Below are 109577 nucleotides of genomic sequence, written 5' to 3' on the forward strand. Positions count from 1 at the left end.
ATTTCTGGACCGCGTCCGTAGTGATGCCGATCCGGGCTGCCATCTTGTTGGTAGCATCCATACCATCGATCGACGTCCTCAGTCCTTCTACGACCTTGGTGACACTGACATATGCCGAAATCGCACCGGTCGCACCAGCTAGTACGCCTCCGAAGAATTCGGAGGTCGCGGCCTTCGCCGTATCCATGTGCTTCTGGACGTTCTGAGCGAATTTCAGCGCATCCTGGTCAGACTTGGACAAACCTTTCGTGTACTCAGCGTACTCAAGTGCAAGTTTTACGACCAGTGATCCGAGAGCGCCTGCCATGTGTATGCCCAATAAAAATGCCCGCCGAAGCGGGCTGTGTTATCTCTTCTTTTCGCCGTCGTATTCAAGGACGGCAGATTCGATGAGGCGCAAGTCAGAAAACAGCGCTTTCCGGTCCCTTCGATGGATGCCATCCATCCACATGGCCGACCCAATGCCGGCGTAATCCAGCTTTACCCGCACACTGTTTGTAAGGCCCGTCACGATCACCCATTGCGACTGCACCATCAGGTAGAACTGAAACGACTGCCAGTTTTCCTCCCAGACGTAGCACACCGCCTCGTCTGGCTCCGGAGAAGCCTTAGCTTCCACGGACTGGATGACTTCGGCGGGTGCGCCGGCCAGCTCCAGCAACGACACGGTGGTCGCATTGAAACCAAAATTCGAAGGCGCCCGGTCACCCGCCCAAAACCGGGCCGCCTCTTTTAGTTTTTTTCTTTCGCCTTGAAGATCGATGTCCAGAAGCCTTCAACCAAAGCTTCGAATGCCTGCGGAATCTTCAGCAAGGCGACACGGTTGACCGGATTGAACGGCACGTCATTGCCCGTTTCGTCGAGCAGCGACGACCAGCCCACCAGCACTCGTTCCAAAACTTCCTTCTGTGGCAGACGCTTCAGTTCTTCGATGTCGTCCATATCGACACGAAGATATTCAGCCATGAAATCCGACTTGTCTTTACGGCCGTTTTCGTTCGGGATCTCGACGATGATCTTTTGTTTGTAGGTAGGAGTTTGTGCGAGTTTGAATGCCATTTGAATTCCAGTATCAAGAGATGGGAGGAAAAGAAAAAGGCCCGCGTTGTCGGCGGGCCCTGGTGGAAATTACTTAACCGTGATGATGATGTCGTCGTTGCCGGTGTTCGGCTCCAACGAAAGATTGGTGCCCAGCATGGCGATACCTTCCGAGTCCGAGATCTGCGGATCGGTCAGCTGAACCTTTGGCGCATCAATCTGCACGATGTTGCCGGCGACGGTGCCATGCACGATTTGCAACGCATTCTTGGTATTGGCAATGACGGTCGCAAACCAGTCCTTTGCGGCCACCGATGGCAATTCCATGCTGATGCTGCCGGTGATCTTGCGGTCGCGGATGGAAACGCCTTCGCGGCCGATCAGATTGCGATAGATGACGTCGTTGCCAAAGTCGAACGACAGCGATTCGACGGCGCCGGCATAGCCGTGCAGCGACCAGGTCGGTGTGTTCAGGTTGTTCACGGCGACCGGCTCGGTAAAGCCGCTGTAGTCTGTGCCAGCCGGGATTGGAGTATCGGTCACCGGCGAGTACAGGCCTGTCAGCTTGAACTTGAGCATCGGAATGCCCTTGGCGTTCATCGTGACCTGACCATTCGCTTTACAGTCCAACATTTTGAAGCGCAGACCGTCGATGAAGTAATACCCGGTTACCATTTCCTGATTGGCGGTGATCGGGTTGTATTTCACATCCGTGCCGACCGTGATGGTTTCGGCAAAGCCGCAGGCGCGAATCAGCGGACCCCACTTCGGCGCGGTACCAGCGGCGCCAGCGCCGGCCAATTCCACTTCGAATTCGGATTCGCTATGCACGTCGGTCAGCACCTTGCCGTTCTGGCCAAAGTACGGACGGACATTGTCGCGCTCGGCGAAATTGGCCACCACAGGCTGCGGCGTAACGCCTTTGCAGAGAATGGCGTTAAGCGCGGCGGTCGGATTGGAGTCCGTACCGGCAACGGGTTGAATTTTGACAAGCAGGAGAGCTTGTTTCATCAGCTTTGCAGTCATGTCGATTCCTTTTCAGGCTGGGTTTCAGGGACGGGAGTACGTTTGCCGGCGGCGGGGTCAAACACATACGATCCACCGCGCCCGGCGTGTTCGTCGGTGGCCAATACTTTGTGCGCGTCGCTCACGGGCTCCGTCGCTGGCTTCTTTTCACTGTTTGCTGTCTTGCTGGCGTCTGTCTTTTTCATGGCCACATTCCAAAAAAATGCCCGCATGAGCGGGCTGGATCGAGGGAGAAGGTGAGGCTTTACAGGGTTCGCGTCCGAATGCGGAAATTTTGGAAGTAGGCATAGACCTCAGGGTCGCCTTCGTACTCGGAGTCACCCTCTTCCTCCGACCCCATATATCCCGGAATTACCTCCATAGCGGCAACGATCTGCGGGCGAAGCGCTTCCAGCTCCTCGACTGTCTTGGCCAGGCTGAAAACGCTGACGACATGCTGGTCGTATCTTGCTCCGGCACACCATCCTTTTTCCTCTTCGGTCGCGACCTCAAACACCGTCGCGGGCCAAGTTGGCCGCTTCGGCAGTTCGACCGCCCAGCTGTTGGCCAGAACAGGCGTCAATGCCGCAGTGATCAGTTCCTTGATCGTCATGACTTGTTCGCTTTCTTAATGGCTGCTTCCAACCGCTGAACCATGACCGCCAGCGCTTCCTCGCGCTTGTTTTCGAGCGCTGGCGCCAAGAATGGCGTTGCCTCGGTGCCGGGATGTTTTACTTTTCGCGCGAACTTTGTCGGCTGCGGGATCTGTGTCCAGGCGAGTAACTTGCTGCCCTTTCGTGGTTCGATGACATGTGGTTTGGCACCTACTTCAAGGATTACCCAGTACCACGGGTCGTTCACATACCGGGTCTGCACCCGACCGTTAACACCGACCACTAACTTCTTCTCAGCCTTCTTGCCGAGTGCCCGGCCATGCCGAACACCGAGGTTGTATTGCTCGATGCCTTCCGGCGTGCGCTCACGCTTCATGACAATATTGTTTAGTAGCGCGCCGGTGCGCCGTAGGCCAGCACCGGCCGCGATTCTCTTTGCCTCTTCCCGGATCACCTTTGCACCGGCTCCCACCATGCGGCGTGCAGTACGCCTGTGCAGATCCTCGTGCAGCTCCTTGAACGCGGCCGTTAGCGCGGAGGTATTTATACGGTCAGCCATCGTTCATCCCGGTGTCACAGGTCAGCACCATGATGTCATGCTCGTCATTCACATCTTTGACATGCTTGATGTTGTAGTTTTTGCCCTTGTACTGGATCCGCATTTCTTCAGTAATGCCGAGTCGGTACCGGATAATGAATTCGGTTCTGGCTTCCGATTTTTCGCCGCCATGATCGGTACTGCGGCGCTCATTGCCGGACAGTGGTGTCACTTTGGCCCAGACCTTCTTCCATTCGGCCCACGCAGTGGTACGGCCGCCGCTCGTGCCTCGTCCAACTGTCGGCTGCTGGATGGTTATCCGGCGATTGAACTTTCCGGCATCCATTCAAAACCTCGGAGGCGTACAAATAGGATCCAGCAGTGAATCGACGTATGAAGAAGGCATTTCCTCGACTTTCTGTCCGGTCAGAAGCAAGCCTCGCTGGCTATATGCCCAAGCACATGCCATGAGAATCCACTGCTTTACGCTCGGATACTCTTCGAGGTCAATGCCGGCTTCATACTCGATCTCGACCGTTCCGGAAGCCGGCCAAGATGCGGATGGCGACAGGAGCGATTCTTTTCCCAGATTGATAAGCTGATAGGTGGTCGGATTGACAACCGCACCTCCGCATTTGAGCGAAGTGACCTCAGTTGCTTGCCCTTTGGACAAAGGAAATTCGTCCTCTGGGAAAGACCTGAGAATTTCCCGGTACGTGCCTTTTCGGATCGCGGCGCCAGAACGGGTTTCAGCGAGCTGGCGGGCACCCGGAATGATCAGCTTTTCGATCAGATCCTTTTCGGCTTCAGCATCATCTGCATCAATGCGACACTGAGCGGCCACGTCTGCAAGTGTGACCGGCTCATTTGCATCGGCCCAAGAAACCAGCACCGCTGTCATGATTTACTTCCCAGCAGCCGGATCGACTGCCTTGTTGGAGTCGCTACCAGCGTCTTTCCCAGTGCCGGCGCCAGATTTGGCGGCGTCTTTCTTTGCCCCGTCCTTGTGTGGCTCGGCAATGCCGCTTTTGACCAAGGAGGCTGCCCGCTCTTCGTCGAAACCAGCGATGTCGCCCGGGCTATAGATCGACCAGGCTTTGAGGATCTTCACTGCAGTATTCATGCTCACTCCGAAACTTGTTTTCGATTGCCGGCCCGCAGTGGGCCGGCGCTTTGGCTACCTGTTCAGGCTATGGATCAAGCGCCCCAGGCGACACCGGTCAGAATCGCGACAGATTCAACGTGACGCGGGCCGAAGTCGTGCTTCGAGATGACGCGAATCAGGGTTTGATCGCGCTGGAAGGCGCTGATGACATTGCCTTCGCCATCTTTGTAGGTCGCCTCCTTCGAGTAGTCGATCATCAACTCTTCGTCCTCGCCGATGAAGCAATCGCCGAAGTCAACAAAGTAGATTTCCGACGCGTTGGTACCAGCACCCAAATTGTTCGGAATCTGAGTGGTCACTCCGACCGGATAGCCCTTCAGCATCTTGTTTGCCATTTCCGGATAGACCTTGTTGCCGTTGCCGTCACGCAGGCCTTCCAGGAAGCGGAAGGTGCGCGGGGACATCATCCAGCCCGGCTCTGTCATGTTCGCATCCACACCCTCGAGGGCAAGGATGAGCTTGTTCAGGTCGGTTTCGACCTTCGGGATGGTTGCGCCGTCAGACGCGGCAATCTTGTTGCCAGCGAGCGCCCAGAACAGCAGGCCCTTCGGAGTGTTGCCAGTACCGTCGTCACGGATGAATGCCTTGTCTTCACGGGCAGCCAGCGCACCAGTTAGGTCGCTGACCACGATGCGGTCGACGTTCGGATTGGCACCCGAATAGGACAGGAGGTCGTTGGAAATGGGCACCAGGGCCGACAGCTTCTTCGCCGACAGCTTCAGGTCGTCGAATTGCTGCTGGGTTGCCGGAACATCGGAATCGGAGCCGATATAACCAACTACAGCACCACCCTTCAGGCGCGGCATGCTGACGTTACCGTTGTTCAGCGGGAGCGCACGGGCGCCGAGGCGGCGAACGACGGCTTTCGGGCGCATCAGTTCGATAACTTCGCTAGACAAATTCGTCGGTACCAGGACACCGCCGGCGCCAGATGTAAGGGTGTTCAGCGACATGGCGACGTCTTCACCGAAGCCACGGTCGATCGCAATCTTTGCAGCCATTTCGGGATTGCCTTGTGCCGCGGCCAGAGCGCGGACCATGCGGGACACCTTGGCGCCCGGCACTTCTGGGATGCGAGGAGTAGCAGGCATGGAGGCTGCAGGGGGAGCGTTCGGTTGATTGGCTTCGGTGCCTGTCTTGTCAACCGGTACCGCGGCCATGGCAGCCAGACGCTCGGCTGCCATAGCGCGGTCGATCTGCGCTGTCAGATCGGCAAACTGTGCCTGCAAGTCGGTGAACTGCGTTGTCTGTTCGGCAGTAAGCTGACCACCATCGGCCTCGATTTTGGCCAGGGTTTGAACGGCATTGTTAATCTTTGCGCGTTCGCTGCGGAGTTCGTTAATTGTTGCCATGTAATGCTCCTAAAAGTAAAAAACCGCCCGAAGGCGGCCGGTTGCTTATTCCGCGAACGCGGTCAAAGTTGGTTCTGGATTGCCATCGCTTGAGCGCGAGCGGCAATCTTCGTTGGTTTGGGATTACGCTCTGCGCGGCGCTGCTGCACCTCGGCTGCGATCCGGTTGACGGCCATTTGCGGCGTTTCGATGCGGTCCGCCAATTGCAGGTCAATACCTTTTTGCCCGAAATAGACGTTTGCTTCGGTGGCGCGCACAGCATCGGCGGTCAGTCCGCGATATAGCGCCACGGCGCCGACGAACTGCTCGTAGTAGCCCTGCACCATGTCGTTCAGAAACTGCAGAGACTGGTCAGAAAGAGGCTCATGCGGCGTCAAATCGTTCTTGTGCGCGCCGGCGTAGACGGTCGTTACCTTTACGCCCTGCTGTTCGTTTCGCTTCGACATGTCCATATGCTTGGCGATCACGCCGATCGAGCCAACACCAGACGTCCGACTGACTGAAATATCAGTGGCCGCCGATGCCAACAGATAGCCGGCCGAGAATGCACTGAAATTCACAATTGCGGTGATAGGCTTGATTGCACGCGCAGCATGAATGTCGTCAGCCAGCTCGAATGCGCCGTTGGTGCTACCACCAGGACTGTCGATGTCCAGCACAATATGCTCGACCGCCGGATCCGACAGCGCAGCGTTTAACTGCGTACGGAGCTGCTCGTAACTGGTCATCGTCTCGCAAAGGTTCAGTTGGGTGCTACGACTGACCAAGACGCCGTGGACTGGAATAACGGCCACACCGGTGTCGGCAATAGCTTGCCGGCGCTGATCGTCGCCGCGCGCAGCCTGCGCAGATGGATAGTCATCGTCCTCCATCATCTTCGCGCCTGTAGCACTAACGCTGAGGTTCAAGATATTCAGACTCAGCTGTTGATTTGCCCAATGCGCCGCTTGGTCGAGCATGGCATCAGTGACCATCAACGGCTGGTTGAAGATCATCCCAGCAATCCGGAAAAAGTTTTTCATTGCACTATCCCTTCGATTTCAGCAACCTGTTCGGCCGTGGGCTTCACAGATGTTGGCGGCATTGCCGCATTGATCATGTTCAACGGCTGCAGGTAAACGTCGCCACCGGCGATGGGTGGAAGGTTTTCTAGACGTCGGATGTCATTGACGGACAGCCATCCCCACTGCCGAGCAACCGCATATGCAGCGAAACGCGATGACTGATCACCGCGCAGAAGGCCTGAAACGTTGAATTCGATGTAATACTCGGCCCGCTCGGATGGCAGCAGGAAATCGCGCATCATTGCCTGCTCGTGCCGCTTGATCCATGGCAGGAGCGTATAGATGACAAATTGGATAGCCTGGTGCTCAATGTTGGAAAACGTTGCCTTATCGAGCTCGCCGATCATGTGCGGCGGCACCTTGTAGATGCGCGCTATTTCCAACGAGGTCAACTTCAGCGCTGCGATCAGGTCCGCGTCGACGTTTGTCATCGACAGCGGCTTGAAGGTCATGCCCTCCTGCAGCAGGGCGACTTTCTTGGCATTTTCGCTGCCGCCATACTTCCTTTGCCACTCGTCCACCAGTTTATCAACGGCAGATTGTTCTTTGATCGGCGGGCTTTCGCGCGGGCGTTCGATCACTCCAGACAGCGCGGTGCCGTTCAGGAACGACTTGCCGGCGTACTGCCTGATTGCTTGAGCATGCCCGATTGCATTCGCATGCAGCACGATTGGCGACAATCCAAAATAGCTGTTCAGGCTTATCCAGCGGACGTGGTGCACCATCCGCTGTGGTATTGGCTCCGCACCATTGATGCGGTAATACGGCTTTCGGTCATTTCCGCGCAGGACCTGCACCGGATCCGTGACGGGATACAGCGCCGTGACGGTGCCGTCCGGATCCCGATCGATCAGGCTGATGGCATTCCCGCGCAGCCCTGCCGCAATTTGGCCTTGCTCCCGGTATTCAAATGGAGTTTGCCATTCGTTAGGTTCCCAAGCCAACACCCGATACAAAGAATGGTCTCTGGCGACTTCGCGCTGGCCCTCTGCAGTGCGCCGATACAGTTCAAGCGGGAGTTGGGCGATGCTCTCAGCCAGCAAAGTGACACAGTTTTGCAGTGCGGTCAGCGCCAGCGCGGTATCAGGCGTAACGATTTGTCCAGCCTCCGAACGCGCTCCGCCTATACCGGAGAGCCATCCACCGCTACCAGGCGTGGACTGACTGCCAAAGAGCTGACTAAAAAACATCGGTTACCCCTTGCGACCAGCGCGCGCGACGGCGTACGACCATCCAAGGAGGCCGGCGCCAAGCGTTATCAGCCCTGCTGGAAAGTAGACCATGCCGGCGCCGACCGACAACAGCAGCAAGCCGACCACGCCTGCAATGAAAGTTGCCCAGTCCAGTTTTGTCATATGCCTACACCTTGGTCGTAAATTGATCCGCCGGTATCGCTGGCCATGGCGCGTCCGACGCCCATGATCAGCGATACCGCGCCGTCGATTTTGTTGTCGTTTCCCTGCTTCACCGGCCGGACAATGTCGTCACTGCCAGGCAGATTCTTCCCAATCACGTTGCCAATACACCAAGTCATGATCGGGTTGCCGTCATGATGGAACCGGCCAGACATGATCGCCGCCTCAAGCTCCTTCATCGGATCGCTCATGTTGGTGTAGTTCTGCGTCACCGTGACCGGGTTCAGCCCTTCATCGTCCAGTTCGTGAGCCAGCGCAGCTGCGCCAGTAGGATCCAGGGGGCACGACTGCACTGGCGTAAGCCGGTTAGCCTCGAGCGCTTCGGCTTTCACCTCTCGGTAGTCAATCTCTGCACCGTCGATTTCGATCAATTGCCCTGAGTTCACCCACGCCTGGTAACGCTCAGCCATTCGCTTGTTGTCGGAATTCTTGACCGTGTCCTCTGGCACCCAGAACCGCGGAGCCACGCTGTAGTAATGTTTTTTCCCCTCGATTTCACGCCAGAAAAGGCGAGCCATCGCGGTCAAATCCAGCTTTTTCGACAAGTCGAATGCGAGAACGCATTCCTGTCCTTCGAACTGCTCGAGCGTGAGCGTCTTGTCTTCACACGCATGCCAGCGCTCGATGTTGAAATAGCCCGCTTTCGCTGACGTCCAGACGTTCAAATGCTTTGTTTTGAACGTATTGGTGAATCGCGCGCTCCGTATAGCTCGCTGCTGCTGGCTTTCCAAATAATCCTGGAACACCGAAACGCCGATATTGGGGTTGGCCTTCGCCAAAACCTTCGGGTCCGTCCAATCGTCACCTTCGTCGATGGTGAAAATCACCCCGAACAGCTCATCGTCGGGGACAGTGCCCTCGAGCATCTCGATGACCTGCCGTCGCTTGTCGTAGCAAGGCCCTTCAATGTTCGCGCCGGCGGTCGTGATGATGAACATCAGTGCCTGTCGGCGTGCACCCATTCCGGTCAACATGGTTTCGTACAACACTGCGCTGTCGTGCTCGTGATACTCATCGACGATTGCGCAAGATGGCGACGCGCCGTCGCCCGGGTTGCCGATCAGTGGCTCGAACCGGCTGCCGTCTTCCGGCTTGTTCATGTTCTGCGCGTTGACCTCGATGCCGGCGGCCTCGATCAACATCGGGGACCGCTTGACCATCAAGCGCGCTGGCCGGAACACCTCCCAAGCTTGCTTCTCGGTGGTTGCACCCGCATAGACCTCGGCGCCGAACTCGTCGTCTAGAATGAACATCGAGATTCCAACGCCGGCGGCGATGACACTTTTTCCGTTCTTCCGGGGGACTTCCCAGTAACTCTCGCGGAACCGACGTAGCCCGTCCTTTTTCCGCTTCCAACCAAACGTACACGCGAGGCCGAACTTTTGCCAAGGCTCGAGCGTGACTAGCTGCCGCTTGAACGCCCACTCGCCCTTGGTATGAGGCATGAGTTCGATCAGCTTCAGCTTGCGCTCTGCCGCCGCAGGATCGAATCGGTACTTAAATCCCTTCGACCGGCTGGCCGCCATGTCGTCGAAGTGGCGCTGACATGCCAGCTTGGTATAGCGGCACGCTGGCACCTTCCCGGCTATGACGTCACGTGCCCACTTCAGCCCAGCCTCAACGCGCGGGTACAGTTCTTTGCGCTTAGCCATTGAGAAGTGCTGCGAACGGGTTGTCCAACTTCTTCTTGCCACCGCCCATTAGTCGTGTCCGACTGGACGGATCCAGACCGAGCAACGCACCGAAGGTGGCTAACTGTCGCGACGCCTCGTTGAATACCGTCGCCGCCGGGTTCTTTACCGGCCCACCCTGGGCACCAGAGACTACCAACCCGTTGCGCGCCATGTCGACGGCGGCATTCCGGAAGTTGGCGTACGCCAGGCAGAACACCTCAACGTTGTGCAAATCACTCATCTGCAAGACCTTCTGTTTGCAGAGCAGCGGAACAACTCGCTCCCACATTTCTCTCGCCAAGCCATCAATCCATTCAGGCGGATCGATGTTGGTTACTTCCCCGAAATTGGGCTCTTCCTTGTTTAGCGCCCGCTTGCCGGGGTTACCTGCTGCCACCTTCCGCGACGTCGGCTTGGGTTTGCGGCCGGAGCGCCCGGCGACACCAGGCATGTTGAACTCCTATCTCTGTTGCAGCCAAGCACCACCCCAGCGGGAGGCCCGCCGGCCAAACTTTAAATTTTATTTTTCGCGGGTACGTTTTTTCGACGGAGCGGGCAGTGTTATAGGAAATCGCTCCAGATATTTGCCTCCCCTTACCCCCATGATGCCGCCCCCATGGCTAATGCGCTTTCAAACCGGTCGCGTTTCGCCAGATTGCATTGACGACAGATGCAACGGGTATTGCGGTACGAATGCTCACCACCTTTTGATACAGGGCGAATGTGATCTAGCTCTGCGGAGTTGGGCTTGAACGGAATTGATATTGTCTTTACACCGCATTCTTGGCAGACCCAATAATCACGGTCAAAAACCTTTTTCCTATCAACTGCTTCGACGAATGCCGCCTTTATCCGCTCACGTCTTACCCTAACCCATCGGTAGCCATCTTTCTCCTCACAGTCGGCGCAATGACTTGGAGCCGAAAAGAAGCCATACAAAGGGCAAAAGGAGTTCGCGCACGCACGGCATTGCACGACCAACGGTTTCGCCTTGTATTCCTGCTCTCGCTTCGCCCGACGCCCAGCTATCAACGCACGTAACGCACAAGTTTCTCCGCAATATTTCTTCTTGTGTTCAGAAAGGAACTTGCTTGAGCAATGCGCGCAAGCGAATTCTCTCAATCCCTTGCGAACGGGAGCCCGACGCTCACTGCTGGCCTTATCCTTACACTTGTCACTGCAGTGACGCCTCGGTCGTCCTCGGCCAATTGGCTGATGGATAAACGAACCACATGCGCAATAGGATGCCCTGCTGCTATACTCAGCTTCAGTCACTGTGATACCTCGGATATTGCAGATGAATAGAAGCCGGTGAGTGTTTGCACACACTCACCGGCTTTGTTGTTTTGAACTACTTGATGCGCTCCCGCGCCGTCTTTATTTTGTGGCAGTCGCCACAGATCGACTGCAAGTTGCTATCGTCGTCAGTGCCGCCTCGAGCCCTATTCAAGACGTGGTCAACTTCAGTTGCCATTGATACGCGGCCGGCTCTCAGACATTCTTGGCACAACCCCCGATCACGCTGCAGAATGCGTTCTCGCTTCTTCTTCCACGCCCATCCATACCCGCGCTCTTCGGCCGACTTGCCCCGATTACTGCGGCGCCATCCAGAAGCTTGGTCTTTATGCCGCTCGCAATGGCCAGGGGCGTCGATCAGCGCACCGCAGCCGGGCTGCCTGCAGATGCTTCTAGGTCTACGCGCCATATATAGTGTGTCGCCGCCCACGCCGGTGAACGACCGCAATGCGCTGCGGGAGGAGTCCCAGCCTTCGATATGTCAACGACTGCGGCCGTTACCAAGCCCGCCACTAGTGCCGCACCGGCGGGCTTGCCTACTTCAAATAAAAAGCCCGCGAACCGAATGGAGCGCGGGCATGAAACCAACCTGATGGCTGGCAGAGACATTCTTTAATCAGGTGCCTCGGTGAACGTGACGTAATATTTCTTCCCCGGCTTGAAGAAGGTGGCCGCTGGTGTGCCCTCGGTGATGCCCATCTCACAGCTGCCCCAAGGGGTATACTTTGTGAAGTCCGCGTTCTCACTCTGGTCGTTCGAATAGACTGCACCGAGGGCTACCTTATTGACTCCACGGCCGTTTTGATCAGCGCCAAACAAGGTATTGCAGATCATCTTGGCACGTACGGATGTAATAGACATGGTGCGACTCCTATATAAGAAATGCCTTTTGGCTGATATAGAGGGTTTGTCTTACAGTCTTGCGCCCCGAACAGAAAATGCCATCTGGCTTAGGCGGCATCCAACTAGATAGGTCCAGAAGGGCCGGAATTTTGGGAGGATAACTGCCTGACCGGATGACGCTTATCTTGAATGCATTTCGAACTTCCAAAGGCAAAAGGCCCCGCAAACTTTTGCTTGCGAGGCCTAGCGACAATAATCCTGTGTATCAGAATCGTCACTTTACCGCACAGGTTTGTGCGGCGTCAAATAATCACGAACACGTTACGCCGCCGAGTATCCGCACATGCTCCCAAGGTACTCATCGATCTTTGTCCTAGCTGTTTTGTCATGATCGATCAAGACAGTTTCTATCTTGGTCTTCATGTCATATGCTGTGCGCCTGGCCACCTTAAGTCGGTCGGCAGCCTGTCCGATAGATAGGCGCTCCGCAGCCTTTTTTGGCTCGAAGTAATTCCGGATTATGGCGTGACGCATCTGACGAAGAGTAATGCCAGTCAATGCGGGAAGTGCAACCACGTCATCGAGAAAGAGTATCGCTTTCCGGTACTCTTCAAGTATGAATGTCCCGCTGCAGCAGCTGTTTCCGCACTTGCATGCTGTGAAGCGCTCAGAATACCGACAGACGATGCAGGCCTGCTGGATCGGAGTTAGTCGACGCACATTCGCGAGGATTAGACCAGCCTGCGCAGCACCATCCAACGAAACTAATCCACGACCATTGCCAACGACGCCAGACTTCATCAACTTAGCCGTCGGCGATATTGCGTATTGCTCGGTTGCGAACCTGAAGGCAAAGATTAACGCCTCATTATGGCTCTTGAAAAGTACGTCGTCGGTCATTGTGTCCACCCTGTATGAAGCCCGCCTGAAAACATGGCCTATTTTATTGCTGCTTCACATGCATATTGAGGCGCGGGCGTCACGCATAGAATGTGGCGAGATCTTCCCTGACCTGCCGTGCGTCCGCATTCTGATCGTAGACGCCGACCAGCAAGTTTGCATGGAGAGTGGTCTTTCGCTCAAACGCATCGGAACTCTTCTTGGTACCGGTTACCTGTCCGGCAAGCATAAAGATGGCGACTGTGCAGCCATACCCATCAATGATCTCCATCGCCCGCTCGACTGCATCACGTAGGGGAACTACCGGTTGCTTAAACTCGCCTTTACGTGCCATCTGCTGTATCGCCTCTATGCCGACATCCATCGTGTTTAATCATGCCGCATTTTTGCGAGCGGCATTGATTTCGGCAATCAGTCGGTCGCGCGTACTGTATCCGCTTCGGTCGCCGTAATCGTTGCTAACTGAGTGGCCAACGCCGCCCTTGGTGCGCACGGTGATGTTTCCGTAATCGCTTACGGTGACTTCCGCAATCTGCTCGGCGGCCACATGGCAACCATGGCTCAGTTGGATCATCATTCAATTTGCTCCCGACAAGCCGAGCAATTCAACGTATCGATTGATAAACATTTGGTATGCAGCTTCATGGTCCACCGGTTGGATTCTGGCATCCATTGGATGAACGCCGTCCAGGCAGTGCCAGCTCGCGCCATCATCCGGCATCAAATCCCGGCGCTCAGTAGCAAGCATGACCATGTCGACATGCTTTACAGCGTCTGGCAATGGATTGCTTACATGGAAGCGGGCAAATACCGCATCCTCCACACGCTTCTCGATCGCCTTGAAATCCGGAAGTAGCTTCTTCAGCGGGCGGGACACGTCACCGGTGAATGCCTCCGCAGCGTCGTGCATCAGCGCGTCGTAGGCATGCTCAGGCGGCACTATATAGCTGGCCAGAACGCAATGCTGTGCAACGGAGTAAAACTCGCTGGTATGCCCGACGAAGCGGCACTGTTTTGACAGGCTGCGCGCAATGTCATAGATACTAAATTCGTTCCGATGCGGGTCTTCGAAGCTGAAGTAGTGTCCGGACTGGGTTTGAATGTCCATTTTTGCGCTCGATTGTTGTGTCATTTTTCCTGCCTCAAATAGTCCTGGACGGTGCGGACCGCCGCTTCAGAATCGGTACAGATCACAACCAACCAGCCTGCATCAACCAGCAACGTGATGTAGTCATCCTGCTTTTCACTAGTTGTTTCCCCCGGTCGCTTGAACTCGATCGCCAAGCCAACGAACGGACCGCTCGGGAACGGAAGCATGATGTCCGGCACGCCGGCGCGCAGACCCTCCGCAAGCATCCATGCCGCCTCCGCTCGCGTCCGCTTGCCCGCGTTGGGCACGGCAAACAACAGCCTGAGACGCCAGTCCGTTTTTTCGGCCAGCCGCACCCAATAGATGAACGTCGCCTGAATCTCGTGCTCTTTTGGTGGCGGCATGCAGTCGTGACGCTTCATGGTTCAATCACTTGAAGAGCCGCTTGAACTGTCCGAAGAGCTGGACGAACTGTCACTTGAGGAACTCGAGGAACTCGAATCGCACGAAGATCTCGAACGCCAATCGGCCGAAGCACCGCCACCATCGAACGTCCCGCCGCGTGCCGGGATCGGTTCTTCCTCTCGGCAGGTTGGCACGTAAATCGGCTGTTGCGTCGTCGATTGCATAAACATCACGGCGGCGGTCGAATCCTCATCCACCGGGCGCCGGGCTGGACGGGGCGCGGATACCGGCGATGTCTGAAGCCTACTTACGTGCGTGGCCGGCGGCGACAATGGCGCGCGCGGTACGGCCGCCGGTACAGGATCTGCCTTCGCCCGAAGTCCCACTTTGTGGCCGCGTGTAGCGAACAGACGTTTCAAGGCGCCAATCACGAACGGCTCGCCTGTACCTGACCAGTCGGCAACGGGATGCCGGCCATCTTGCGCAGCTCGTTCAGCTGGAGCCCTGTCATGTCGTGCATGCGGACCAACAGCGATGCACCGATCGGCAGACGTCGATGACGGATCTTGCTGATCACTGGCGGTGCGATCTCGAGCGCGCGAGACAACGCAGCGTCGTTTTTCAAATTCAGCTTCTCGATCAGATCATCCAACAGGTTGTTGGGGTCGTAGGTCGGGATGCTCAGGTGGTCTTCGGTCAATGGCTTTACGGTGGCAATGCTTTTTTGCATTTTTATGCTCCCTGGTTGTGCAGCGATGCTGCGGTTTCCTACTTGAAAATGTCCTTCATCACTTCATCGAATGCGCTACGCAACGGTCCATTGCTGGATGTTTTCCCGATGTTCGCAAACGCTTCAGCCGCCTGTATCTGGCGCAACTGTCCGACGAAGTGCAGGAGCTTTTGGGCATTGCGCGCATCTACCTCGCTCGGACGGTTGAAGCCGTTCAGTACGTCGTCGCAACGTGCTTCGATGTCCTTGAGCTGTTGAGCGTCCATGTCCCTGTTCCTCTAAGTTTTTGCCCCTTGCCAATTATGCGGCCGGTCCGGAATGGTTTTGAGGTGCCTCGTGATCACTGAGCAACGGTCTATGCGGGAACCCTTATCGCCTTTGCCGCCTGAAGCGCAGCTTTCCTGTTCGCCTCCGAGACCGCCGGCTTCTCGTCCGCCACAGACGGCCGAATGACAATTGCTGGAGCTGGCTTGGGCGCCGGAGGCTTACCGCCGTTGTCAATCGCAGCCTGGATGCGCCCCTTGAACTGCTGCATCGACTCGCCCGGGTTCGCGATCAAGCCAAACTCGGTGCCCTTGGCGGCGATAGTGGCGTCTGTCGCCCACCAGGCACCGTCCGATTTTTTCGGCGTACTTGCACCTTCTGCCTGCAGTTCCTTCGCCTGCTTTGCCCAGCTCTCGATGACCTTGACGATGTAGCCAACATTGACCTGCTCTCCCCGCTTCGCCCGCTTAGCCTCTTCGCACGCGGCCTTGACGGTATCGATACTGACCATCTGGTCCGCCAGAGCAATGAGCCTTGGGTCTGCCGGTTGGGACTTAATTCCGGCTGTTCGAAGAGCGATCGAGATTTCCACCGGCGTAGCGCCCGCGCCTATCTCTCTTATATTCTTCTCTTCTCTTTCTCTAGCTCCGCAATTCGGCGGATTCTGTCCGTCTTCTGTCTGCCCGTTGTCCGCATCCGATGCGGACGGATTGCGCGAATTTGCCTTCCGTTGTGCGTCCATGCAGCGACGTTTTGCGGACGAACCGTTGTGCTCAGTGAATCTGGGGATAACAACACCCTGCGTATCATCTTTGACCCATTCGATTTCGCACAGAGCTGCTGCAAAGCCGGGGATTCCAGTCTTGCGATCGATCTGACGCATTGTCAGACCCGGCATGCAGCCGTCCTCAGTGTGCTGATCGGCCGTCGACCAGAGCCAGTACAGTCCACCGATAATCTGTGCCTCGCCGCAGTCGGTAAGGTCGCACAGTTTCGAAATGCGCGGATCATCCCAGAGATTGCCGCGCATCTTGATCCAATCGCCAGCCATCATTTCCCCTTGCCATCTAATAACTTGCGTTGCTCTACCAAATAGGAATGCAACTCGTACTCGGTACCGTATTCCGCTTCAAACCGCTTCTTCCATGGGTGGCGACTTATCTTCTCGCTTCCCGTCGGTGCTCCCTGGTGATGCCCGGGGTCGCATAACCCGATCGTCCACATGTGCCCTTTGCGCTGACCGCCTTCAACGATGTGATGCACTGCGCATGGGGACTTGACCTTCTTCTGCAGCCAGCAGACCACACAGCCGAACGATGCGACAAAGGACATCCACTCTCGTTCTTCGAGCGTGGGCGGCACCTTTCGGGACCGCAGGCGCTTTGTCCCAGACTTCAGCGCCAGCTTGTGTTCCTGCTTGCGATCCGATGCGAAGCCGGCCGCTTTCAAGGACTTGGCTCCCCTGTTCATCGGGGTCTTGCGTTTGAGTGGTGAGCGCTTCATTCGCAAAGTCCATATGCAGAAGCACATTCGGTAGGCGCGAACAGGCTGGGACGAGTATCAATGAACTTCCCGCCTCGCTCTGTTCTTGCCCATTGGATCACTGCATAGATGCCATGCTCCTTCGCCTCATGGGTCTTGATGCCTGGTGCCGGAATAAACGTAGCAGCTTGGCGCTTGCTCCCGCGCGAAACACGCTGTTCCCATTCGTGGATGCGAGCGACGTGAAGAGGAAACCGCTTTCCAATTTCGTTTAGCTCGGCCTTCGAGGCGTTGATGCACGGCATGCAGCCGACCCGTCCCATCCCCTGCAAATAAAGCGGATTGGGCTTCACCTCCGCCATTTCTGCATGCCGGAAGACATCCTGCACGGTCCACTCGACGATCGGTCGGTAGATGTAGAGCCCGCCACCGACACTTTCAAACTTCTTCGCATTCTTGCGGACATCGGACTCATCTCGCCGGATTCCTTGCCATGAAACCACTGTATGGCCCTGATCCATCAAAGAAAGCTGGTGTTCGACCGCCGGATTGCGCTTCAAGAACTCAGTACAGAATTGCGCTTTTCGGCTGGGGAATCTTCCCTTCCAAAGACACAGGTCCAGATAAGGATTACCGGTAGGATGCAGCACCTCCAATGCCCGGCGCTTCGCCTTATTGGTCCACCGGACCTTTCGACCACCACCGATTTTCTTAGTTTTTTGAACCAGCTCATCAATCGTCATATCGCCGCGTTTCAACGTGCGGGTCACGATGTTTCCGCGGCCGTCTCGTTTCCACACCGGGTTGGCCAGGTCATCGAAAACCGATTCAGTATCGTAGACACGGCGGTGGCGGACGTCCCGCGCGATGAACATGCGCTTTGCTGCAATTTCGGCATCAAAATTGGCTTTGAGATGAATAATCTGAATGCCAAGTCGCTCCTCGAGGTATGCAAGGTACTCATAGACCGCCTCGTGCTCATTGCCGGTATCGCAGAAAATGGGCACTGTCCGGTGCTTTCCGAAGCGTTCGAGCGCGATCAGGAGCGTTGACAGGCTGTCTTTACCGCCGGAGACTGAAACAACATGGAGAACCGACATTAGTCCGACTCCCTTCTTACTGACATCGGGTTCATGCAGTCTCCAAATCTTCAAAGGTGAACAATGTAGGCATTGTCACCGCTTGCTCAGCCGATTTGAGGTAGTGCACCTGGTCGAGGAAATACTGCGGGTTCAGCTCAGAGCCGCCGCCGGTGCGTCCGGCTTTGATTGCCATGTAAGGCACCGTGCCAAGGCCGCAGAATGGGTCGTAGACGAATTCGCCCGGGTTCGAGTACCGCTCGATCAATCGGGCAACCAAATCCTGCTGTAGCGGGCATACGTGCTGCTCGACGTTGCGCTTGGCCTGCTGACCATTGAGCGTGAGCATGCGGTTTATGTCATGCCAAACGCCGTCATCAGCGCTGCCAGGCGCCAAAGACATGAAGGTCGACGGCAATGCGCCGCGCGCGTCCAGTTCTTCGCCGATCCGGACGTGGAATTCGTAGTCGTAAATGTTCTGCAGCGAATACTCGGTAAAGATCTTGGCCAGCTTGTCAGGACCATAGCCGGCCATCTCCTCTGCTGTCAGAAGACGGTTGCCGCTCGAGCGCCAGAATGCATGGGCGTCGACCTGCCAGCGCGCGCGGGTGTATTCCGCCTTGTCCTTCTTTACCGGAGCGTCGGCGTAGCCACGGGTTCGATCGGTCTGAGGCTTGCGGAAAAGGAGGACGTACTCAGGCGAGCCGACGCCCATCTTCGTGCCATCCTTGCACTGCTCAGACCAGCCAAGGCGGTATGTCTGGTTGTTTTCGCGGACGACGTCGGTCACCACGGTAATCATGCCCATGTAGTCGAAGCCGTGCTTCTTTGCATGGAAGATCGCTTCGGCGTGGAACGGGCTGACGGTCGGCGCACCGGCGCCGGTGACGTTGCCGAATAGGATACGGTCCTTGACGTGGCAGCAATACATTCGGCCGGGCTTCAGTATCCGAAGCAGTTCCGGCGTCAGGAAATCCATCTGATTCCAGAAGTGATCGTTGTTCTCGGTATGGCCGAAGTCGTTATAGCTTGGCGTGTACTCGTAGTGGTTCGCAAATGGAATTGACGTGACGATCAGGTCGACATGGTTTTCCGGCTGGAGCCGAGCCTCAAGCACGCAGTCGTTGTTTGCCACGGTGAACTTTTCACCCTTTACCGCCATGCGTTCGACGCCAATTGTGCGGGACAAGACATCAGACATACTGAGATGGCTCAGTCCGTGCTTTTTGATGATTTCGGTCATATTGGCAACCATATGGTTGTGCTGATGCCATTTCTCCTGCAATGCACGCAGGATTTCGCGCTCAGCCTCTGAATAGATGATGTGAATCTCGCAGCGGTCGGTCTGCAAGAACCGGTGAATGCGGTGAATCGCCTGGATGAAGTCATTGAATTTGTATCCAATGCCCAAGAAGATCGCCTTGTGGCAGTGCCGCTGGAAGTTGCAACCGGATCCGGCAATAACCGGTTTCGCAGACAGGTACTGGAACTTCCCGTCGCTGAAGTCGACGATGCACTGCTCCCGCTGGTCAAGGTCCTGCGACCCGTAGACGCTTACTGCCGCCGGCAAGGCCTGCTCAATCGCATGCCGCTCTGCCTCGAGGTCATGCCAAATGATGTAATTGCTTTCCGGGTCGGCGCCGATGATTTCCTGCATCATCGCAATGCGCCGGGGCAAGCTGTCGCGCTTCTCGGCGCTAGCTGCCTGCAAACCAATGGCTGCATCTTTCATCAGATACTGACGGCCGTCACGGTCGGCGCCGGCGGTGGCATGGTCAGTGTCGACCTCGTGATAGATGACGTCCAGTGGCGGCAGGTCATAGCCCTCATCGGAGAAGCCAAGGTCTGACGGACGCTGCAGGAAGATGGCCCATGAGTTCAGCCACAGCCAGAATTCCTGTTCCTTGTGCGGGTACAGGGTCAGATTGTTCGCCTGAGTGCTGTCACGCTTGAAAAAGCGAGTCAGCGCCTGGCCAGTGTCCATGATTCCCAAGAAGCCGGCGTAATGGATTAGCTCTTTGTAGCGGTTCGGGCTCGGCGTGGCCGTGGCAACGAACTTGTATTTCACCTTGCCGAAAAGTGGCAGGAACTCCTGATAGGTCTTGCTGCCGAAGCTGCGCAGGATGCTTGCCTCATCCAGACTAACCACGGTGAACAGGTTTGGGTCCAGCTTCCCGTCACGGATGGATTCGTAATTGGTCAAGTAGAAGCCGCTGTCGCCCTCTCCCATCTCCTCCGGCGTCCGGATGAATTTGAAGTCGATGCTCAGCTTGGCGCCGTCGCGCTTGAACTCCTGACGCACGCCGAGAGGGATGACGACCAGCGCCAAGCCACCGGCATGCTTCTTGATCAGGCGGACGATTTCGCACTGCTGAACGGTCTTGCCAAGCCCGAAGCTTTCGAAAAGCGCTCGGTTACCGCCCTTCACCGCCCATTTGACGCACGCGCGCTGGTGCGGCAGCAACATGGGATGGATTTCACTGTCATCGATGTCGAACCCGCTGAACGATGCGAGCCGGATCTTTTGTTGGAGGAACTGCAGGTATGGATCTGTCTCTGCTATTGATGTTGTCATTTTCTGGCTTCTCCGGCCGGGTTGCGCTTCGTCGATTTCGGGGTGCTGATGCCGCGCCTGGTGCAGGTCAGGCAATACTCGGCTTCAGCCGTTTTAAACTGCCCGAAGCTGCGCCGGCGGGCGCATCCATAACAACGGCGGGATGAATGATTGAGGTAGAGCTGCTTTTGCGTGGAAGCCTTATAGGCTTCCGTCGCAGATGGATTTACTACGCCTCGCACCTCAAGCCTCGCTCTGTGCGGTCTTCAGCTGCTCGAGCTCGCATTCCAGTTCGTTGACCGTGTCTTTGAGGGCATCACGTTCCGTTTCCAGCGTGGACATGTCGTCTTCCATCTCGTTGACCTCCTTTTCTAGCTCTGAGACGCGGCCCTCAAGACGGTCGATTTCGGCTTCCTTTTCCTCGACCTCGTCTTTGCGCCCGTCCATGCGCTCAATAAGCGCCCTCTCACGAGTGGTTGCGTTCGGGTCGAGCTCGATGATATTGATCAGTTCGGCGAGCGTCGTATTGAAGTTAATGTAGGTATTGGACATGATTAGATAGCCACCGGCATAGCAATGATTACTCGGCCGGCATTGGTCAGCCGGATCGGGGTGCTGTTCATGTCCGCGGTATCAAACTCGATCTTCAACTTATCCGTTTCGACCGACTTCAGGAACGATGAAAATTCGTCAGGAAAAGCGCCAAAGGCGAGCGGCGCGCCACTGTAGTCAAAAGGTGCGCTTGCCTCGTTTTCAGTGCTGATCAGTTTGACGATGTTGGAATCGCCGGAGTGAATCTCCACGCGACTGCGGATTTTTCCAGAGTCGGAAAATGAACCAACAAAATTGATTGCCTCGAGCAGGCTTTTGCGCGAAATCTCGCCTTGGCTCGGAAATGCGCGAGTAATGAACTTGTCAATCTTGACCGGCTTGTAGGGAGCCGTTTTGAACAGTGCGATGGCGTTGTCGCTGCGCAGTTCGATCTGCTCTTCCCGAACAACCATGGATACAAATGAACCAACCATGTGGCGGGCAGTCTCGTTTGGAATGCACACACCAAACGCAGTGGCGATATGGGGCACGGATTCAAAACCTATCTTCTTTGTATCCGTGGCGAAGATCTCCAGCTGCGCGCCTGTGGAATTCAGTTGCAAGCAGTTCAACTGTGGCATCGATGGATTCATGCCGCAAAACTGCACCGCAAATGCGATCTTGTCTTCAACCAGCTTCCATTCGATTTCGGTAAGGACCTGGTCAACCTTCTTCATCATCGGGAAGGTGTCAGCTTCGAGCGTATTGAGGCGCGTCTTCTTGTCGCCGCATTCAAGCACCGCTTTCTTACCTTTGACGGTCAGGCTGACATCAGCGTCGCATACAGAGGCAAATTTCTTCAGCGCGGCTGCATCGATGCAGACTGCGAACTTCTCGCCGGTGGCGTCAATCCAGTGCTCGATTTGGGAATCGATATGCGACGCGGTGAACGTGATGCGTTTTCCTGTCGACTCCACTTTTACGTGGGTCAGGATCGGCAACGGGCTTTTAGTTCTGGCAAACGGAGTAACCGCGTCAACGGCTCCCCGAAAGTCGGATTTCGACAGAATCATGATGCGTTCCTCTCTGGTTTATTCGACGCTGATGTCGAGGCTGTTTTGTAGTGGCGGCTTAAAGACCGGGTGGATGTCCACACCGGAAAACTTGCAAGGTCTGACGGTTCCGCGGCGCCGCAAGCGGCCGGCCGTGATCAACTGATTGACGGCACGCGAAACGGTATTGGCTTCAATGCGCTTGTCTTCTGGTATGTCGCGCTGAAACATACCGCGGTAGACGACCTTGATTTCGCCCAGCGACATGTCGCCATCGGAGGCAGCGACGATAGCTTCGATGCGGTCGTTTTGTGTCTTCAACTTGTCGCAGGGAATCGCATGCCATGCGGCGATGCTGGTATCTCGAACGGCGGTCTTCATACTGGCTCCATTTCCGGCTTCCTAATGGGCGTCACCTCGAATAGCTGCATGATCCGTAGCTCGCCATCGAACTGCGCTGGTGGGTTCTTTTTACGCAGGTTCTTCTGAGCAGCGGAGTATGTTTTGCCGTCAATACACAAGACTGCGTATGCGTACTCAATTCCGTCGAGTTCAAACGACGGTTCATACACTTCGATAACTTCGCATTCGGTCCCGTTGAGCTCACACTCAACGTTTTGCACGATTGCGATTTCCCCCACCTTGAATTGCCCGCTCATGATTTCACCTCCTCAAGCGCCCATTCTTTGAATTCAGCTAGCAGCGCCATCGAGTACTGAATGCCCTGCTTTGGCGTTTCACCCCATAGAACAGCTTCGCTCTTGAACCTCTTAACATGGGCATACACATATCGAACGTCACCGTTGACATCTCGATATGCATGGCCCACTTCGATCTTCAGTCCGCCCGCTGGCCGAGCCTGTCGCTTGAAAGCAAAATCGACCAGCGCCTGCATGTCTTCGCGCATGGCGTACAACTTGCGAGGCACCAGGTCCGCCACTTCTGCATAGGCCCTGGGCTTTCCAGCCAACTCATACATGCGCTGGAACGCTCTTCCTTCGAATTGACAGTTGATGGCCTGGCACCTGCGCCCGCAATGGTCGATCAGTTGTTGGTCCGTCATGCGCATCGCTAGATCAGATCAATGAATCCAAGCGGGCCACCTGTTCGATATGCGTATGCCAACTTCTCGGATACAGCTAATGACTCGATCTTGATGCCACGCCATTCAACACGCTGGAAATAGCACTCACGTCCGTTGATTGGGTCGCACCATTTCTTGCCATCCCACGCCGCCATGTTGATCATTTCGACCGACCGCAGTGGCATGCGTACCTCGTACGGGCCAACATGGACCGGCATAATTTCGGCTGGAAACCAGTCTGTCTTTGCGAGAATTTCTCCGAATGGGGACGCATTTCCCTGCGGGTCGGGATCAGCATCTGGCGTGACTATGCCGATTTCCATGCCGCGCTGCGCTTTACCAGTAGAAGACTCCAAACGATGGCCGGCGAAAGCGAGAGTTCCAATGACCGCAACCAGGATCAAAACGATGAAACCGTATTCAACAGCGCTCATGCAAAGCTCCCACATCCGTAATGCAGAAAGAACTCGATCCCATCCTTGCAGGCTTTGCCAATGAATCTCGGTGCCTGGCTGGCCGGAATACGTGTGATGACCTGAGGTTCGTGATCGACGGTTTCGTCGGGACTGTCGTTCCAGTGGTACACCTGGAAGCCGACACGGCTGTGAGCATTCAGGAATCCATCTTCCGCTGCATGAGTCATAGCACGCTCGACCGTTGTCCGATGACAGTCTGCGACCTTCGCCACATAGGCAACGATTTCGCGGCGTTTGAGCCCAGGCTGACGCATCAAAAGGTCACGAAGTACCGCGTTGGCGCGATTAAGTGGAGATAAGGGGCGGCTGCTCATTTTTCTGCCATCCCTTCCAGGCGCATGAGCATTTCGTTCAGCGACTGTTGCGTGCGATAGATGGCTTGGCGGACCTGTGCGATTTCCTTATGGTCTACGCGGCCGTCAGCTAATGCATTGTGCACAGCAGTGCCTACATCACCGTTTGACTGCCATACCTTCGTGACGAGCTCAAGAATGGCGAGATCCGATGCATGCGTATCGCGATCCACTTTGAAGCAGACATGTCCGTGATTTTCAGCCAAGGCATGGAGGATCCTGTAATCCGCAGTCAGACCCATGACGCGATCGGCATCCTTGAGCAAAGGCTTGTTGTGTTCCTTATTCGGATCCGCCTTATTCAGGAGGATCGCCTGACTCATGTCCAGTCGACCTGCGAGTTCGGCTGTACCGCCCTTGTAGTCGTGAACCGTGTGGTAAAACGCGTCTTGTACATTCATCTTGCCATCCCTGAAATCTGATGATTCTTTTATTAATTTCTTTGCGTACACTTCGTTACACACAATCAACAAGCCACTGAACGGCTGACAGGGAGTAGCGATGAACCGCAAATACCTTGCTGCAACTGCGTTTGATAAATCTCAAAAGACCAAAATCGGGCAAAAAAATAACGGCATGCCTAGGCGTACCGTTAAAGGCTTGACTTATTGTCTTTTGTCTGTAGCCATTGGGGTCTGAGGACCAGGTGACGCCCGAAGGACAGACCAGTCCACATCAGGTCGTAGGTCTTCACATTTGACCTGTCCAGCGGTGACGCGCTCGATCGTTGGGCAATGCTCCGCCGGTATTTTTCTACCCTCGTCCTTCCATTGGGAGATCGCGCCTTTCGTAAGATCTAAGGCACTAGCCAACGCTGTTGCTGACCCCACGATTTCAATGGCTTTTTGTAGCGCTTCTGACTCAGTCATATGCCTAAATTGGTTGCCTCGGTTCAATCAAAGTATAGAACTCTACACCGCAGCAAGTCAAGCACTCTAAACCTTGATATGTTTAGAGTGCTAAACATGTCAACGCTTGCCCAACGGATACAAGAGCTAATCGATGCTGGCCATACCCAGATCGAACTCGCGCGCGCCGCTGGTGTTACCAAAGGTGCAACTAATCAATGGCTAAATGGGGGAATTAAGTCCATCAAGCTGGAGTACGCCCAAGGACTTGAGGCTCTTACCGGCTTTTCGGCTGAATGGCTAGTAACTGGTAGAGGCGAGAAGAGAAAGCAGCAAGCATCTCTTCCTCCGTCAGTACCAGGAGCACGTCCGGTGATAGCCATATCGGATGAAGAGGAATATCCCGGCTTAGTCCGCATTCGCAAGGTGAAACTTCATCTGTCTGCTGGGATTTCTGGCTTTTCCACGGAGCTTGAGGAGGTAGACGACAACCCGATTAGCTTCCGAATAAATTGGCTCCAGAGCCGCGGATACGCAGAAGAAAAGCTTATTGCGATCCGAGTAAAAGGCGAAAGTATGGAGCCGGGTCTCTACGATGGTGATACCGTCGTCGTGAATACCGCTGACACAAAGCCAAAGGATGGAGAAGTGTATGCGGTCAACTACGAGGGCGAAGCTGTGATCAAGCGTATGGTTCGTGAAATAGGCTTTTGGTGGCTCGTTTCTGATAATCATGATCAGCGCAGGTTTCCCCGTAAACAGTGCATGGGCGACATGTGCATCATTATCGGCAAAGTCGTTCATAAGCAAAGCGAGCGGATTTGAGAGCTGCAAATGGATTCAGAAATACTATTTTCTGCCGTAGCCGCAATTCGCAACCACTTTCTTATTCAGCCTGAAGAAAGGCGCGATCTCCACTCAATTCATGAAATGTGGAACCGCTGGCCGAATCCTTCAATTCCCGTTCAAGTCACATGTGCAGCCATTGCGATCCTTGAGGCTGATGGCGTAATTGTCCGCGATAGAAGTTCTTCCCAAGATTTTTTCCGTCTTGCCCCATAAATATGGGATACCCCATATTTATGGGTGTACCGAACAGCCTTTTTACGGTGTAATTGCGTATTGGAAACTTTCTTTAAAGGCAAACATGAACCGACTTTCAACCTTTGTAGTTGCTATGTTGATCACCACCTTATCAGCATCGGTTGCTCATGCGAGCCTGAAGGATGCAATGAAGGTGTTTAAATCGGGTAATTGGACTGTTCTAAGACATACGGATCCAATGAAGGACACCGTCAACTGCACAGGAATTCACAAAGAAAACTACGGAATTCAGCTGACTGAAGATAGTTTGTATGTATCAATACGGGGCGGGATTCAAAGCGTCACCTTGCGCTTCGATGACAATCCGGCTCGGAGCATGCGATTAGCGGACGACATTGAAAAGAAAATCAATTCGGTCATTATTTCCGGAACTGACTTTACGGAACTAGTTAGCTCAAATCGACTCCGTGTGCAGGTTTCAACTCTGGTTCGAGGAATAGCCAACGAGGATCTGGACTTGACCGGTATTCAAAGCACCTTGGAGAACATCAAAGCCAAATGTCCGGCACAGAAGGAAGAAGTTAAGCCGGCTGCCGTGCCTTTGGCTCCAGTTTCATCCGCCGCCCTCACTTCGTGCTCAACTGAGCTCAAAGCGAGAATGAAGGCTCAAGGCATTAAGGATAAGCAGATCGAAGCCATCTGCAAGTAATAGCCTATTCCCCGTCAAGCGGATAATCAAACGGCCTTCAAACTGAAAAAGGGAGAATGATGTTGTGGTTCACGGTTGAGCTATCCGATGAAGCAATCCAGTGCAATGAGCACGTACGGCTTCAGGAGAATTTTGAACGAGCGTGGGGTTTGTCCGGAGCACCCGAAGAAGCTGCTATGTATAGCGGCCTGGGTGACGGCAATACCAACAAGCTCTATTTTTCACCAGGCACTGAAAGCTTTTTTAGACATGTGCTGGATGCTTGCGGCGCCAAACCTTGCGACCCGCCTACGGTTGATGAAGCCGGGCTGCTTGTCGGGCATGATTCTGCCCGTTTCGCCCTAGCCACCTCAACAGCCAATAGCTGAGTCAATAAATAGACAGCCAATGCGACCTTGGAAGTTACGGCAATAAATAAGAAATGATCGAAATCCTTACTTCAGATGCTTATCGCGGATTCTCTGCAAGCATTCAAGACAACCCCCAAGCGGAGACAGGCGCCCAACCAATTTTTGTTGGTCGGCTAGCATGGCCGGAACAAGAAGACGTCGTAGACGCTGTCATTAAGCTTTATGGTGCAACCACCTGTGGGATAGCAAACGAAGTCATTGGCTATGTTGTGAACGCATTAGTAGGCGTAAACCAACCAAGGCGTGGCGCAGTACTGCTCCTGCCGAGAGAAGTACTGCCTCCATTTGATTTTGATCTTACGCCTTACGTTGATCAAGCCACAGGAACAGCCGTATGCTGGGTCACTTCGTTTGAGCAGAACACGAAACCATTTCGGTATATTCGCAAACTTTCTTCTTTTACCGATCAAAGGCTTCAAGCATTTTACAAAAGCGTCTTCTGTCAGTTATTGACAGGGGTTGATCATGCAACCGGAAACAACGATCGTCATGAAGGGAATTTTTTGTACATTGATGATTTACATTACTTAGCTATTGATCAAGGGAATATAGGTGGAGGACAATTTTGGCACCAGCTTTGGCCTGACAACAATGCAAGAAATGAACTCCTACAACTTGTTCAAAAACACTTAAATGCCTCGCAAATTGCAGTCTGGCACACTCAGGCTTTGACTAATTATCAAAAAATATATACAGCTTGGAACAACATTAGCGAGCACTTGTCAGATTTGCTAGTCGGCTTGCTTACTAAAGAGCAAATTGATACGATCATCAGCTATATGAACGAACGAGTTCATGGTAATAGCTATCAACTTGCATGTGGTCACCTAATATGAACGTGCTCGACCTTCTGCATCGTGCGAAGCCATCTTCAGAGCCTGTTTATGCGGGTGAATGGGCTACCCTTTCCTTTCGCCCTGACTTGGGTAGTCAGCAGCAGTTTATTGTAGGCGTTGCGGCAGCGATTAAGAACGATACTAGTATCTATATAAAGTGGCTTCCTTCACTTCAAAGACTTAGTTCAATTTACGGAGATGCGATCTCTACCACATCCGTACGTGAACTTTTTGATGGAGCGTCAACTGCCCTACGAACCAATTTCAAGAATGGTTTCTCATCAATCGATACTGGATCTCCCAACATCAAGATAACTCCTTGTGGGTACATTGCGACACACGATGTGGAGAAGGAGCTTTTAACACTCCTGAAAAGACATGCAGGGGTAGTTTGGGCTGAAACGTCACAACGAGGCGATCCAACCGATGATGAATGGGCCTATTCTCTTATGCGCCGCTCCCTGGATATAGCGAAGTCAAGTGTCTTTGTCCCAAATAGAACGCTTGTACTTGGAGCTAAATCATTTAGCATTGGCTTAGATAACGGCAAGAGTTACGGAAATATTGTTTCTGCTTGCTACGCTAACGCCAATACCGTCGAAAGGCACATTAATATGTCTCTTATCCAAGTGCTAGGTGCACATAAGACGGCAAAAAGGGAGGATCCTGCTGCATTGTTTGTTGTTTTGCCGACGCCCAATACATCTGTGGCAAAAATGCTAATGAAGAAAACTCAGGAGCTTTTAGCTGCAATTGAGGATGTTGGGGTCGAGTCTTATTCAAACCACCGGCCAGATTTGCTAGCGACGGAACTAGAAAGATGGTCGGGAGATTTTTCTTCTCAGATGTCGGCCAAGTAATCCGGCACCGCAAGTTAGGCACTAAGTCAATACAATTTCCCTCTCTTTGTGGAGGATTTTTCATTTCCAGCATTGGCAATTGAAAGATTGATAATTATCAAATGCAAACAATGCAAAAATAATAACATTCTTTCATTCTAGCTTTTCCGAGTGAGCACTGCCTCAGAAGAATAAGCAGTTTGTACCGGGGCCGGCGGTATGCAAACATTCCGGCACCAGATTCTCAGCCCTCCCCCTGCGGAGGGTTTTTCATTTATCAGGCCCGATTCTTGGTGGGACTCTCAACCGGATAGTGATCGTCGTTCGCATGCTCTCCGAGCCACTGCTTCAGCGCGTCATTCATCCTAGTTTGCCAACCCTCCCCGCCCGCTTTGAATGCTTCGATTACGTCTGCGTCGAAGCGGACGGTAATCTGTTCCTTTGTGCCGCTTCCAGCAGGCCGGCCGCGACCGCGTACCATAGGCTTCATACGCTTGAAGTCTTCGTCGGTCAGTTCGTGCGTATCCGGATCAGCCGCGATCCCCGCATTGATAGCGGCATCCTCTTCTGGCGTGGGGATAATGGTCCCCGGTTTAAGCTTCGGCATATCGTTTTACCTCTCTCGAATTGGCCTTGCGCAGGCTGATGATTCGGCGGACTTCGCCACGGTCTACAAACACTACACAGTACAGGCGGTCACCGATGTATGCCAAACCGATGATGCGCACTTCACCGTAGTTCTGGCGCTCATCAACGGTCGCATACAACGTATCCCATTCGATCGACTCTGCCAGTTCCAACGAAACACCATGCTTGGCTTCGTTGATTTTGTTCTTCGCTGGGTCGAATGTAATGTCCATGTATTTATTGTAGTTACGTTTATTGAAGAACACAAGAAATATTTGTAACTACGCTTATTCATCAGATAGGAGCACCGAAACGTCCGGAGTCGGTTTCTTCCTCTTTAAATTTTCTCTGTTGCGCGCTTTGCCATCATTGCCTGGAATAGACCGTCTACATTACTGCCGTTCCTCACATCTTCAAGCTTTCGCTGAAAGATCATTCCACCCACAGCAATGAGCGGATACAGCTCGTTCTCAGTGAGCCTGCCGGATATGCGCGCCAAGTGCTCTGCATAGAACTTCAGGAGCTCATCCCAGTTTTCTACGGCCGGAAGCGCGTCCTCAACAGTCATCATTTTCAATAGCTGGTCTTGTTTCATTTTTCTACTCATGAAGATTAGGTAGGCGCGATTATTGTCATTTTTACATCGCCCTGCAATCCCATATAGATGGGAAAACGATATGCAGCTTCATAAGCATGTTCATATCTAGTAGGCCAAATTGATGAAATGAAGTCCTCGTAATGTAGGTATAGATTACTTGACCTTATTAAGTTTAGTGTTCTATACTACTTCCATACCGCAACACATTCCACAAAGCATTAGGGGCAGGTGATGGAAGCATTATTCAAAAAAGTAGCGCAGCACGGACGCATGTACACATTCGAACGCTCCAAGGATGGAAAGGCAATCGACCTCGTCCGCGGTTTCGGCGCGACCGAGGCGGCTGCACTCGAATACGCCAAGGCGGACTTCTACGACAACCATGGTCAGCCGCTCTACCGTATTCCGACCGCGGCGTTGAGCCCTGTTCAAAGTGCCGCGTGAAGGCCGGCATATGAACAAGCCTTGGACAAAGCGTGAGCACGCAAATGGAATAGCGATTGTCGCCGGTGACCTTAATAGCGCCAACGTGATCGCACGTGAAGTGCGCGCGGAGCATGCCGATTTAATCGCCGCCGCTCCTGACCTGCTAGCCGAACTGCTGGCAGCCGAAAAAATCATTCTGGCGATGCTCAACGTCATGACCCTCGAGCAAAAAGCGCAGGTGCATGCCAAGCTGGATAAAGACGGTGTTGCGAACGAAGGCATGACACGGTATCACGAGCGTCGTAAAGCGCTCGCGAAGGCGGGAGCCGTATGAGCGCAGCGTTCCATGTCACCGACGAAGACATCGAGCAGTTGCGCCAAGAAGAGGCAGATGAGCTGCTGCGAGAGGCGGAATCCAAATACTACCGCCTTCTCCGTCGCGTCTTTATCAGCCAAGCGAATGGTGACTTCGAACTCGGTAACAAGCTGCAGGACATCATGCGGGACGTCGAGGAGCCACTCACGGAAGCTGAGTTCGATGCGTGCATGGAGCGCGCAGCCAAGCAAATCACCCTTTAGCAAAACAGGCCGGCTGGGGTGCACGATAAATCCCCCCATTCATTCCGCGATGGCGCAGTTATTAAAGCGGAACGCATACCGAATTCTTTTGGATATGACGTACAGGGACAGGTCATGAACAGATTTGAACTGATCATAAACAGGCCGGAAGGCGTGATCTACATTACCGCTATTGGCAACGTGGGTGCGCATATGGATGCAGCCTATGAGACATACGGCGTGTGTGGCATCACAGTACGGTGGCCGCAATGATCGCACGCCAGGACTACAAGCTTAGCGATCTCATCGCCCTTGCCATGCAGCCGATCACAGGCTGGGTTCGCGTGCGCCATTTGAAGCGCCAGCTCGCGCAAAGCATTCTTGACATCGCCCTAGCTAAAAAGACCATTGAGAACGAACGTGGTGTCATCAGTGAGCGCCAGAAGCAGCAAGCGACGATTCAGGCGGAGCTCCGGGATTATGGGGTGCACTGATCATGGGATTCATTCGCCTTTTCCGTCATTACTACGCTCGATGCGGATACCGCTTTGTTCCGGCTCTTAAGCGCTCACTTGAAGGATGCCGCAAATGATGGGCACATCACATAAGGGCGGCATGAATGCTCGCTGGATCGCCATGCGTTGCAAAGAGCGATCGTTCTGGACGTTCCTTGCCGAGGCATTCGGAACTCGCGTACGTAGCGAAGAAGAAGCGGTAGCGACCGTCTATCTGTTCGGCTGCGTGGATTCCCGGGCCGAGTTCGATACGAGCCCTGAGGCAGCCAACCGCTTTCATCAGCTATTTCGCCGGCCGTACGCCGATTTCGTCGATCGCACGACAACGCAGCACGCAAAGGACATCCATCATGTGGTTTAAGAACCTTCAGATTTACCGCCTTACAGCTCCGTGGACTATGACCACGGATGCATTGGAGCTGGCATTGTCGGCACAGACCTTCGAGCCGTGCTCGAGCTCCGAGCTCACTTCGACAGGCTGGACATCGCCGCGCGAAACCGGAATGCTGGTGCACTCTGTTAATCGCCAGATCCTTCTCCAGCTCGCAACCGAGAAGAAGCTTCTGCCCGCCAAGGTAATCAACGAAGTCGCCAAGGCCCGTGCCGCCGAAGTCGAAGAGCGGCAGGGCTTCAAGCCTGGTCGCAAGCAGATGAAGGAAATCAAAGAACAGGTTGCTGATGAACTGCTGCCGCGGGCGTTTTCGGTGCGCAGCAATACTCGCGTCTGGATCGATCCGGTCAATGGCTGGCTGGTTGTCGATTCCGCTACGCCGGCAAGGGCAGACGACATATTCAAGATGCTTCTTAAGTCGCTTGAGACACTGCCATTTGCGTCACTCCGGACTAACCGCTTTCCCCTTGCGGCTATGACCGACTGGCTTGCAGCCGACGAAGCTCCGAGCGGATTCACTGTCGACCAGGACACCGAATTGCGCGCGAGCGGCTCAGGCAAGGCGACGGTCCGTTACGTGCGGCATACGCTGGAGGTGGAAGACATCACTCGTCATATCTCGTCGGGCAAACAGGTTACCCGGCTGGCCATGACATGGAACGATCGCCTTTCCTTTGTCCTTACCGAAAACCTCACTATCAAGCGCGTCGCACCGCTGGACATCCTTCAAGAGAACGCCGCGGCCGTGGCCAACGAGCAAGAGCGATTTGATGCCGATTTCATCCTGATGGCAAGCGAACTCAGCCGGCTTATGTCGGACCTCGTCGAGGCCCTTGGCGGCCAAGAGCAGGCCAAGGCAGCTTAACTGTATCCACAAGAACACATCAGGGACTGACATGATCTCCAAAGAAATTCGCCACTTCCACTTCTGCTGTGGCATCGGCGGTGCCGCAAAAGGCTTTAACAAGGCAAATCCACGCGTAGGCGTAATGCAGGGCAAATTTCGCTGCATCGGCGGTGTGGACGTGGACGCGTCCGCAATTCGCGACTTCAATCGCCTTGCCGGCGTACCCGGTACAGTGATGGACCTCTTCACCCGTGGTCAGTACGTCGCATTCCATGGGAAGGAACCCCCGCAAGACTGGCGTGAAATGGGACCGGCGGACATCCGGCGCGCCGCCGGCAACGAGCGTCCACACATCGTATTTATCAGTTCTCCTTGCAAGGGGGCATCCGGACTGCTGTCCGAAAAGATGAGTCAGACAGCCAAGTACCAGGCGTTGAACGAACTGACGTTACGCTGCATATGGCTGATGTCGGAAGCATGGGCAGATGATCCCATCGATCTGATCGTTTTCGAGAATGTGCCACGCCTAGCAACGCGCGGGCGCCATCTTCTGGACCAGATTAACCAGCTGCTGCAACGCTACGGCTACGCCGTTGCAGAGACAACGCATGACTGTGGCGAGCTGGGCGGATTGGCACAGTCACGTAAGCGTTTCCTGCTGGTGGCGCGTCACATCGAGAAGGTGCCGCCATTCCTGTACGAGCCGGAAAAAAAGCGCCTCCGCGCTGTTGGCGACGTTCTTGGACGCATGCCGTTCCCGGGTGCCCCGGCTGGCGGCCCGATGCACAGAATCCCGCGCTTGCAGTGGAAAACATGGGTTCGCCTGGCATTCGTCGAACCTGGAAGTGACTGGCGTAGCCTGAACAAACTGGCCGTCGAAAATGGTCATCTGAGCGATTTCCTGATCGTTCCGGAATACCGGCCAGATTATCTTGGCGTCAACCAGTGGGAAAAGCCGGTCGGCGCAGTATCTGGCCGCGCCGGTCCTAGCAATGGGGCCTATTCGGTCGCCGATCCGCGCTTCGACTCGACGCGCGGCGACTATGGACAATATGGTCTGTGTGGCTGGAACGAGACGATGGGTGCGGTCATCAACGTTAAGTCGCCGGGCCAAGGAACGTTTGCTGTTCAAGACCCTCGCGCGGGCGGTGAGCGCCATGCCAACGTCTACCGCATCGTCCGGTGGAATCAGGCATCCGGCACCGTAACTGCTGACTTCAAGCCGACAAGCGGCGGCGGTGTTGCTGACCCGCGCATTGACGGAGTGCGGCACAACAACGTCTTCAATGTGGTTGACTTCTGCGAGCCGGCCGGAGCTATTACAGCTGGCGGACATCCGACGAGTGGCGGTCAGGCGGTCACAGATCCGCGCACCGGCAAATCAAGCCATTCCGGATTCGGCGTTACGGACTGGGACGATTCAGCAAGCACGGTCGCCGGCGAATCGCTCCCATCCAACGGCAATTTTGCCGTTGCAGACCCTCGACCAGGCTGGGAGCGCCACGGCGGCAATCTGTCCGTCATGGACTGGGAACGGCCGGCAAACGTAGTTATCGCCGGTGGCAAGGGTGTGCAAGGTGGCTGGATGTCAGTTGCGGACCCGCGCACGGGCATGAACCGCGGCAAAGGCGACAACTATCTGACCGGCGGGCATTACGGCGTCGTGCCATGGGTGTCGCCCAGCGGCGCGGTCAGTGCTGCGGCTGGCCATGACAACGGCCGTTGGTCAGTTGCTGATCCCCGTATTGATGTTCTGCCGGCACTGGATCAAAAAACCGTCGCCATCATCCGTGCGATTGACGGTACCTGGCACCGTCCGTTCACCACGCTCGAGCTCGCAGCGCTGCAAAGCCTTATTGAACCGGAGGAGCATCTCATTCTGGACGGCATGAGTGACAGCGTCTGGCGTGAGCATATCGGCAATCTCGTTCCTCCAGATGCGGCAGAGGCTATTGCAGGCGTGATGGGGACAACCTTGCTGCTGGCCTGGTCCGGCGAAACGTTTGTTTTAAGCCGTATGCCGGTCTGGGTTCGCGACGTTGCAGTTGCAATTTCTCTTTCTCAAGAACAGTAGTGCGGACTTTCGGAGGAAATAACGATATGACACTCACAAAAGGACGCATCGAGCGCACAGGCAGGGTTGCATTCCATGACGCCAGCCTTTCAGTTTGGGAGGAAGGCATTCCCCGCGAATGGGATGCGAAATGCATATGGGAGCGCCAGTTCAAGCGCGACGTGTTCGCACGCATCGTGCAAACGCTCAAGCGGCTTGGCTGGACATGCGCCATGCCGGAAATCAAGCCGCACGATGTTAAGCACTACGGCGGAAACGTGGCCCGATGGTCCGCCGAGAGTAAGCGGTTTTGCACCAAGGGCGATCTCAAGGCGGACTTGGACATCTCCGGCCGCTGCATCAAGTTCGAGATGTTCCAGAACGTTAATGCGCCTGACCGTTCGGACCACGACGGGCGTTACCAGTACGACAAAGAGAAGCACATGCCCTATCTCCTGCGCCTGGAAATGGAGCGTGCCAGGCGCCGCATCCGCGACTACCTGTGCAATGTATTCACCGGATATGAGTTCGAGCAGCCGCACGAGCCGAAGATGGGACTGCTAGGAATCACTGCGGTTGAAAAAGCGGCACATAGCCGACGCACCAGCGGCCACTACAAGCCGCACCTTGATCGTGCCGACTATGGCATGGCGTGCAATACCAGAGCGGCAGATGGCGGCACCATCGAGCACGGCGCCAAGATATGGGCCATCGGCAGAAAAGGTCGCCTTATTACCGGCACAGCCTACTACAGCCTGAATAACAACTGGCAGATCGTCACCGGGCGATACGACCTAACGTACGCCCACACGGGGGAGATTTTCACCCGCAAGCCAGAAAATTTACGCGTGAAGCGAAACGGACGTGATCGCCGCCGGCGCCTGGAATCCGAATTGCAGAAGGCGATTGCCGCAATGAATTTCGAGCGTGCCGCTGTGCTACGCGACATCCTATTCCCTGGCAATCAGCCTTTGTTCAATGTCTGGCACGAAGAGCATCAGCTGTATCACTGCTCCAATTTCAGCGGCTACACCAAGGATCAGTCCAAGGCGGGCAAATTCACGGCCGACGAAGTGCGCGGCTGGGATAAGGCGCCGAACAAGGTCATAGCCCTTGAGCGCATGAAGGAAGCAGCATGAGCCTTCCATACGAGAACGCCACCAGCGGAGAGAAGGCGGTCAAGGACATGCAAAAGCTGCTGCAGGAGTTCGGTTGCGGCAGCTTCGGCCAGATGATGAACTTTGGAACCGGCGAACTGCTGGTCCAGTTCACTTATCGCGGCCAGCCCGTGTCCGTGAAAGCCAGTGCCAACGGATATGCAGCGGCCTGGATGAAGCAGCATCCATACACAACCCGCTCACGAGGCAGCCGCGCCGACTATGAGAAGAAGGCAAAGCAGATCGGCAGTGTTGCTGTCTACTCGATTCTTCGTGACTGGATCAAGGGGCAGATAACCGCTGTCGAGACTGGAATACTTTCCTTCGAGGGTGCCTTCTTAGGGCAGATGCTGCTGCAAAACGACAAGACTGTACTGGAGCATGCCACTGCCAGCGGACTCCTCCAGCTCGAATCGAAAAGTTAAACAGGAATCGGCAATGACAACCAAAAACGAACAGATGCGGGAAGCAGTTAAGGCGCTAGATACATATGTCTCCGAACAGTTGGAAGACTACGAGTTTCGCGGCGATCCGGGCGACTACACGCCCAACGAAACTGAGCGGATGCTCATGAATGACTTCGTGCAGGGAATGATTAGCGACGACGAGTTCTTTGTATTAACCGGGAAGATCGCCGCCCTGCGTGAATCCGCCCCTGCACCGCAGGAACTGACGGACAACGAGCTTGAGCACCTTGTAAGCAGCGCGCTAGATGATGTCGAGTCGCCGGAACTGAGCAGCGCCCTGACCTACGAGCGTTGGAAAGATGGCGTTGAGGCAGACATTCCGACTGTTGACGCAAAGGCCTTTGCCCGCGCCCTACTCTCTCGCAGCACTGCGCCGCAGGAAGCCGCACCCGTAGCGATAGACGATCTGAAGAAACAGAACGCAGAACTGGTGAAGGATGCGCAGCGCTGGCGCGCAGTGTTGGCTAGTGCGCGTGTTCGCCCATTGGGCAGCGCCGGACTGAATGACGCCATCGACCCCAACGGAAGCCCATATAACGGCTATGCCCACCTTGGGCTAGAACTGTGGACGATATTCGGCAAGTCGCTGAATGACGAACAGCGCGAACGACTGGTAAAGGAAAACGCGCTTGGCCGCGAATGGTTAACCAAGTACGCAGATATTGCCAGCGCCCATCAGGAGGACAAGCAATGAACGACAAGAAAGCATCCGTAGCGATAACAGATGAACGTGAAGCGTTTGAAAAGTGGGTGGTGAGCCGGTGCTCGCCGTTGGTCAGGAAAGAGGAAGTTTTGCGACGTTGCGCAGATGATAGCTATGTAATGTTCTCCGTGGGTGAGAATTGGGCTACATGGCAAGCCCGCGCCGCTCTCTCCTGTGCATCGCAAGCAGATAAGCCGGTAGCGTGGCGCAATGACTTGCTGGATGAAGTGCGCAGTGTCGTTATGAGTGTGTTGCCGCTCAATTATGGCAGGCCACGTTCGCTCAGCAAAGTGCGCGATGAAATCCTGAGCGCCATAAATTCTTTGAAAGCTGCCGCTCCGGTAGCGCAATCCCAGCAGAGCGAGATAGCCGCACAACAGGCGGTAACGTTGCCTGAAGCCGTGATTGCATGGCATACCGCCGAGAAGGCACGGATTGATGCGGTCAACGCATACAACGAGCGCGTGCTATTTGTCCGTGAACACTGCCCATTTGGCACAAGCGTTGATCCTGAATATCAGTTGATGGAAGATGCGAGGCGCAATGCAATGGCCTTGCTCAAACCGATGTTTGAGGCCATTTCTGCCGCTCCATCGCAGCAAGAGAAGGAAGCCGCACTACCTGCGCCACGAAAAACATATGAGCAGCAATTGGCTGAACTGCCGACGCTTCCGGTCACGCATTACAACGGATACGCGGATGGAAGTGAGCCGCTTTATACCGCTGAGCAGATGCACGACTACGCCCTTGCAGCTATTGAAGCCGCCCCACTCCCGCTACAAGAGCCTAAGCCAGTAGCGCCCAACAAGCTGCAAGCGTTTGTGGATTACTTCGCGCAGCGGAATGTAGAGGCGACCGGGGAATGGCGGTCTGCCGTCGAAGATGTACAGCACCATCTGGACGATTTGATAGCCGCGCAAGCCCTGCTAGATGCAAAAGATGCAAAAGATGCGGAACTGAAGGAAATCCGCGCCGTTCTGAACGATACATATGTTGAATATCACAGCAATGGCATGGCTTGCGGCTTGGAGGATCGCGGCATTACAGATCGATACGACGCAATGCGCTTCGGGTGGGATGAAGCGGTAGACCGCATGCATATGGAAGTCATCAAGCCAGCCATCGACGCCATTGATGCAGCCATAGCAGCGACACAGAAGGAGCAGCCGTGAGCAATCCGAAAGTGCATTACCACGTCTATGAAGTGATGCCGTCCGAAAGCGATCCTGACGGCTCTGGATCGACAGCTTGCGGCCTTGATTATGCAGAGAACGCGACAGACCGAAGCAATGCTGTCACGTGCAAAAACTGCCTGCGCCAGATAGCAGCGACACAGCCGAAGGGGGAAGGTCAGTGAGCGACGTTCCGAAACCGGTCAAGCCGGAGAACCCTAACTTCGGCTATCCGGATTAACGTGTAGAAAAGGACATGACTATGAAGAGTAAGAAAACGGAAGTTCGTGTGGAACACACTGCCCTCGGCAATCTCGGCGCTGCTATTGAGCATGCTCTGGACGAGGCACCGGTCTCCGATGTTCTGTCCATCCTGACAGGAGCATTCGTCGGCCTTACTGTCGAACTGGTGCGTCGCCAAGGTCACGATGTGAGCAAAGAAATCAAAGTCGATAGCGGCCAGAATCGAGACATCACCATTCATGGGCCGAAGGGGGAAGGACATGCCTAAATTTACTGTAACCGCCATATTTACGGCATCCAAGCACCTTGGAGAATTTGAAGCGGCAACAGAGCAAGAAGCAATCGATATGGCCCTAGGTTCTCAGAAAAACTACGCCAGCTTGTGCCATCAATGTTCGGACGAGGTAGAACTTGACGATCACTGCGCACATCAGGCTGTCGCTCATCTTAGCGAGGACACCATCAAATGACCACTACCACCGTACTGGAAGCGCTGGAACTTGCGCAGAAAACACTCAGGTATACATCAGCCCCGTTTTTCAGCAAAGCGCAAAGAATCCGGATTGATGGCGAAGTTACATACATTCAGCCGACCACCGAGGAATGGTGGAAAGGACTGCGCGACCTTATCGAAGCCGCCCAGCCTGCCATAGATGCAGCTATCGCAGCCAATGCCAAGCCGGATCAAGTTGATGCGACAGCACAAGAGCCGCTTACCTTTGACATTATGCCGTGTGGCGGCTCGCATGGGCTTACTGGCTATCGTGTGTGGATGAGACGCGGAGGCGCTTCGAGAGTCGTATTCTCTACGCACGACGAACCGAGTGCAAACCATGAACTGGCTGAGTTGCAACGCATGTTTGGTGATGCCGCCGTTCCACAGCCAGCGCAAGCGCAGCAAGAGCCGGTAGTCTGCCCCGATCATATTGCCGCAGAAATCCGCGACATGATCAGCACCTATGACCGACCAAGCCTGTTCAGCCTGGCAGAGGACATCTATCGCATTGTCGTGCAATCCCTTCATCCAGAGGTCAGGGAACAGGCACCGGAGAAGGCGGGGAGGCAGGGATGAACCTGCGCATTTTGAAGAAGCTATCCAAGCGAGCCGCCCCGCTTCTGCCACTCTTGGGCGATTCCCGAGAACAGTTTAAATCCGAGAAATGGAATAACCATACGGACTCTACTGGACATGACCGCAAGCATTGGGAGCGCAGCCTTGCCAAGTACCCATTACATATGCGCGGCGACATTACATTCCGCCCTAAGCATGGTCAGGACTGGATTGTCATGCGGGAGCCATCTTACCCATGGAAAGGGACTGTAATGGTCGGCGCGATGTCCGGTTACTACGAATCCGAATGGGAAGAACAAACCGCGTGGGAATCGCTGTCACGACTGGTCTATGACCATTTCACCGGTTATTCACACGAGGACGGCTGGCTGCTACTCCGCGATCTTAGTTCTCCAACACTGATTTTCCGTGCTGCGCGCGAATTAATTGATGCGGTCGCTAACTGGGCCGCCTAGCAAGCAACAAATGCAGTAAAGGTAAATTTGAAATGAGCGACAGATTAAGCGCGAATGAAATAGCTGAAATAGTCGGGTGCAAACCAAACCAGCGTTGCCGCATGGCCGCCTGGTTGCGGAAGAATAACTGGAAGCATGAGATTGATGGCAATGGACTGCCGATCGTCGCCCGGGCCTATCGTGACCGCAAGCTCGGGATCTCCGAAGATAAAAATCAGAGCAAATATGCCGACGCGCCAAACAGACAAGCCTTCGCGTAAAGAAAAGACCGGCGTCGACCGACTGTACAAGTACATCGGCAAGACGAAGGTCTCTTTCTATTACCAATACCCGAACGGGAGCAGCGAGACACTGGCCAGCGCCAAACTCGGCGACCGGCAGGCGATCATGCAAGCCGAACGCACTGCCAAGCGCAAGGCATTGGACATCCAGCAGGGAATCATCATTGCCGGATCCGTTGCAGACATGATCGATCGGTTTAAGACCGACGTTGCGCCAACCCACTACAGGGACCAGTCGAAGGACGGCTTGGCCGTTCGGGAAAGCACATACCGCAACCTAACGGCCTTCTTCGGGAAGATGTCGCCGATGAGCCTGAAGACAATGCATGGCTATCAATACCTTGATGATCGAGCAAAAGCCGGTGCCCCGATCAAGGCGAATAAGGAGCTGTCCCTGCTGTCGACCATCTGCAAGTACGCCATCAAGTGGGGCGTAATGGAGTCAAATCCGTTCACGGAAATGATGCAGAACAAAGGCGACCGGGACGTACGAGCGGTGTCGCGCCGGCAAATTGTCCAGTTCTACCTATGGTCCCTGCGTCAGACGTCGACCATCCGAAATCTCGGGTGCGCTGCGATGTTCACCTATCTGACAGGATTTCGTGCTGCAGAGGTACGGCCGTTTCGGATCGCCGGCCTGGCACCAGACGGCGTCCGAGTGGTGAACGCCAAGCGTAAGAAAGGCGAAGCGGAAATTGTGAAGCATCGGGACTGGTCGACCAAGCTACGTGTTGTCGTCGCTCGAGCAAAGCAAACCTACAAGACGGAGCGTATGTACCTATTTGGCAACGCATCCGGACGTCCCTACACCAGGAGCGGATGGGGGTCAGTGTGGCAAGACGCGATGTTCGAGTGGATTGCTTCGTTTGACAGCGTTGCCGCAGCGGCCTGGTGTGACTTCAAGGATTGGGAATCGAAGCGCCGGGCTAGGCAGGTCAAAGGGACATTCGTGTCCACCTTCAAACTGATAGAACACCCTGGGTATTTTTCACTCTTAGACGTACGGCCGGCCGCGATCACCACCAAGATCGAAAAACGCTCCGCCGATGCCTATGACTTCGCCGCGCACGCGAACCCGACCACAACACACAAGCACTACGACCGCCGCAAGGTAAAGCGCGCAAGCGCAACTGAATGAGGAAATGGAAAATGGAAAGAACAGCAATTATTTCGGACTGCGGCACCTACAGGTACCGGCTTACACGCCGCTGGGGAGAGCGGCAGGCGCTCACGTTTGTCATGCTGAACCCGTCGACGGCCGACGCTCTCATCGATGACCAGACGATTCGGAAATGTATCGGCTTCGCGAAAAACTTCGGGTTTGATGGAATCGATGTGGTGAATCTGTTTGCATTCCGGAGCCGCTGGCCAAAAGACATGCTCGTCGCGACAGACCCGATAGGCCCGGAGAACGACCGGTACATCTTGGAAACAGCGCGTGCCGCCGGGGAGGTTGTGTGCGCATGGGGACCGAACGCAAGTCGGACGACTAGGCCGAAACAAGTGTTGGAACTGCTGGGCACCGTCGACATCCAGCCGAAGTGTCTTTGCATCACCAAAGACGGATCACCCGGGCACCCGCTGACGCTTGGATATAACCGCGAGCTGACCGATTTTTCGCTGCGATAGTGATACTCATATGCATCTTGACCAACCGGAAACCGATGGATTTTGCAGATGATGCGTTGAAAAATCAGAGGCTGCGTTGAAAAATGTGGATAACTTACTTATCCACAGGCTGCAAGTGCCTGATTAAGAAGGGAAAATGGGGTGGCTGACGGGACTCGAACCCGCGACAACAGGAATCACAATCCTGGACTCTACCAACTGAGCTACAGCCACCATTGAATCTGTTTGCCGGATGAAACATCTAGCAAGCCCGTTATTATACAAACTTCACTCGAAACTGGCAAATTCAATTACGTCAGTTTTCAAAGAACATGCATGACGCCGTTTTACCTTCTATATTCCGGCCGAACTGCAAACGCTTCACTCCGTCTAATAGTTAACAAATTGTCTTTACGGAGATGACATGCTTACCCGATTACTGTCGGTCATCCTGACCGCCGCGCTGGCCGGATGCGCTACGGCGCCCAACGGCGACAGGCCGAACCAGGGCGCGAACAGTGTCTATGACGATCCGACCTACCCGGGTGCCGGCGTGCGCATCGGCATAGGTGCGGGAAGCTGGGGCGGCCGCAGCGGCGGCGGCGTAGGCATCGGATTGGGCTTTTGAGGCAACCATGAACAACAAATACTTGCTGGCCTTACCTCTCGTTGCCGCACTCGGCGGATGCACAATTACCCCGAATGACAACCAAGTTCCGATGCGTCTCGGGCCGCCGCCTCCGGCTATTCAGGGATCGAATGATGCACAGGGCAGTCCGCTTTCCGTGCCCGGCTCCGGCATGGGCGTCGGGTCCGGCAATCCGGCCGCGCCAGGACCTGCCGGCCTTGGCGGTTCATCCATGAAATAGATCGGCACAGCGGTTGGCGAACCGCCACCGCTGCATGCCTCATCGCTGAGCGGCAAAACACTTTGTGTTGCCATTGATTTTTTCCTTTCTTCCGCCGTAAACAATCCTGCTGCACCGAAGTTTGTAAATCCACACTTCGTTCACACGCTGATAACGTTTCCAAATGCCAACATTTAGAAACGAATAAGAGTAGTATTGCCAGTAGTATTGCCGTTTCCCTATCTGCACGTCCCGCTACGATGAAGCCATTGCCCTCGCCTCTCGCCGCCATTGACTTGCTGGCCAACCGAAACAAGGAGCTGGCCGCGCTCATGATCCACATCGCTGCGGTAGACGAGTCGTCCATGGCAGTGATGACGGAGAACGAGCAATTCCAGCAACTGGCTGGCCGGTTTCCTTGCCTGGTGGCGCAAAATATCGCTGCAGGGCCCATCGGTGCCGCACTGGAAGCAGCGGGGTGCCAAGCCTTTCCCGCCGACGGCGCACTCCTGGCCCACGATTCTCTTCCCCCGGTATTGCCGGCCGCGACACGCTATCTTGCCGGCCGCTGGTATCTGGCGCGGCCAGCAAAACCGTCGGGCAGTCAGGCAGCATCCCGGGCATTGGCGCTGCAGCTGGTACAACTGGTTGTGGCGGATGCCGATACCCATGAAATCGAAGCAGTCTTGCGGCGCGACCCTGCGCTTTCCTATCATCTACTTCGTCTGGTGAATTCGCTGGGCATGGGCATGAGCAGGCAGATCACGAGTTTTTCGCAGGCGATATTGATCCTCGGACGCGCGCAATTGCGGCGCTGGCTGAACCTGATGCTATTCTCATCACGGTCCGGCGATGATCGCTCAGCGATGCTGCTTGCACGTGTCGCCGTGCGTGCTCGCTGCATGGAATTGCTGGCCAAGGCAGGCGGCATGGACAAGTCGGGGCAGGAGCTGGCTTTCATGGCCGGGATGTTTTCCCTGCTCGGCATTCTGTTCGGCATGCCCTTGGCGGAAGTGCTGAAGCCGCTCAAGGTCAGCGAGACACTGCTTTCTGCATTACTCGATCATCAGGGCGAACTCGGCATGTTGCTGCAGTTGATGGAGGCAAGCGAACGCGCGGACTTCACCGCCCTGTTGGCACGACTCGATGAACTGCATGTGCCGGCGGACGAATATCACGCGGCATTGATCGAAGCGCATATCTGGATGCTGGACGTCATCAGCGAGAGCAACCGTGCCTGACAACACGCTGGGCCGCTGCCTCGCTCTCTGCCGCGACGCTCGCGAGCTTGACGGCGCGGCACAACTGCAGGCCTTGAGCGAGCTCGAGCAGTTGCTGCGTTCGGCCCGACAAGCAGCAGACGCAAACCCGAGTCCGGTCCCAACGACCGACGTGGTTTTGGCCGAGCCCGTGATCGCCATGGATCTAGCCGGTTATGTCACGGACTGGAACGACGGCGCCGAGCGCTTGTTCGGCTACACGCGTGAAGAGGCGCTCGGCCAGCATGTGCTATTCCTGTATGCGGATGACGACCATGAAGTGGCCGAGCTCTTTCTGGAGCATGGTACTTCCTTGATGGAAGTGCGGCGTCGCAAAAAATCCGGCGAAGTCTTCTGGGCCAGCCTGTCACTGTCCCTGCGTGACGATGCGGGCGGGAATGCAGACGGCCTGATTGTGCACATGTCGGAGATCAAGGAGCGCCTGTCGCCCGAAGACAAACAGCGCCTGCATGCGCGCATCATCGAGGATAGCGACCAGGGCATTTTAATTACCGATGCCCATGAGCGCATCGTATCCGTGAACACCGCGTTCACCCGAATCACCGGTTATTCGGCGGCGGAAGCGATCGACCAGACACCCGATCTGCTCAGGTCAGGCAAGCACAATGCGGATTTTCGCGCGCAGGTGCGCTCCGCCATGCATGGCACCGGACCGTGGCAGGGCGAGATCCTCGGCAAGCGCAAGAGCGGCGAAATTTTTCCGCAATCAGTGTCGATCAGCGTGGTGCGCAACGAGCAGGGCGAGATCACGCATGCATTTTCGATCTTCTCGGATATCAGCATATTCAAGGAAGCCGAAGCGCGCGTGCAGCAAATGGCGAACTACGACCCGCTGACCGGACTGCCGAACCGCACGCTGCTCTTTCAGCTGGTGACGCAAGCGCTGACCGCGGCGCGGCGAAATAACCGGCATGGCGCCTTGCTGGTGATCGAACTGGACCGTTTCACGGCGATTCACGACACGCTGGGTCATGATGTCGGCGACGAGCTGCTGTGCGAGATCGGCCGTCGTCTGCGCACCGCCTTGCGCGAGGAAGATGTGCTTGCCCGCATCGAAGGCAGCAAGTTCGGGGTGGCGCTGCTCGATATCCAGAAGCGAGAGCATGCAGGTATCGTTGCGCAAAAACTGCTCGATGCTCTGGCGAATCCGCTCATGATCGATTCGCATGATTTGCGCATCGGCGCCTGCATTGGCATCTCGGTATACCCGGAAGACGGAAATGAAACAGCCTCGCTGCTGCGCTTCGCGGACGCGGCGATGAGCAAGACGCAGCAGCAAGGCGAAGCCGGCTATACGTTCTACAGCTCGGAAATGAACAAGCGCGCCAAGGAGCACTTGCGCATAGAAAGCGAATTGCGACGCGCACTGGCCGGCGGCCAGCTGTTGCTGCACTATCAGCCCAAGGTCAGCCTGCGTAGCGGACGCATTGTCGGCGCCGAAGCGCTGATACGCTGGCGTCATCCGGAACGTGGCATGATCCCGCCCGGTGTCTTCATCCCGGTGGCGGAAGAAACCGGCCTGATACTCGACATCGGAACCTGGGTTCTTGAAGAAGCCTGTCGCCAGATCCGCGACTGGAAAGATGCGGGGCTGGATGCGCCGCCGATTGCAGTCAACCTGTCGTCGCGCCAGTTCGACCGCAACCTGCCGCATCGCGTGCAGGAAGCGCTTGAAGCCTACCGGCTCAGCCCGGACCGGCTCAAGCTGGAGATCACCGAGACGCTGCTGGTACGCGGACCCGACCAAGTCATCCCGATCATGAACGAACTGGTCGCAATGGGTCTGGCGTTGGCGCTGGACGATTTCGGCACCGGTTACTCCAGCCTTGCCTATCTTAAAAAATTTCCGATCAATACATTGAAAATCGATCGCTCTTTCGTCATCGGCTTACCGACTGAAGAAAACGATTGCGCGATTGCGCAGGCCATCGTCACCATGGGTCAGCAACTGCGTCAGGAAATCGTCGCCGAAGGCGTAGAGACGGTGGAGCAAATGCGTTTCCTGCGCAATCTTGGCTGCGACCAGTTGCAAGGTTATCTGTTTAGTCCGCCGGTGGCTGCGGCCGCCTTCGAACAAATGGTGCGCGAAGGCAAGCGGCTGCAACTCGCCCTGTAGATCAAGTTTGGCGCACGGCATGGCGCTTGGGCACTTATTGCTTTCGGCATAGTCACACAGTTCCCGGCCCGCTCATTTCGCGGGAAACCATGAACAGGTGGAGCATGACTATGGCACACACATTGGTACGCGTATACGACCACATGGCCGATGCGGAACATGCGCGAGAGCAATTGCTCAAGACAGGATTTCCGGAATCGCATGTCCAACTAAGTGCGACCGGTGACGAAGCCGGAGCGCTGCAGGGAAATTTCGTCGTCGACCGCAAGGAAGAAATGCGCCCGGACCGGCGCAGCTTCCTCGATACCTTGCACAATACGAATAGGGCTGCCGGCGATAACATCAGCCATCATGCCGATACAAGTGCGCCGCAGAGAGTCGTCTACCGCAGCAACTTCGTGCTGACCGTCGATGCCGAGAGCGCCGAACAGGAAAGCCAGGCAAACAGCATTCTTGACCAGTCCGGCGCAATCGATGTCGATGCCGTGGTGTACCGCAGGAACAGGGAGAGCTGAATCACGCTTGACGCCTTTCGTGTTCAGACCGTCTGCAGCCCAAGGGTCACCAGCCGCTGGTCTTGTCCCATCGCTGCAGGCTTGGACCGTCGCCGGTCAATACGTAATACGCGTCATACGGTGCAACGGTCATGCAGGCATGATTAGGCAGTACACGCAGCCGAGAGCCGATGGGAAAGCGCTCGAAGGCAAGCGCACCCTCGGTGCTCTTGACAAAACCATGCTCCTGGTGGGCATCGGCGACATGCAAGCCGGGAATCAGCTTGCCGTCGAGATCGCAGACCAGGCCGTAACCCACATCGCTGCGAAACTCGCTGGCACTGACATCCTTGGATAGTGCCAGTGCGCCGGCGTCAATCAGCAAATGTCCCGACTCATGCTGATGGCCGATGACGGTCGCCAGCACGCTGGCGGCGATATCCTCGAGCTCGCATACGCCCAACGCCGCCTGCGACAGGTCGAAAAATACATAGACGCCGGGGCGGATCTCCGTCACGCCATCGAGCGGGATATCGGTCAGCGCAGTCGGCGTGGAACCGATACTCACTGTCCGGCACGCATGTCCAGCGGCACGCAGGCGCTGCGCTGCCAGCACGGCCGCATCACGTTCGGCTTCGGCGATTTCGGTGCGGGCGGCAGTGCTGTTTGCATGATAGGAATGTCCGGCATGCGTGAGCACGCCGTCGAGCGTCAGTCCGGATGTGGCGGCAATGCACTGTGCGATCGCAAGCAGTTCCTCGCTCTGCGCCGATACACCAGCGCGATGCCCGCCGCAATCGATTTCTATCAGAACCGGCACCTCACCGCGATAACGTGTCGGACGCGCCGCGAGTGACTCCACCGCCGCTACCGAATCGAGCACGATGCGAATGCGCGCGCCCTGCTCCATCAACTCTTCTATCGCCGCCATCTTCGGCGGCACGATACCGACTGCATAAGTCAGGTCGCGATAACCTGCATCGAAGAAATAGCGCATCTCCGCCAAGGTCGAGACGGTAATGCCGCCGAACTGGCCCGCGGTGGCAAGCGCGGCCACCTGCGCCGACTTCGCGGTTTTCAGGTGCGGCCGCAACTGCACGCCGGCCCGCGCTGCGCGGTCCGACATGCGCTGGCAATTTGCAGCGAGGCGCTGCTTGTCCAGCAATACTGCCGGCGTCGGTATATCGGAAATGAGATAGTCAGTTCGCATCGGTCCATCCATCATTGAGCGTCAAGGCAGGCGTGTAGTTTACAACCTATATGGGATGACTGCCCTGCCTCTATCGCTATTACTTGAGGCCTATTTCTTCTCTGCTTCCTCTTCCTCGGTCTTCTCTTCATCGATCGCCAGATTGAAGCCCGATGCCTCGCCCGGCTGGCCGCGCGTGGCACGCAGCTTGATCTGCAGGCGCAACTCGTTGGCCGAGTCGGCATTGCGAATCGCTTCGTCGTAACCGATGTGGCCCGCGTTATAGAGATCGAACAATGCCTGGTCAAAGGTCCGCATGCCCAACTCGCGCGACTTGCCCATGATTTCCTTGATGCCCTGGAACTGGCCTTTCAGGATCTGCTCGGCAATGGTCGGTGTGTTGAGCAGGATCTCAATCGCGGCACGCCGGCCCTTGCCGTCTTCGGTGCGCACCAGGCGTTGCGAGATGATGGCGCGCAGATTCGACGACAAATCGCCCAGTAGCTGGTTGCGCCGCTCCTCGGGAAAGAAGTTGATGATGCGGTCTATCGTCTGGTTCGCATTATTGGCATGCAGCGTGCCCAGGCACAGGTGGCCAGTCTCGGCGAAGGCAATCGCATGCTCCATGGTTTCGGTATCGCGGATTTCGCCGATCAGAATGACGTCGGGCGCCTGACGTAGCGTGTTCTTCAGCGCATGATGCCAGGACAGCGTATCGACGCCAACTTCGCGGTGGGTGATCAGGCAGGACTTGTTCTTGTGGACGTATTCGACCGGGTCTTCCACCGTGATGATATGGCCAGAGGAACTGGCGTTGCGGTGATCGATCATCGCGGCCAGTGTCGTCGATTTGCCCGAGCCGGTGCCGCCAACGACCAGTACCAGGCCGCGCTTGGTCATGATCACGTCCTTGAGCACTTCCGGCAACTGCAGCTTGTCGAAGTTCGGTATCTCCGCCGCGATGGTGCGGATCACCATGCCGGTTTGTTGTTGCTGCACGAAGACATTGACGCGGAAGCGGCAGACATTGGGCAGCGAAATCGCGAAATTGCATTCCAGCTCGGTTTCGAATTCATGCCGCTGTTTGTCGTTCATCAGACTCAGCGCGAGTTTTCGCGTGATATCGCCGGTCAGCTTTTGCTGGCTCAGCGGCTTCATCGCACCCTGATGTTTCATGCTCGGCGGGAAGTCAGCCGAGATGAAAAGATCCGACCCGCCTTGCTGGTGCATCACCTTCAACAACTGATGCATGTAATTGCGCGCTTCATCGGGACCGAATGTGGACATGTGAACCTTTCAATGCAGTGGTATCGCTTTGGCTTGATTATGTTTCCTCAAGGCTACACCCGCAAGGAATTTATGGCTTCGCTGCCTATTCGGTAGCATGAAAAATGTGTGACACAGGTTGCAAGAATTACATGGCAAGCGTGCAAAAACGCAAAGGTATTATTTACCTTTGCCCCGTACAGGCGGCAAAACCCTCTCCTTTCCCCCGATTTTCATCAAACCGCGACTGCATTGCGGTCACGGCATCACATGGCACAGCGTTTGCTGTTTATCCCGGCACACGTCATGAAAATGGAGGGCCGATGCTACCTGCGCCGTCATACGGGAAATGACCATGGACGTTGTGCCGGACAAGCCACGGTGCCGCCGGTGCAGCTGGAATCGCAAGGATGTGCCCTCGTTTCTGTTGTGTTCCCCGCAGATATTTCACTGCGGGTCTGGCACGGTGAAAAATGTTGTTTCGCCGTCTCTCAAATTTGATCCAATTTTGTCAAGGAGCGATTCATGGATACAACCACCTCGTCCACCACCGGCAACGGTAGCGGCAGCGATAAGGCAGCAGCAGCAATGCAGTCTGCCAAAGGTACTTACAATGAAATCAAGGGTGTCGCACAAAAGTCTGCCGCGTCGCTACGTAGCGACCTTTCCAGCTTGAAGAACGACCTCGACTCTCTGGTCAACCGTTCCTCGAGTTTGTCCGACGATGAACTGGCACAGGCGCATGCACAACTGATGGCCAAATTCAGCTCGGTGCGTTATGCAGCCAAGGGCATCGCCACCGAAGCGAGCCGCCAGCTCAATCGCGGCATGGAAACCACTACCGAATATGTGAAAGACAAACCCATGCAATCGGTAGCGGTGGCGGTCGGTACCGGTCTGTTGCTCGGTCTGCTGTTCAAGCGCCGTTGATGATGTGATCCGGGCACATGCGTTGCATGTGCCTACATGGCAATGGCGTATCGGCGGTAAGGAACAGGCGATAGCCATCACTTTCAAGCCGTCGGTACCTGACTGACTGTGTGACCACCAAAAGGACAACCGCGATGTTTGCCGCCCTTCACAAATCCAAACAGCTTTACCTGATCACGCTGGATCGTGTCGGGGATTACATGGACCTGTTGCGGGTTGAAATGAAGATCCGCGAACAGCAACTGGCCATGCGTATCGCCGGCTTCACCGTCGCCATCCTGTTCACGCTGCTGGCAACCGTCTTTCTCGGGCTGGCGATCATCGTCAGTTTCTGGGACAGCGATTACCGCGCGCTAGCCGCCTGGTTCGTCGTATTGCTTTACGGCGGCATCGCCGGTGTGGCATTCAACATGTGCATGAAGCATTTCAAATCGCAGGCATCGCTGACCAGCACCTTACGCGGCGAACTGCAACGTGACATTGACGTGATCAAGGGGAGCATATGAGCGTACGGACACTGGAAGCAGAACGGCAAGCCATTCTGGAAAGAATGCGGCTGCGGCGTGAAAACTATCGCCGCATGCTGACTGACGGCGACGAACTCGGCCAGATTCCCTATGGACAGGAAATCCAGGTCGATCACAGCTTTGCACAAAGTTATACGCCGGCGTTGAGACCGGTACCCGCGCATCCGGAACCACCGGATGTTTTTCCGCGCAGCACGATCATGCGGGTACTGAAGCGGCATCCGGTGTATTGCGCGCTTGGCGTAGCCGCCATCATTGCGATCGGACCCAAACGAATCGCACGGACCGCGATGACCAGCGGCGCGACGCTGACAGCTTTGACCGCGCGCAATCAATCGAACACCGACCTCATCGGCAGACTCATAACAATGGCGGGGGCATACATGCAAGGCCGCAGCAATACCCACCCAAAATAGCATTACAGGGGAGCATGCTGCACGGGTGGGCATGATCGTCGCAGCGTTTTGGAAACCCGTTTTATTTATCAACCTGAAAGGAAGAAATCATGAAAAAAATTATCTCCATACTGAGCATCCTGATGGTCACTATCGGCCTGACCGCTTGTAACACCATGTCCGGCATGGGCAGGGATATCGAGCGCGGCGGCGAAAAAGTCCAAGGCGCTGCCGAGAAAAATAAATAAGTCCTTAGCCTTCAAGGACTGTGAGGTAAAAAGCAGGGTCGGCTTTACAAGCCGGACCTGCTTTTTGTTTTTCGAATATAGACAGGCTCACGGCCGAGCCACGCTGGCCCGTCCGGATGCCGCAGGATCCTGTCAGCGACTGCCGGCATCGCGGGTGGCGGGGGCTCCTCCGGACCCGCCGGACATTGTGCCACTGCCCTGCACTTCCGCAACTTCCTGCGGCCACACCAGCACCGCGCGCGCCAACTGCCGACCAGTCTTGGGTCCCGCGTTGACCTTGACCTGACGTTGCAGCACGTGTCCCGCCGCGTCGGCGCTCACGCGATAGGTACCGCGCTTGGGAAGATCGACCAGCAGGATCGGAGAATCGCAGCGCGCCTGCAGCACTTCGTTGCCTGCGGCATCGTGGATATCCACCGCGATATCGGCCAGATAGGCTCCGTCGCGTGCGGCAAAGGTCAGCATCAGGTCATAGTCCCTGGCTTGCTGCTTCATGTAGTTCGATTCTTCCTCGCCGATGCCGCCGCACAGATAGGTGATGTCATTGGTCGTCACCGGCTTCAGTCGGTCGGTCGGCGACGGAGGCGTTCCCATCTCGGTGGCCGCGTCAATACCGGCTTCCGACGCGGTGGCATTGGCGCCACCGGACGACAGTTCGCGTCCAGGCGCAGGAATACCCTGCGAGGTAATACCCGCCGCGCCAGCGTCTTCGCGCGGGAAGTCACGTTGGGGAATCGATGTCTGCGCCAACGCAAGCAAGGGGAAGCTCAAGCCAAGCGCCATCGACAACAGGCTTCCGTTTTTCATTGCATATCTCCGAAAAGCAGTCTGACGTCGCGCGGACAGCGCCGCGTCATGGCGCTGACATGCATCATCCGTGCCCTGCGACCGTTTCCGCTTTGACCGGAAACTTTTACAAGCGAAAGACATCTGTTCCGACGTATAGCGCTGGCCAGGATAAGGTGAATACGCTGCCTGGCCGCAAATTTGACTGGCACCAAAAATGCTACCCGCTGATCACATCACCACTGCATGTTGCAAGGTGCCATTGTCCAATCATGAACGAACACAGGGCTCATCCGTGACTCATGCCATCGTCCAGTTGCCCGTCAACATCCTGTCCCAGCCTGACGAAACCACATGCGGCCCGACTTGCCTGCACGCGGTGTATCGCTATTGGGGCGATCATGAACCGCTCGCGCAGGTCATCGCCCGCACCGGGCGTCTGGAACACGGCGGCACCTTCGCCGTGTTCCTGGCCTGCGATGCCCTGCGCAAAGGCTATATGGCGAGCATTTACACCTATAACCTGACGGTGTTCGACCCCACCTGGTTTTCCGAACCTGGCGTCGACATTGCCGATCGCCTGCTGCGCCAGCGCGAGCACAAGATGGATTACCGCCTGCAACATGCCACCAACGGTTACCTGGAATTTCTCAAGCTGGGGGGCCGGTTGCGGCTGTTCGATCTGTCGCGCTATCTGATCCGCAACATCCTGCGGCGCAAGATGCCGATCATTACCGGCCTGAGCTCGACCTTTTTGTACCGCGCCGCGCGTGAATTCGGGCCGGAAGATCAACCGGATGATGTACGCGGTCTGCCATCCGGCCATTTCGTCATCATCGGGGGCCATGACCAGGAGCGCCGCAAGGTGCTGGTGGTCGATCCCTACCAGGCCAATCCCTACGCCAGCAACCAGGCCTACTGGCTCAGCATCGATCGCGTGGTCAATGCGGTCCTGCTCGGCATCGTCACGCATGACGCCAACCTGCTGATCATCCATCCGCGGCGTACACCGCGACAGGAAGTACCATGAACATCCTTTTCGTCGTCAGCCGTGAACAGGATTGGCCGAACGACATCCCTGGCGTCACGGTCATTCCTGCGCAAACCTACCTGATGGATCCGGCCTACGGCGACATGCGTTCCACCAAGGTGTTCAACCTCTGTCGCACTTACCGCTATCAAAGCAAAGGCTATTACGTATCGCTGCTGGCCGAGGCGCGCGGCCACCGGCCGCTGCCCGATGCAGAAGCAATGAAGGACCTGCATTCCGAAACGCTGGTGCAGGATGTGAGCGACAGGCTCGGCAACCTGATCGACTGCTCGTTCTCGCGCACCACGGAAGACGTGGTCGACCTGAACATCTATTTCGGCCGGGATGCCGATGGCCTGCACCAGCATTTGAGCGAACAGCTGTTCAAGCTGTTGCGCACGCCGGTGCTGCATGCGCGCTTTGAGCGAGCCAACGGGCAATGGCACTTGTGCAGCATCCACGCCGGCAGCGTTTACGACATTCCCGCGCATCAGCAGGAACTGGCGACGCAGGCGGTAATCGAGCATTTGAAAGAACAAAAGATACATACCAGCACCGCGTCGCGCAAACCCTTGCTTGCGATCCTGCATGACCCGACACGCAGCGAAACGCCGTCCAATCCCGAAGCCATCCGCAAATTCATCGATGCGGCGGAACTGCTGGGCATGAGCGGCGAAGTAATCACACCAAAGGATACCCGCCGCCTGACGGAATTCGATGCGCTGTTCATTCGCGACACCACCAACGTCGATCACTACACCTACCAGATATCGCGCCAGGCCACGGCGGCCGGCATGGTCGTGATCGACGATCCCGATTCCATCCTGCGTTGCACCAACAAGATTTATCTCGATGAACTGCTGACCCGCCATCACATCCCGACGCCGAGAACGATGGTCGTTCATCAAGGCAACGTAGACAAGATCGTGGCAAAGCTTGGTCTGCCCTGCATCCTGAAGCAGCCCGACGGCGCGTTTTCCCTGGGCGTGGTCAAGATCGAGTCGGAACAGGACCTGCTGGTCAAGGTCAATGAATTGCTGCAGCAATCGGAACTGGTGCTGGCACAGGAGTATTTGCCGACGCAATTCGACTGGCGCATCGGTGTATTCGATCAGCGCGCGCTGTTTGTTTGCAAGTACTACATGGCGCCCGGCCACTGGCAAATCATCAAGCATGAACGACACCGGACCAGCGAAGGCCGGACCGAAGCGCTATCGGTGGGCGAGGCGCCCGACGATGTGGTGAAGATCGCGCTGCAAGCCGCCAACCTGATCGGCGATGGCTTTTACGGCGTCGATCTCAAGCAGATCGGCGCCCAGTATTACGTCATCGAAATCAACGATAACCCGAACGTCGATGCGGGCAACGAGGACGCGGTGCTGGGCGATGCACTGTACCGCGAAGTCATGGGCGTTTTTCGCAAGCGCATCGACTCACGCAAAGGAAACACGACACCATGAGCGACGAAGAGGATGAGCCCCCGTTATTGCATGCCTTCATGGGCTATGGCATAGAACTGGAATACATGATCGTCGACCGCGCGCGGCTGTCGGTGCTGCCTTTGGCCGACGTCCTGCTGCGCGAGTCGCCAGGCGGCGAAGGCAACGAAGTAAGACGCGGCCGCATGGGCTGGTCGAATGAACTGGTGATGCATGTGATCGAGATCAAGAATCTGCGCCCCAGCGTATCGCTTTCGATGCTGCCCGATGTGTTCCAGGCCGAAGTACGCGAAATCAACCGCCTGCTGGAACCGAGAGGCGCACGCCTGATGCCGGGCGCGATGCATCCATGGATGGATCCGCGCAGCGAGACGCAATTGTGGCCGCATGACAATGAAGATATCTACCGTGCCTACGACCGCATCTTCGACAGCAAGTCGCACGGTTGGGCGAATCTGCAGAGCATGCATGTCAATCTGCCGTTCGCCGGTGATGATGAATTCGCCAGACTGCATGCGGCGGTACGCCTGGTATTGCCGATTCTGCCGGCACTGGCCGCCAGTTCCCCGATTGCCGACGGCAAGCCGACCGGCTTCGCCGATTACCGCATGCATGTGTATTCCTCCAACGCGGATGCGATTCCCTCCATTGCCGGCATGATCGTTCCGGAAACCGTCACCAGCAAAAGAGCTTATGAGCAGCGCATCCTGGCGCCGATGTACAAGGACATTGCACCCTACGATACCGACGGCGTGCTGAAGCATGAGTGGCTGAATTCGCGCGGCGCGATTGCACGCTTCGAACGCAATGCGATCGAGATCCGCGTGCTCGACACGCAGGAATGCCCGCGCGCCGATCTGGCCATTGCGGCCGTCACGGTCGATGCGATACGGCGGCTATACCGCGCCGGCGGGCCCGACCTGGCGGAGCAGCAGGAAATGTCGACCGCCGCACTGGCCGCCATCTTGCAGGCCTGCATACGCGACGCCGAACAGACGGTGATCGACAATCCAGCCTATCTGCGGTTGTTCGCCTATCCCGGCCACCGCTGCACTACCGGCGAGCTGTGGGATCATCTGGTGGGACTGATGCTTGCGGAAGATGTCAGCCATGCGGAGCTGTCGCGCGTGCCCTTGCAGGCGATCCTGCAACATGGACCGCTGGCGCGCCGGATAGTGCGTGCGCTCGGCACCGGCGCGGCACGCAAGGCACGCGCCATCCGCGATGTCTATGAACAGTTGTGCGACTGCCTGCAGGAAGGCAAGATGTTCTTGCCTTGACCATCCTTTATCGCATTGACTTGACCAGACCCGACTTCTTCCTGATCACCTGCGAACACGGCGGCAATCGCATCCCTTCGCGCTATCACGGCTTTTTCGAAGGCCGCGAAGCGCTGTTGCGCAGCCATCGCGGCTACGATGCGGGCGCGCTGCGCATCGCGCGCGACATGTCTGATGCCCTGGCCGCCCCGCTGGTGGTGGCGACCGTCAGCCGCTTGCTGATCGACCTCAACCGTTCGGCGAGTCATCCGCACCTGTATTCGGAAGCAACGCGTGCGGCCGCTGCCGACATTCGCGAAGAAATCCACCGGCGTTATTACCTGCCTTACCGAACCAAGGCAGAAAGCCGCATTGCGCAAGCGATCGGCGGCGGTGCCCGTGTGATCCATGTGTCCTGCCACAGCTTTACCCCGGAATTCAAGGGCGAGATCCGCAACGCCGATATCGGGCTGCTGTACGACCCTGCAAGAGCAGGCGAAGCCGAACTGTGCCAGCGCTGGCGCGGCGCACTCAAGACAGTTGCTCCGGCCTTGAAGACCAGGATGAATTATCCCTACAGCGGCACCGCCGACGGCTTTACCGTGCATCTGCGCCGTTGCTTTGGCGCCTCTGTCTATCTCGGCATTGAACTGGAAATCAATCAGAAACATGTGTTCGAGCGCGGCCGGCATTGGCAGGCGTTGCGCGCAACGATCATCGCTGCCCTGCTCGATGCGGCCGAGGTCGGCACGAACGCCGAAGAGCGATTCTGACCTGGCACTACTCCGGATACGCGGTCGCCGTCCCGAAATAAAACCACTCGCCGCCAGTGACCGCCGCTTCCTTCGGCAGCACAAGGAATCCGTCTTCCGGCGCGGTCAGCAAGCTGCCGTCCGCCAGCGTGGCGATTGCTTCGCCTTTTGCAACCGGGTCGAAATGCCGCCACGACTTGCAAAAGTTTGCCCCTGCATCGCGATAGAACACGCTCTTCATCCGCACGCAGCGCAGGTCGGCCGCTGACGGCGCAGGTTCCGCAACAGCATCGGCCAGCATGTCGAAATGGGCCAGCGCATGCAGGATCGCCTGGTAGCCGATGTCGGGTGCGTCGGCATTCTGATGCTGGCCGCATTCCAGCGTTACCGCCAGCGCACCCTGCGTACGCGCATATTCGGTCGTGCCTTGCGACTCCTTGCTTCCGCCGCCGCCATAAGCTTCCGCCCAGCCATAGACGAAATCCGTGACGCCCAGCGATTTTGCATAGGCCAGTTCGCGCGGGTTTTTTCCGCTCAAGAAAATGAATGGCCCGCCCGGCGACGCAAACGAGTGCAGGTCGAGCAAGACATCGGTACGGTCCAGCAAGTCGCATACGATGGGATCGAGATGGTCTTCGTAATGCTGCTTTTCATCCTTCCGATACAGCTGCCGGTTCAGGTTGCGCTCCACAAAACGCACGTTTTGCGCATATGCCTGCGGGTTCACCACCGGCATGAGTTGCAGGCGGCCGCGCTTGAGCCTGACCTTGCCGTTTTCCAGATCGGCAATCAGGCGGTTGATGGCGGCGGGACCGCAGCGCTCGTTGCCATGGACGGCGCCGAGCACCGTCAATGCGGGGCCGTCTTCCAATGCATGAAAGACAACGGTTTTTACTGTCATGGTGCTTCCTTCCCTTGCGATTCTTGTGAAACTGCGCTGATGACGCGGCCGAAACCCGCATTTTCGCATTCCTTGGCGAAACAGCGTAGCTTGGCGACATGGCAAGCTTGCTTGGAAAACAATCCGCCGGAGTACAATTCGCACACGCATATAACATGGAGACTCATTGTGACTTATCACGGATCCTGCCATTGCGGCCAGATCGCCTTTGAAGTGGAAGGCGAACCCGGCCAGGTCATCGAATGCAACTGCTCGCATTGCGTGCGCAAGGGATTTCTGCTCTGGTTCGTTCCACGGGCCAGCCTGACCTTGTCCAAACCCGATAGCCCGATGTCGACCTACCAATTCAACAAGCATGTGATCGAACATCGCTTTTGCCCCAACTGCGGTTGCCAACCCTTCGGTTTCGGCAAGGATCCCTCCGGCGCGGAGATGGCGGCCATCAATGTGCGCTGCCTGGAAAATATCGACCTGAACACTCTGCAACGCGTGCCGTTCGACGGCCGCAACATGTAGATCATGCTTACGCTCTACCACTGCGTCAGCGCGCGCTCTTTCCGGCCGCTATGGGCGCTGGAGGAACTCGGTCTTCCCTATCAGCTGAAGATGCTGCCCTTCCCGCCGCGTGCACTGGCCAGGGAATTTCTGTCCGTCAATCCCTTGGGCACGGTACCGGCACTGATCGATGGCGAACTTTGCATGACGGAGTCTGCCGCGATCTGCCAGTATCTGGCGGCGCGCAACGGCAATGCGCGCCTGGATGTCGCGCCGGATGAGCCTGCTTATGGCGCATATCTGAACTGGCTGCATCATGGCGAAGCGACGCTGACTTTTCCGCAAACCCTGGTACTGCGCTATGGCCGCTTGGAGTCGCCGGAACGGCTGCAGCCGCAGGTGGTCGAGGACTACAGCCGCTGGTTCCTGGCGCGCCTGCGCGCGGTCGATGCCGTCGTGGCGAACCGCGAATTCCTGTGCGCGGACCGCTTTACGGCCGCCGATATTTCCGTCGGCTATGCGCTCATGCTTGCCGATTATCTCGGAATGGGCGACAGGTTTTCCGAGGCAGTGAGAGGCTATTGGCAGCGCTTGCAACAGCGTGACGGCTTCTTGCGTGCAATGCAGGCACAGGAAAAAGCGGCGCTCGCCCAGGGAGTGCCAACCATTCCGGCGCCGCTCACGGGTAGCCGATGAGCGAGGGAAAGCGGGTTGCCCGCTTTTCGGTGCGTATCGAACCGTCCGGCTGGACCTTCGAGGTGGGCCCGGATCAGCCAATACTCGCGGCTGCGCGCGCAAGCGGGATCGACCTGCCGGCGTCGTGCCGCAACGGCACTTGCAGAACCTGCCTGTGCAAGCTTGCCGGCGGCACGATACGCCACAATATCGAATGGCCGGGCCTGAGTGCAGAGGAAAAACGGGAAGGCTATGTCCTGCCTTGCGTCGCGCTGGCTCAGTCCGATCTGGTGCTGATCGTTCCGGCCGCCAGGCGATTGCCGGGCTGATCACTGTAAATTTTTCGCTTTACGGAACCATTTACACATCCACTTTTACATCAGTGTGAAGTGAGTATGTTGCAGGAACCATCCGCGCGCCAGCCGTGCGACGACTTCCATACTGCCGGGTTCATCGAACGCATGCGTTGCGCCCGGAATGATTTCAAGACGCTTCTTGCATTGCAGCGCCGCGTAGGCATGGCGATTGACATCAAGGACGCCGTCATCCAGTCCTCCCACGATCAATAGCGTCGGCGCGACCACCTGAGCCAGGGTCTGACTGGCCAGATCGGGCCGGCCGCCGCGCAGCACGATTGCGCAAATGCATCCGCGCCGCAGCACCGCAAGCTGCAGGGCCGCAGCCGCGCCGTAGCCCGAACCGAACAAGGCGATCGGCAGTTCGCTCGTCGCGTCGTTGACATGCAGCCAGTCGCAGGCTGCGCCCAGGCGCTCTGCCAGTATCGCAATGCCGGGACGCGGCTGGCAGGCGCGCTGTTCTTCCGCGGTGACCAAGTCCAGCCACAGCGTGCCGAGACGGGCGTTATGTAGCACGCTTCCTACATAGTCGTATGGCGGTTTCAGGCGATGGCGGGTGCTGCCATTGGCGAACACCACGACGCCACGATGATCGGCAGGCAGCCAGAGCGCGCCTTGCATCACAATGTCGCCGTAGGGGATATGCATTTCCGCGTGCTGGATTGATAACGCCATTATTGTTCTCCGGCGAGCCGCAAGCCCGTTTGAGGTGTGGTAGGTCAATACATGATGTCAAGGTCTTTGCCGTCCGGCATACGGGAGCAGGACATGTCAGCGAAACGATGATGCAAGCGTGGAGGCTGTCGCGTCGTAATCGCGACTAAGGATGGCAATGCGGGAAATATGGCGTGATCCACTTTTCCCGACGCCGTATGGCGGCGAACACATCGATCAGGCATTACTGAGATTGGGAAACGCTTTGATGGCGTAGGCTAACGCAAGCTTTATGCCACACGGTATCGAAAGCAGTCGGATTGAATCGAGGATGAGAACTTATGCCAGGAAGGGATGCAACCTTCCATGGAATTTTCCATGGTGTTCCTTCCCTTCTTGGAAGAAAACTTGGGACCTGGACAGAAGTTGAATAGGAGTAGCGAGACCGGACGAGTCTCGGAGACAGCTTAAGCTCGCTACCCTACATTGGAACTACCATGCCACTGTCGTCTCAGGAACCGCTATCCGGCGTCGTCCCGCCGACTGTCGCGCCGCTGGCTGCAGAACCGGCTTGGGTCGTATCACCCGCAGGCACATTCACACCGGGCGCCGTCGTTTCTCCGGGCAGCGCCACTTTCTTCAGTCCCGACAACGCCGGGCCTTCGATCACCGTACCCTCAACCGAAAAGCGACTGCCGTGACAGGGGCAATCCCAAGTGCGTTCCGCCTGATTGAAATGCACCTGGCACTTCATGTGGGTACATACCGGCGACAGCACATGCAGTTGATGCGCATCATCGCGATAGACGGCCAGCTTGTCGCCGGCCACTTCGACAATGCGGCCTGCGCCGCGCGCCACGTCGGAAATCTCCTTGGCTTCCGGGTGCTTGAGATAATCCTTGACGTAATAACTCGCAATATTCAGATTTTCCTTGATGAAGGTTGGCGCGGCTTTCATCGGGTTGAAACGCCTCGGGGTATACAGCTCGGCGTAGTCATTCGCGACGCCGGTCACTTCATCGGCAATCACCATGGCCGCGACCGTGCCATAAGTCAAGCCGTCAGCGGCAAAGCCAGTTGCATGATAGATGCGCGACTTGTCACCGTTCTTGCCGATATAGGGCATACCATCGGCGGGGCGATATTGCTGCGCCGACCAGCGATAGGCGATATCGCCTATCTTGAAACTCCTCCGGAGGATGGCTTCCAGTTTCAGGTAAGCCGCTTGTGCATCTTCTTTCTGTCCGGTCTTGTGCTTTTCGCCAATGATGAGTACATGCGGCATGCCCTCGTGTTCGACCAGGCGCGTCGAATGCTTTTCCGGACCCGCGCTCCAGAAAATGCCACCGCCCAGTTGCGGTTCGAGCAAGGGTGCAGCAACCGCATACTCGCGATAGACGCCCAGCTCGGTATGCAGCAGGCTGATGCCGAGCGGCGTATGCGTCGCCATCACGATGTGCTGCGCATGGACCCTGCCCTGCAGCGTCTTGATCAGGCCAGTGTCTTCGTCGATATCGGTGACCGGACTCATTTCATACACTTCGCAGCGCGGCGAGCGGATCGCGGCAGCCAGCTGACGCACATATGCCAGTGGATGAAACTGCGCCTGGTTCGAAACCACCAGGGCCTTGTGAACCGGATAGGGAAGCGGCAGATCGATTCCCAGCCGTGCCCGGAGTCCGAAACGCGTTGCCGCCTGGTACTCGTTTTCGATGACGGCATCCATACTGGCATCGGCCTGCATGCTGTACAGCGTCCATGGCTGGCGCGAAAATCCGCATTTCAGTCCCAATGTACGCGTCAGGTTTTCGATTACGTCGATCGCTCGCAGGCGCGAGTCGACCACCTGCCGTGTCTTGAGCTCGCCCCACTTGGCGCTCAGCTTGTGCAAATGCTGGTCGACGGTGGCGTACAGGTTGCCGGTCGAATGACCGGTGCTGCCCGATCCGACCTGAGCCGCTTCCAGCACCGCAATGCGCAGATTGGACGATGCCAGCAATGCCGCCGTCGTGATGCCCGTGATGCCGCCGCCTATGATGGCCACATCAACATCGATTTCGGCAGCGAGTGCGGCAAAGTTCTGCTTGGGCAAGGACGCTTCCCAAATCGGTCTGCGCCCCATGGCAAAGCCGGTGTTGTCATCGAGTTCCATGTTGTTCTCCTTTTTGTGGATCGGGACGGGTATTACATGAATCTGCGCGGAAGCCTGGCCCGCCGTGACGGAACGGTCAGCAATGCCGTCATGATCCGTCCTTCCGATTCATCATTGTCAGCCGCCGGAAGCTGCATCACTGGACGCGGCGGCGATTGCGGAAACGGAAAATCACCCGGCCGGTCGCTGCAGGCGACCGTGGCAAGCGCCAGCCCGGCCAGCAGCAACAGCGTCTTCCAGACTGTGCGTATTTCTTGTAACGCTTTTCGGAGCGGTTTCATGATGTTGCCTCTTGGATGTGGTGAAGGCGACGCTGAAGCGCTGTATCTATAACCGCAACACCGCAGTGTCATGCAAAGCCCGTTCCTGCATCCCGACTGACAGTTCGGGCGGCAAAGGCAGGTCTTCATCGTCGAGGCCGGTGCGCATATTCCTGAAGTATTCGATCGTGCGTTGCAAGCCTTCATCGAGACCAACATTGGGTTCCCAGCCAAGCACAGTGCGTGCAAGCGCGATATCGGGCCGGCAGCGTGGTGCAAAACGACTCGACCGCATCGCGCGGCGTGCACACCATCGGCTCGCCACGGGTATGGAACGAAGTATTGATCAATACCGGTACACCGGACCGCTCGCCGAACGCTTGCAGCAAATCGTAGTCGGTCGGATTCTGCGAACGGTTGATGGTCTGAATGCGGACGGTGCCATCGACATGGCGCACCGCGGGAATCCTGTCTTCCTTTTCAGGACGGTTTCTTTCAGCACGATTTGCAGCGACGACGCGATATTCATGTGATGCCGGGTGAATTCTGCGCCGCGCTCGCGCACGGGTCCGAACAGTTCAGTCCATTGTGCCGGTCTGACTTCATATTCGCCGTCGCCGCGATAATGCAGGATGTCGTGAAACTGTTCGGCGAATACCGGTTTGCCCTAAGATGCCAGCGCCATTACCTTGTACTCATCGGAGGAATGCAGGAAACCCAGGTAGTCGGTGACATCTTCGTACAACAAGCCGAGCGAATGCGGCAGGTTGACTTGCTTGAGCCTGTGGTAGCGCCGATCCTGATAGTAGCCATAGCTCGTCGTCGCCATCTCGCCGCGACCATCCATTCCTCGGCAGCGGCGAGCACTTCACCATCACGTACCATGCTGGCAGAACAATCATGATAGGCAGCATTGATTCCAAGCGTATGCACAGTCTCCTCCGCAATGGACTTCAACAAAACGCGCCGGGTGACTCTACAGGCGCAGGTCACCGGCGCGAATGGCAGGCATCGTTTGGCACTGCTTAAGCAAGCGATATACCCAAAGCTTGATAGAGGCACAAGCTCCTGGAAACCGCGCTGCCTTGTCGGAAAATCCTAGCGCCTTGCAGGGAAGGTATGCAGATACTGCAAGTAAGTTCTACAGGGCCATGTAAAAGCGGCAGCAGTATTACCCGCCGCTGGCGCTCGCCGTCGGTGGCGAGGTTTTTTGGCTTTCCCCTTGTCCGGATTGTTGACGTTGTGCATGTCGCTTGTTGGAAATGTAAATGCACTCGCCGGCTACTGCGGTCAGGAACATGAAAAAATTGGTAAAGACAAACACCCAGTTATCAACCAGATAGCTATAGATAGTAAAGCCGAAAGAGGCGGTCAGCTGCCCGATAAACAGCCACTTCGATACTCCCTCTACCCGTTTGGTACGCCATTGCGTATACACCTGCCTGGAAATCGTCGAAACGAGTACGAGCGAACTGATCCAGCCGACGATATCGGCATTCATTTATTTTCCTTTCACTGCGTTGATGATTCGCATTGCCAGCCGACTGTCCGCAATGCTCATGCCTGCCGATACGCAAAGCGCCGCTGAAGAGCTTTGCAATTTTCCAAAACGCATGGCGCGCGCCGGACGCACGCGCGGGATCGTCCGGCTCGAACTTGTCTCTGTCTCAGCGCATCCCACGCGATTGGTGTGGTGCCGCAGGAAGCCTTGCTGTTCAACGACACCATTGCATTCAATATCGGATACGGACGCACCGGCGCTTCCATGGATGACATCATCGCCGCAGCGAAGGCGGCGCATATCCACGACCTGATCGATTCGTTGCCGCAGAAATACGAGACACCGGTTGGCGAACGCGGTGTCATGCTTTCGGGCGGTGAAAAGCAGCGCATCGCGTTGGCAAGAGCCATACTCAAGAACCCGCCTCTGCTGATCTTCGACGAAGCGACTTCGGCCCTCGATACCGCTTCCGAACAGGCGATTCAGCAAGAACTCGACCAGTTATCGGAAAACCGCACCACGCTGGTCATGGCCCACCGCTTGTCGACTGTCGTCGACGCCACCGAAATCCTGGTGATCGAGCGCGGCCGCGTGATCGAGCGCGGTACACACGCCAGACTGCTGCAACAGGCCGGGGCCTACGCGCGCTTGTGGCAACTGCAGCAACGGGCCGAAGACGGTGAGCGCTTTGAGCAAGAAATGCATCCGGTAGCTTAAGTCCATGGACCGATAGTCAGGATCACGCACGCCCGGATTCATCATGAGGTCATGTTCAACATTGATTATTGAGATCGTATTGCGTCACAAATAGACCGCGTGTGTATTCGGCCGATTTGCCTGCTCAATTTTTATCAACCGATTTAATTTATATACATGCATCAGTATTTTTGATACGCCTCAATTGATTGCTACGGAAGGGGAATTGCATGTTCTTCAATACGCTCAAGTGACGTATATGTATTTTTTTGCGCCGCGCAATCTTGATGTGTCCCCGCCACTCATTACCACGCTTTAGCAGGATTGTATCCATGACGAAAATAATTGCATTTAACAAGCACCGGAAAGTCATTGCCGCCGACCATAGCGCACTCACGGCTCAGGCGGGCGTCGTCATGCGTCGGCGTAATACCTCCGCCGCAACGCCCATTGGGCTCGGCACGCATCATGCAGGCCGTGCGGTGGCAATTGCCGCCTCCATCGTGGTGCCGACACGGGGCCGTCCGCAGTTGCTGAACCGGTGCCTGGCGAGCCTTGCGCTGCAGAGTTTCGATTCTGAGCGATTTGAAATCATCGTCGTGGACGACGGTCCGAGCGAGCAAACGCGCGACGTGGTCAGCGGCTGGGCCGCGCATAGCGGGGAAAAAGGCGGCCCGCTCGTTACCTATATTCCATCGATGGGGCCGCATGGACCGGCCGCCGCCCGCAATCACGGCTGGCGCGCCGCGCGCGGCGCGATCGTCGCATTCACCGACGACGACACCATTGCGCGCGCCGACTGGCTGCGCAATGGCATACAGGCATTCGCCGACGATGTGCATGCAGTCTGCGGCCGCGTCATCATGCCGCTGGAAGGCACGCCGACCGACTACGAACTCGATGCGAAGAACCTGGAAACCGCCGAGTTCGTTACCGCAAACTGCTTCTGCCGCAGGAAGGTGCTGGAAGATCTGGGCGGCTTCGATGAACAGTTTCGTTTTGCATGGCGTGAAGATTCGGATCTGCATTTCCGGTTGCTGGACTACCATGCCAATATCGTGCGCGAACCGAATGCGGTCATGATGCATCCGGTCCGCCCCGCAGGCTGGGGCGTCAGTCTGCGGCAGGTGAAGAAGGTGCAGTTCGACGCGCTGCTCTACAAGAAGCATCCCAAGCTATACCGCCGCAAGATCCGCGCACGGCCGCGCTGGGATTTTTATCTGACCGTCGTCGCGTTGACCACGATGCTGCTGTCGCTGCTTGGCGGTGCGGCCGGGCTAGGCGTGCTGTCTGGCCTGATATGGATTTTCATGACCGGCCGATTCTGTTTCCAGCGCTTGCAGAAGACTTCCAAGGCACCGGGCCACATACTGGAAATGGTCGTCACCTCGATGCTGATACCGCCAATGGCGGTATTCTGGCGCGCGGTGGGCGCGGTCCGCTATAAGGTGGGATTCCTGTAGCAGGTCGCAGCTCTGCGCAGTGTCGGCTCCCTGTCCGGCCTGCGCCGTCCGCCTGCAGCGTCCCAACCTCGAACCGGTATCTTGACCCTGCAGCGACGACTGAAGATCCTCACCTGGCATACGCATGGCAGTTATCTTTACTACCTGACCCAGGCTCCGCATGATTTCTATGCAAAGCCTATATCGAGCACGACACGCCGCGCGAACATCCGACCGATATGTGGCATCCGGTCGATGAACCGAATATCCTGCTGGTACATATCACGCACTTCAATGCACTGATGTGGGACAGCGGCCGGACCCCGACGCGGGTTGTCGAGCATGGCGTGATCGTGCCGCCGGATGTCTCGTACCGTGGCGAGCTCGACCGTGCGCAGTTGCCGGCATTCGCCGCGCGGTACCGTTTCTTTTTCAATCCGATTCGCTATACCAGCCTGGGACTGGCCGTCATCGAGGCAATGATAATAGGCATGCCGATCGTCGCGCTTGCCACGACCGAGATGGCCACGGTGATCGACAACACAGGCAATCTCTTTGCGGAAAGGACAGCATGCAAGTCGGCGCTGCTATTTCTAACTTAGCGTATAGAACACCAGCCGTGAATGCGCCGCGTCGAAGTACAACGCATTCCACGGCAGCGCGATGACCGCGCCCTGTTCCTTGCGGGCCAGGACCACATAGCGCAACTGGTGACTCGCTGCTTCGACCACCAGATGATCGACATGGCCGATTTCTTCGCCGTCGGCACTTACCACCGCGCAGCCAGACAGCAAGTCGGCGGTGCTGGAATCGGCTGCGGAGAGACGCTTGAATCGTGGAGGGCCGAGACGCCGCTGCCCACCCGGTTGACGGTCGCCGAAAATACGCTGCATGCCCTGCTCCTCTCGACAAGATTTATGATTGGTGTACCGGACCATCGGACCAGCTGATCCGGCGCGACCCCGCTGCTCCCAACGCGCCACCGCCAATGCCGATGGCCAGCGCCAGTGTGACCGCCAGGAACACAATCCAGGCGGCCGTGCCGGCGCTCTGCATTGCGTTCTCCACTTTTGCCTTGCCTTGCGGCGAAGCGGCTGCTGACGATCCCGCCATGATCAATGCCTGGTCGACGATCGTTTCCGCCCTTGTCGGCTCCACACCCATGGTGCCGGTGACCAGCTGAATCGCCTGATCGCGCTGACCGGCCTGCAGATATTGCTGCAGCTGACTCATCGTCTGCGGATTGACGCGGCCGCCCTGTGCGCGCATCAATGCGGTGAGCGGCGCCTCGCCATTTGCCGTAGCCACTCTTGCCAGCTGACTCATATTGCTGAAAACACCGCTCACCAAAGTACCGCCCACCGTGGTTGCGAGGATCGCAAACATGATGGTCGTGACAGCCCAGGACACCGCGCCGTGCAGTACGCCGTCGGCCCTGCGCTTCAGTCCGGACATCCGTGCGGCAACGTAGCCTCCGAAAAACGCGGCAACCAGCATGCTGACACCGGCCCAGATCAGAGGTCCCATGCCGAGCGTCTCGCCCGCGCCCACATCGATCGATGACAGCCCGGTCGCGATACCTAGCAGCGTGAGCGCCAGCTGTATCGAAATGCCGACCGCCACACCGGCCAGGACCGCGCCCCAGCGTATTGCAGGGAGTACCGGGCGGCGCACGCCATAACCGACATCGACCTGGCCCATCGTTTCTCCGTGGGGCGGGTGCGGTTCGTTGATTGCCATTTTTTCTCTCCTTATCGATGGAAAACGCAACAACCATGCCTGTGCCATGACGCATGCCATACGCATTCATTGCGATGCGTTCCGATGATCATCGACCGACAGTCGGCGCAGCCGAGGGGGCTTCTTCTACGGTGTCGATCGCCTGCTTCATACGACGCAGAAATTCACGGCGCACGCGCCACTGTTTTGCCGGCTGGACCTTGAGGCGGCAGCGCACCGCGATTGTGGCGTCCTCCACCTTTTCGACCCCGGCGATGTCGATGTCATCGAGGATCATCGGACCGAGTTGGGGATCCTGGCGCATGTCGGCGTCGACCTTGTGCATCAGATCGAATACCCTGCCCAGGTCGTCCTGACGCTTGACGTTCATATCGATCACCGCATACGAGTAATCGCGACTGCGATTGGTCACTACGGTGATCATGCTGTTGGGAATGAAATGCACGCTGCCGTCATAATCGCGGATGCGGATATGACGCAGGGTGACGCGTTCGACGTGGCCGTTCTTGCCGGCCGCTTCGATGATGTCGCCTTCGCTGACCTGATGCTCAATCAGCAGAAAGAGTCCGGTGAAGAAATCCTTGACCAGACTCTGCGCGCCGAAGCCGACTGCGATGCCGGCCACGCCGGCCGTGGCAAGGATAGGGGTGATCGAGATACCGATCAGTCCTAGCGTGAGCATGATGGTTACGCCGACAATGACGATATTGGCGGTGTACCGAAACACATTCATCAGGGTTTCTATGCGGCGGGCGTCGCGTATCTTGTCCGCATGTCTGAGAAGGTGGGTGTGCAGGAGTTTCAGCACGCGCCGTATCAGGCGCAGCGCCACCCAGGCGAGCACCCACACCAGCAGCATGTTGAACCATGGGCGAACGACATCCACCCATTGCTTCATGGTATCCGGATCGATTGTCATAGTCTGGAAAGAAGTAATACATGAAGCGCCGGCATCGCATCTGCGCTTCATTCATGTGGACCGGCCGGAAAGTTGTTGGTCTGGCGACCTTCCGGAAGGTCCTGCTCCCCTTTATTACCATGCCGCGCACCGCAAGAGAAGGGATTCCGGGTGGATTCCCGTTCTCATCCGTACAATCCTCCAGGACGTGCGGGCGTACCAAGGGCATCAATTTAACGGAAGCGTTCGACAATCACGCCGTTCTCCAGACGAACGCGTTCACCGACTTGCACTCCGGGTTGCACATCCTGCGACAGGGTCTGTATCGATCCATTGTCCATGCGCACCGCGACCCGATACGATTGGGCGGTTCCGGCGGTACGGGAATTGTTTTCCATGGCTCTGCCCGCCAATGCGCCGCCGGCCACACCGGCGACTGTCGCTGCAGTACGGCCGCTACCGCTGCCGACCTGATTGCCGAGCACGCCCCCAACCACCGCACCGGCTACCGTACCTACGCCGACACCGCCCGACGCCTGCTGCGCGGGAATCACATCGATCGCTTGTACCACGCCGAAACCGGTAGCGCTGCTGGACGTGGTCATAGGGACCGAACTGCTGGTAGTCGTCACCGGGATAGAGCTCGTGCTCGATGTTGTTCTCGGATTGCTGCCGCAAGCGGCCAGCATGATTGCTGCCGCGACCGCGGCCGCAATCTTCGTTTTCTGCATCCACATATTGATCTCCTTATTGATAGATAGCGATTCCGGCACTTCAGAGCTTTCGGCAAGAAATGATTGTCTGGACAGTACCGGCCCCAGAATCGGGAAACATGCACTTCCTGTGCCAGATCGCAAGACGGTATCGTTGCGCGCGACAGTAATGTGAACTCATGGAACCGTCCTGCAGTTGCAGACATGCGCCATTTATACAAACTATGTTTCGCAGTTTTTACATTGTTGAGAAGTTATTACCCACATAAATTGCATTCCGCAAATTTCCGGATGACAGGCGGCGGCGCGCGCGGGCTTGATTACACCGCCCATGATGAGCACATCCACGGGCACCATTAGGTACATGGTTCGCTTATTCACCCCCGGTCCTGTCCGTCTCTCTGCCACTTAAAACTTCCATCGTCATGCGAAAAATTGCCCTTATCAGCGAGCATGCCTCTCCCTTGGCCCAACTCGGTGGTACCGATAGTGGTGGGCAACACGTTTACGTAGGTCACGTGACGAGTTCGTTGTGTTGCAACTGGGGCGCATGGTACCGCGCAAGGGCGTCGACAACGTCATTCGCGCGGCCGCCATCCTACGCCATCAATATCAGGTGCCGGTACGCCTGCTGGTGAAGTGAGCATGCGCAGCTGACCCGGCCTTATTGCAGACCGATCCCGGTTGTATCAACAACGGCTATGCCGATACGGCGTAGCCTCAATCCATGCCCACCTTTACGGAGAGGGAGTTGAGCAACGTTCAAGTATCCAGCTATATAGCAGACCCAACCGAAGCGAAGCAGCTAGCGGGCAAGACCATTCTCGTCACCGGTAGCGCCAGCGGCCTCGGCGCCGCGCTGTGCGATGTGCTGTCTTCGGCCGGCGCAAACATCGTGGTCGGCGACCTGAATCTCGACAAGGCGCAAACGGTGGCATCGCTGCTTGAAGAAGCCGGCGGCAAGACGTATGAATGTCGCCAAGGCCATCAAGTCGGTGCTGCTGCCGGAACAGACCGTGATTCCAGAAGTGATGGTGTTGCCGATGCAGGAGTCGTCATGGCCGTGAAAGGATTCAATGCGGGATTGAAGACCAAATGAAATCCTCCATGCAGCCCCGACAACTTAAGTGATCATGCGCGCAATTTTCCTCGACAAAGACGGCACCCTGGTGGAAAACGTTCCCTACAACGTCAATCCAGGCCTCATCGAACTCAGCTGGCACGCGGGCCAGGCCCTACAGTTGCTTCAGCACATGGGATTCGCCCTGTTCGTCGTTACCAACCAGTCCGGCGTGGCCAAGGGCCTGTTCACCGAGGCCGCGCTTGATCCCGTACATGAACGCCTGTCCGAATTGCTGGCGCAATACGGGGTCACCCTCAGCGGTTTCTATTACTGTCCGCATAGCCCCGACGGCGTCGTCAGCCGATACGCCGTTCCCTGCACTTGCCGCAAACCTATGCCGGGCATGTTGTATCGCGCCGCCCGCGAACGCGAGATCGACCTGTCGCAGTCGTGGATGATCGGCGACATCCTGCACGATGTCGAAGCGGGCCGCCGCGCCGGGTGCAGAACAGTGCTGATCGATAACGGCAATGAAACCGAATGGAATGAATCGCCGCTACGCACGCCGGATTTGAAGGCGCCCGACCTGTATGCCGCCGCAAGCATGATTGCTGCCGTCGAAAACGACAGCGCCATGGACGATGCGGTCGAAGACCTTGGCAGCATGGGCAATCCGGCAGCATCAGGTGGACTTGGACCGCCTGACGCAGTCGGCAGTGGCAACCAGCAGATCTGAATATATGTTTTTGCATCAATGGATTTTGATCAATGACCATGAAGCCCTGGCATCACGTCCGCCGTATCCTGTGCATCCGCCTGGATTACCTGGGCGATGTCCTCATGAGCACGCCTGCCATACGCGCCCTGAAACAGTCCCACCCGGGAAGTCACGTCACGCTGCTCACATCGTCCAGCGGCGCGGCCGCGGCGCGCCATGTGCCCGAGATCGACGGCAAGCCGTGTGCTGTTCCAGGATGTGCCATGCAAGTTCTGCTACAAGAGCGTTTGTCCTCAGGGACATCATCATTGCCTGCACGAAGTTTCGCCCCAGCGTGTCGTCGATGCCGCACTGGAACTGCTGCACTTGCCTTTCTCCCTGCGAAAGGCGGAGTCCGCTGGTATTGACCCGCTTTTGCAATCGCATTGATTTCGCTGGCTGTACCTTTTACAGCCGATTGCAAAAAACGAAATCGCTGGGTGTTCCCCGATCTCCTTTCCACCTTTGGTCCTGCCGCACCACCGCTTGCGCAGCATGGCATGTTCTTTAGTTCTTGCCGTGCGGAAGCTTGGCACAGAGCTTGCGATATCGGCACCACGTAGCCAACGATAAGGAGATTTCCATGCCACGTAATGCGACTTCCAAAAGTGCTTCCAAGTCTGGGAAGACCGCGCCTCGCGGCCCGGCCAAGGCTTCCACAAACAATGCGATCAAACTGCTTACCGAAGACCACAAGAAAGTAAAGGAGCTCTTCGATGAATTTGAAAAAATGAAAAGCAAGGGTTATGAAGACAATGATGCAAGGCAATTGATTGTTGAAACCGTTTGTACAGCGTTGACGATACACGCGCAGATCGAGGAAGAAATTTTTTACCCGGCTGCACGCGATGCGATCGATGACATAGATCTGCTGGATGAAGCCGAAGTCGAGCATGCTTCCGCCAAACAACTGATCAGCGAACTGTCCGCAATGCAGCCTGGCGATGAACTGTATGACGCAAAATTCACTGTCCTCGGCGAGTACGTAAAACACCACATCGAAGAGGAAGAAAAGGAGTTATTTCCAAAAGTGAAGAAGTCCGGGGTGGACCTCGATGAGTTGGGCGAGGAACTGCAGCAGCGCAAGCTCGAACTGCGCGATGAACTTGGCATTCCTGCCGATGATGAAGAAATCGACGATGAGGAAAAAAGCAGCAAATCGACCTCACGCAAGAACGTGCATTAACTAATGCATCAAGGCGGCCCCTGGCATTGCGCGGCGGCCGCCCGAATCAGGCATTGATAGCCGGGCCTGCACGCGGCAGCAGCTGTCGATAGTTCCCCGATGCCGATAAATACAGACGAGAAAAGAGAAAGGCTTCTTGTGATTTTTCCTGATACGGAACGATGCATGACCTCATTACGGCCGACACACGCCGTCGATATCCTTGCCTTTGTCGAAGCACAGGAAATTCCGTCCGATTATTTTGAAACGCCTTATTATTTGCAACCCGCGCCAGGCGGCGAAAAGGCATATGCCTTGCTGCGGGAGACCTTGCGTCAGAGCCGCAAGATCGGCATCGCTTATGTGGTGATCCGGACCCGCCAGCATCTGGCGGCATTGGTACCCGACGGTCAGTCGCTCGTGCTCAATACCCTGCGCTGGAGCAGCGAATCCGGACAGGCGCGCCATTTCGGTCTATCGGAGAACGATATGCTTGCCGCGCAGGAACTGGCCATGATGACGGCGCCGGTTGCGTCGCCTGTACGCAGCGGCGGGACCGTAACCAGGCATGCGAGCAATTCCGCAGTGCCGCTGGCAAACCTCGAGGAAGCGCCCGAAATTGTGGTGGAAGAACTGGACGATAGCGCGGACGAAGACAATGCAGCCGACAGCTATTTTGCGGGCTTGCTTAAGCGCAGCATGCATCCGCGCAGTCCTGCAATACGCCATACGCGCACATCACACAGGTTGTCGCCAGGCACGAGACGTGGAATGCTCGTTCGGCGCGGATGATGGCAAAACTGTCTGGCCTCTCACAAAACGTATTAAGATGAATTGAAGCAAAATTGGTTATACCTTGGCGAAGCTGTGATGTTCGGTGTACAGGGCAATGCGAATTGCCCTGCTTTTTTATTGCCGCTTGATCACGCTGATTTCACCATCGGTTTCCATGTAGACGGCTTTGACGTCATTTAGCGATTCGACGCCTCCCTGGCGCAAACGACTCCATAGTTCTTCTTCGGTAATGAATTCCTTGCGCATGTTCTGCCTGAGCAGACGCCCCCCTTTCACCAAGGCGAGCGGGCGCGGTTGTACGAGGCGTCGTATCCGGGGATATCGAAAGCATGCCCAGTCCAGCAGTAGATTCCATCCAATCAGGGTAGTGACCAATGCCATGCCGTCGGTGACAGACGTGTATTCGCCCGACATGGCATTTTGCGCGGCGTCGGCAACGATCACCAGAATCAGCACATCGGCAATGCCAATAGCGCCGACATCGCGCCGGACCACGAAGCGAAACATCACAAACAAAAACCAGTACATCGTGGTGCCGCGGACAATCAGTTCGGCAAGCGGTACGCTCAAGCCGAACAGCTCGCCCCAGTCTATGGATGCCAGGCCTTCCATGATGCCTCCCTGATGAGGGTTCAATGAATCGGATCCGATGGAATCTTGCGGGGGCTGACGCGACAGGCCATGTGCTTGTTAGAGCCGTTTCTGCCCGAGCGGCCAGCAGCGCATAGGAACATTAAAGCATGCCTATACGACAGCCATTTGAATTGCCTCATAGGACAGATGCACCGATCATGACACGGGTTTACCGGGGCATGGATCGGTGGGGGTCGATCAATTATTTCGGCGTGTGTCGACGTCGCGTTGCACGTTGGGGTCGGTATTCGTCCAGCCAGGATCGGCCATCGAAGGCCAGTGAGCCTTGTCAAAGCCCGGCGCATTTCTCAACCGCTCTTGCGACATGTCGAGTATGAAGCAGCGGCGGTCGGCATCGAGTGTCAATGCACTCCAGGGAATGGCGAACAGCTTGTCGCCGATTCCCATGACCCCGCCGAACGACAGGACTGCATAGGCGACGCGGCCACTCGGCACATCGATCATGATTTCTTCGATCTCGCCGAGCCGCTCGTCCACGGTGTTGAACACCTTTTCGCCGCGGAGTGTGTCGGCGGCCATGACATACGGTCCGGGACCGGAGAAATGTGGTTCGGCACCGATGACTTGTGCGCCGCCAGGATGGGAAGTATGCGTGTCGCTCATGCGATCTCCTGTCATCTGAGCGGCGAAGGGTCATATTGATGATCGCCATTCCCTGAAGAGTTCCTCCTACGAGAGAGAAAGAATCCTGCAATGGAAATGTCAAACATCCTTCTTACCGCCCGCTATTTTGCATGTCGCTGCGTGGCCCGGTGCCGGTGCCGGCGGGCGGCGCCGTCGTCGCTGAAGATGGTGCGGGATTCGTCGCTCCGGACGTCAGCTTGTTGGTGCCGAATGTACCGCGTCCGACCATGCGGCTCCAGTAACGATCGATCTCAGCGCTCCACTTTTCATCTGTCATGTCCGGCCATCTTGCCTTGTCGAATCCGGGCGCCTGAGTAATGGTTTCACGATCCGCGTGCAGTACATAGTGGCGATTATCGTCATTGGGTTCCAGCGCCTGCCAGGGGACTGCGTGAAATTTCCGGCCGACGCCCATCACGCCGCCAAAGCTGATGACGGCGTAAGCAATCTCTCCCCGGCCGCTGTCCAGAATCAGATCCTGGATCGTCCCGACCTTTTTGTCCTTGGGATCGCGCACGGAAGTACCGATGATTTTCGACCCGCGATACAGCTGATTGTATTCTGCGCTTTTGGCCGTTCGGGTCGTGGCGGGCGGATTGGCATCCGATGATGCGGGCGCGGCCTGAGCCGCCAGCGGCAGCAGCGCGGCCAACGCGAATGCCGAAATGCTTGATTTCATGGCTCCCTCCAACGGTATCGGTTGCAGGCGCAATCCTGTTGCAGCAGGGCTGCCGGCCTGCTCGCCGCCCGCCTGTTCAATTTGACCCGCCGGAGGTAGCGCCGTTCCCGATGGCTATTCGACCGCCACCGCACTCTTCTTCTCTACCCATTTCACCGCTTCGGCAGCCTTCTTGCCGGCGATGAACGCATGATCCGAATTGTAGTACTCCCATTCGCTGTAGCGTCCTGCCAGGGTGATGTCGTACATCGCCAGCCATGACTTGATGGTCTCCACATTCTTTGCGCGCGCATGGTCGTACACCACGTAGGCGTAGGGCATGTCGACTTCGCCGGCAACGATGATCTCGTCGTCTTCGCGGAACATGCCGACCTTGACGCAATCCCGGATGCAACGATCGATCAGCTCTTGGCCGCTCATAGGCAAGGGTTTCCAGGTCGGCGAATATGTGATCTCGCAGGTAATGCCGAATCCGCCCGGCGGATTGCATTCGGGACTGGCGTTTCCCTGCACAAAAATGCGGTGGAAAATCGTGTCCTCGGGATAGTAGATCCAGTGCTTGTCGGTGATGTTTTCACGCGCCACACCAAGATTGACGCAGCGGACCGAAATATGTTTCAGGTCCGCAGCGGCCTGACGTACCTCGTCCGGTGCTTCGTCGCCGATCATCCTGATCAGCTGCGGCAACGGCATGGTACTGATCAGATTCTCATATTCGTAACGGCGGCCATCGGCCAGTGTGATCAGGTGCTGGCGCGGCGAAACACTCACGACATCGGCATTGAGTTCTATCGTGCCCTTGATGTGCGGGACAAAGCCCGACATCAAGGCCTGGAAGCCGCCGCGCAAGGGATAGCCGAAGCGTGCATTCGGCCCCATCGGCCTGGGGACCGGTTCCAGTGCGCCGCTGATCATTTCTTCCAGATTCGGCAGCGGGACCCGGCCGCCCAGCCACGACGTTTCCATTTCGGTCAGAGGCACGGCCCACAGCTTGCGGTTGTAGGGAATGGCAAAGTGCTTGGCGATGCCGGCGCCCCATACCTGGTAGATGAATTCTTCAAAGTTCGCCGGACCGCGCTTGTCCAGCGCAGCCACATTCGATGCGGATAGTGTCACACCGCCGTCGGCACAACAATCGCTCACCTTGGCGACGGCCCCCGGGATCGACTTGCCGCCGCCGTAACGGGCTTCCACCGCGCCCATGATGCATTCCTTGATCACATCGGGCGGCAATCCATGCAAGGCACCCTGAAAGGGATAGCGGGTATGCACGCCCTTGCTGTAGATCCATGCCTCGCGATCCTGCCAATGCACATTCGAACCAAGCAGAATGTCATAGAGTTCCAGCACATAAGGATCATTGGAAAACATGATGTGGCCAGCGTGATCGAAGGTAAATCCATTTTCGCGGATCGATCGGCACCAGCCGCCGACCATATCGCTCTTTTCCAGCAGTACCGCGTCGTGGCCCAAATGGTAGGCGGCAGACAGACCGGTAGGGCCGGCGCCGATGATGGCCGTCTTCGCATACCGATGCGCATCCTGCTGGCGCAGCCGGTTGACGTTGGGCGTCGTATCGGCGGCGGCCAGCGTTTCCACATCCGCTTGCGGAGGCGCGGTATCCTGCCGGCGCGGCGTCGTGTCAAGCAGGGTACGCATCTGCGCGACGGTCGAATCCCACGAGGTGGCGGCCAGCACGCGGCGCATGCCGTCCACCTTGCGCGCATGCTCTTCGGGCGGCGCAAGCAGTGCCGCTTCGCAGGCGGCGATGAAGGCATCTGCATCGCCGGCAATGGCAACGATGTCGCTGTAGCAGCTGGCGACGTCGGTCACCGGGGTACTGACGATGGGCAGTTCGGCCGCCATGTATTCCAGCGTCTTGGTCGGACTAATGAAGCGCGTCGATTCATTGATCGCAAACGGCAGCAGGCAGACATCCCAGCCGGCGAGGAATTGCGGCAGGGATTCGTAGGGCTGCTGTCCCAGATAATGGATGTTGCCCCGTTGCGGCAGACTGGCCGGATCGATCTTGACTACGGGTCCAACCAGGACGATCTGCCACATCGGATGAGCGTCGGCAAGCGTACCGATCAGGTCGACATCGAAGCGCTCGTCGATCACGCCAAAAAAACCGAGACGCGGCCCCGGAATTTCACGGTGCGCCGGATGCGAGTTGGTCCGGTCGAGCGCCTGTATGAAATGCGCTGAATCCACGCTGCTTGGAAAGCAATGGACATGCGGATGACGATCGCGCTTGGACCGGTACAGGCTTTGCCCGCCTGTGAATACGACGTCGGCCACCTTCAGCAAGGCGCTCTCCCTTTGCAGGAGTTGCTTGGGCGCGTTCTTGAAAGAAGCCAGTTCATCCATGCAGTCATACACCACCAGACGCGGCTGCAATTCAGGCAGCAGCGGCAAGGCCATCGGGGTGTAAAACCAGGCCATATGATCGGGATAATCGCGTACCACCTGCCGCAGGAGCTTTTGCAGATGCGGCAGGTGGTCATCGTGAAAACCCGGCATATTGACCGGTGTGTGCGGCTGACACACCAATATATTGGGCGCCGGCGAATAAGTGTTGAGGTAGGTGCGCTCTGCGTCGTATACCGGTTCTTCCACGACGACAATCTGATAATGCCTGGCTAGCCGCGACAGCAAATGCTGCGGACGCTGAAATACAAAATCCCAGCGCAGATGCGAGAAAACAATGATTGCAGAAGCCATGCTATCTCCTTGCCGCAAGGGCATGAAAACGGGTTGATGATATGTGGTCGTACTCTGCACAGAGTGCGGGCCAGCGGCAGGCATATGCGAGATTGGCTGCATGCATGCAATGCCCCGCGCACGAATGCCGCATACGGATACGAGGGGACAGGATAGAGGAGCACATTGTCATTTCATGTGACCGGTGTCGATAGAATCCATGGATGGATGCGCCGGACAAATACCGACGGCGCATTGCTCTGGAAGGAAGGCTACCTCACGCAATGCACGGTGCTGCGGACGCCGCTGTTTATGCCGCATCCGCATTACGACAGGCTCACGCAAGAGCTGTGCCGGGCGTCCGGACTTCGCACGGCCGTTTGCCTCAGAAACTTCCGAAAAAAATGGCTGCTTGCTTGTCTTCCCGTTCTGCCCTTCGGATTGGCTTGCGCTGCATCGACGATATGCGTATGAACGGATTCGATTCCCTTAGGCGGGAAAGACGGTGGAAAAGGTATGTGACGTCTGAAGGACATGTAGAGCAGTTTTCCGATCCATGGATCGCTATAGTGGCTTGCAGGAGCGATATGCCTCATTCCCGCTGTGGATCACTATACGGACGATGCGAGGGAGCGCGATGATCTCGCTCAAACGGCAGCTTTAACCTGGACCGTCGCAAGATAGTCGGCACGTTTCATGCTCGGCTTCGAGCACCCTGCAAGTAATCCGCATGCACAGAAGCAAGCTCCTGCGCCATGACACATCCGCGCTTCGACGACGATGCGGCTACATGTAAAAATGGCAAAGCGGTGTAATCGTTACGTCGCAGGCATACCGCCGCTTCAGAGTGCATTCGCTGTGCAAGGGGACAAGCAGCTTATTTATCTTCTTCATGATTGCGATGTGACCGTTTGGACCCGCATCGCATGGAGCAAATATGTCGTGACACGATGGACATGGAATCAAATAAAACTGTTGGCGTCGAGAGGCTGTAATGTCGCGAGCGTTATTGCGCTGAATTTCATCAAGCGCCGGAAGGCAGCGATGTACGCTTTTGTGCGCGCAAGCAAAACCTTGCCTCGCTGGACGGCTACGATTGGTTGGGAACCCATCCTCCTCTCATGGAATGGTTTGGTTTTGAACCACGCTGTCTCAACGATGCCGCAGGATGCCTTTCGTGCAACGAAGTCAGCATTTGAATACAGGAGCAAATTTCCATCATGGGCATGTCGAGCAATCAACAACCTTCCACTCATCATCATAGCGACGCTGCATCGGCCGGGCGCATACCGTTTATTCATCGAGGCACGCGCGTCATGCGATCAAAAGAAACAATGACTCAGGATGAGGAAAAATATCGCCAGTTGATAGAACGCTGCGCCGATGGAATTTTTCTCGTGCGCAATCACCTGATCGTTGGTAGCAATCGTGCTGCCTTAAAGATGTTTTTTGCCTCCGGACAAAGCCCGGACGGGCGGGCGCTGGACGATGTACTGAAGACGAGCGACGACGGTTTGTCCGAGCCGATCGCGCTCGATTGCTGCCCGGCCACCTTCCAGCGTCTGCTGGTCTTGCCCGACGGGAATGTGATCGACGCGGAGATCACAGTCTCGCCTTATATCGATGCAGGAACGCCAGATGGCAGGCTTGTCGTGATTCGCGATGTCAGCGCAGGCAACCGGATTGCCGAAGCCCTGTCCCAGCAGGACAAGTACCTTCGCCTGATTACCGATACCGCGCCAGCCATGATTGCCTATATCGATGCGCAAGAGCGCCACCGGTTTGTCAATGCCGCGTACCAGCATTGGTTCAAGCGTTCGCGCGATGACATCGTCGGTGCATCGACAAAAGAAATACTGGGTGAGGACTATCCGCACATGCAGGCCTACATTGCGCAAGCCTTGCGCGGCGAGCCGGTTCAATTCGAGGTAGCGCTCGATGGTCCGCAAGGCGAACGGCGCCTGCTCGCGGTATACAGCCCGGACTTGCAGCCCGATGGCAGTGTCGCCGGCTTTTCTGCGATGGTAACGGACATTACGGACCGGATCGATACCGAGGAGCAGCTGCACCGGCGTGAGCTGGAATTCAAGACATTGGTGGAAAACTCGCCGGACATCATTTCCCGCCTGGACCGGCGCATGCGCCATCTGTATGTCAATCCCGCCGTGGCCAAACTAGCCGCCCTTCCGCCCGAAGCCTATATCGGCAAGACAAAGGCCGAACTCGGGTTGCCGGCATCGATGGTGCAGGCGTGGAATGAAGCTGCAGAAGCAGCCTTCGCCACGGGCAGCGAACAACGCCTGGACTTCACGGTCGAGTCCGACACCGAGACTCGCTTTTTTTCGGGACGCATCATTCCCGAAACCGACCGCTGGAGCGGCATTGATTCCGTCGTGGGAATTGCTTATGACGTCACCACCCGGGCACGGATGGAAAAGGAGCGCGACGATTTGCTAAACCGCGAACGCAGCGCACGCATCCAGGCCGAGACCGCCGCCCGCGCCCGCGACGAATTCCTCTCCATCGTCTCGCATGAGCTGCGCGCGCCGTTGAACGGGATACAGAGTTGGGCGCATGTGCTGGAAAGCTATGTGAAGGACGTCGCGGCGGTGCCGCTGGCGCAACGTGCCTTGCAAGGCATCAAGACCGGCATCAATCAGCAGGTCAGGCTGATTGAAGACTTGCTCGATGTAACACGCATGATGAGCGGCAAATTCCGGCTGGTAAAGCAACCGCTGGCCTTGCTGCCCGCATTACAGGCAGCAGTCGAAAGCATACGGGCCATGGCAGCGGCAAAACATATTACCGTCAGCTGCGACTATCGCATCACCAGCGAACAGATCGAAGGAGACGAGGACAGGGTACAGCAGATTTTCTGCAATCTGTTCTCCAATGCGGTCAAGTTCACCCCTGACGGGGGCCATATCTGGCTTGCCGCCACGCATGCTGGCGAGCAGATTTGCGTGACCGTGCGGGATGACGGAGCCGGTATATCGCCTGAGTTTCTGCCGCATTTGTTCAACCGCTTCAGTCAGGAAGATACCTCCAGCACACGCCATCACAGCGGACTGGGTTTGGGTTTGTTCCTGGTGCGCCATCTCGTCGAATTACACAAGGGGGAGGTCAAGGCCGACAGCGACGGCGAAGGAAAGGGAACGACGTTTTCCGTGTATTTCCGGCTGCGTTCGCGCAATGACCAATACCTTACGGTCGGACCGGGCGATGCGACCGCCGGCAACATGCCATTGCCTTCGCTGGAGGGCCGATGCGTGCTTTTCATCGATGATCAGGCCGAGGCACGGGAATCGCTCACGATGGTGCTCAACGGTGCCGGTGCGAGAGTATTTTCCGCCGCGACGGCCGACGATGCCATTACCTGGCTTACGGGTCTGCAGGCGGACCACTATCCGGATGTGCTCATTTCCGACATTGCGATGCCGGGCGAAGATGGTTATGCCGTATTGAGAAGAATTCGCACATGGCGATCGTCCAGTGGCGCGACGCCACTGCAGCGCCTCCCGGCGCTGGCGCTGACGGCGTTCGCGCAGCGCGAAGACAGAATCCGTGCGCTGACCGCCGGTTTCCAGATGCATCTCACCAAACCGGTAGCGCCGGAAGAGTTGATCATCGTTATTGATACGATAGCATCGCGGCATTGACGATGGCTGCGAGATCGGCTCGCGCCTTATTCAACTGGACGCGTTCAAACGACTGCCTCGACGCTAAAGTCAGGGTGCAACCGCTTTAATCTTTAATGGTAGGAGTCGCTGCTGCTCCCTTGCATCGACGATTCGTCTTTCTTTTGCATGGCTTCGTAAGGTCCATACTCTTCCAGACGGTTATACAGGGTCTTGAGGCTGATCCCCAGAATATCAGCAGCCCGTTTTTTAACTCCGCCGCAGAGCTCAAGCGTCGCATAGATCAGCTTGCGGTCAACATCTGCCAATGACGTGCCAACGGGAATGGCCAGCGTCAATCCGACCGGCGACTGAGTAGTAATGACCGGAGCCAATGCGGCAGCATCTATCGTATGGTCGGACAGAATGAACGCACGCTGCATATAGTTGCGCAACTCGCGCACATTGCCGGGCCAATGGTAATTGCTCAAACATGCAAGGCCATCGGGCGAGAGTACCTTGGCGGTGCCGTGGGCGTTATTCATATCGTCGAGGAAATGTTGCGCCAACAACTCGATGTCGGCGCCGCGCTCGCGAAGCGGCGGTATCTTGAGTGGAAAGACATTCAGCCGGTGATACAAATCCAGCCGCAATTTTCCTTCGGCAACGGCAGCTTCCGGATCACGGTTGCTGGCAGCGACGACACGTACATCCGTTTCGATTTCCTGGTTACTGCCAATGCGCATGAAGGAACCTGTTTCCAACACGCGCAACAGCTTGACCTGTAGTTCGACCGGCATTTCGGTAATTTCATCGAGGAATAGCGTGCCGCCGTTGGCGCGTTCGAAGTAGCCTTTGTGCTGCCGGTCCGCCCCGGTAAAACTACCCTTCTCATGGCCGAAGATTTCACTCTCGATCAGTTGCGGGGAAATCGCGCCGCAATTCACAGGGAGGAAAGGATGCTTTTGCCGCAGGCTCAAGTCATGGATGGTCTGCGCCGCAAGCTCCTTGCCGGTGCCGCTCTCGCCAAGCAGCAATACTGTGGCTTCCGTCGGAGCGACGCGACCGATATGGTTGTACAACTTCTGCATCGCGGGCGCGGCGCCAAGCATTTGCCCGAAATGGCCAAGCCGGCGCAACTCGCTACGCAGCACACCGATTTCCTCCTTCAGGTCCACGGTACGGGGAATGCGGGCGAGCAATGATTTCAGCCGTCGGAAATTGATAGGCTTGGTCAGATAGTCGGCCGCCCCCAAGCGCAATGCCTCGACGGCGGTCTCTACGCTTGCGTGACCGGTGATCAGAACGATCTCGGTCGTGGCGCGCGACTCGATGTCGTTGAACAAATCCATACCGCTGCCATCAGGCAGTTTCAGATCGATCAGAACGACGTCCGGCCGCTGTCGCATGATCTGGGTCTGCGCATCCCGAATCGTGCCGGCGACGGCTGCGGTAAAGCCCTCCGCCGACGCCATTTCCATCAGCGCTTCGCGCGTGTTCACGTCATCATCAACGATCAATACATGTGGCATAGGTCACTATCTCTTACGATGTTGAACCACGCGGCCCGTGGGCAGGAAGCGTGACGAAAGCGGCGGACGCTCTACTGGAGCAGCCGCCTTTATCAAGCAGCATGCCGAATTCCCTGCGGGCGAACGGCGACTGCTTGGTATCGATTGCTGCGATCGACATCGTGACCTAAGCTAGTCGACGGCGATGTGAGGCAATCTGCCAAAAGGGTTTATCGGAAATATTTGAGCTAAGAACTACTGTATTGGACAGCTGGGCGTATTGAATATTCAGCATATGCTCCTTGAATTGCATTGTCCAAGGACACATGATTTTTCTTATTGAGCCAGAACAGTGATCGACGAAGTTGCCGCGACATTTTCGCAAATCATTAATGCGACATTAACGCGATTGGGTATCGCGAATGCTTTTCGGTTTCATGTGGACTGAATACAGGCCTGGGCTTGAAGAGACTTGAGCAAAGACGGTATGCGAATGTCGGCCATAGTACTGTCGGCCATAGTACATTTCGCATCGCGCGATTATCCGACTTGCAATGTATAGCATTGATATATGCGTTCAGACGACATGCACAAGTGGTCCTCGCGACCATCCTGCGCAATGCCGTCAAACGCGGTGTTACGTAGAACCCGTGGGCCTGTTACTTCGAGCCTGTACCGCTGGACCCGGTTGTGCCCGAACCACCGGCGGCACCAGAGCCACTCGATCCCATGGAGCCCGCACCGCTGGAGCTGGTACCTGCTGCGCCAGTGCCGCCCGAGGTATCTGCACGCCGATCGCAACCCACTGCAGTCAAGCTCAGCGCAGCGACAACCAACAAAACTTTCGATGTAGTTTTCAATGCATTCATTCTTATTCCTTTCAAAAAAGTTAACGTCGTGTGTCACGTACTTGACCGTATGGCTCACAATAAGTTCTATTGAGCTTTTGTTGGACATGACAATCGTGGTGCAATTTTTCCCGCCAAGCGGGATATTAAGTTGCGGCCCGGATATGCAGGCGGTGAAATATTTCTATCGAGTTTTAGCGCTGCGGCTGCGGCTACCTTGACTAAGCCTAGATCAATTCAGGTCGCGTGCGCACAGACTTCGCCCTGGTTATCGTGTATCGTGTTTCATGCACAGTAGCGGTATGCAAAGAGATTTGATCGGGTACCACATGAAAATCCATGTTCTCGGATGAATTAAAAGATGCGGTTTGCGCACCGAAACTGAAATTGCGCAATTGGGTCTTCACGCTTTGATGTAACAATCGTGATGTCTACTTCAATGCGCGGTCCCGCGCGTTGCGACTTCCCACATGACCGTGGCCAAACGGATTCAGACATGGCTCTCGAAAAATCTTTAAAGCAATTCGGCATCATGCAAGGCATGGCTCCTATCATGGAGCGCCTTTACCAGCAGGTAGACAAGGTGGCCGGAACCGAAGCGACCGTCCTTCTGGTTGGTGAGAGCGGCACCGGCAAGGAAGTCATTGCCAATGCGATCCACCACGCCAGTGCCCGCAGCGAGCAGGCGTTCGTCGCCGTCAATTGCGGCGCGATCCCGCCTCACCTGATCGAAGCCGCACTCTTCGGTCACGAGAAAGGCAGCTTTACCGGTGCTGTGCGACAGCACATAGGCTATTTCGAACATGCGTCCGGCGGCACCTTGTTCCTGGATGAGATCACCGAGATGCCGGTTGACATGCAGGTCAAGCTGTTGCGCGTGCTGGAATCGGGATCATTTCTGCGTGTCGGCGGCGATGAAGAAGTCAAAGTCGATGTCCGATTGATCGCGGCAACCAACCGCGATCTCGACACTGCCGTCAAGCAAGGTAATCTGCGCGAAGACCTGATGTATCGACTTGCGGTATTTCCGATTCGCATTCCTCCGCTGCGCGAACGCGGCAATGACATCGAATCGCTGGCTAATTATTTTCTTGCCGAGCTGAATGAAAAGGACCATGCGAATAAAATATTTTCGCGCGGTTCGCTTGATGTGATTCGTTCGTATTCGTGGCCGGGCAATGTGCGCGAACTGAAAAACGTCATCCATCGCGCGTACATCCTCGCGACCGATACGCTCAACATTGAAGATTGCATCTCCGACCTGTCAACCAAGAAACCGACCGTTCATGAAGGTTATCTGAATTTCTTCGTGGGAACGCCGCTGGCCGATGCGCAGAAGGAAATCATCCTGGCCACGCTCAAGCATTACAGCGGCAACAAGCGCTTGACTGCTGAAGCTCTCGGCATCAGCCTCAAGACGCTGTACAACAGGTTGAAGGAATATTGAAAACCGCAGCCGGCAGCATGCTCATGCCGCCGGTCCTGCCAAGCAACAAATGCCGCATATGCCTGCTCAAGCATTCACCACTTCGCCGCCGTTCGGGTGCAGCACCTGGCCACTCATGTAAGACGAATCGTCCGATGCCAGGAAGATATACGACGGCCCGATTTCATCCGGTTGGCCGGCACGCCCCAATGGGGCGTGCTGCCCGAAGCTCGCCACTTTTTCTTCATCGAAGGACGCCGGAATCAACGGCGTCCAGACCGGCCCCGGCGCCACTGCATTGACCAGGATGCCGCGTTCCAGCAATTGCTGCGACAGTGAGCGCGTGAACGCAACAATCGCGCCCTTGGTGGATGAATAGTCGAGCAGGTGCGAGCTTCCCCGATATGCCGTCACCGAGGTGGTATTGATGATGCGTGCACCGGGCTTGAGATGAGGCAAGGCCGCCTTGACGGTGAAGAACATCGAAAAAATATTGATACGAAACGTCTTGAGCAATTGCTCTTCGCTGATGTCTTCGATGCTTTGCTGCGGGTACTGCTGTGCGGCATTATTGACGACGATATCCAGTCGCCCGAAGGATGACATTGTTGCCTCTACCATCTTCGCGCAGAAAGCGGCATCGCCGATATCGCCGGCAATCAGCACGCATTCGCGTCCTTCCGCCTCGATGTAGCGCTGCGTTTCCTTGGCGTCTGCATGCTCGTCCAGATAGGCGACCACGACATTGGCGCCTTCCTTCGCAAATCCGATTGCCGCCGCACGTCCTATGCCGCTATCTCCGCCGGTGACGAGCGCGACTTTCCCTTTCAGTTTTCCACTACCTTTGTAATTTTGCATCTCGGCTTGCGGCTTGGGCGTCATCGCCTGTTCCGAACCTGGCTGCTTATCTTGATGTTGTGGGGGAAATGATTGGTCCTTTGAAGCCATGATGATCCTTTCCGAAAAAGAAACGGGCCGCCAGCTATTTCTTGGCCGCTTTTTGCGACCGGCTCTTGCCCGCCTTTTTAAGGGAGATGGCGACAGCCTGCTTGATCGCCTTTTTCTTGGAAGGCGGATGGCTGTTCCCTATGGTGCCGTCGTGCTCATATTCATGGACCAGCGTCTTGATGTTGCTCTTGATCGTTTCCTGGCTCTTCCCGGTTTTCAATGGCATGACATCCTCCTGCAGTGAAGTTCGCTATGCACGAAAGATCAAGAGGCGAGCAGATTCCGTGCCATTGAATGGCACGCAGGACAACAAGCGGAGCGGTGATCAGGCAGCGAGCGGCTGGGTACGCGCAAAGGCCTCCATCAGCAGCGCCGGATCGCCCAAGGCAAGCTTTCTGGAATCGGAAAGAGTTTGACGGAATGCGCGAGCACCCGGCATTCCAGTCATCAAGCCGAGCATATGGCGAGTGATGCTGTTGAGTCGCAGACCGCCGCCAGCATTGCCCTTGCCATACCGCGCGAGCTGGTCGGCAATATAGGGCAGCATCGCCTGCAGCACTTCCGCGCGCGACTTCACGGGCGTCGAATCACCGTAATACCGCGCGTCGAAGTCCGCCATCAGATAGGGATTGTGATAGGCCTCGCGGCCCAGCATCACGCCATCGACATGCTGGAGGTGTGCGTCGATTTCCGCAACGGTCTTGATGCCGCCATTGATGATGATTTCGAGCTGTGGAAAGTCATGTTTGAGGCGGTAGGCATACTCTGCCTTGAGCGGCGGAATTTCGCGATTTTCCTTGGGACTCAAGCCTTTGAGGATGGCGTTGCGTGCATGCACGATAAATGTGGCACATCCTGCGTCGGCGATGACGCCGACAAAGTCGCGCACGAAATCATAGGATTCCACATCGTCGATACCAATGCGATGTTTGACGGTCACGTCGATGGCGACGGCATCACGCATGGCCTTGACGCAATCGGCGACGAGTTGCGGCTCTGCCATCAGGCAAGCGCCAAACGCGCCCTTTTGCACCCGCTCGGACGGGCAGCCGCAATTCAGGTTGATTTCGTCGTAACCCCACTGCTCGCCCAGCCTGGCGCTTTTGGCAAGATCGGCCGGTTCACTGCCGCCCAGCTGCAGCGCAACCGGGTGCTCTTCCTCATTGAAGTTCAGATGACGAGCCACGTCGCCATGCAGCAATGCACCCGTAGTCACCATCTCGGTGTACATCCAGGTATGACGGGTAATCTGCCGGTGAAACATGCGGCAATGACGATCGGTCCAGTCCATCATCGGGGCAACCGAGAGGCGACGGGAGGGCAGCTTGGCGGAATGTTGAGAGCGGATCATAATAGGACGACATTTTACCGGGATGGCTTCCGGCACGTAACAATGGGTAGGTAACAGCTACCTGAATGGGTTGGACCGGTTTCTATCGAATAGACCGTTCCAGGCGAAACAAAACAATTTCTCCACAAGGGAAACACATATGGCCAATACTCTGGACACCTCGCATTTCTGGATGCCGTTTACGGCGAACCGCCAGTTCAAGACCAAGCCGCGCCTGCTGGCAGCAGCGTCCGGCATGTACTACACGACCGATGACGGTCGCAAGATTCTCGACGGCACGGCTGGCCTGTGGTGCGTGAACGCCGGCCACTGCCATCCAAAAATTACTCAAGCAATCCAGCAGCAGGCTGCGACCATGGATTTTGCCCCGACCTTCCAGATGGGACATCCCAAGGTATTCGAAGCGGCCAGCGCGCTGGTGGCCATCGCGCCGGAAGGCTTGAACCGGGTGTTCTTCTGCAACGACGGCTCCGAATCGGTCGATTCCGCGCTCAAGATCGCCCTCGCCTACCATCGCATGCGCGGCGACGGCCTGCGCACCCGCCTGATCGGACGCGAACGCGGCTATCACGGCGTTGGCTTCGGCGGCATCGCGGTCGGCGGCATCGCCGGCAACCGCAAGCATTTCGGCCCGACACTGGCTGGCATCGATCACCTGCGTCATCCTCTCGACATCACGCGCAATGCCTTTTCCAAGGGCTTGCCGGAGCACGGCGCGGAAATCGCCGATGAGCTCGAACAACGCTTGCTCGCCTTGCACGATCCAGCGACGGTGGCCGCGGTCATCGTTGAGCCGATCCAGGGTTCGACCGGCGTCATCCTGCCGCCCAAAGGCTATCTGCAAAAGCTGCGCACGATCTGCGACAAGTACGGCATCCTGCTGATCTTCGACGAAGTCATCACCGGCTTCGGACGCCTGGGCAGCGCTTTCGCCGCCGACTACTTCGGTGTTGTTCCCGACATGATCACCTGCGCCAAGGGGCTGACCAATGCGGCCGTGCCGATGGGCGCGGTGATCGTGCGCCAGGATATTCACGACACCTTCATGGATGCCGCTCCGGAAAACGCGATCGAGTTCTTCCATGGCTACACCTATACCGGGCACCCGCTCGCTGCCGCCGCCTGTATCGCCACCATCGACGTCTACAAGGAAGAAGGCTTGTTCGACCGTGCGGCAGCGATGGCGCCGTATTTCGAACAAGCCGCACATAGCCTGAAGGGACTGCCCTACGTCAAGGACGTGCGTAATCTGGGCTTGGTATGCGGAATCGAACTGGAGTCGATTCCGGGCAAACCGACCGCCCGCGCATTCGACGTGTTCGAGAAATGCTTCTGGGACAAAGGCGTATTGATTCGTACCACCGGCGACATCATTGCCTTGTCACCACCCTTGATTATCGACAAGCAACAGATCGATCAGATGTTCGGCGTCATTGCCGACATCCTCAAGGCGCAGCAGGCTGTCTCTCGCACCGAATCAGTGGTCGCCTGAGCAGGCTTGTTTAGGCCGTCGGATCGGCCACCGATCCGACGCGCGCCTTCTTCCCGCTTTGGGCACGCAAGGCCGCAAGCTCGTTCAATATCAATGCCGCCATGACAACGCCGCCACCCATCAACGTTTCACGGGCCGGTACTTCGCCTGCGCCCAGCCAAGTCCACAGCGGCCCAAGCAAAACTTCCAGAAGCGCCAGCAGGGCCACTTCAGGCGCCGACAGGCTCTTTGCCGCCCGCACCATCAGCAGGCAGGGAAAACCGAGCTGAAAGAATCCGAGAACCGCCAGCAATCCCACGTCGTGCAGCGACGCCTGCAACGGCCAGGCGAACGGCAGCATCAGCACAACGGAAAACACGCTTCCAAGAAACACTGCCGGCATCAGGTCCACACCGTGGCCGACACGCTTGAGGATGATCAGGTTGACCGCAGACGCCACCGGAACCGCGGCGGCGATCAGCATGCCGATCAGGTGCTGTCCCCCGACATCGCTGAGGCCGTTGACGAACATCCACAGGATGCCGAGGGATGCCGCCGCAATCGCCAGCCAGGTACGCGCAGGAATCTGCTGCTTAAGGATCAGCCAGGCAAGCAAGGCCGTGAGCAGTGGCGCCACGCTCATCACGATCAGGGTATTGGCGACCGTGGTCTTGGTCAGCGCGATCATGAAGCACACGAACATCACGCACCACATCATGCCGCTCAGTACACCCGCCCATCCGGTGGAGCGTACCGTCGCCGCGGCCCGGGTTATACCCTGCTGCCCGATCAGCACCATCGCGACCGCGATTGCGGAAAACAGGCTGCGCCAGAAAGTGATTTCAAACCCGCGCGCCGCCTCCAGGTGCCGGGTAATGACACCGGCAATACTCCACAGCGTCGGCGCGATGATCATGAGCATGAGCGCTCGTTGATGCGTCGTCAGAAAGGGCATGGAAAGATTGATTCAAACGAATAAAAAATGAAGCCCGGCACTCAGTCAAGAGGGCCGGGCGTCGGATAACCACGGCATGCTACCGCATTTTGCGGTAGCACCTGCGACAGCGCAGTTTTGTTACCGGTTCAGCGGATGAGCACGTGAATTATGCGGCTTCGCGCGATGCTTTCTTGCGCTCGTGCTCTTTCAGGAAGCGCTTGCGCAGGCGAATGCTCTTCGGCGTGATTTCGACCAGTTCATCGTCTTCGATGAATTCGACCGCGTATTCCAGCGTCAGCTGGATTGGCGGTACCAGGCGAACCGCTTCATCGGTGCCGGAGGCGCGAACGTTGGTCAACTGCTTGCCCTTGATCGGGTTGACCACGAGATCGTTGTCGCGCGAATGAATGCCGATGATCATGCCTTCATACACCGGGTCATTGTGGCTGACGAACATGCGGCCGCGATCCTGCAGCTTCCACAAGGCGTAGGCGACTGCAGCGCCATCATCCTGCGAAATCAGCACGCCATTACGACGGCCGGCGAGTTCGGGCTTGCTGCTGTCGACCGGTGAATATTCGTCGAAGATGTGGCTCATCAGACCGGTGCCACGCGTCAGCGTCATGAACTCGGACTGGAAGCCGATCAGGCCGCGCGCCGGAATACGGTATTCGAGACGTACACGGCCTTTGCCGTCCGGCTCCATGTTTTGCAGGTCGCCGCGACGGCGGCCCAGCTCTTCCATCACGCCGCCCTGGTGGGAATCTTCCACATCGACAGTCAGCAATTCGTAAGGCTCGCACTTGACGCCGTCGATATCCTTGAACACCACGCGCGGACGCGACACAGCCAACTCGTAGCCTTCGCGGCGCATGTTTTCCAGCAGGATGGTCAGGTGCAGTTCACCACGACCGGACACTTCAAATGTAGTGTCGTCACCGGTATCGGTCACGCGCAATGCAACGTTGGATTTCAGTTCACGGTCGAGGCGGTCACGGATCTGGCGGCTGGTGACGAACTTGCCTTCGCGGCCGGCCAGTGGCGAGTTGTTGACGAGGAAGTTCATCGTCAGCGTCGGCTCGTCGACTTTCAGCATCGGCAGCGCATCCGGCGTATCCGGCGAACACACGGTAGTACCGATACCGAGTTCTTCGATACCGTTGATCAGCACGATGTCGCCGGCAATTGCCTCGTCCACCAGCACGCGCTCCAGACCCTTAAAATTCAAGACCTGATTGATGCGCGCCTTGGTCGGTGTGGAATCCGGGCCGTTCATGATGATCACGTCCTGCAGCGCCTTGACGCGGCCGCGGCTGATGCGGCCAATACCGATCTTGCCGACGTAGGAAGAATAATCGAGCGAGGAAATCTGCAACTGCAGCGGACCGTCCGGATCATCGTCGCGCACCGGCACGTTTTCAAGAACGGAGTCGAACAACGGCTTCATCGTGCCTTCACGCACGGTCGGATCGAGGCTGGCATAGCCATTCAGTGCCGACGCGTACACAACAGGGAAGTCCAGCTGTTCTTCGGTAGCACCCAGCTTGTCGAACAATTCGAAAGTCGCGTTGATCACCCAGTCAGGACGCGCGCCCGGACGGTCGATCTTGTTGACCACCACGATAGGCTTGAGTCCGAGGCCCAGCGCTTTGCGCGTCACAAAGCGTGTCTGCGGCATCGGGCCCTCGACCGCATCGACCAGCAACAGCACCGAATCCACCATCGACAATACGCGCTCGACCTCGCCGCCGAAGTCAGCGTGTCCCGGCGTGTCGACGATATTGATGTGGGTACCTTCGTATTCGACCGCGCAATTCTTGGCGAGAATCGTGATACCGCGCTCTTTTTCCAGATCGTTGGAATCCATCACGCGATTATCCACTTGCTGGTTTTCGCGGAAAGTGCCGGATTGGCGCAGCAACTGGTCGACCAGCGTGGTTTTGCCGTGGTCAACGTGGGCGATGATGGCGATATTGCGCAGAGCGCGTTTGGTATTTGACATGGTGATTGAATGAGCGCGAGATACGAGGAACCGAAAATTATAACATGCTGCGTCGCAAGAAAAGACTCAAAAATTCTTGTATTTCAAAGGCTTGCGACGAAGGAAGACGTATATGGACAAAGCTGGGGCGAAAAGATTCGCAGAAATTTTCATGCAGGCGTATTTAAGGCAACGAGGCGCTCGGGTGCGAGGACGCCATATTCACTCAGTTGCGCGGTGCCAAGCAGTTGACCGTTGTCTTCCTGGTAGACCCGCACCCGGCCGACACATTTGGGCAGACGACCAACTTCGTTTCCAAGCGGCAAACGCTGCCCGTGCAAAAAGCGCGCGGCAAGTACTTCCGGCAATCTGATCATGGGAAAGCTGGACAACAATGCATCGACGGGCGCAAGCATTCCGGTTCGGTCTGCTTCGGAGGTTGCCGCCAATTGGTCGAGCGACACGGCCCCGTCAAGCGAAAGCTTGCCAACTGCAGTTCGGCGCAATGCCTGCAAATGCGCACCGCAACCTAATGCAACACCGATATCCTGGCCCAGCACTCGTATATATGTTCCCTTGCTGCAGCTTACGCGAAGCGTCAGGAAAGGCGCCTGGAAATCAAGCAGTTCCAGTGAGTGAATGATCACCCGGCGCGCTTCGCGCTCCAGCGTAATGCCGGCGCGCGCATATTCATACAATGGCTTGCCATCGCGCTTGAGTGCCGAGTGCATCGGTGGAACCTGATCGATGGGACCACGGAAGCGAGCAAGCACTTCCTCAACCTGTGCAGGAGAAACTTCTACCGGCTGACGATCGATCACTATCCCTTCGGTGTCGCCGCTATCGGTGGTGATACCGAGATGGATAACGGTTTCATATGTTTTATCCGTTTCCAGCAAGTCTTGCGAAAACTTGGTCGCCTCGCCGAAGCAAAGTGGAAGCAAGCCTGTTGCGAAAGGATCAAGCGTACCGGTGTGGCCCGCTTTTTTAGCGCTCAACAGCCATTTGGCTTTCATCAGGACATCGTTGCTGGACAAACCGGCAGCCTTGTCGAGCAAGAGTACGCCATGCACAGGCACGCGAATTTTTTTGGGCTGGTTTTGCGCCATGGTGAATGTTTGAGTGCAGGCGCATGCCATGCACGCCTGCTTTGAAGAGCGTTATTTCTGATTCGGGTCGGGGTCGAAATCGGCCGCGCGATTTGCGTTGGCTTCATCGATCAGTTTTGACAAGGCCATGCCCCGGGCTGTCGACCGATCATGCACAAAGTGTATTTCCGGCGTGGTATGGATAGTCAGACGACGTCCGAGCTGACCGCGAATGAAACCCGATGCCTTTTGCAGGCCTGACAAAGTGTTCTGGATCGCTTCGTCATTGTCGACCAGTGTAGTGAAAAACACCTTCGCATGCGCATAGTCGGGCGTCACCTGAACTTCGGTAATCGTAATCATCCCTACGCGCGGGTCTTTCAATTCATAGGCAATGATTTCAGCGAGATCGCGCTGAATCTGGTCAGCCACGCGAACGCCCCGACCGGGAATGGATTTACTGTGTTTAGCCATGCTATTGCATCTTTCTTGTTACGGTGTGGCCGATGGAACCATGATGCCACCCGAAATTCGGTACTTTTCGCCAACTGTCACTAGAGCCGAAACCATCGTACCGTGACTCTATCCAGGCGCAATGCTTTGACCACGAGCGGGCTTTAATGTTACGGATATAGGAGCGGGAACAAACACTGCAAGCACAAACACGGTTCGCAGCGACTGGAACAAAAACGCGCCACCTTACGCAATGCAGGGTGGCGCATTTGTCAACGAGACCGAAATCCGGTCATCTATTTTCGAAGGAATTACAGCGTACGAGCCACTTCCTGTACTTCGAACACTTCCAGCTGATCGCCTTCCTGGATGTCGTTGAAGTTTTTCAGCGACAAACCGCATTCGAAGCCGGCTTTGACTTCCTTCACATCGTCCTTGAAACGCTTGAGCGAGTCCAGTTCGCCAGTCCACACGACCACGTTGTTGCGCAACAGTCGTACTGACGAGCCGCGCTTGACCAAGCCGTCGAGTACGTAGCAACCGGCAATGGAGCCGACTTTGCTGACGTGGAACACTTGGCGAATTTCGACCATGCCCAGTGACTGTTCGCGCTTTTCGGGCGCCAGCATGCCGGACATGGCGGCCTTGATTTCGTCCACCGCATCGTAAATGATGTTGTAGTAGCGAATGTCAATACCGCTGGACTCTGCCAGCTTGCGTGCAGATGCGTCTGCGCGGGTGTTGAAGCCGATAATGACTGCCTTCGATGCCACGGCAAGATTGACGTCCGATTCGCTGATACCGCCGACCGCTGCGTGCACAATCTGCACCCGCACTTCGTTGGTCGATAGTTTTTGCATCGCATGCACGATCGCTTCTTGCGAACCTTGCACATCGGTCTTGATGATCAAAGGCAGATTCTTGACTTCGCCTTCGGCCATCTGCTCGAACATGTTTTCCAGCTTGGCGGCTTGCTGCTTGGCCAGCTTGACGTCACGGAATTTGCCCTGGCGGAACAATGCAATTTCGCGTGCCTTGCGCTCGTCGGCCATGACCATGACTTCTTCGCCGGCTGCCGGCACTTCGGTCAAACCTTGAATCTCGACGGGAATCGACGGTCCGGCATCATTGATGGTCTTCCCATTTTCATCCAGCATCGCACGTACGCGGCCATACGATGATCCCGCAAGCACAATGTCGCCACGCTTGAGCGTGCCCGATTGCACCAGAACGGTTGCGACCGGTCCACGACCCTTGTCGAGTTTCGCTTCAATGACCAGGCCTTTGGCGTGGGTATCAACCGGCGCCTTGAGTTCCAGCACTTCCGCCTGCAAGAGTACGTTCTCCAGCAATTCGTCAATGCCTTGGCCAGTCTTGGCGGACACGGGAATGAATGGCGATTCGCCGCCATACGCTTCCGGCACCACTTGTTCGGCAACCAGTTCCTGCGTCACACGTTCGGTATTGGCACCCTGCTTGTCGATCTTGTTGATGGCAACCACGATAGGCACACCGGCAGCCTTCGCGTGAGCGATCGCTTCCTTGGTTTGCGGCATCACGCCATCGTCGGCTGCCACGACCAGGATGACGATGTCGGTCGCTTTCGCGCCGCGGGCACGCATCGCGGTAAACGCTTCGTGGCCCGGCGTATCGAGGAAGGTAATGATGCCGCGCGGTGTTTCCACATGGTACGCACCAATATGCTGTGTAATACCACCCGCTTCGCCTGCCGCAACCTTGGCACGGCGAATCGAATCGAGCAAGGATGTCTTGCCGTGGTCGACGTGGCCCATCACGGTCACTACCGGTGCACGCGGCAACGCATCTGCGTCGTTATGCGTACCGGCCTCTTCCAGCAATGCTTCGGGATCGTCAAGCTTGGCGGCATATGCCTTGTGTCCCATTTCTTCGACCAGAATCATTGCTGTTTCCTGGTCAAGCACCTGATTGATGGTAACCATCTGGCCCAGCTTCATCATGTGCTTGATAACTTCCGAAGCCTTGACCGCCATCTTGTGCGCCAGTTCGGCGACAGTGATTGTTTCGGGCACGTGCACGTCCCTGACAACTGCTTCGGTCGGCGCCTGGAAATTGGATTCGTGACGGTCATCGCCATGCGAGGAGCGGCGTCCCTTCGGGCCACCACGCCAGCCGTCACGGCCACCCGGCGCTGTCGTTGCCGGGCCGCCGCGGGTCTTGATGCCTCCACCACGTTTCTTGGCGGCGTCATCCTGCCACGTTGACGACACATTGGCAGACTTGATTGACTTCTTGTCGCCGACTGCAGGCTTCTTGTCGTCCTTCTTTTCGCCAGGCTTCTTGTCCGCCGGCTTATGCAATGTGCCTTCGGCTGCTTTAGCAACTGGAGCCGGAGCAGGCGCAGGTTCCGGCGCCTTCACCACGCGGCGTGGCTGGCTCATCATCGCCTTGATCTGCGCCACTTCGTCGGCTACCGCCTTGCGTGCGCGCTCGGTCGCTGCCGCACGCTCAGCCGCGTCCTTGGCCTCCTGCTGCTGCGCCTTCTTCTTGGCTTCTTCATCGGCCGCACGCTTCTTTTCCTCGGCCACGGTCAGATCCACCTTTGCGGCCTGGGCTGCCTGTTCCGCAGCCGCCTTGGCGGCCTCAGCCTTTTCAGCCTCTTCCACTTCACGCATGGCTTTGGCTTGCGCTTCCTTTTCAGCTTCAAGCTTGGCAAGGCGCTCCTGCTTTTCGCGCAATTCCTCTTCCTGCCGTGCAATCAGTTCAGCTTGGCGGCGCGCTTCTTCGGCACGACGGGCGATCTCAGCCTCGTCGACGACCGGAGCGGCCTGCGCCTGTGCCGGTGCCTCATCGGCTACGGGCTCATCACGCTTGATGAAGGTGCGCTTCTTGCGGACTTCTACCTGAATCGTGCGCGACTTTCCTGTGGCGTCGGCCTGCTTGATTTCTGTAGTTTCCTTGCGGGTCAGCGTGATCTTCTTTTTATCGCCTTCCGGCAATGCACCATGCGAACGGCGCAAATGGTTCAAGAGCTTGTCCTTGTCTTCTTTGGACAAGTCATCGGACGCCGAACTTTTTTCGACGCCGGCAGCGCGCAGTTGCGTTAAAAGCAGGTCTGCAGGCATCTTCAGTTCGGTGGCAAATTGGGCTACGTTGTTACTCGCCATTCAGTCCTCTTTTCTATGTGGCACGACAGATGATATTGGAGCGTTCGCGATCATTTAGCTTCTGCCAGCTCCCGCGCTTTGGCTTGCAACGCCCGTGCACGATCGTCGTACTTGGCGTCGATCAGGCGCATCTCATCATCGGTCACATCTTCAAATTGGTTTTCAATCAGTTGACGCGCACGCTCGACCGGTAAAGCGAGAATCGAGCCAAACTCGTCATAAGCAAGGCCGGCAAAGGCATCGAGCGTCTTGATACCAGCCAAGCCCAGCTTGCCAGCCGTGAGGCGGTCGATCCCTTCCAGATTGGCCAGGGTGTCGTCCATGCCTTCCAGACCTTCTTCCGAAGCAATTGCCTCTGTCACCAGCGCGTCGCGGGCGCGATTGCGCAATTCATTGACGGTGTCTTCGTCGAATGCCTCGATGTCCAGCATTTCAGTGATCGGCACGTAGGCGATTTCTTCCAGGCTGGAAAATCCTTCGTCGACAAGAATATCGGCCACTTCCTGGTCGACATCGAGCTTTTCCATGAACAGCGTACGAATCGCCGCAGTTTCGGTAGCCGACTTGTCAGCCGATTCCTCGGCAGTCATGATATTGATCTGCCAGCCGGTCAGCTCTGATGCAAGACGGACATTCTGGCCGCCACGGCCAATGGCGATCGCAAGATTTTCCTCATCGACCACGACGTCCATGGCGTGTTTTTCCTCATCGACAACGATCGAAGACACGTTCGCCGGAGCAAGAGCTCCAATCACAAATTGTGCCGGATCTTCGGACCACAACACGATGTCGACGCGCTCGCCGCCCAGTTCGCCGGTGACGGCCTGAACACGTGAGCCGCGCATACCGACACAGGTGCCGATAGGATCGATGCGCTTGTCGTTTGTGAATACTGCTATCTTTGCGCGCACGCCAGGGTCACGGGCTGCCGACTTAATGACCAGCAATCCTTGTTCGATTTCCGGAACTTCAAGTTCGAACAATTTCATGATGAATTCCGGCGCAGTGCGCGACAGAATGACTTGCGGTCCGCGTGCATTGCGATCGATACGCAGAATGAAGGCGCGCACACGGTCGCCGATTCGCAGGTTTTCCTTGGGAATCATCTGGTCGCGCGGCAGGCGAGCTTCGATTTTTCCCGACTCGACGATGGCATCGCCACGTTCCATGCGTTTGATCGTGCCGGTAACGAGCGCATCGCCGCGCTCGAGGAAGTCGGCAAGAATCTGCTCGCGTTCGGCGTCGCGTATACGCTGCAGCACTACCTGTTTGGTGTCTTGCGCAAAGCGACGTCCGAAATCCACCGACTCGATCGGCTCTTCGATGTAGTCGTCGATTTCGATATCGGCAATCTGCTCTTTCGCCTCGAAGTGCAACACTTCCTGATCAGGCAATTGCAGGCCTGCCTCGTCAGGCACGACGTGCCAGCGGCGGAAAGATTCGAACTCGCCGGTATCACGGTCAATCGAGACCCGCACATCCACTTCGCCGTCGTAGCGTTTCTTGGTCGCTTGTGCGAGCGCATGCTCCAGCGCCCCGAAGACGATTTCCTTATCGACATTTTTTTCACGCGCCAGCGCATCGACCAACAACAATACTTCGCGACTCATGCTTTGCGACTCCTAAAGTCCACTTTTGGCACCAAACGTGCCTTGTCCACATCGGCGATAACAAATTCCAGTATCGCCGGCCCATCTTTTCCTTCGAATTCCAATTTCAGCTTGTCGCCTTCCGGCTCATGCAAGATGCCCTGGAACGACTTGCGGTTGGCCGCGCCCGGCATGGGCATGCGCAACTTGACCAGCGCTTCCTGCCCGGCGAAGCGGGCATAGTCCGCCACTTTTTTCAGTGGCCGATCCAGGCCGGGCGACGAAATCTCAAGCCGCTCATAATGTGCGTTTTCAACCGTCAGTACGTGAGACAGTTGATGACTGACCTTTTCGCAGTCCTCGACCGTGATACTGCCCCTGTCCGCCTCTTCAGGCGGAAAGTCAATGTAGACACGCAGCAGGCCATGCGCCGCCTGTTCAAGGTCGACCAATTCATAGCCCATTCCTGATACGGTTTTTTCAACCAGCTCCAGCAACCGCAAACCCGTTCTCCATAAAGGCAGGCATATGCCTGCAATACTGCGCAATCTGTTCAACAAAAAAAAAATGGGCATGTGCCCATCTCTTTTTATTGCTTCGCCGCTTTAGACGGCGCTCCCAATACAAACGCGCGCTTGCAGCCGCGCCTTTGTTAACTCTCTAATTATAAACAATTATTTAGTGCATCGCAACGACAAAGCCGCTTTGCACTCAGGCGCAAAGCGGCACGTCCATCGGCAATTTCACCTATTTACGCACGCTGCCGCTATCTCGAAGCGACAGTTAGCCGCGGGAACGTCGACGCGGCATTCCATGCGTCGGAGATACACCCCGCCCGAACCCGGCGCCGCCTCTCCGTTGTTGACCAGCGTCAGGGAAACCGAGTGCCGTCTGCAACGGGTCCGGCTGCCTGCTTCGCGTCTGTCCCTGTTGCTGTTGTCCACGCGAATTACCACGGCCCTGCTGAGGCTGCCCGCGCTTACCAAAGAAGTTCTTTTCCGGAACATTTCCATTACGCTCACCACGTGGTTTGCCTGTCGGCGCCGGAGCAGCAGCCTTCTCCAGGCCACTGGCACTCATCAGGCTGCGTACTGCGTTCTCGTCCAATTCATCCCAGCGTCCACGTTTAAGTCCGCTAGGCAGCGTCATTGCTCCGTAGCGCGTGCGGATCAAGCGCGACACGGTCAGCCCGATTGCTTCAAACATGCGCCGGACTTCGCGGTTTCGGCCTTCACCGATCGTTACGCGATACCATCGATTGACACCCTCGCCGCCGCCATCCGCAATCTTGGAAAATTGCGCCACACCATCTTCAAGTTCGATTCCGGCAAGCAGCTTTTGCCTCATTCCTTCTTCAAGCTCACCGAGTGTACGTACTGCATATTCGCGCTCGATGTTATAGCGCGGGTGCATCAGGCGGTTTGCGAGATCGCCCGATGTGGTGAACAGGAGTAACCCCTCGGTATTGAAGTCCAGTCGCCCGACGGCCAGCCATTTCCCCGTCTTCATGGTCGGCAGGTTATCGAATACCGACGGCCGACCTTCCGGATCGTCATGACTGACAATTTCCCCGGCAGGCTTGTGGTAAATAAGAACCCGAGGAGGACGCTTGCTGATTTTGCGCTGAATCAGCTTGCCATTGATACGTACCTGATCCGTGGGAAGAATCCGTTGGCCGATGTGGGCCGGTTCGCCATTCACCGAGACACGGCCTGCAATGATCAGTTCTTCCATGTCGCGGCGCGAACCGAGTCCGGCTTCCGCGAGCACTTTGTGCAGTTTCGGCGCGTCGTCTTCTGCAGTCAGATCGCGACGCACATTCTTGCCGGGCATTTGTCCTTTATCACGTCGGCCACCGCTGCCCTGCGCACCGGGATTGACCGAGACATCGAATGCGCCCGACGTCACCAGCGTGAATATGTCGTCGGCACCACTACCGTTTCGGGTCTTTGCCTGTGGCGCCTTTCCGCCGGAATTTCGCTTATTGTTCGCAGGCCTGGATTTTGGAGCGCCAGTATCTGCCGGTCCGTCTTCACGCTTGCGGGTATTGCGACGTGGCCGCTGCGCCTTGTCTGCCTCAGAAGCTGGCGCAGCGCTGGCTGGATCAACACTTGGCTGGACAACGACATTGTCTTGCGATACCGAAGCATCCGCGCTTTCGTTGTCGGCCTGCTTCGGCGCACGCGTGCGCCTCAGGCTGCGAGGGCCGCGAACACCGCGCTTGACAGGCTTTTTCTTGCCTTCATCGACAGTGCCACCGCCGACAGCGGTGTCAACCTGCGACATGCCAGATACTTCTCCTGCGTCAGAACGGTTGTCGGCATTTGCAGCGACAAGCGCCGATTCATTATTGGGGGAAGGCAGATTCATCGTTCGATTCTTTGTTTTGCTGGCTTGGCGTTGCGTCATCCTGTATTTCCGCAACAGGTGCGGCGTCAGGTGAAGAAATTCCGGCGCTTGCGATTGACGCTGCATCTTGCGATGTCGGCGTTACCGTATCCGGGTCGTTTTGGGAGCCGATGTGCCGCATTGGATCGAACACGGACTCGGTAGTACCTGCCTCCTCGGCAGCGGCCGAAGCATGCGCATAGTCTTGTTGTTCAGCCACTTCCGTCGGCACCGGATCAAGCGTCGCCTGCATTTCGCCTTGCAATGCCTGCATTTCAGGAAGCATGCCGCCTTGCATTTCTTCTTTCGTCACTTGCTGTAGCGGAGGTAGCTGATCCAGCGAAGTCAACCCAAGGTCATCCAAAAACTGCTTGGTTGTGGCGAACAGCGCGGGCCTCCCAGGAACATCCCTGTGACCAATGGATTCGATCCAACCTCGGTCTTCGAGCATCTTGATCGTCTGGGAGTTCACTGTGACGCCGCGGATTTCTTCGATATCTCCGCGCGTTACCGGCTGGCGGTAGGCGATGATTGCGAGCGTTTCGAGTGTGGCCCTGGTGTATTTCGGGGGTTTTTCCGGATTGAGCCGCTCAAGATATTTCTTCATTTCCGGCCGGCTTTGGAAACGCCACCCGGTGGAAAGACTGACAATTTCAATACCTTTATCGGCCCAGTCGACGCGCAGCTCCTCGAGCATCGCCTTGATGGTATCCGCACCCACTTCTTCATGACCCTCGCCATTTTCCGCATAGAGCTTTTTCATGTCATTGATTGACAATGGCTCATGGGCGCAAAGTAACGCGGTTTCGAGGACTTTCTTCGCCTCAAGAGTATTCATGTTTATTGCGTCTTGTTCTTAACTAAGAATGTGCAGAAGTTATCGTCAACGACAAACGCCACAAGACGCCGCCCGGTTAGAGAAAACCTGTTGATGCAATTCCGACGCCCGATTTATTGGAGATGTAATGAAGGCGGGAACGATAAGACTTTAAGACTTGGTTGCGGGGGCAGGATTTGAACCTGCGACCTTCGGGTTATGAGCCCGACGAGCTGCCAGACTGCTCCACCCCGCGTCTGAAGAAGAGAAGTATATCCTGTATCGATAGGCAACGCAAATGCAATCTCCCTCGGCAGTGATACACTTGCGCTGTATACAGGTAGATGACAAACAGATCATCTTCTGTAATCAATTGATTTGTCAGCCGGTCTGCTTTGCAGGCTTTTCATTTTTCTCGCATCCGGTCCTCTATGAAATTCTGCTCAGAGTGTGCGCATCCCGTCTCGCTGGTGGTTCCACCGGACGACAATCGTCCGCGTTTTGTATGCGAACAATGCGGCACGATCCATTACCAGAATCCAAAGATGGTCATTGGCTCCCTTCCTGTGTGGGAAGAGAATGGACAGATACGCATCCTGCTATGCAAACGTGCAATCGAACCGCGTTACGGATATTGGACGCTGCCGGCCGGTTTTATGGAAAACAACGAGACCACTACCGAAGCGGCATTACGCGAGACCTTCGAAGAAGCCGGAGCCCGGATCAAGTTGCATGGGCTGTTTTCACTGTTGAACGTGCCGCATGTGCATCAGGTCCATATGTTTTATCGCGCAACCCTGCTCGACCTTGATTACGCGGCGGGCACGGAAAGCCTAGAAGTCGCACTCTTCACCGAAGAAGAAATACCCTGGAACGACATTGCCTTCCCTACTGTCGGGCACACGTTGAAGTCCTTCTTTGCGGATCTAGCGAGAATTCAAAAAGAAGGCGGCAGCTATGCGCTACATACCCAGGACATCCGCAAGCCCATGCGGCATACCGAGTCTCCGCAAGCATAGATCGATTCGTCTTGTAGCGTTTGCCGGTTTCGCCGTGAGGCTAAGCAATACAAGCAGGCGCATATCAATTTGCCAACCTTCCGACCTCACCGCGGCACAGTTCACGAGCGCCAGAACCGCTCCATCAGGGGTTTGACGCTGGTGCCGTGAATAAAAATCGACAGCATGATGACCACCAGGGTGATCTGCGTGAGCTCGCGCGCCAGATCATATGGAAGTCCATGCTCTATTGCGTACATCAAGTAATAAAGCGATCCGATGCCGCGTACGCCAAACCATCCCGCAATGCCGCGGATTCGACGGGTTGTATTTGTTCCGATCAAGCCGATTGCCACACTGAGAGGACGCGCCACAATAAAAAGAAACACGGCGACGCTGACCGTCCTACCGTTCCATACGTCCAGGGACAGCATACCGCCGAGGAGCAGTACCAGCGTCAGTTCCGACAATCGCTCCAAATGTTCCTTGAACACGAGAGATTCCTGGCTCACCGTAGGAGGCACTTCCCTGTCGGGACCGGCAATGGCAGATGCCGATTTCGAGGTATCGGGCTCCATTAAACCGTGACGATTTTTTGGGGTGCCCGCCAGCATTAGTTCTGTTTGACGTAATGCGACACCGGCAAAAAATACGGCAAGAAAGCCCCAGGCTTTAAGCCAGACGGTCAAACCGTAGACCACGGCAATGAGCCCCAACCCGACCAGATCGTCCAACACTTCATGTTTGGAATTGCCGCTCCTGAGGCGCCATCCGAGACGGGCCAGCGCAGCGCCGCTCACAACCCCGATTAGCACTGCACCTGCGGTTGCCCAAAGCACTTCAACCACCAGCCATTGCATCGCCATAGGCCCCAAGTCATGCAGGCCCAGCAAGCCAAGACCAAGCATAACAAACGGAAACGCACTTCCATCGTTCATGCCGGCCTCGCTTGTCAGCGTAAAGCGCAACTGATCCTGGTCGCCCGCATGACGCACCTGCACATCAGTTGCCAGCACCGGGTCGGTGGGCGCCAGAATTGCGCCCAACAGGACGCCCGCCCCAAGCGGCAATTCAAGAATGAAATACGAGAAGGCGGCAACCAAACCCACGGTGACGGTCATCGATACCCACGCAAGACGGATCGGCGGCCCCCACCGCTTCAGGGTCACCGGCACCGGCATCTTCACTCCAGCCGAAAACAGCGATATCAGTACTGCGATCTCGGTAAGCACCTCTAGCAGCGCGGATTGCTCCAGTGGATCAAAGTGAAAGACGTTCAGGAATGTGGGACCAAGAATAAGTCCGGCGCTGAGGTAAACGATGGCGCTTGTGAACGGTAGACGCGAAATCGTCGTGGCTGCCAGTCCGCGCGCAAGCATCAGGATGCCAATCAATACGAACCATTGTGTGTTTGTCATTCATTGCCGCCCGTTCCATGTGCCTGCTTATATGACAACATGCCAGAAAATATAATTCTTGGAATTCAAGCCTTGACGGCTAGCCCGGCAACACGCCTCATGAAACGTTATGCCTTTACCCAAGCTTTGCATCTTTATGGCTTTTGCCAACGAACTTACGAGCCTGAAAACAAGTCGAATTGCACTGGGGTACTTTGTCAGGCGACGGACATGCAAACCTTACTCGACATGGATTTCAGCATTGCAGAACATGCGGCGGATTCCATCTTCATAACGGACACGGAAGCTCACGTCGTCTACCAGAACCCCGAAGCACGCCGAATGTTCCGCTTGTCGGACCAGGAGTTATATGGGCAAAGGGTGATCGACAAGATTGCCCACCAGTATCCGGAAGGAAATCCGGATACCCTTGAGCAATGCAAGGTGTACCGTGCCGCAACCTATGGCGAAACTGCAAGGGACTTCATCTGGCGGGTATATCGTGCCGACGGCTCGCCGTTTTACGTGTCCTGTACAGCTTCTCCGCATTACAACAAAGAGGGCATCCGTGTCGGTGCGGTATTTTTTGCAACCGATATTACGGCCCGCAGGAATGCTGAAGAAGCGCTGGTCAAAAGCACGGAAAAACTCCAGCTTGCGATCGAGGCGGCGGAACTCGGCATGTTCGATTACTTCCCCCAGACAACAGAAGTCGTCTGGTCGGAAAAGATGCGCGAGCACTTCGGATTGCCCTCCGATTCAATAATCAACTCGAATACGTTTTATCTGGGTTTACACGCTGATGATCGCGAACGAATACGGAGCATCATCGAAGAAGCGTCACGTCCGGGTGCAGGTGGGCGATATCAGGTGGAATTCAGGACGATCGGTTTGACAGACGGCCAACAGCGATGGATTTTTCTGCGCGGCCAGGTCCATTTCGACGCCGATGGAAACGCGATACGGCGCGTCGGCGTCACCGTCGATATCACAGAGAAGTACGAAGCCGAGAAACGGCTACAGGTAGCCGCCCAGCATGACAGTCTTACCGGTCTGCCGAACCGTGCATTGCTGTTTGAATATTGCGAACATCTTCTCGCACAAGCCGAACGAATTGGCGCCAACAGCGCCGTTCTCTTCGTGGATCTGGATCGTTTCAAACCGATCAATGATCTGTATGGGCATGAGGTCGGGGACAAGGTGCTACAGGAAGTTGCGCGCCGCCTGTTGCATTGCACACGCAAGGAAGACGTGGTGAGCCGCCTTGGCGGCGACGAATTCATTGTCGTCTTGCCGCGTGTGCACGGAAGCCAGGATCCGGAAACCGTCGCGCAACATATCCTCGAGACCGTGGCACGCCCCATCCCCATTGATTCGCTGCAGGTGGCGGTATCTCCTTCGATCGGCATCAGCCTGTTTCGAAAGCATGCCGAAGACCTTGCCGGATTGATACGCTGCGCCGATCTTGCAATGTATGCGGCCAAGCGCGCCGGCCGCAATACCTTCAGGATCTATATGCCGGAGCACCAGCAATTCGCGATCGACAAGGTGCAGCTCGAGCAACAGCTTAAGGACGCGCTGGATGCGAACAAGCTCACCCTGCTCTATCAGCCGGTGATTGATATCGCCACCGGTCAGGTTGTCGGAGCCGAAGCGCTGATTCGGCTGGCGGACGCGAACGGGACCTTGCTAAGCCCCGATCAATTCATCCCCATTGCGGAGTCGGCAGGATTGATTGACCGTCTCGGCCTGTGGGTGGCGCGCGAGGCATGCCGGCAGCAGCAGCACTGGCAAGATACCGGGCTCAGCATACCAAGCATGGCGATCAATGTGTCGGCCTCCCAATTCCGTCACCCGGAGTTTGCCTCGCGCATTACGCAAACCATCGATGAATCCGGCATGGATCCGACCTGCCTCGAGATCGAACTGACTGAAAGTACGGTGATGGACAACATCACGGAAGCAATTGCCAAACTGACGCATCTCAAGTCCCGCGGTGTGCGCATCGTCCTTGACGACGTAGGCACCGGCTACTCGAATCTGAGCCATCTGAGCAATCTGCCGCTGGATAAATTGAAGATTGACCGTTCTTTCACGGACCAGCTTGAATCGAACGAGTCCAGCCAATCGATTGCCGACACGATCATCGGCCTCGGGCGCGCGCTGAATCTCGAAGTGGTTGGCGAGGGCATCGAATCCGAAGGAGCGATGCGTTACCTGCGCCACCATGGCTGCGATCAAGCCCAAGGCTACCTGTTCAGCAAACCGCTATCAGCGCATGACTTTGAATCCTGGTACCGAGCACATGATGGCCACTGTCACTAACAGGTGATCGCATCCAGAAAGCGTTGCTTCCCCGACTGCAGGCCGGCTTGAACACCAGCTCGCCGGAACAGAATTTTCAATTGCTGAAATATTGACTCGGATCTTTTTCGCTGACGAGTCGCATTAGACGAAAAAGCATATGAAATTATTGGAAATGAATGAAAAGCGCGAGGAGTTATTCAATGCAATCATCAGAAATGCCATGGATGCCTTGATCGTCATTGATGCACATGGTGTCGTCCATGCATGGAATCCAAAAGCGACGCGCATATTTGGCTGGCATCAGGAGGAAGCCCTCGGCAAGCCGCTGTACGCACTCATCGCACCGGACAACATGCGCATGTCGGCCGCCGATGAAGACAATGCGCAGCAATACTGGCGGACTGCTGATCTTCTCGTGCTCAATGAGCGCACCCTGATGTCGGTCCGGGACAAGGCAGGCAGACCACTGCGTATCGAAGCGACGGTGACGCCACTCGCGCTGGAGGGACGGGTTCTCTATTGCGCCTCGATACGCAATCCGGTCTCCGCAAACGTTCACGAGAACACTCAAGAAAAGTCGTGGACTGAGTTACCGGCTGATTCGAGCCGCGATCAGCGCATGATTGACCACTTGCCGGATGTTATCTGCACCATCGATACAGGCGGTCAATTTACATTGGTCAGCGCCGCATCCGAGCGTATCTGGGGCTACCGCCCGGAAGAACTGTTACACCGTAGGTATCTTGAGTTCACGCACCCGGACGATCGCAGCAAGCATTCGGCTGCCCTTCGCAAGGTGCGGCAGACCGGCCCTGGCTACTCTATCGACAGCCGATTCATCCGCAAGGATGGCAGCATCGTACATATCGCATGGTCAGCTAACTGGTCGAGGGCCGAACAACACTTTTATTGCGTCGCCCGTGACAACACCGAAATACGAAATGCGGCGCTTACCCTGATCGAGCACGAACAGCGCTTTGAATCCTTGTTTGAACACCATCCCGATGGCGTATTTGCATTCGATCTGAATGGCCATCTCTTATCGGCAAACAAGGCGTTTTCCCAACTCACCGGTTATTCCGGCAGCGAGCTGGCGGCAATGCCGTTTCGGCCAATGGTGGCGCCGGAAAGCGTGGATCTGATTGAACAGCATTTTGCGGCGGCAGTGAAAGGGTCAGCCTCCAGTCTCGATGTCATCGGCATACGCAAGGACGGCAGCAGCTTCGATGCCCACCTCACCGTCGTTCCCATCATTGTCAATGACCGTGTCGTCGGAGTTCACGGCATCGCGCGCGATGTAACCCATAGCAAGGACTACGAGCGTCGAATCGAGCACCTTGCGACTTATGATGCTCTTACCGGACTACCCAATCGCAACCTGCTGGATGACCGCATCAGGCACGCGATCGTGCAGGCCGAGCGACAGGGCGGACGTGTCGGCGTCCTTTTTCTTGACCTTAATCGTTTCAAGATCGTCAACGACAGCCTGGGCCATGACAAGGGCGACATCCTGCTGCGCATCATGGCGGATCGGCTCAAGCAATGTGTGCGCGAAGTCGATACCGTCGCGCGGATCGGCGGCGACGAATTTGTAATCGTGCTTGAAGACGTCCGTTCGCCGGAAGATGTGATTGGAATCGCACGCAACCTGCTCGCCGTCATCGAAAATCCCGTCGCGCTTGAGGGCCACGATTTCACGGTCTCCAGCAGCATCGGTTGCAGCTTGTTTCCCAAAGATGGAACCGATGCTGCCACTTTGTTAAGAAACGCGGATCTTGCCATGTACGAAGCCAAGGCAAGTGGCGGCGGTTCATTCCGCTTCTACAAGGCAGACATGAACGAACGGGTCAAGGCAAGATTGATGCATGAGCGCCAACTCAGACTGGCGCTGGAACGCGGGGAACTTGTGGTGTATTACCAGCCGAGAGTCGACATCAACAGCAATGAAATCGTGGGAGCCGAAGCGCTGGTGCGCTGGCATCATCCCGAACGGGGACTAGTGCCTCCGAATGAATTCATCCCGCTTGCCGAAGAGGTCGGGCTGATCAATGAACTGGGCGAGTGGGTGCTGCATACGGCGTGCAAGCAAAACCGCCGCTGGCAAGAGGCCGGATTGCCAGGTTTAAAGGTATCAGTCAATCTTTCCCCTTATCAGTTGGCGCCCGACTCCACCATTACGCATGCGGTGCGCAAGTCGTTGATGCAAAGCGGACTGGATGCCCGCTGGCTTGAGCTGGAAATTACGGAAAGCAGCTTGATGCAAAATGTAGAATCCACCTTGTCCAAGCTTGCGGAAATACGGGATGCCGGTGTATCGATCTCCATCGATGATTTCGGCACCGGCTATTCTTCGCTGAGTTACCTGCGCCGCTTGCCGGTTGATACGCTCAAGATCGACCAGTCATTCATCCGCGACATTTCAGGAAGCCGGGATGATGCTGCGATCGTATCCGCAACGATTGCCCTGGCGCATACCATGCAGCTCAAAGTTGTAGCCGAAGGTGTGACCACCGAAGAGCAGATCCGCTTCCTTGAAGAACATGACTGCGATGAAATGCAGGGCTTTCTGCTCAGCCCCGCCGTGCCGCCCGAAGAACTGTCAACGCTGCTCAATCGAAATCGTTCGATGTCCGGCAGGCCGCTCTCGTAGGACATTTCCGATGTGCAAGCACAGTAGACCGATGACCTTGATCAGTTGAATTCATACTGGGCCATCCGGCAGGATCCGTTGCACAGTTGGGTACAGGATTGGAAAATGTAATAACTGCATATGCTCGAAATTACATCTGCTTTCGTCAGATTGAATACATCGGTTTCGAACGCAGGAGAGCACCATGGCCCGAAGCCCAAGCGCTTACCATGGAACTGCACAATCCGGCACAGGATTTGCTCAATGCATTCGCATTACTCAATTTTTCAGAAAACCGTTATGTGCGCCTCAGATGAAATGATCGAATCGATGGTCGCTTCCTTGAGCGAAGAAGCAAGCGACACGGACCGGCGGATGTTCAAGCACGCATTGCGGCAGTTGGTGAAGGTCGCTCGTGAAGAACAACTGGAAGCCATTCAAAACGACTTTGACGCCGTGTATAACGTGCTGCGCGTTCGCTGAATACCTGCGCGATGCGTATCGACAATGCCTAGAGCCGATCCGACTTCATTGACCCTGCAAAATTTACCGGCCGTCTGCCCGACCGGCAATCTCTTCGTGTCCAGTTAAAAGGCACAGGCTCATCATCACGTGCGCCGGCACTCATCCGAATCCCGGCTATGAATTCACATCAGGCCGGTCTTGCCTCGTTTATATCAATCTCAAATGGCTACCAGCTTGTTTCACGTTCCGCCGTTGCGCTGATCTTGTGAATCGACAAGTCGGCCCCGTCGAATTCCTGCTCCGCGTCGAGGCGAATGCCGACGATTTTCTTGAGGGCGCCATATACGATGGTCCCGCCGAGCATGGCGATGCCAATGCCGAGCGCCGTTCCAATCAGCTGAGACATGAACGACACGCCGCCTATACCGCCCAGGGCTGTCTGCCCGAAAATGCCGGTGGCAATCCCGCCCCACGCACCGCAAAGGCCGTGCAGCGGCCACACCCCGAGTACGTCATCGATTTTCCATTTGTTTTGGGTCAACATGAACATCCATACAAAGATGGCGCCGGCAATGCCGCCGGTTAGCAACGCTCCTAGCGGGTGCATCAGATCGGACCCGGCGCACACGGCAACCAGTCCGGCCAACGGACCGTTGTAAGCAAAGCCGGGGTCGTTCTTGCCAAGCAGGACGGCGCTCAGAGTGCCGCCCACCATGGCCATCAGCGAATTCATCGCAACCAGCCCGTTCATCTTGTCGAGTGTTTGCGCACTCATTACATTGAAGCCGAACCAGCCTACCGCAAGTATCCAGGCGCCAAGTGCAAGAAAGGGAATACTGGAGGGCGGATGCGCGGCGATTGCTCCG

General features: G+C 56.5%; 130 protein-coding genes, 2 tRNA genes and 6 pseudogenes (2 of these 138 running past the window's edge). 59 read left to right on the forward strand and 79 right to left on the reverse strand.

Annotation, left to right across the window (positions count from 1 at the left end; genetic code table 11):
* The 24 genes from D3871_RS11205 to D3871_RS11315 form a co-directional block, all read right to left on the reverse strand.
* Positions 1 to 307, reverse strand: partial view of a phage tail tape measure protein gene (locus D3871_RS11205; RefSeq protein WP_119768957.1) — the start only. The gene continues 4688 nt to the left of window position 1, outside the view; 307 of the gene's 4995 nt are visible here — the first part of the coding sequence; it begins with the start codon at positions 305 to 307; its stop codon lies beyond the left edge, outside the window.
* 39 nt (positions 308 to 346) lie between these two features.
* Entirely contained in the window at positions 347 to 667 is a 321-nt protein-coding gene (locus D3871_RS11210; RefSeq protein ID WP_158597910.1) for a DUF1799 domain-containing protein, read from the reverse strand.
* A 65-nt stretch (positions 668 to 732) separates the two neighbouring features.
* Complete coding sequence (locus tag D3871_RS11215) at positions 733 to 1059, reverse strand: hypothetical protein (protein ID WP_119768959.1); 327 nt, start codon at positions 1057 to 1059, stop codon at positions 733 to 735.
* A 69-nt stretch (positions 1060 to 1128) separates the two neighbouring features.
* Positions 1129 to 2064 carry a phage tail tube protein gene (locus tag D3871_RS11220; protein WP_119768960.1) on the reverse strand — a complete coding sequence of 312 codons (936 nt, stop codon included), beginning with the start codon at positions 2062 to 2064 and terminating at the stop codon, positions 1129 to 1131.
* The gene (locus D3871_RS11225) at positions 2061 to 2249 is read right to left on the reverse strand and encodes a hypothetical protein (RefSeq protein ID WP_119768961.1); all 189 of its coding nucleotides are present in this window, start codon (positions 2247 to 2249) and stop codon (positions 2061 to 2063) included. The genes D3871_RS11220 and D3871_RS11225 overlap by 4 nt, the downstream gene beginning before the upstream one ends.
* A 59-nt stretch (positions 2250 to 2308) precedes the next feature.
* A complete protein-coding gene (locus tag D3871_RS11230; protein ID WP_119768962.1) occupies positions 2309 to 2656 on the reverse strand; it encodes a hypothetical protein in 348 nt (115 codons plus the stop codon).
* The gene (locus D3871_RS11235) at positions 2653 to 3216 is read right to left on the reverse strand and encodes an HK97-gp10 family putative phage morphogenesis protein (RefSeq protein ID WP_119768963.1); all 564 of its coding nucleotides are present in this window, start codon (positions 3214 to 3216) and stop codon (positions 2653 to 2655) included. The genes D3871_RS11230 and D3871_RS11235 overlap by 4 nt, the downstream gene beginning before the upstream one ends.
* On the reverse strand, positions 3209 to 3541 hold the full coding sequence (locus tag D3871_RS11240; protein ID WP_119768964.1) for a phage head closure protein: 333 nt from the start codon (positions 3539 to 3541) through the stop codon (positions 3209 to 3211). The genes D3871_RS11235 and D3871_RS11240 overlap by 8 nt, the downstream gene beginning before the upstream one ends.
* Positions 3542 to 4096: a head-tail connector protein gene (locus tag D3871_RS11245; protein ID WP_119768965.1), complete on the reverse strand. Its 555-nt coding sequence runs from the start codon at positions 4094 to 4096 to the stop codon at positions 3542 to 3544.
* Between the two features lie 3 nt (positions 4097 to 4099).
* Positions 4100 to 4318: a hypothetical protein gene (locus tag D3871_RS11250; protein WP_119768966.1), complete on the reverse strand. Its 219-nt coding sequence runs from the start codon at positions 4316 to 4318 to the stop codon at positions 4100 to 4102.
* Positions 4319 to 4392: 74 nt separating this feature from the next.
* A complete protein-coding gene (locus D3871_RS11255) occupies positions 4393 to 5712 on the reverse strand; it encodes a phage major capsid protein (RefSeq protein ID WP_119768967.1) in 1320 nt (439 codons plus the stop codon).
* A 62-nt stretch (positions 5713 to 5774) separates the two neighbouring features.
* Positions 5775 to 6734: a S49 family peptidase gene (locus tag D3871_RS11260; RefSeq protein WP_119768968.1), complete on the reverse strand. Its 960-nt coding sequence runs from the start codon at positions 6732 to 6734 to the stop codon at positions 5775 to 5777.
* Positions 6731 to 7966 carry a phage portal protein gene (locus tag D3871_RS11265; protein ID WP_119768969.1) on the reverse strand — a complete coding sequence of 412 codons (1236 nt, stop codon included), beginning with the start codon at positions 7964 to 7966 and terminating at the stop codon, positions 6731 to 6733. The genes D3871_RS11260 and D3871_RS11265 overlap by 4 nt, the downstream gene beginning before the upstream one ends.
* A 3-nt stretch (positions 7967 to 7969) precedes the next feature.
* Positions 7970 to 8131, reverse strand: coding sequence for a hypothetical protein (locus D3871_RS30480; protein ID WP_199724753.1), 162 nt, complete (start codon positions 8129 to 8131; stop codon positions 7970 to 7972).
* The gene (locus D3871_RS11270; RefSeq protein WP_119768970.1) at positions 8128 to 9843 is read right to left on the reverse strand and encodes a terminase large subunit; all 1716 of its coding nucleotides are present in this window, start codon (positions 9841 to 9843) and stop codon (positions 8128 to 8130) included. The genes D3871_RS30480 and D3871_RS11270 overlap by 4 nt, the downstream gene beginning before the upstream one ends.
* Positions 9836 to 10315, reverse strand: a complete 480-nt coding sequence (locus D3871_RS11275) for a phage terminase small subunit P27 family (RefSeq protein WP_119768971.1) — start codon at positions 10313 to 10315, stop codon at positions 9836 to 9838. Before D3871_RS11275 ends, D3871_RS11270 begins: the two co-directional genes overlap by 8 nt.
* 143 nt (positions 10316 to 10458) lie before the next feature.
* On the reverse strand, positions 10459 to 11193 hold the full coding sequence (locus D3871_RS31645) for an HNH endonuclease (protein ID WP_119768972.1): 735 nt from the start codon (positions 11191 to 11193) through the stop codon (positions 10459 to 10461).
* Positions 11194 to 11215: 22 nt separating this feature from the next.
* Positions 11216 to 11569, reverse strand: coding sequence for an HNH endonuclease (locus D3871_RS31330; RefSeq protein ID WP_119768973.1), 354 nt, complete (start codon positions 11567 to 11569; stop codon positions 11216 to 11218).
* A 203-nt stretch (positions 11570 to 11772) separates the two neighbouring features.
* Positions 11773 to 12021, reverse strand: coding sequence for a hypothetical protein (locus D3871_RS11290; protein WP_119768974.1), 249 nt, complete (start codon positions 12019 to 12021; stop codon positions 11773 to 11775).
* 303 nt (positions 12022 to 12324) lie between these two features.
* A complete protein-coding gene (locus tag D3871_RS11295; protein ID WP_119768975.1) occupies positions 12325 to 12903 on the reverse strand; it encodes a hypothetical protein in 579 nt (192 codons plus the stop codon).
* A gap of 79 nt (positions 12904 to 12982) precedes the next feature.
* Positions 12983 to 13237, reverse strand: coding sequence for a hypothetical protein (locus tag D3871_RS11300; protein ID WP_147376784.1), 255 nt, complete (start codon positions 13235 to 13237; stop codon positions 12983 to 12985).
* Positions 13238 to 13276: 39 nt separating this feature from the next.
* Positions 13277 to 13480 (reverse strand): hypothetical protein, encoded by a 204-nt coding sequence (locus D3871_RS11305; protein WP_119768977.1) that lies wholly within the window; start codon positions 13478 to 13480, stop codon positions 13277 to 13279.
* Positions 13481 to 14035, reverse strand: a complete 555-nt coding sequence (locus D3871_RS11310) for a YfbR-like 5'-deoxynucleotidase (protein ID WP_233575580.1) — start codon at positions 14033 to 14035, stop codon at positions 13481 to 13483.
* Positions 14032 to 14415 (reverse strand): VRR-NUC domain-containing protein, encoded by a 384-nt coding sequence (locus D3871_RS11315; protein WP_119768978.1) that lies wholly within the window; start codon positions 14413 to 14415, stop codon positions 14032 to 14034. The genes D3871_RS11310 and D3871_RS11315 overlap by 4 nt, the downstream gene beginning before the upstream one ends.
* Between D3871_RS11315 and D3871_RS30195 the strand changes: the two genes are divergently transcribed.
* A complete protein-coding gene (locus D3871_RS30195) occupies positions 14414 to 14596 on the forward strand; it encodes a hypothetical protein (protein ID WP_158597912.1) in 183 nt (60 codons plus the stop codon). The two genes, D3871_RS11315 and D3871_RS30195, sit on opposite strands and share 2 nt — an antisense overlap.
* Positions 14597 to 14825: 229 nt before the next feature.
* Here D3871_RS30195 and D3871_RS11325 read toward each other — a convergent pair whose 3' ends face one another.
* The 15 genes from D3871_RS11325 to D3871_RS31650 all read right to left on the reverse strand — a co-directional run bounded on the left by D3871_RS11325 (position 14826) and on the right by D3871_RS31650 (position 24872).
* Entirely contained in the window at positions 14826 to 15128 is a 303-nt protein-coding gene (locus D3871_RS11325) for a hypothetical protein (protein WP_119768980.1), read from the reverse strand.
* Between the two features lie 38 nt (positions 15129 to 15166).
* Positions 15167 to 15394 carry a hypothetical protein gene (locus D3871_RS11330; RefSeq protein WP_119768981.1) on the reverse strand — a complete coding sequence of 76 codons (228 nt, stop codon included), beginning with the start codon at positions 15392 to 15394 and terminating at the stop codon, positions 15167 to 15169.
* Positions 15395 to 15483: 89 nt separating this feature from the next.
* Positions 15484 to 16446, reverse strand: coding sequence for a hypothetical protein (locus tag D3871_RS11335; RefSeq protein WP_119768982.1), 963 nt, complete (start codon positions 16444 to 16446; stop codon positions 15484 to 15486).
* The gene (locus D3871_RS11340) at positions 16443 to 16895 is read right to left on the reverse strand and encodes a Ref family recombination enhancement nuclease (RefSeq protein ID WP_158597913.1); all 453 of its coding nucleotides are present in this window, start codon (positions 16893 to 16895) and stop codon (positions 16443 to 16445) included. Before D3871_RS11340 ends, D3871_RS11335 begins: the two co-directional genes overlap by 4 nt.
* On the reverse strand, positions 16892 to 17974 hold the full coding sequence (locus D3871_RS11345) for a phosphoadenosine phosphosulfate reductase domain-containing protein (RefSeq protein WP_119768984.1): 1083 nt from the start codon (positions 17972 to 17974) through the stop codon (positions 16892 to 16894). Before D3871_RS11345 ends, D3871_RS11340 begins: the two co-directional genes overlap by 4 nt.
* Before the next feature lie 31 nt (positions 17975 to 18005).
* The gene (locus D3871_RS11350) at positions 18006 to 20528 is read right to left on the reverse strand and encodes a DNA methyltransferase (RefSeq protein WP_119768985.1); all 2523 of its coding nucleotides are present in this window, start codon (positions 20526 to 20528) and stop codon (positions 18006 to 18008) included.
* A gap of 222 nt (positions 20529 to 20750) precedes the next feature.
* The gene (locus D3871_RS11355; RefSeq protein WP_119768986.1) at positions 20751 to 21059 is read right to left on the reverse strand and encodes a hypothetical protein; all 309 of its coding nucleotides are present in this window, start codon (positions 21057 to 21059) and stop codon (positions 20751 to 20753) included.
* A 2-nt stretch (positions 21060 to 21061) separates the two neighbouring features.
* Entirely contained in the window at positions 21062 to 22111 is a 1050-nt protein-coding gene (locus D3871_RS11360; RefSeq protein WP_119768987.1) for a beta clamp domain-containing protein, read from the reverse strand.
* A gap of 18 nt (positions 22112 to 22129) precedes the next feature.
* Complete coding sequence (locus tag D3871_RS11365) at positions 22130 to 22471, reverse strand: hypothetical protein (RefSeq protein ID WP_119768988.1); 342 nt, start codon at positions 22469 to 22471, stop codon at positions 22130 to 22132.
* A complete protein-coding gene (locus D3871_RS11370; protein ID WP_119768989.1) occupies positions 22468 to 22749 on the reverse strand; it encodes a hypothetical protein in 282 nt (93 codons plus the stop codon). Before D3871_RS11370 ends, D3871_RS11365 begins: the two co-directional genes overlap by 4 nt.
* On the reverse strand, positions 22746 to 23153 hold the full coding sequence (locus tag D3871_RS11375) for a hypothetical protein (protein WP_147376786.1): 408 nt from the start codon (positions 23151 to 23153) through the stop codon (positions 22746 to 22748). Before D3871_RS11375 ends, D3871_RS11370 begins: the two co-directional genes overlap by 4 nt.
* Before the next feature lie 8 nt (positions 23154 to 23161).
* On the reverse strand, positions 23162 to 23608 hold the full coding sequence (locus D3871_RS11380) for a hypothetical protein (protein ID WP_119768991.1): 447 nt from the start codon (positions 23606 to 23608) through the stop codon (positions 23162 to 23164).
* A complete protein-coding gene (locus tag D3871_RS30200) occupies positions 23605 to 23964 on the reverse strand; it encodes a hypothetical protein (RefSeq protein WP_158597914.1) in 360 nt (119 codons plus the stop codon). The genes D3871_RS11380 and D3871_RS30200 overlap by 4 nt, the downstream gene beginning before the upstream one ends.
* Complete coding sequence (locus tag D3871_RS11390; RefSeq protein ID WP_147376788.1) at positions 23961 to 24515, reverse strand: phage regulatory CII family protein; 555 nt, start codon at positions 24513 to 24515, stop codon at positions 23961 to 23963. Before D3871_RS11390 ends, D3871_RS30200 begins: the two co-directional genes overlap by 4 nt.
* A gap of 93 nt (positions 24516 to 24608) precedes the next feature.
* Positions 24609 to 24872: a transcriptional regulator gene (locus tag D3871_RS31650; protein ID WP_119768994.1), complete on the reverse strand. Its 264-nt coding sequence runs from the start codon at positions 24870 to 24872 to the stop codon at positions 24609 to 24611.
* A gap of 96 nt (positions 24873 to 24968) precedes the next feature.
* Here D3871_RS31650 and D3871_RS11400 point away from each other — a divergent pair, with 96 nt between their 5' ends.
* From D3871_RS11400 to D3871_RS11420, 6 genes are all read left to right on the forward strand, one after another.
* On the forward strand, positions 24969 to 25676 hold the full coding sequence (locus tag D3871_RS11400; RefSeq protein WP_233575581.1) for a S24 family peptidase: 708 nt from the start codon (positions 24969 to 24971) through the stop codon (positions 25674 to 25676).
* Between the two features lie 9 nt (positions 25677 to 25685).
* The gene (locus D3871_RS29755) at positions 25686 to 25913 is read left to right on the forward strand and encodes a hypothetical protein (RefSeq protein WP_147376789.1); all 228 of its coding nucleotides are present in this window, start codon (positions 25686 to 25688) and stop codon (positions 25911 to 25913) included.
* An 85-nt stretch (positions 25914 to 25998) separates the two neighbouring features.
* Complete coding sequence (locus D3871_RS11405) at positions 25999 to 26604, forward strand: hypothetical protein (RefSeq protein WP_147376790.1); 606 nt, start codon at positions 25999 to 26001, stop codon at positions 26602 to 26604.
* A gap of 56 nt (positions 26605 to 26660) precedes the next feature.
* Positions 26661 to 26972, forward strand: coding sequence for a hypothetical protein (locus D3871_RS11410; protein ID WP_119768997.1), 312 nt, complete (start codon positions 26661 to 26663; stop codon positions 26970 to 26972).
* Between the two features lie 53 nt (positions 26973 to 27025).
* Positions 27026 to 27850, forward strand: a complete 825-nt coding sequence (locus D3871_RS11415; RefSeq protein WP_119768998.1) for a hypothetical protein — start codon at positions 27026 to 27028, stop codon at positions 27848 to 27850.
* Positions 27847 to 28710, forward strand: coding sequence for a hypothetical protein (locus D3871_RS11420; RefSeq protein WP_119768999.1), 864 nt, complete (start codon positions 27847 to 27849; stop codon positions 28708 to 28710). Before D3871_RS11415 ends, D3871_RS11420 begins: the two co-directional genes overlap by 4 nt.
* A 256-nt stretch (positions 28711 to 28966) precedes the next feature.
* Here D3871_RS11420 and D3871_RS11425 read toward each other — a convergent pair whose 3' ends face one another.
* From D3871_RS11425 to D3871_RS11435, 3 genes are all read right to left on the reverse strand, one after another.
* Positions 28967 to 29296, reverse strand: coding sequence for a BrnA antitoxin family protein (locus tag D3871_RS11425; RefSeq protein WP_119769000.1), 330 nt, complete (start codon positions 29294 to 29296; stop codon positions 28967 to 28969).
* The gene (locus tag D3871_RS11430) at positions 29283 to 29549 is read right to left on the reverse strand and encodes a BrnT family toxin (RefSeq protein WP_119770035.1); all 267 of its coding nucleotides are present in this window, start codon (positions 29547 to 29549) and stop codon (positions 29283 to 29285) included. Before D3871_RS11430 ends, D3871_RS11425 begins: the two co-directional genes overlap by 14 nt.
* 104 nt (positions 29550 to 29653) lie before the next feature.
* A complete protein-coding gene (locus D3871_RS11435; RefSeq protein ID WP_119769001.1) occupies positions 29654 to 29911 on the reverse strand; it encodes a hypothetical protein in 258 nt (85 codons plus the stop codon).
* 234 nt (positions 29912 to 30145) lie between these two features.
* Between D3871_RS11435 and D3871_RS11440 the strand changes: the two genes are divergently transcribed.
* The 19 genes from D3871_RS11440 to D3871_RS11530 all read left to right on the forward strand — a co-directional run bounded on the left by D3871_RS11440 (position 30146) and on the right by D3871_RS11530 (position 41883).
* Complete coding sequence (locus D3871_RS11440) at positions 30146 to 30358, forward strand: hypothetical protein (protein ID WP_119769002.1); 213 nt, start codon at positions 30146 to 30148, stop codon at positions 30356 to 30358.
* A 10-nt stretch (positions 30359 to 30368) separates the two neighbouring features.
* Entirely contained in the window at positions 30369 to 30674 is a 306-nt protein-coding gene (locus tag D3871_RS11445) for a hypothetical protein (RefSeq protein WP_119769003.1), read from the forward strand.
* Complete coding sequence (locus D3871_RS11450) at positions 30671 to 30919, forward strand: hypothetical protein (RefSeq protein WP_119769004.1); 249 nt, start codon at positions 30671 to 30673, stop codon at positions 30917 to 30919. The genes D3871_RS11445 and D3871_RS11450 overlap by 4 nt, the downstream gene beginning before the upstream one ends.
* 248 nt (positions 30920 to 31167) lie before the next feature.
* On the forward strand, positions 31168 to 31392 hold the full coding sequence (locus D3871_RS11455) for a hypothetical protein (RefSeq protein ID WP_119769005.1): 225 nt from the start codon (positions 31168 to 31170) through the stop codon (positions 31390 to 31392).
* A gap of 94 nt (positions 31393 to 31486) precedes the next feature.
* Positions 31487 to 31774 (forward strand): hypothetical protein, encoded by a 288-nt coding sequence (locus tag D3871_RS11460; protein WP_147376791.1) that lies wholly within the window; start codon positions 31487 to 31489, stop codon positions 31772 to 31774.
* Positions 31764 to 32669, forward strand: a complete 906-nt coding sequence (locus D3871_RS11465; RefSeq protein WP_119769007.1) for a recombination-associated protein RdgC — start codon at positions 31764 to 31766, stop codon at positions 32667 to 32669. Before D3871_RS11460 ends, D3871_RS11465 begins: the two co-directional genes overlap by 11 nt.
* Before the next feature lie 31 nt (positions 32670 to 32700).
* Entirely contained in the window at positions 32701 to 34725 is a 2025-nt protein-coding gene (locus D3871_RS11470; RefSeq protein ID WP_119769008.1) for a DNA cytosine methyltransferase, read from the forward strand.
* Positions 34726 to 34751: 26 nt separating this feature from the next.
* A complete protein-coding gene (locus D3871_RS11475; protein ID WP_119769009.1) occupies positions 34752 to 35843 on the forward strand; it encodes a UvrB/UvrC motif-containing protein in 1092 nt (363 codons plus the stop codon).
* Positions 35840 to 36286 (forward strand): hypothetical protein, encoded by a 447-nt coding sequence (locus D3871_RS11480; protein WP_119769010.1) that lies wholly within the window; start codon positions 35840 to 35842, stop codon positions 36284 to 36286. Before D3871_RS11475 ends, D3871_RS11480 begins: the two co-directional genes overlap by 4 nt.
* Positions 36287 to 36299: 13 nt before the next feature.
* Entirely contained in the window at positions 36300 to 37022 is a 723-nt protein-coding gene (locus tag D3871_RS11485) for a hypothetical protein (RefSeq protein ID WP_119769011.1), read from the forward strand.
* A complete protein-coding gene (locus D3871_RS11490) occupies positions 37019 to 38203 on the forward strand; it encodes a phiTE_015 family protein (protein WP_119769012.1) in 1185 nt (394 codons plus the stop codon). Before D3871_RS11485 ends, D3871_RS11490 begins: the two co-directional genes overlap by 4 nt.
* Positions 38200 to 38388, forward strand: coding sequence for a hypothetical protein (locus D3871_RS11495; RefSeq protein WP_119769013.1), 189 nt, complete (start codon positions 38200 to 38202; stop codon positions 38386 to 38388). The genes D3871_RS11490 and D3871_RS11495 overlap by 4 nt, the downstream gene beginning before the upstream one ends.
* A gap of 77 nt (positions 38389 to 38465) precedes the next feature.
* A complete protein-coding gene (locus tag D3871_RS11500) occupies positions 38466 to 38714 on the forward strand; it encodes a hypothetical protein (RefSeq protein WP_119769014.1) in 249 nt (82 codons plus the stop codon).
* Positions 38707 to 38916: a hypothetical protein gene (locus D3871_RS11505; RefSeq protein WP_119769015.1), complete on the forward strand. Its 210-nt coding sequence runs from the start codon at positions 38707 to 38709 to the stop codon at positions 38914 to 38916. Before D3871_RS11500 ends, D3871_RS11505 begins: the two co-directional genes overlap by 8 nt.
* A complete protein-coding gene (locus D3871_RS11510; protein WP_119769016.1) occupies positions 38913 to 39518 on the forward strand; it encodes a hypothetical protein in 606 nt (201 codons plus the stop codon). Before D3871_RS11505 ends, D3871_RS11510 begins: the two co-directional genes overlap by 4 nt.
* On the forward strand, positions 39515 to 39973 hold the full coding sequence (locus tag D3871_RS29760; protein WP_147376792.1) for a hypothetical protein: 459 nt from the start codon (positions 39515 to 39517) through the stop codon (positions 39971 to 39973). Before D3871_RS11510 ends, D3871_RS29760 begins: the two co-directional genes overlap by 4 nt.
* Before the next feature lie 32 nt (positions 39974 to 40005).
* Entirely contained in the window at positions 40006 to 40233 is a 228-nt protein-coding gene (locus D3871_RS11520; RefSeq protein WP_119769018.1) for a DUF4224 domain-containing protein, read from the forward strand.
* Positions 40199 to 41392: a site-specific integrase gene (locus D3871_RS11525; protein WP_119769019.1), complete on the forward strand. Its 1194-nt coding sequence runs from the start codon at positions 40199 to 40201 to the stop codon at positions 41390 to 41392. The genes D3871_RS11520 and D3871_RS11525 overlap by 35 nt, the downstream gene beginning before the upstream one ends.
* Positions 41393 to 41403: 11 nt before the next feature.
* The gene (locus D3871_RS11530) at positions 41404 to 41883 is read left to right on the forward strand and encodes a DUF1643 domain-containing protein (protein WP_199724754.1); all 480 of its coding nucleotides are present in this window, start codon (positions 41404 to 41406) and stop codon (positions 41881 to 41883) included.
* A gap of 137 nt (positions 41884 to 42020) precedes the next feature.
* Here D3871_RS11530 and D3871_RS11535 read toward each other — a convergent pair.
* A tRNA-His gene (locus tag D3871_RS11535) sits at positions 42021 to 42096 on the reverse strand.
* A gap of 190 nt (positions 42097 to 42286) precedes the next feature.
* Between D3871_RS11535 and D3871_RS11540 the strand changes: the two genes are divergently transcribed.
* The 5 genes from D3871_RS11540 to D3871_RS11560 all read left to right on the forward strand — a co-directional run bounded on the left by D3871_RS11540 (position 42287) and on the right by D3871_RS11560 (position 46621).
* A complete protein-coding gene (locus D3871_RS11540; protein ID WP_119769021.1) occupies positions 42287 to 42490 on the forward strand; it encodes a hypothetical protein in 204 nt (67 codons plus the stop codon).
* A 7-nt stretch (positions 42491 to 42497) separates the two neighbouring features.
* Positions 42498 to 42731 (forward strand): hypothetical protein, encoded by a 234-nt coding sequence (locus D3871_RS29765; RefSeq protein ID WP_147376793.1) that lies wholly within the window; start codon positions 42498 to 42500, stop codon positions 42729 to 42731.
* Positions 42732 to 42979: 248 nt separating this feature from the next.
* A complete protein-coding gene (locus D3871_RS11550) occupies positions 42980 to 43951 on the forward strand; it encodes an EAL and HDOD domain-containing protein (protein ID WP_158597915.1) in 972 nt (323 codons plus the stop codon).
* Entirely contained in the window at positions 43944 to 46106 is a 2163-nt protein-coding gene (locus D3871_RS11555) for a putative bifunctional diguanylate cyclase/phosphodiesterase (RefSeq protein ID WP_119769024.1), read from the forward strand. The genes D3871_RS11550 and D3871_RS11555 overlap by 8 nt, the downstream gene beginning before the upstream one ends.
* A gap of 110 nt (positions 46107 to 46216) precedes the next feature.
* Positions 46217 to 46621, forward strand: coding sequence for a hypothetical protein (locus D3871_RS11560; protein WP_119769025.1), 405 nt, complete (start codon positions 46217 to 46219; stop codon positions 46619 to 46621).
* 46 nt (positions 46622 to 46667) lie between these two features.
* Here the strand turns inward: D3871_RS11560 and D3871_RS11565 are convergent, their stop codons facing one another.
* Entirely contained in the window at positions 46668 to 47810 is a 1143-nt protein-coding gene (locus tag D3871_RS11565) for an alanine racemase (RefSeq protein WP_119770036.1), read from the reverse strand.
* A gap of 90 nt (positions 47811 to 47900) precedes the next feature.
* The gene (locus D3871_RS11570) at positions 47901 to 49076 is read right to left on the reverse strand and encodes a PilT/PilU family type 4a pilus ATPase (RefSeq protein ID WP_119769026.1); all 1176 of its coding nucleotides are present in this window, start codon (positions 49074 to 49076) and stop codon (positions 47901 to 47903) included.
* A gap of 504 nt (positions 49077 to 49580) precedes the next feature.
* Between D3871_RS11570 and D3871_RS11575 the strand changes: the two genes are divergently transcribed.
* The 4 genes from D3871_RS11575 to D3871_RS11590 all read left to right on the forward strand — a co-directional run bounded on the left by D3871_RS11575 (position 49581) and on the right by D3871_RS11590 (position 51155).
* Complete coding sequence (locus D3871_RS11575) at positions 49581 to 49985, forward strand: ElaB/YgaM/YqjD family protein (protein WP_119769027.1); 405 nt, start codon at positions 49581 to 49583, stop codon at positions 49983 to 49985.
* A 134-nt stretch (positions 49986 to 50119) separates the two neighbouring features.
* On the forward strand, positions 50120 to 50491 hold the full coding sequence (locus D3871_RS11580) for a phage holin family protein (RefSeq protein ID WP_119769028.1): 372 nt from the start codon (positions 50120 to 50122) through the stop codon (positions 50489 to 50491).
* Positions 50488 to 50928, forward strand: coding sequence for a hypothetical protein (locus tag D3871_RS11585; protein WP_119769029.1), 441 nt, complete (start codon positions 50488 to 50490; stop codon positions 50926 to 50928). Before D3871_RS11580 ends, D3871_RS11585 begins: the two co-directional genes overlap by 4 nt.
* 122 nt (positions 50929 to 51050) lie before the next feature.
* Positions 51051 to 51155, forward strand: a complete 105-nt coding sequence (locus D3871_RS11590; RefSeq protein WP_420799660.1) for an entericidin A/B family lipoprotein — start codon at positions 51051 to 51053, stop codon at positions 51153 to 51155.
* 132 nt (positions 51156 to 51287) lie between these two features.
* Here the strand turns inward: D3871_RS11590 and D3871_RS11595 are convergent, their stop codons facing one another.
* Complete coding sequence (locus D3871_RS11595) at positions 51288 to 51962, reverse strand: hypothetical protein (RefSeq protein ID WP_119769031.1); 675 nt, start codon at positions 51960 to 51962, stop codon at positions 51288 to 51290.
* A 274-nt stretch (positions 51963 to 52236) separates the two neighbouring features.
* Here D3871_RS11595 and D3871_RS11600 point away from each other — a divergent pair, with 274 nt between their 5' ends.
* From D3871_RS11600 to D3871_RS11615, 4 genes are read left to right on the forward strand one after another with little or no spacing between them, the layout of a single operon-like run.
* On the forward strand, positions 52237 to 52971 hold the full coding sequence (locus D3871_RS11600) for a hypothetical protein (RefSeq protein ID WP_119770037.1): 735 nt from the start codon (positions 52237 to 52239) through the stop codon (positions 52969 to 52971).
* Positions 52968 to 54431: a RimK family protein gene (locus D3871_RS11605; RefSeq protein WP_119769032.1), complete on the forward strand. Its 1464-nt coding sequence runs from the start codon at positions 52968 to 52970 to the stop codon at positions 54429 to 54431. The genes D3871_RS11600 and D3871_RS11605 overlap by 4 nt, the downstream gene beginning before the upstream one ends.
* The gene (locus D3871_RS11610) at positions 54428 to 55690 is read left to right on the forward strand and encodes a carboxylate-amine ligase (protein ID WP_119769033.1); all 1263 of its coding nucleotides are present in this window, start codon (positions 54428 to 54430) and stop codon (positions 55688 to 55690) included. The genes D3871_RS11605 and D3871_RS11610 overlap by 4 nt, the downstream gene beginning before the upstream one ends.
* Entirely contained in the window at positions 55687 to 56442 is a 756-nt protein-coding gene (locus D3871_RS11615) for an N-formylglutamate amidohydrolase (protein ID WP_233575582.1), read from the forward strand. The genes D3871_RS11610 and D3871_RS11615 overlap by 4 nt, the downstream gene beginning before the upstream one ends.
* Before the next feature lie 7 nt (positions 56443 to 56449).
* Here the strand turns inward: D3871_RS11615 and D3871_RS11620 are convergent, their stop codons facing one another.
* The gene (locus D3871_RS11620) at positions 56450 to 57322 is read right to left on the reverse strand and encodes a succinylglutamate desuccinylase/aspartoacylase family protein (RefSeq protein WP_158597916.1); all 873 of its coding nucleotides are present in this window, start codon (positions 57320 to 57322) and stop codon (positions 56450 to 56452) included.
* Between the two features lie 168 nt (positions 57323 to 57490).
* On the opposite strand from D3871_RS11620, the gene D3871_RS29770 reads away from it, so the two are divergent.
* From D3871_RS29770 to D3871_RS11630, 3 genes are read left to right on the forward strand one after another with little or no spacing between them, the layout of a single operon-like run.
* Positions 57491 to 57838, forward strand: coding sequence for a GFA family protein (locus tag D3871_RS29770; protein WP_147376795.1), 348 nt, complete (start codon positions 57491 to 57493; stop codon positions 57836 to 57838).
* A gap of 3 nt (positions 57839 to 57841) precedes the next feature.
* Entirely contained in the window at positions 57842 to 58513 is a 672-nt protein-coding gene (locus D3871_RS11625; RefSeq protein WP_119769035.1) for a glutathione S-transferase family protein, read from the forward strand.
* Entirely contained in the window at positions 58510 to 58821 is a 312-nt protein-coding gene (locus D3871_RS11630) for a 2Fe-2S iron-sulfur cluster-binding protein (RefSeq protein ID WP_119769036.1), read from the forward strand. The genes D3871_RS11625 and D3871_RS11630 overlap by 4 nt, the downstream gene beginning before the upstream one ends.
* Before the next feature lie 45 nt (positions 58822 to 58866).
* Here D3871_RS11630 and D3871_RS11635 read toward each other — a convergent pair whose 3' ends face one another.
* From D3871_RS11635 to D3871_RS11655, 7 genes and pseudogenes are all read right to left on the reverse strand, one after another.
* Positions 58867 to 59523, reverse strand: coding sequence for a dienelactone hydrolase family protein (locus D3871_RS11635; RefSeq protein ID WP_119769037.1), 657 nt, complete (start codon positions 59521 to 59523; stop codon positions 58867 to 58869).
* Between the two features lie 490 nt (positions 59524 to 60013).
* Positions 60014 to 61654 (reverse strand): FAD-dependent oxidoreductase, encoded by a 1641-nt coding sequence (locus tag D3871_RS11640; protein ID WP_119769038.1) that lies wholly within the window; start codon positions 61652 to 61654, stop codon positions 60014 to 60016.
* A 32-nt stretch (positions 61655 to 61686) separates the two neighbouring features.
* Positions 61687 to 61935, reverse strand: a complete 249-nt coding sequence (locus D3871_RS11645; protein WP_119769039.1) for a hypothetical protein — start codon at positions 61933 to 61935, stop codon at positions 61687 to 61689.
* 46 nt (positions 61936 to 61981) lie between these two features.
* On the reverse strand, positions 61982 to 62152 hold the full coding sequence (locus D3871_RS30485) for a hypothetical protein (protein WP_199724820.1): 171 nt from the start codon (positions 62150 to 62152) through the stop codon (positions 61982 to 61984).
* Positions 62118 to 62372 (reverse strand): carbamoyltransferase C-terminal domain-containing protein, encoded by a 255-nt coding sequence (locus D3871_RS31865; protein ID WP_476638921.1) that lies wholly within the window; start codon positions 62370 to 62372, stop codon positions 62118 to 62120. The genes D3871_RS30485 and D3871_RS31865 overlap by 35 nt, the downstream gene beginning before the upstream one ends.
* A gap of 20 nt (positions 62373 to 62392) precedes the next feature.
* Positions 62393 to 62761, reverse strand: a pseudogene (locus D3871_RS31870) (carbamoyltransferase N-terminal domain-containing protein); the annotation flags it as partial.
* Positions 62762 to 63085: 324 nt separating this feature from the next.
* Entirely contained in the window at positions 63086 to 63415 is a 330-nt protein-coding gene (locus D3871_RS11655) for a PQ-loop repeat-containing protein (RefSeq protein WP_119769040.1), read from the reverse strand.
* 180 nt (positions 63416 to 63595) lie between these two features.
* Between D3871_RS11655 and D3871_RS11660 the strand changes: the two are divergent.
* The 3 genes and pseudogenes from D3871_RS11660 to D3871_RS11670 form a co-directional block, all read left to right on the forward strand.
* Positions 63596 to 64132, forward strand: a pseudogene (locus D3871_RS11660) (ATP-binding cassette domain-containing protein); the annotation flags it as partial.
* A 311-nt stretch (positions 64133 to 64443) separates the two neighbouring features.
* A complete protein-coding gene (locus tag D3871_RS11665) occupies positions 64444 to 65574 on the forward strand; it encodes a glycosyltransferase family 2 protein (protein WP_233575583.1) in 1131 nt (376 codons plus the stop codon).
* Between the two features lie 81 nt (positions 65575 to 65655).
* A pseudogene (locus D3871_RS11670) lies at positions 65656 to 66116 on the forward strand (glycosyltransferase); the annotation flags it as partial.
* 30 nt (positions 66117 to 66146) lie between these two features.
* Here D3871_RS11670 and D3871_RS11675 read toward each other — a convergent pair.
* From D3871_RS11675 to D3871_RS11690, 4 genes are all read right to left on the reverse strand, one after another.
* The gene (locus D3871_RS11675; protein ID WP_158597917.1) at positions 66147 to 66446 is read right to left on the reverse strand and encodes a PRC-barrel domain-containing protein; all 300 of its coding nucleotides are present in this window, start codon (positions 66444 to 66446) and stop codon (positions 66147 to 66149) included.
* Between the two features lie 22 nt (positions 66447 to 66468).
* Entirely contained in the window at positions 66469 to 67293 is an 825-nt protein-coding gene (locus D3871_RS11680) for a hypothetical protein (RefSeq protein ID WP_119769044.1), read from the reverse strand.
* An 88-nt stretch (positions 67294 to 67381) separates the two neighbouring features.
* Positions 67382 to 68212, reverse strand: a complete 831-nt coding sequence (locus tag D3871_RS11685) for a mechanosensitive ion channel family protein (protein ID WP_233575584.1) — start codon at positions 68210 to 68212, stop codon at positions 67382 to 67384.
* A 212-nt stretch (positions 68213 to 68424) separates the two neighbouring features.
* The gene (locus tag D3871_RS11690; protein ID WP_119769045.1) at positions 68425 to 68928 is read right to left on the reverse strand and encodes a glycine zipper 2TM domain-containing protein; all 504 of its coding nucleotides are present in this window, start codon (positions 68926 to 68928) and stop codon (positions 68425 to 68427) included.
* A 502-nt stretch (positions 68929 to 69430) separates the two neighbouring features.
* On the opposite strand from D3871_RS11690, the pseudogene D3871_RS31525 reads away from it, so the two are divergent.
* From D3871_RS31525 to D3871_RS31665, 6 genes and pseudogenes are all read left to right on the forward strand, one after another.
* A pseudogene (locus tag D3871_RS31525) lies at positions 69431 to 69509 on the forward strand (hypothetical protein); the annotation flags it as partial.
* A gap of 122 nt (positions 69510 to 69631) precedes the next feature.
* Positions 69632 to 69811, forward strand: a pseudogene (locus D3871_RS31655) (hypothetical protein); the annotation flags it as partial.
* 64 nt (positions 69812 to 69875) lie between these two features.
* A pseudogene (locus D3871_RS31660) lies at positions 69876 to 69971 on the forward strand (SDR family oxidoreductase); the annotation flags it as partial.
* Between the two features lie 66 nt (positions 69972 to 70037).
* Complete coding sequence (locus D3871_RS11710) at positions 70038 to 70703, forward strand: D-glycero-alpha-D-manno-heptose-1,7-bisphosphate 7-phosphatase (protein WP_199724756.1); 666 nt, start codon at positions 70038 to 70040, stop codon at positions 70701 to 70703.
* Between the two features lie 604 nt (positions 70704 to 71307).
* Positions 71308 to 71910 (forward strand): hemerythrin domain-containing protein, encoded by a 603-nt coding sequence (locus tag D3871_RS11720; RefSeq protein ID WP_119769048.1) that lies wholly within the window; start codon positions 71308 to 71310, stop codon positions 71908 to 71910.
* 99 nt (positions 71911 to 72009) lie between these two features.
* Entirely contained in the window at positions 72010 to 72681 is a 672-nt protein-coding gene (locus D3871_RS31665; protein WP_119769049.1) for a Ku protein, read from the forward strand.
* Between the two features lie 117 nt (positions 72682 to 72798).
* Here D3871_RS31665 and D3871_RS11730 read toward each other — a convergent pair whose 3' ends face one another.
* The 4 genes from D3871_RS11730 to D3871_RS11745 form a co-directional block, all read right to left on the reverse strand.
* Positions 72799 to 73296 (reverse strand): DUF421 domain-containing protein, encoded by a 498-nt coding sequence (locus D3871_RS11730; RefSeq protein WP_119769050.1) that lies wholly within the window; start codon positions 73294 to 73296, stop codon positions 72799 to 72801.
* Positions 73297 to 73515: 219 nt separating this feature from the next.
* Entirely contained in the window at positions 73516 to 73941 is a 426-nt protein-coding gene (locus D3871_RS11735; RefSeq protein ID WP_119769051.1) for a PRC-barrel domain-containing protein, read from the reverse strand.
* A 112-nt stretch (positions 73942 to 74053) separates the two neighbouring features.
* On the reverse strand, positions 74054 to 74641 hold the full coding sequence (locus D3871_RS11740) for a PRC-barrel domain-containing protein (protein WP_119769052.1): 588 nt from the start codon (positions 74639 to 74641) through the stop codon (positions 74054 to 74056).
* A gap of 114 nt (positions 74642 to 74755) precedes the next feature.
* Positions 74756 to 77365, reverse strand: a complete 2610-nt coding sequence (locus D3871_RS11745; RefSeq protein WP_119769053.1) for an FAD-dependent oxidoreductase — start codon at positions 77363 to 77365, stop codon at positions 74756 to 74758.
* A 777-nt stretch (positions 77366 to 78142) separates the two neighbouring features.
* On the opposite strand from D3871_RS11745, the gene D3871_RS30205 reads away from it, so the two are divergent.
* Entirely contained in the window at positions 78143 to 78682 is a 540-nt protein-coding gene (locus D3871_RS30205; protein WP_158597918.1) for a hypothetical protein, read from the forward strand.
* Complete coding sequence (locus tag D3871_RS11750; protein WP_158597919.1) at positions 78679 to 81003, forward strand: hybrid sensor histidine kinase/response regulator; 2325 nt, start codon at positions 78679 to 78681, stop codon at positions 81001 to 81003. The genes D3871_RS30205 and D3871_RS11750 overlap by 4 nt, the downstream gene beginning before the upstream one ends.
* A 92-nt stretch (positions 81004 to 81095) precedes the next feature.
* On the opposite strand, the gene D3871_RS11755 is transcribed toward D3871_RS11750, so the two are convergent.
* Entirely contained in the window at positions 81096 to 82493 is a 1398-nt protein-coding gene (locus D3871_RS11755) for a sigma-54-dependent transcriptional regulator (RefSeq protein ID WP_119769055.1), read from the reverse strand.
* 638 nt (positions 82494 to 83131) lie between these two features.
* On the reverse strand, positions 83132 to 83341 hold the full coding sequence (locus D3871_RS29785) for a hypothetical protein (RefSeq protein WP_147376796.1): 210 nt from the start codon (positions 83339 to 83341) through the stop codon (positions 83132 to 83134).
* Positions 83342 to 83816: 475 nt separating this feature from the next.
* Between D3871_RS29785 and D3871_RS11760 the strand changes: the two genes are divergently transcribed.
* Positions 83817 to 84767: a sigma-54 interaction domain-containing protein gene (locus tag D3871_RS11760; protein WP_233575585.1), complete on the forward strand. Its 951-nt coding sequence runs from the start codon at positions 83817 to 83819 to the stop codon at positions 84765 to 84767.
* A gap of 66 nt (positions 84768 to 84833) precedes the next feature.
* Here D3871_RS11760 and D3871_RS11765 read toward each other — a convergent pair whose 3' ends face one another.
* From D3871_RS11765 to dusA, 3 genes are all read right to left on the reverse strand, one after another.
* On the reverse strand, positions 84834 to 85694 hold the full coding sequence (locus tag D3871_RS11765; RefSeq protein WP_119769057.1) for an SDR family oxidoreductase: 861 nt from the start codon (positions 85692 to 85694) through the stop codon (positions 84834 to 84836).
* Positions 85695 to 85728: 34 nt separating this feature from the next.
* Positions 85729 to 85920, reverse strand: coding sequence for a hypothetical protein (locus D3871_RS11770; RefSeq protein WP_119769058.1), 192 nt, complete (start codon positions 85918 to 85920; stop codon positions 85729 to 85731).
* A gap of 99 nt (positions 85921 to 86019) precedes the next feature.
* Entirely contained in the window at positions 86020 to 87045 is a 1026-nt protein-coding gene (gene dusA, locus D3871_RS11775; protein ID WP_119769059.1) for a tRNA dihydrouridine(20/20a) synthase DusA, read from the reverse strand.
* Positions 87046 to 87184: 139 nt separating this feature from the next.
* On the opposite strand from dusA, the gene aptA reads away from it, so the two are divergent.
* On the forward strand, positions 87185 to 88537 hold the full coding sequence (gene aptA / locus D3871_RS11780; RefSeq protein WP_119769060.1) for an omega-aminotransferase AptA: 1353 nt from the start codon (positions 87185 to 87187) through the stop codon (positions 88535 to 88537).
* Positions 88538 to 88547: 10 nt separating this feature from the next.
* Here aptA and D3871_RS11785 read toward each other — a convergent pair whose 3' ends face one another.
* The 10 genes from D3871_RS11785 to D3871_RS11830 all read right to left on the reverse strand — a co-directional run bounded on the left by D3871_RS11785 (position 88548) and on the right by D3871_RS11830 (position 101171).
* Positions 88548 to 89438 (reverse strand): DMT family transporter, encoded by an 891-nt coding sequence (locus D3871_RS11785; RefSeq protein WP_233575586.1) that lies wholly within the window; start codon positions 89436 to 89438, stop codon positions 88548 to 88550.
* A 181-nt stretch (positions 89439 to 89619) separates the two neighbouring features.
* Entirely contained in the window at positions 89620 to 91455 is a 1836-nt protein-coding gene (typA, locus tag D3871_RS11790) for a translational GTPase TypA (RefSeq protein WP_119769062.1), read from the reverse strand.
* A 149-nt stretch (positions 91456 to 91604) separates the two neighbouring features.
* Entirely contained in the window at positions 91605 to 92543 is a 939-nt protein-coding gene (gene truB / locus D3871_RS11795; protein WP_119770040.1) for a tRNA pseudouridine(55) synthase TruB, read from the reverse strand.
* Positions 92544 to 92594: 51 nt separating this feature from the next.
* Complete coding sequence (gene rbfA / locus D3871_RS11800) at positions 92595 to 92996, reverse strand: 30S ribosome-binding factor RbfA (protein WP_119769063.1); 402 nt, start codon at positions 92994 to 92996, stop codon at positions 92595 to 92597.
* 290 nt (positions 92997 to 93286) lie between these two features.
* Complete coding sequence (gene infB, locus D3871_RS11805) at positions 93287 to 96121, reverse strand: translation initiation factor IF-2 (protein WP_119769064.1); 2835 nt, start codon at positions 96119 to 96121, stop codon at positions 93287 to 93289.
* A 50-nt stretch (positions 96122 to 96171) separates the two neighbouring features.
* Complete coding sequence (gene nusA / locus D3871_RS11810) at positions 96172 to 97731, reverse strand: transcription termination factor NusA (RefSeq protein ID WP_119769065.1); 1560 nt, start codon at positions 97729 to 97731, stop codon at positions 96172 to 96174.
* Positions 97728 to 98174, reverse strand: a complete 447-nt coding sequence (gene rimP / locus D3871_RS11815) for a ribosome maturation factor RimP (protein ID WP_420799661.1) — start codon at positions 98172 to 98174, stop codon at positions 97728 to 97730. Before rimP ends, nusA begins: the two co-directional genes overlap by 4 nt.
* Positions 98175 to 98493: 319 nt before the next feature.
* Positions 98494 to 99996 carry a 23S rRNA pseudouridine(2605) synthase RluB gene (gene rluB, locus D3871_RS11820; RefSeq protein ID WP_233575587.1) on the reverse strand — a complete coding sequence of 501 codons (1503 nt, stop codon included), beginning with the start codon at positions 99994 to 99996 and terminating at the stop codon, positions 98494 to 98496.
* 61 nt (positions 99997 to 100057) lie between these two features.
* The gene (gene scpB, locus D3871_RS11825; protein WP_199724758.1) at positions 100058 to 100936 is read right to left on the reverse strand and encodes an SMC-Scp complex subunit ScpB; all 879 of its coding nucleotides are present in this window, start codon (positions 100934 to 100936) and stop codon (positions 100058 to 100060) included.
* Between the two features lie 158 nt (positions 100937 to 101094).
* Positions 101095 to 101171 (reverse strand) — tRNA-Met (locus D3871_RS11830).
* Positions 101172 to 101346: 175 nt separating this feature from the next.
* Between D3871_RS11830 and D3871_RS11835 the strand changes: the two genes are divergently transcribed.
* On the forward strand, positions 101347 to 101934 hold the full coding sequence (locus tag D3871_RS11835; protein ID WP_119769068.1) for an NUDIX hydrolase: 588 nt from the start codon (positions 101347 to 101349) through the stop codon (positions 101932 to 101934).
* A 101-nt stretch (positions 101935 to 102035) separates the two neighbouring features.
* Here D3871_RS11835 and D3871_RS11840 read toward each other — a convergent pair whose 3' ends face one another.
* The gene (locus D3871_RS11840; RefSeq protein WP_119769069.1) at positions 102036 to 103331 is read right to left on the reverse strand and encodes a cation:proton antiporter; all 1296 of its coding nucleotides are present in this window, start codon (positions 103329 to 103331) and stop codon (positions 102036 to 102038) included.
* A 210-nt stretch (positions 103332 to 103541) separates the two neighbouring features.
* On the opposite strand from D3871_RS11840, the gene D3871_RS11845 reads away from it, so the two are divergent.
* From D3871_RS11845 to D3871_RS29790, 3 genes are all read left to right on the forward strand, one after another.
* Positions 103542 to 105635 (forward strand): sensor domain-containing protein, encoded by a 2094-nt coding sequence (locus D3871_RS11845; RefSeq protein ID WP_158597920.1) that lies wholly within the window; start codon positions 103542 to 103544, stop codon positions 105633 to 105635.
* A 139-nt stretch (positions 105636 to 105774) separates the two neighbouring features.
* Positions 105775 to 108267: a sensor domain-containing protein gene (locus D3871_RS11850; RefSeq protein ID WP_119769071.1), complete on the forward strand. Its 2493-nt coding sequence runs from the start codon at positions 105775 to 105777 to the stop codon at positions 108265 to 108267.
* 279 nt (positions 108268 to 108546) lie between these two features.
* Positions 108547 to 108729: a hypothetical protein gene (locus D3871_RS29790; RefSeq protein WP_147376797.1), complete on the forward strand. Its 183-nt coding sequence runs from the start codon at positions 108547 to 108549 to the stop codon at positions 108727 to 108729.
* 208 nt (positions 108730 to 108937) lie between these two features.
* Here D3871_RS29790 and D3871_RS11855 read toward each other — a convergent pair whose 3' ends face one another.
* Positions 108938 to 109577, reverse strand: the 3' portion of a protein-coding gene (locus D3871_RS11855; protein WP_119769072.1) for an ammonium transporter. Its footprint extends 563 nt past the window's final position; the window shows 640 of its 1203 coding nt (coding positions 564-1203); its start codon lies off the right edge, out of view — the gene reads right to left on this strand; its stop codon occupies positions 108938 to 108940.

Origin of the sequence: Noviherbaspirillum saxi (assembly GCF_003591035.1) — a bacterium.
Taxonomy (GTDB): domain Bacteria; phylum Pseudomonadota; class Gammaproteobacteria; order Burkholderiales; family Burkholderiaceae_D; genus Noviherbaspirillum; species Noviherbaspirillum saxi.

What these genes read in the sequence shown, in the direction of transcription:
- D3871_RS11215 (WP_119768959.1), bottom strand. Translation starts at nt 1,059, where the DNA reads ATGGCATTCAAACTCGCACAAACTCCTACCTACAAACAAAAGATCATC.
- D3871_RS11220 (WP_119768960.1), bottom strand. Translation starts at nt 2,064, where the DNA reads ATGACTGCAAAGCTGATGAAACAAGCTCTCCTGCTTGTCAAAATTCAA.
- D3871_RS11225 (WP_119768961.1), bottom strand. Translation starts at nt 2,249, where the DNA reads ATGAAAAAGACAGACGCCAGCAAGACAGCAAACAGTGAAAAGAAGCCA.
- D3871_RS11230 (WP_119768962.1), bottom strand. Translation starts at nt 2,656, where the DNA reads ATGACGATCAAGGAACTGATCACTGCGGCATTGACGCCTGTTCTGGCC.
- D3871_RS11235 (WP_119768963.1), bottom strand. Translation starts at nt 3,216, where the DNA reads ATGGCTGACCGTATAAATACCTCCGCGCTAACGGCCGCGTTCAAGGAG.
- D3871_RS11240 (WP_119768964.1), bottom strand. Translation starts at nt 3,541, where the DNA reads ATGGATGCCGGAAAGTTCAATCGCCGGATAACCATCCAGCAGCCGACA.
- D3871_RS11245 (WP_119768965.1), bottom strand. Translation starts at nt 4,096, where the DNA reads ATGACAGCGGTGCTGGTTTCTTGGGCCGATGCAAATGAGCCGGTCACA.
- D3871_RS11250 (WP_119768966.1), bottom strand. Translation starts at nt 4,318, where the DNA reads ATGAATACTGCAGTGAAGATCCTCAAAGCCTGGTCGATCTATAGCCCG.
- D3871_RS11255 (WP_119768967.1), bottom strand. Translation starts at nt 5,712, where the DNA reads ATGGCAACAATTAACGAACTCCGCAGCGAACGCGCAAAGATTAACAAT.
- D3871_RS11260 (WP_119768968.1), bottom strand. Translation starts at nt 6,734, where the DNA reads ATGAAAAACTTTTTCCGGATTGCTGGGATGATCTTCAACCAGCCGTTG.
- D3871_RS11265 (WP_119768969.1), bottom strand. Translation starts at nt 7,966, where the DNA reads ATGTTTTTTAGTCAGCTCTTTGGCAGTCAGTCCACGCCTGGTAGCGGT.
- D3871_RS30480 (WP_199724753.1), bottom strand. Translation starts at nt 8,131, where the DNA reads ATGACAAAACTGGACTGGGCAACTTTCATTGCAGGCGTGGTCGGCTTG.
- D3871_RS11270 (WP_119768970.1), bottom strand. Translation starts at nt 9,843, where the DNA reads ATGGCTAAGCGCAAAGAACTGTACCCGCGCGTTGAGGCTGGGCTGAAG.
- D3871_RS11275 (WP_119768971.1), bottom strand. Translation starts at nt 10,315, where the DNA reads ATGCCTGGTGTCGCCGGGCGCTCCGGCCGCAAACCCAAGCCGACGTCG.
- D3871_RS31330 (WP_119768973.1), bottom strand. Translation starts at nt 11,569, where the DNA reads ATGGCGCGTAGACCTAGAAGCATCTGCAGGCAGCCCGGCTGCGGTGCG.
- D3871_RS11290 (WP_119768974.1), bottom strand. Translation starts at nt 12,021, where the DNA reads ATGTCTATTACATCCGTACGTGCCAAGATGATCTGCAATACCTTGTTT.
- D3871_RS11295 (WP_119768975.1), bottom strand. Translation starts at nt 12,903, where the DNA reads ATGACCGACGACGTACTTTTCAAGAGCCATAATGAGGCGTTAATCTTT.
- D3871_RS11300 (WP_147376784.1), bottom strand. Translation starts at nt 13,237, where the DNA reads ATGGCACGTAAAGGCGAGTTTAAGCAACCGGTAGTTCCCCTACGTGAT.
- D3871_RS11305 (WP_119768977.1), bottom strand. Translation starts at nt 13,480, where the DNA reads ATGATGATCCAACTGAGCCATGGTTGCCATGTGGCCGCCGAGCAGATT.
- D3871_RS11310 (WP_233575580.1), bottom strand. Translation starts at nt 14,035, where the DNA reads ATGACACAACAATCGAGCGCAAAAATGGACATTCAAACCCAGTCCGGA.
- D3871_RS30195 (WP_158597912.1), top strand. Translation starts at nt 14,414, where the DNA reads ATGGTTCAATCACTTGAAGAGCCGCTTGAACTGTCCGAAGAGCTGGAC.
- D3871_RS11315 (WP_119768978.1), bottom strand. Translation starts at nt 14,415, where the DNA reads ATGAAGCGTCACGACTGCATGCCGCCACCAAAAGAGCACGAGATTCAG.
- D3871_RS11325 (WP_119768980.1), bottom strand. Translation starts at nt 15,128, where the DNA reads ATGCAAAAAAGCATTGCCACCGTAAAGCCATTGACCGAAGACCACCTG.
- D3871_RS11330 (WP_119768981.1), bottom strand. Translation starts at nt 15,394, where the DNA reads ATGGACGCTCAACAGCTCAAGGACATCGAAGCACGTTGCGACGACGTA.
- D3871_RS11335 (WP_119768982.1), bottom strand. Translation starts at nt 16,446, where the DNA reads ATGATGGCTGGCGATTGGATCAAGATGCGCGGCAATCTCTGGGATGAT.
- D3871_RS11340 (WP_158597913.1), bottom strand. Translation starts at nt 16,895, where the DNA reads ATGAAGCGCTCACCACTCAAACGCAAGACCCCGATGAACAGGGGAGCC.
- D3871_RS11345 (WP_119768984.1), bottom strand. Translation starts at nt 17,974, where the DNA reads ATGTCGGTTCTCCATGTTGTTTCAGTCTCCGGCGGTAAAGACAGCCTG.
- D3871_RS11350 (WP_119768985.1), bottom strand. Translation starts at nt 20,528, where the DNA reads ATGACAACATCAATAGCAGAGACAGATCCATACCTGCAGTTCCTCCAA.
- D3871_RS11355 (WP_119768986.1), bottom strand. Translation starts at nt 21,059, where the DNA reads ATGTCCAATACCTACATTAACTTCAATACGACGCTCGCCGAACTGATC.
- D3871_RS11360 (WP_119768987.1), bottom strand. Translation starts at nt 22,111, where the DNA reads ATGATTCTGTCGAAATCCGACTTTCGGGGAGCCGTTGACGCGGTTACT.
- D3871_RS11365 (WP_119768988.1), bottom strand. Translation starts at nt 22,471, where the DNA reads ATGAAGACCGCCGTTCGAGATACCAGCATCGCCGCATGGCATGCGATT.
- D3871_RS11370 (WP_119768989.1), bottom strand. Translation starts at nt 22,749, where the DNA reads ATGAGCGGGCAATTCAAGGTGGGGGAAATCGCAATCGTGCAAAACGTT.
- D3871_RS11375 (WP_147376786.1), bottom strand. Translation starts at nt 23,153, where the DNA reads ATGACGGACCAACAACTGATCGACCATTGCGGGCGCAGGTGCCAGGCC.
- D3871_RS11380 (WP_119768991.1), bottom strand. Translation starts at nt 23,608, where the DNA reads ATGAGCGCTGTTGAATACGGTTTCATCGTTTTGATCCTGGTTGCGGTC.
- D3871_RS30200 (WP_158597914.1), bottom strand. Translation starts at nt 23,964, where the DNA reads ATGAGCAGCCGCCCCTTATCTCCACTTAATCGCGCCAACGCGGTACTT.
- D3871_RS31650 (WP_119768994.1), bottom strand. Translation starts at nt 24,872, where the DNA reads ATGACTGAGTCAGAAGCGCTACAAAAAGCCATTGAAATCGTGGGGTCA.
- D3871_RS11400 (WP_233575581.1), top strand. Translation starts at nt 24,969, where the DNA reads ATGTCAACGCTTGCCCAACGGATACAAGAGCTAATCGATGCTGGCCAT.
- D3871_RS29755 (WP_147376789.1), top strand. Translation starts at nt 25,686, where the DNA reads ATGGATTCAGAAATACTATTTTCTGCCGTAGCCGCAATTCGCAACCAC.
- D3871_RS11405 (WP_147376790.1), top strand. Translation starts at nt 25,999, where the DNA reads ATGAACCGACTTTCAACCTTTGTAGTTGCTATGTTGATCACCACCTTA.
- D3871_RS11410 (WP_119768997.1), top strand. Translation starts at nt 26,661, where the DNA reads ATGATGTTGTGGTTCACGGTTGAGCTATCCGATGAAGCAATCCAGTGC.
- D3871_RS11415 (WP_119768998.1), top strand. Translation starts at nt 27,026, where the DNA reads ATGATCGAAATCCTTACTTCAGATGCTTATCGCGGATTCTCTGCAAGC.
- D3871_RS11420 (WP_119768999.1), top strand. Translation starts at nt 27,847, where the DNA reads ATGAACGTGCTCGACCTTCTGCATCGTGCGAAGCCATCTTCAGAGCCT.
- D3871_RS11425 (WP_119769000.1), bottom strand. Translation starts at nt 29,296, where the DNA reads ATGCCGAAGCTTAAACCGGGGACCATTATCCCCACGCCAGAAGAGGAT.
- D3871_RS11430 (WP_119770035.1), bottom strand. Translation starts at nt 29,549, where the DNA reads ATGGACATTACATTCGACCCAGCGAAGAACAAAATCAACGAAGCCAAG.
- D3871_RS11435 (WP_119769001.1), bottom strand. Translation starts at nt 29,911, where the DNA reads ATGAAACAAGACCAGCTATTGAAAATGATGACTGTTGAGGACGCGCTT.
- D3871_RS11440 (WP_119769002.1), top strand. Translation starts at nt 30,146, where the DNA reads ATGGAAGCATTATTCAAAAAAGTAGCGCAGCACGGACGCATGTACACA.
- D3871_RS11445 (WP_119769003.1), top strand. Translation starts at nt 30,369, where the DNA reads ATGAACAAGCCTTGGACAAAGCGTGAGCACGCAAATGGAATAGCGATT.
- D3871_RS11450 (WP_119769004.1), top strand. Translation starts at nt 30,671, where the DNA reads ATGAGCGCAGCGTTCCATGTCACCGACGAAGACATCGAGCAGTTGCGC.
- D3871_RS11455 (WP_119769005.1), top strand. Translation starts at nt 31,168, where the DNA reads ATGATCGCACGCCAGGACTACAAGCTTAGCGATCTCATCGCCCTTGCC.
- D3871_RS11460 (WP_147376791.1), top strand. Translation starts at nt 31,487, where the DNA reads ATGATGGGCACATCACATAAGGGCGGCATGAATGCTCGCTGGATCGCC.
- D3871_RS11465 (WP_119769007.1), top strand. Translation starts at nt 31,764, where the DNA reads ATGTGGTTTAAGAACCTTCAGATTTACCGCCTTACAGCTCCGTGGACT.
- D3871_RS11470 (WP_119769008.1), top strand. Translation starts at nt 32,701, where the DNA reads ATGATCTCCAAAGAAATTCGCCACTTCCACTTCTGCTGTGGCATCGGC.
- D3871_RS11475 (WP_119769009.1), top strand. Translation starts at nt 34,752, where the DNA reads ATGACACTCACAAAAGGACGCATCGAGCGCACAGGCAGGGTTGCATTC.
- D3871_RS11480 (WP_119769010.1), top strand. Translation starts at nt 35,840, where the DNA reads ATGAGCCTTCCATACGAGAACGCCACCAGCGGAGAGAAGGCGGTCAAG.
- D3871_RS11485 (WP_119769011.1), top strand. Translation starts at nt 36,300, where the DNA reads ATGACAACCAAAAACGAACAGATGCGGGAAGCAGTTAAGGCGCTAGAT.
- D3871_RS11490 (WP_119769012.1), top strand. Translation starts at nt 37,019, where the DNA reads ATGAACGACAAGAAAGCATCCGTAGCGATAACAGATGAACGTGAAGCG.
- D3871_RS11500 (WP_119769014.1), top strand. Translation starts at nt 38,466, where the DNA reads ATGAAGAGTAAGAAAACGGAAGTTCGTGTGGAACACACTGCCCTCGGC.
- D3871_RS11505 (WP_119769015.1), top strand. Translation starts at nt 38,707, where the DNA reads ATGCCTAAATTTACTGTAACCGCCATATTTACGGCATCCAAGCACCTT.
- D3871_RS11510 (WP_119769016.1), top strand. Translation starts at nt 38,913, where the DNA reads ATGACCACTACCACCGTACTGGAAGCGCTGGAACTTGCGCAGAAAACA.
- D3871_RS29760 (WP_147376792.1), top strand. Translation starts at nt 39,515, where the DNA reads ATGAACCTGCGCATTTTGAAGAAGCTATCCAAGCGAGCCGCCCCGCTT.
- D3871_RS11520 (WP_119769018.1), top strand. Translation starts at nt 40,006, where the DNA reads ATGAGCGACAGATTAAGCGCGAATGAAATAGCTGAAATAGTCGGGTGC.
- D3871_RS11525 (WP_119769019.1), top strand. Translation starts at nt 40,199, where the DNA reads ATGCCGACGCGCCAAACAGACAAGCCTTCGCGTAAAGAAAAGACCGGC.
- D3871_RS11530 (WP_199724754.1), top strand. Translation starts at nt 41,404, where the DNA reads ATGGAAAGAACAGCAATTATTTCGGACTGCGGCACCTACAGGTACCGG.
- D3871_RS11540 (WP_119769021.1), top strand. Translation starts at nt 42,287, where the DNA reads ATGCTTACCCGATTACTGTCGGTCATCCTGACCGCCGCGCTGGCCGGA.
- D3871_RS29765 (WP_147376793.1), top strand. Translation starts at nt 42,498, where the DNA reads ATGAACAACAAATACTTGCTGGCCTTACCTCTCGTTGCCGCACTCGGC.
- D3871_RS11560 (WP_119769025.1), top strand. Translation starts at nt 46,217, where the DNA reads ATGGCACACACATTGGTACGCGTATACGACCACATGGCCGATGCGGAA.
- D3871_RS11565 (WP_119770036.1), bottom strand. Translation starts at nt 47,810, where the DNA reads ATGCGAACTGACTATCTCATTTCCGATATACCGACGCCGGCAGTATTG.
- D3871_RS11570 (WP_119769026.1), bottom strand. Translation starts at nt 49,076, where the DNA reads ATGTCCACATTCGGTCCCGATGAAGCGCGCAATTACATGCATCAGTTG.
- D3871_RS11575 (WP_119769027.1), top strand. Translation starts at nt 49,581, where the DNA reads ATGGATACAACCACCTCGTCCACCACCGGCAACGGTAGCGGCAGCGAT.
- D3871_RS11580 (WP_119769028.1), top strand. Translation starts at nt 50,120, where the DNA reads ATGTTTGCCGCCCTTCACAAATCCAAACAGCTTTACCTGATCACGCTG.
- D3871_RS11585 (WP_119769029.1), top strand. Translation starts at nt 50,488, where the DNA reads ATGAGCGTACGGACACTGGAAGCAGAACGGCAAGCCATTCTGGAAAGA.
- D3871_RS11590 (WP_420799660.1), top strand. Translation starts at nt 51,051, where the DNA reads ATGGTCACTATCGGCCTGACCGCTTGTAACACCATGTCCGGCATGGGC.
- D3871_RS11595 (WP_119769031.1), bottom strand. Translation starts at nt 51,962, where the DNA reads ATGAAAAACGGAAGCCTGTTGTCGATGGCGCTTGGCTTGAGCTTCCCC.
- D3871_RS11605 (WP_119769032.1), top strand. Translation starts at nt 52,968, where the DNA reads ATGAACATCCTTTTCGTCGTCAGCCGTGAACAGGATTGGCCGAACGAC.
- D3871_RS11610 (WP_119769033.1), top strand. Translation starts at nt 54,428, where the DNA reads ATGAGCGACGAAGAGGATGAGCCCCCGTTATTGCATGCCTTCATGGGC.
- D3871_RS11620 (WP_158597916.1), bottom strand. Translation starts at nt 57,322, where the DNA reads ATGACAGTAAAAACCGTTGTCTTTCATGCATTGGAAGACGGCCCCGCA.
- D3871_RS11625 (WP_119769035.1), top strand. Translation starts at nt 57,842, where the DNA reads ATGCTTACGCTCTACCACTGCGTCAGCGCGCGCTCTTTCCGGCCGCTA.
- D3871_RS11630 (WP_119769036.1), top strand. Translation starts at nt 58,510, where the DNA reads ATGAGCGAGGGAAAGCGGGTTGCCCGCTTTTCGGTGCGTATCGAACCG.
- D3871_RS11635 (WP_119769037.1), bottom strand. Translation starts at nt 59,523, where the DNA reads ATGGCGTTATCAATCCAGCACGCGGAAATGCATATCCCCTACGGCGAC.
- D3871_RS11640 (WP_119769038.1), bottom strand. Translation starts at nt 61,654, where the DNA reads ATGGAACTCGATGACAACACCGGCTTTGCCATGGGGCGCAGACCGATT.
- D3871_RS11645 (WP_119769039.1), bottom strand. Translation starts at nt 61,935, where the DNA reads ATGAAACCGCTCCGAAAAGCGTTACAAGAAATACGCACAGTCTGGAAG.
- D3871_RS11655 (WP_119769040.1), bottom strand. Translation starts at nt 63,415, where the DNA reads ATGAATGCCGATATCGTCGGCTGGATCAGTTCGCTCGTACTCGTTTCG.
- D3871_RS11665 (WP_233575583.1), top strand. Translation starts at nt 64,444, where the DNA reads ATGACGAAAATAATTGCATTTAACAAGCACCGGAAAGTCATTGCCGCC.
- D3871_RS11675 (WP_158597917.1), bottom strand. Translation starts at nt 66,446, where the DNA reads ATGCAGCGTATTTTCGGCGACCGTCAACCGGGTGGGCAGCGGCGTCTC.
- D3871_RS11680 (WP_119769044.1), bottom strand. Translation starts at nt 67,293, where the DNA reads ATGGCAATCAACGAACCGCACCCGCCCCACGGAGAAACGATGGGCCAG.
- D3871_RS11685 (WP_233575584.1), bottom strand. Translation starts at nt 68,212, where the DNA reads ATGACAATCGATCCGGATACCATGAAGCAATGGGTGGATGTCGTTCGC.
- D3871_RS11690 (WP_119769045.1), bottom strand. Translation starts at nt 68,928, where the DNA reads ATGTGGATGCAGAAAACGAAGATTGCGGCCGCGGTCGCGGCAGCAATC.
- D3871_RS11710 (WP_199724756.1), top strand. Translation starts at nt 70,038, where the DNA reads ATGCGCGCAATTTTCCTCGACAAAGACGGCACCCTGGTGGAAAACGTT.
- D3871_RS11720 (WP_119769048.1), top strand. Translation starts at nt 71,308, where the DNA reads ATGCCACGTAATGCGACTTCCAAAAGTGCTTCCAAGTCTGGGAAGACC.
- D3871_RS31665 (WP_119769049.1), top strand. Translation starts at nt 72,010, where the DNA reads ATGCCGATAAATACAGACGAGAAAAGAGAAAGGCTTCTTGTGATTTTT.
- D3871_RS11730 (WP_119769050.1), bottom strand. Translation starts at nt 73,296, where the DNA reads ATGGAAGGCCTGGCATCCATAGACTGGGGCGAGCTGTTCGGCTTGAGC.
- D3871_RS11735 (WP_119769051.1), bottom strand. Translation starts at nt 73,941, where the DNA reads ATGAGCGACACGCATACTTCCCATCCTGGCGGCGCACAAGTCATCGGT.
- D3871_RS11740 (WP_119769052.1), bottom strand. Translation starts at nt 74,641, where the DNA reads ATGAAATCAAGCATTTCGGCATTCGCGTTGGCCGCGCTGCTGCCGCTG.
- D3871_RS11745 (WP_119769053.1), bottom strand. Translation starts at nt 77,365, where the DNA reads ATGGCTTCTGCAATCATTGTTTTCTCGCATCTGCGCTGGGATTTTGTA.
- D3871_RS30205 (WP_158597918.1), top strand. Translation starts at nt 78,143, where the DNA reads ATGGCAAAGCGGTGTAATCGTTACGTCGCAGGCATACCGCCGCTTCAG.
- D3871_RS11750 (WP_158597919.1), top strand. Translation starts at nt 78,679, where the DNA reads ATGACTCAGGATGAGGAAAAATATCGCCAGTTGATAGAACGCTGCGCC.
- D3871_RS11755 (WP_119769055.1), bottom strand. Translation starts at nt 82,493, where the DNA reads ATGCCACATGTATTGATCGTTGATGATGACGTGAACACGCGCGAAGCG.
- D3871_RS29785 (WP_147376796.1), bottom strand. Translation starts at nt 83,341, where the DNA reads ATGAATGCATTGAAAACTACATCGAAAGTTTTGTTGGTTGTCGCTGCG.
- D3871_RS11760 (WP_233575585.1), top strand. Translation starts at nt 83,817, where the DNA reads ATGGCTCTCGAAAAATCTTTAAAGCAATTCGGCATCATGCAAGGCATG.
- D3871_RS11765 (WP_119769057.1), bottom strand. Translation starts at nt 85,694, where the DNA reads ATGGCTTCAAAGGACCAATCATTTCCCCCACAACATCAAGATAAGCAG.
- D3871_RS11770 (WP_119769058.1), bottom strand. Translation starts at nt 85,920, where the DNA reads ATGCCATTGAAAACCGGGAAGAGCCAGGAAACGATCAAGAGCAACATC.
- dusA (WP_119769059.1), bottom strand. Translation starts at nt 87,045, where the DNA reads ATGATCCGCTCTCAACATTCCGCCAAGCTGCCCTCCCGTCGCCTCTCG.
- aptA (WP_119769060.1), top strand. Translation starts at nt 87,185, where the DNA reads ATGGCCAATACTCTGGACACCTCGCATTTCTGGATGCCGTTTACGGCG.
- D3871_RS11785 (WP_233575586.1), bottom strand. Translation starts at nt 89,438, where the DNA reads ATGCTCATGATCATCGCGCCGACGCTGTGGAGTATTGCCGGTGTCATT.
- typA (WP_119769062.1), bottom strand. Translation starts at nt 91,455, where the DNA reads ATGTCAAATACCAAACGCGCTCTGCGCAATATCGCCATCATCGCCCAC.
- truB (WP_119770040.1), bottom strand. Translation starts at nt 92,543, where the DNA reads ATGGCGCAAAACCAGCCCAAAAAAATTCGCGTGCCTGTGCATGGCGTA.
- rbfA (WP_119769063.1), bottom strand. Translation starts at nt 92,996, where the DNA reads ATGGCTAAACACAGTAAATCCATTCCCGGTCGGGGCGTTCGCGTGGCT.
- infB (WP_119769064.1), bottom strand. Translation starts at nt 96,121, where the DNA reads ATGGCGAGTAACAACGTAGCCCAATTTGCCACCGAACTGAAGATGCCT.
- nusA (WP_119769065.1), bottom strand. Translation starts at nt 97,731, where the DNA reads ATGAGTCGCGAAGTATTGTTGTTGGTCGATGCGCTGGCGCGTGAAAAA.
- rimP (WP_420799661.1), bottom strand. Translation starts at nt 98,174, where the DNA reads ATGGGCTATGAATTGGTCGACCTTGAACAGGCGGCGCATGGCCTGCTG.
- rluB (WP_233575587.1), bottom strand. Translation starts at nt 99,996, where the DNA reads ATGTCGCAGGTTGACACCGCTGTCGGCGGTGGCACTGTCGATGAAGGC.
- scpB (WP_199724758.1), bottom strand. Translation starts at nt 100,936, where the DNA reads ATGAATACTCTTGAGGCGAAGAAAGTCCTCGAAACCGCGTTACTTTGC.
- D3871_RS11835 (WP_119769068.1), top strand. Translation starts at nt 101,347, where the DNA reads ATGAAATTCTGCTCAGAGTGTGCGCATCCCGTCTCGCTGGTGGTTCCA.
- D3871_RS11840 (WP_119769069.1), bottom strand. Translation starts at nt 103,331, where the DNA reads ATGACAAACACACAATGGTTCGTATTGATTGGCATCCTGATGCTTGCG.
- D3871_RS11845 (WP_158597920.1), top strand. Translation starts at nt 103,542, where the DNA reads ATGCAAACCTTACTCGACATGGATTTCAGCATTGCAGAACATGCGGCG.
- D3871_RS11850 (WP_119769071.1), top strand. Translation starts at nt 105,775, where the DNA reads ATGAAATTATTGGAAATGAATGAAAAGCGCGAGGAGTTATTCAATGCA.
- D3871_RS29790 (WP_147376797.1), top strand. Translation starts at nt 108,547, where the DNA reads ATGTGCGCCTCAGATGAAATGATCGAATCGATGGTCGCTTCCTTGAGC.